The following is a 112,008-nucleotide window of genomic DNA, read 5'->3' as shown; positions in this document are numbered from 1 at the left end:
CAGCGGTGCTCGACACCTTCACCGGCAAGGTCCCGGGTGACGCCGTGGCCGACCTGTTCGTCATCGGTGACCGCAGCGGCACGTTCGACATCACCTACGGCGTCACCGACGAGGGCAACGAGCTGCGCTCGGTCGTCCTCAAGGGACCCTTCTACGCCGGATCGACGTCGACCTACACCGTCCGCCTGAGCAGCCTGCCGCAGGCCGTTGCGATCACCCGCCCCTAGGGCACTGCTCGCCACCGCGTCGGTTGCGGTGGCGCTGGCGGCGGCGGACACCTACGTCGTCGTCCTCGCGCTCACCGACATGATGACCGGTGTCGGCCTCGGCATCGACGCGCTGCAACAGGCAACGCCGATCATCTCCGGCTTCCTTTTGGGCTACATCGCGGTGTTGCCCCTCATCGGCCGGCTTGCGGATCTCGTGTCGCGGCAACGCATCCTGCTCGCCTGCCTCCTGCTCTTCGTCCTCGGCTCGGCCATCACGGCGGTTGCCGTGGAGCTGCCGGTGCTGGTGAGCGGCAGGGTGCTCCAGGGTGTCGGTGGGGGCGGTCTCGTGCCCGCCACCCTGGCGCTGGTCGCCGACCTGTGGCCGGCCGGGCGTCGTGGCACGCCCCTCGGGGTCGTCGGCGCGGTGCAGGAGCTGGGCAGCGTCCTCGGCCCGGTGCTCGGCGCGCTCGTCCTCGCCGTTGCGGACTGGCGGGCGATCTTCTGGCTCAACGCCGCCCTCGGTCTGGTGCTCGCCGCCCTGGTGGTGGTCGTGGGCGGTCAGCGGCCGGCCCGGCCGCGAGTCCTGGTGTCGGTCGTCGGCCTGGCGGCCGTCGCCGTGGGCGGTCTCGCGCTCGCCGCACCCGAGCGGCTCGTCACCGACGTGACCCTGGGTATGCCGTTCGTGCCCTTTGCGGGCCACACGGCGCGGCTGCTCACACCGATCGGAGTCGTCGCGCTGGCCCTCGCCGTGGTGTGGGCGGTGCTCGTGCTGGTGCGGGCCTGGCCGCTGCTGCGCCGGGCCGACCTGCCGGGTGCCCTCCTGCTCGGCACCGCCCTGGGTTGCATCGTGCTGACCTTCGCCGCGAGCGACCCGGAGCGAGAGGTGGTGGGGCCGTGGGGCTACGCCCTCCTGCCGGTCGCGGTGGTGACGGCCGCGGCATACCTCTGGCGACACCGGGTCGCGGCCGAACCGCTCGTGGCGCGTGGTGTCGTGCGTGGCCGCGCGAGGGCCGGTCTGGTCGTGAGCCTGCTCGTCGGGGTGGCGCTGGTGGCCGTGGTGGTCGACGTGCCGGTGCTCGCCCGGCTCACCCTCACCGACTCGCAGACCGAGGCCGCCCTGGTGCTGGTGCGGTTCCTCGTCGCAGTCCCGGTCGGCGCGCTGGCGGGTGGCTGGCTGTTGCGGCGCGTCCCCGAGGGTGCGGTCTGCCTGACCGGCCTGGTGGCGGCCGGCATCGGCCTGGTTCTCATGAGCCGGTGGGGCGACGGCGCGCTCGAATCCGCCTCTGCCACAGCGGTTCTCGTGCTCGTCGGGCTCGGGCTCGGTGCGACGCTGGCGCCGGTCAACAACGTCGCCCTCGCCTGCGCGCCCGACGACGCGCACGGCGTGGCGTCGTCGCTCGTGGTGGTCGCGCGGATGGTCGGCATGGTCGTCGGGCTGGCCCTGCTCACCGCGGTCGGGCTGCACCGCTACTACGAGGCTGTCGCCGCCCTGCCCGACCAGACCGATGCCGACGCCCTGCTGGCAGCCGGCCTGGTGCAGGTGCAGACCGTGTTCGCCGGTGCCGCCGTGGCCGCCCTGCTCGCCGCCGTGCTGTCAGTGGCGCTCGGGCTGCGCCGCCAGCACTGAGTCGAAGGCGGCGACCACCTCGTCGGTCGCCTCGTACATGAGCATGTGGCCCTTGCCGGCCAGCACCTCGACCCGGGCGTTCGGCACGAGCTCGCCGATGCGTTGCGCGTGGCTGGGTGGGGTGAGCCGGTCGCGTTCGCCGGCGAGCACCACCGTGGGGGTCTCGGCGAGGTGGGCCAGCGCCTCGGCCTCGTCGTGACGACCCAGGGCGCTGAAGAAGCGGCCGAGGGTCGGCAGGCTCGTGGCCGCGACCTGGTTGCGGGTGAGGCGGACGTGCTCCGGGTCGGCGTCCGTGCCGAAGAGCAGCCGCCGCTGGCCCGACGTCGTGATGGCCGGGCCGGCCTTGAGGCGGGGGAGGCGCGCGGCCACGCGCATGAAGGCCGCCTCCATCGGGGGCAGGGCGGTCCGCAGCTGTCCGGCCGACGTCGCCACGAGGACGACCCCGGCGACCCGGTCGGCGAAGTCGACAGGGTGCCGACCGGCATACGCCATGATCGTCATGCCACCCATCGAGTGGCCACCGAGCACGACTTTCCCTTGCGGTGCAACGACATTGAGCACGGCGTAGAGGTCGTCCCCCAGCTGGCGCACGGTCGGCTGGTCGCGCAGGGCGGAGGACTGGCCGTGGCCGCGCTGGTCGTAGGCGATGACCCGGACGTCCTGCTCCACCAGGCGCTCGATGACAGGGAGCCAGGACCGTCGGGTGAGGGTCCAGCCGTGGGCCAGCACCACGGTGGGCGCGTCCTCGGCGGGCGGCTGCGCGGCATACTCCTCGACGCGCAGGAGGGCGCCGTCGGGGGCGGCCACGGTGAAGGTCCTCGTCCGGCTCATACGACCTATCTTACCAAGAGTAAGTTAGCGACCGCCAGAGGTCAGCCGGCGAGCTGGACGACGACGGGGGCGTGGTCGGACGCGCCCTTGCCCTTGCGTTCCTCACGGTCGATCGCCGCACCCTCGACGCGGGCGGCGAACGCCGGGGTGCCGATGATGAAGTCAATCCGCATGCCGCGGCGCTTCTGGAAGGCGAGCTGCGTGTAGTCCCAGTAGGTGTAGACGCCCGGGCCGGGGGTGTGCGGCCGGACCACGTCGACGTACCCGTCGTCGAGGAAGCCCTGGAACGCGGCACGTTCCCGCGGCGAGACGTGGCTCTTGTCGAGGTAGTACTCCATCGACCAGACGTCGTCGTCCTGCGGCGCGATGTTCCAGTCGCCGAGGAGCGCGGCTGTCTCGCCGGCCGCGACCCGCTGGGCGGCTCGGGCCCGCAGCCGCTCGAGCCAGGCGACCTTGTAGTCCATGTGCGGGTCGGCGATGTTGCGCCCGTTCGGCACGTAGACGGAGGTGAGATGAATGCCGCCGCAGCTCACCGTGAGTGCACGCGCCTCGACGACGGGCGGCTCGCCCCAGCCCGGGGCGTCGGGGAACGACGGCTCGATGTCGTCGATGCCGATGCGCGACACGACGGCCACGCCGTTCCAGTGGTTGAGGCCGTGGTGGGCGACGTCGTAGCCCAGCGCGCGGAACCGGTCGAAGGGGAACTTCTCGTCGGTGGCCTTGGTCTCCTGGATCGCCAGGACGTCGACGTCGGTGCGTTGCAGCCACGCCTCCACGCGGTCGATGCGGGAGCGGATCGAGTTGACGTTCCAGGTGGCGATGCGCACGACCGCCACCCTAACGAGAGGTCAGTCGCAGCTTGCCAGCAGCGCCGGGGCGAGCGCGTCGTCGGGGTTGTAGGGAGTGGAACCGTCAGTGTTGATGTACCGGCCGTTCCACCCCGCGCTGACCTGACGGGTGCCGTCGGCCGAGCTGACCGCAAGGCTCAGCGTGCCGAAGGTCGCGCCGTCGTGTCCCCACAGGAACGCGCCCGGCTGGCACGGGTCGGGGAGCCGATAGATGCCCAGGCCATAGTCGATGCTGTATGCCGTGCCGTCGGGTCCGACGGCCGTGGTCACCTTGCGGGTCTGCTGCATGGTGGTGAGCGTCTGCTTCGACACGAGCCGGCCGGTCATGAGGGCGCGGGTGAAGTCGCTGAGGTCCTCGGTGGTGGAGACGACGGCACCCGCTGCGGCGAACAGCTCGGGGTCGAACCGGTTGAGGGAGATCGCCGCCCCGTCGCTCTTGAGGACGTCCATGAGGGAGTTGCCGGTGAGCTTGGGGGTCGTCGCGTAACGCGTGTGCTGCATCCCGGCCGGCGTGAAGATGCGCTGCTCGAGGAGCTGGGCGAGCGGCTTGCCGGTCTGCTTCTCCAACAGCATGCCGAGCACGATGTAGCCGGTGTTGGAGTAGACGGCCTGGGTGCCGGGCTCGAACAGCCACGGCTTGGCGAGGGCGGCCTGCAGCACCTGCTCGGGCTCGTAGTCGGCGGCGAGCGCCTTCGCGGCGCCGTTGATCGTCACGTCACCGCCCGCGTTGGCGACGATCAGCGGCGAGACGCCGTCGGGCAGACCGGAGGAGTGCTGCAGCAGGTTGCGCACGGTGACCTGGGACCCGCGTGCGCCGATCAGGCCCGGCCACACGTCGTCGACGGTGGTGTCGAGCGACCAGGTGCCGTCCTCGACGAGCTGCATCGCGGTGGTGGCCACCATCATCTTGGTGTTGCTGGCGACGCGGAACGGGCTGTTCGTCTTCGCCGGTGCCTTGCGGGTGATGTCGCGGCGTCCGGCCGCGGCTGCCGTGGTCGCGGACGCGGTGTCGACGCGGACCGTCATGCCGACCGCTCCGTCGTCGACGACGCCCTGTACTGCCTGCTGGAGGGTGGCCGACGCTGGTCCGCCCGGGGCGGCCGAGCGTGGGCTCAGCCGCTCGGACCGTTGGGGGTCCGCAGTGGCGAGCGGTCCGGGCTGCTGGAGGCTGCGCGCGACCCGCTCGAGGGCCGTCGGGTCGGTCGGGCGGTCGGCCGCCTGGGCGGCGGCCGGCGCGGCGAGCGTGGCGCCGAGCGCAAGCACGGTGGTGGCGGCGAGGGTGGTCCGGCGGCGGACAGACGATGGCCCGGGCATGACGAGGTCTCCTTGCGTCAGGTGTGTGGTGGTTGGTTCGGTGTTCGGTGTTCGTCGTGCCCCTCCACCCTTGCCGCTGATGCTCTGCCGGCGAATCCGCCGGCAGATGGACATTGCCCGCGCGCGGTTCCGACTTTGGTCGGATGCGCCCGGTGTCCAGCCGGTGGTGCGCGCCACGACAGGAGCCAGCCGCGCGGCATACGGTGGGCCCATGAGCACTGCCCTCGTGACCGGAGCAACCGCCGGCATCGGCCTGTCGTTCGTGCACCAGCTCGCCGAGCGCGGGCACGACATCGTGCTCGTCGCGCGCGACCGGGCACGGCTGGAGAACGTGTCCGACGAGCTGCAGGCGACCTATGGCGTCGGCACCGAGATCCTCGTGGCCGACCTGTCCGACCGCGCCGAGACCGGTAAGGTCGCCGAGCGCCTCGCCGACCAGGCCCGGCCGGTCGACCTGCTCGTCAACAACGCGGGGTACTCGCTCAAGGGACGCTTCCTCGACAACGCCATCGAGTCCGAGGAAGCCGTCTTCGACGTGCTCGCCCGGACCGTCATGGTGCTCTCGCACGCTGCTGCCAATGCCATGCGCGAGCGCGGCCACGGCGCCATCGTCAACGTGAGCTCGGTGGCGTCGTTCATCGCGTCCGGCACCTACTCGGCGGCCAAGTCGTTCGTCACCGTCTTCACCGAGGGACTCGCGAGCGAGCTCAAGGGCAGCGGGGTCACCGCGACCGCGCTGTGTCCCGGGTTCACGCACACCGAGTTCCACGACCGCGCCAAGCTCGACATGTCGAGCATCCCCGACTTCATGTGGCTCGACTCCGACCGCCTCGTGCGCGACGCCCTCGACGACGTCGCCAAGGGCAAGGTCGTGTCCGTGCCTGGACCGCAGTACAAGGCGATCGTCACCGCCCTGCGCGTGATCCCGCGTCCCATCGTGCGCGCCAACGCCGCCTCGGCGCACCGCCCAGGTCGGCGCCGCAAGAGCTAGGCGAGGTATGCCGCGTGGCTGGCGCCCGCGGCATACCTCTCGTCAGTGCGCCGAGGCGTTGTAGTGGGCGGCGAGGAGATCGCCGCCGAAGTCCTCGCGCAGGTCGCGCCAGACGCTGTGGATGTGGTTGGCGTCGTCCTGGGTGTTGTCGTACTCGAGCAGGAACGTGGGGCCGAGCACGGAGTAGTAGTGGCGCTGGCCGCGCTCGAGCCCACCAGCCCAGGCAAAGCGGATCTCGTCGAGGCCGGCCCGGGTCGCGCGGTCCCAGGCGTCGCGGGCGGCGGCATCGGGGGTGCGCCCGAAGTAGTGCTGCACGAGGGCGGCGAGCCGCTCCTGCTGGTCCGGGCGCAGGTCGGCGCGGGCGATGCCCCGGGCGATCACGGAGTCGTCGGCGACGGGGTCGTTGCGGGTGAGGATGTCGTCGGGCGCCTCGTCGCTGGTGACCGCGATGGCCTGCTGGTCGGCGTCGAGGGTCGCGAGGAGGTCGCGGGCGAGGTCCTCCTCGGCGGTGAGGACGCGCAGGCCCTGGCGGGGACCGGAGAGGACGGTGGCGGGTTCGGAGCCGAAGAAGCTGGGCGTCACGGTGATGTCGTCGCCGACGACGGTCACGTGGATCGCGAGGTGGTGACCGTTGACGCGCCACGCCCAGGCATCGTCGCGGGCCGGGTCGCCGATGACGCGCCACCAGAACCGGTCGTCGCCGGGCTGCGGGTTTCCCCCGCCGAGCTGGCGCCGCACGATGTCGAGGTCGATGACGGCGCGGGCGCTGTGGCGGCTGGTCGCGCTGCACCCGGTGTCGAGGAGGGCGAGGGCGAGGTCGCGCTGGGGCTCGGTCATGTCGGCGAGGATCGCCCCGTCGCGCGGTCCCGGCAGATAAGTCCATTCGCGGTATGCCGGGTCGTCGAGCGTCGTGGCGAGCCTCGCCCGGGAGTCCGGGTCAAGGGCGTCGGCGAGCGCTGCTGCGGCGGCGCGCATCTCGGCGACGAGGGCTGGGTCGGTGCCGGCCATGCTCGCCACCCTAGGTGCGCCGCACCACGGCAGGCGAGCGGGCGGCATACCTGGCATGGCAGCGGCGATCACCGTCCGCCGCGCGCTCGGTAGGCTCACGGACCGTGACCGACAGCATCGACACCACGCCCGACATCGCTGCCGCCCGCGCCCGGCTGCTCGAGATCATCAAGGACAAGGCCATCGTCCACGGCAAGGTGACCTTGTCGTCGGGCAAGGAGGCCGACTACTACGTCGACCTGCGCCGCATCACCCTCGACGCCGAGGCGGCGCCGTTGGTCGGCATCGTCATGCGCGACCTGATCTCGGACCTCGACTACGACGCCGTCGGCGGCCTCACCCTCGGTGCCGACCCCGTCGCGACGTCGGTGCTGCATGCGAGTGCGGCGGCGGGTGAGCGCAAGGACGCGTTCGTCGTGCGCAAGGCCGGCAAGGCGCACGGGCTGCAACAGCGCATCGAGGGTCCCTCGATCAAGGGCCGTCGGGTGGTCGTCGTCGAGGACACGTCGACGACCGGTGACTCGGCGCTCGAGGCCGTGGCCGCGGCGCGCGAGGACGGCGCGGAAGTCGTTGCGGTGGCAGCGATTGCGGACCGGTCCACCGGCGCGCCGGAGAACGTCAAGGCCAAGTCCGGGCTGGAGTACCGCTTCGTCTACGGGCTCGAGGACCTCGGCCTCGCGTAGTTCTGCCCCTAGGCTGGGCACAACCTGATCGGGAGGGACCCCATGGTCATCGCACTCATCGTCATCGGCGTCATCGTCGTGCTGCTGCTGTTGTGGGCGGTCGGCGTCTACAACGGGCTCATCAAGCTGCGCAACCTCGTGCAGGAGGCGTGGCGCCAGATCGACGTCGAGCTCAAGCGTCGGCACGACCTGATCGGCAACCTCGTCGAGACGGTCAAGGGTTACGCGGCGCACGAGCGCGGCACCCTCGAGGACGTCATGAAGGCGCGCTCGGCCGCGATGGCCGGCGGCCAGTCGCCCGCGCAGCAGGCGCAGTCCGAGGGCCTGCTGTCCCAGGCGCTCGGTCGGCTGATCGCGGTCGCCGAGGCCTACCCCGACCTCAAGGCCAACCAGAACTTCATGGCGCTCCAGCAGGAGCTGACCTCCACCGAGGACCGCATCGCCAGCGCCCGCCGCTACTACAACGCCAACGTGCGCGAGCTCAACACCAAGGTCGAGACCGTCCCCTCGAACATCATCGCCGGCATGTTCAACATCGGCCGCGAGGAGTACTTCGAGGTCGAGGGCGAAGAGCGCGACCCCGTGAAGGTCGACTTCGGGCAGCGCGACGCCACGATCCCCCCGCCCAGCGGGTATGCCGGGGGCACGCCAGCGGGCGACCCCGCCCCGCCTGCGCCGTCGGCGCCCAGCGCCGGTGAGGCGAGTGCGGCCGGTCCGGCACCCGAGGGTGCAGCCCCGACGCCGCCACCGGCCGCTCCCGAGCCGCAGCCCGGCCAGAGCCAGGGCCAGCAGCCGCCCCAGCAACCCTGACCCAACCCCACCAGTCACATGGGGTCCACCGAGTGGTGGACCCCGCGTCCACCGGTCGGGGCTGATCGTTGGCGGTGGTGACCCGGCAGGCTGGGGGCATGCCCGCAGCAGACGCTCCCATCCGTGTGACCGGACTGCGCAAGACCTATGGCGCCCGCGCCGCCGTCGACGGCCTCGACCTGGTGATCGAGCCCGGCGAGGTCTTCGCCCTGCTCGGACCGAACGGGGCCGGTAAGACCACCACCGTCGAGGTCCTCGAGGGTTTTCGGGAGCGTGACGCCGGTGAGGTGTCCGTGCTGGGCGAGGACCCGCAGACGGCGGGCCTGGCCTGGCGCAACCGGATCGGCATCGTGCTGCAGAGCTCGACCGGCCTCGACCTCATCACGCCACGCGAGGCGCTGCGCAGCACCGCCAAGGTCTACCGCGACCCGCGCGACGTCGAGGAGGTCATCGCCGCCGTCGGGCTGACCGAGAAGGCCGACGACCGCGTCGGCAAGCTGTCCGGTGGCCAGCGGCGCCGCCTCGACGTCGGGCTCGGCATCATCGGCCGGCCCGAGCTGCTCTTCCTCGACGAGCCGACGACCGGGTTCGACCCGCAGGCGCGCCGAGACTTCTGGGAGCTCATCCGCGGCCTCAAGCAGGGCGGGACGACGATCCTGCTGACGACGCACTACCTCGACGAGGCTGAGCACCTCGCCGACCGGGTCGGCGTCATCGCGGCCGGGCGCATGCTCGCCCTCGACTCCCCGGCCAACCTCGGCGGCCGGGCGTCCTCGCAGGCGACGGTGACCTGGGAGGACGAGTCAGGCACGCGGCATACCGAAAGAACTAGCAGCCCAACGCAACTCGTCACCCGGCTCGCCCGGGATCGGGGCGGCGAGGTGCCCGGCCTCACGGTGACGAGACCGTCGCTGGAGGACACCTACCTCTCGCTCATCGCGCCGCACCTCGCCGGCGGCGAGCCCGACCACGCCACCGCACGAGAGCTGGAGGACGCCAAGTGAACGCCGTCGCGATCGGCTGGGACCGCACCCTGCTCGAGCTCAAGATGTACTTTCGCGAGAAGGAGGCGGTGTTCTTCTCGTTCGCCTTCCCGATCCTCATGCTCGGTCTGTTCTCCGTCGTCTTCGGCGGAAACTTCGACCGAGGCGCGGAGACCGAGGTCAATGCGGCGCGGTTCTTTCTGCCGGGGATGGCGGCGGCGGGAGTGATGCTGACCAGCTTCCAGACGATGGCGTTGTCCGTGGCGGTCGAGCGGGACGACGGGACGCTCAAGCGGCTGCGGGCGACGCCGATGCCGCCGATTTCCTACTTCCTGGGCAAGATCGGGCTCGTCGCGCTCACATCCTTGGCGCAGTTCGCATTGCTGATCGCCTTTGCCCGCTTGGCTTTCGGTGTCGAGCTGCCGACCGATGCCGGTCGCTGGGCCACCTTTGCCTGGGTGTTCCTGCTCGGGGTCGCGTGCGGCACGGTGCTCGGCATCGCCTACTCCTCCCTGGCTACGTCGTCCCGGTCGGTGGGTGCGCTCGTGATCGCGCCGACGCTGGTGCTGCAGTTCATCTCCGGCGTCTACTTCGCCTGGGGCGACCTGCCCGACTGGCTCAAGCAGGTGGCGTCGGTCTTTCCGCTCAAGTGGATCGCGCAGGGCATGCGGTCGGTGTTCTACCCCGACGACTGGAAGTCGATGGAGATGGCGGGCAGCTGGGAGCACGGCCGCACCGCGCTCGTGATCGGCGCCTGGCTCGTGGTCGGCCTGGTCCTGTGCGCGCGGACCTTCCGCTGGTCCAAGCGCGGCACGACATGATGGTGCCGTGAGCCTCGTCCACCCTGCCGAGCCGCCCCAGGCGACTGCGGCCGTCGACGGCCCGTCGTCGGAGGAGCTCGACGAGATGTGGCGCCGCCAGGTGCGCTGGTGGCACGCCCTGTTCGCCATCCTCCTGGTGGCCACCACTGGGGTGCTCGTCTTCGAGGGCAAGCCCCAGCTGCCATGGCAGCTGGCCGACGTGGCCGGCGTCGCCGTCGTGTATGCCGTGTGGGGCTGGCGCGGGCTGGGCCAACAGGACCTCCGCGCGGCAACGGCATACGTGGTCGTCGCCTGGGCGCTGATGGTCGTCCTCATGTCGCTGGACGGGACGGGGTCGGCGTGGATCCTCACGTTCGGCCTGTTCCCGCAGACCTGGGCGAGCCTGCCGCGCAACCGCGCCGCCGTGGCGGTCGTCGTGGCCGTCATCGCCATCGCCATCGTCCGGGTGTGGCAGGCGCCGCGCACCCACGACCAGCTCGCGGCGATCGTGATCAGCACCGTGATCATGCTCGTGCTGTCCCTGACGCTCGGGCTCTTCATCGACCGCATCATCCGCGAGGCCGACTCCAGGGCACGCACCATCGACGAGCTGCACCTCGCCCAGGCCCAGCTGGCCGCTGCCGAACGCGCGCAAGGTGTTGCGGCAGAACGCGAACGGATGTCCCGCGAGATCCACGACACGCTGGCCCAGGGCTTCACGTCGGTGGTGACGCTGGCACGCGCAACCCAGTCGGCAGTCGACCGCGGCGACCTGGAGGCCGTGCGGGAGCGGCTGCGCATCATCGAGCAGACGGCCTCGGAGAACCTCGCCGAGGCGCGCCTCATCGTCGCCGAGATGACGCCGGGGCACCTGCAGTCCCGCACGCTGGCCGAGGCGCTGCAGCGGCTCGTCGACGCGGTGGGTCAGGGCAGCGGGATGTCCGGGCGGCTGGTCGTCGAGGGCGAACCCGTTGTCCTGCAGGCGAACTCGGAGGTGGTCCTGGTGCGCACCGCACAGGAAGGGTTGGCCAACGTGCGGCGCCACTCGGGCGCGTCGTCGTTCGAGGTGAGGCTGCGGTATGCCGCGGACGAGCCGGTGAGCCTCGAGGTTGCCGACGACGGGGTCGGCTTCGAGTGGTCGGGTGAGCGCGCAGGCTACGGGTTGGACGGTGCGACAGCTCGCGCTGCCGAGGTGGGTGGCAGGTTTGAGGTCAAGACAGCGCCCGGTGAGGGCACCCGGTTGAGAGTGGAGGTGCCGTTGTGAGCGCGGAAGCGTTGCGGTTGCTGGTCGTCGACGACCACCCCGTCGTGCGGATGGGTCTGGTGGCGATGCTGTCCGAGCACGAGGACTTCGAGGTGGTGGGGGAGGCCGCAGATGGTGCGGAGGCAGTCGCCCAGGCCGCGCGGCTCACGCCCGACGTCGTGCTCATGGACCTGCGGATGCCCGGCGTCGACGGCGCCGAGGCCACCGCTCGGCTGCGGTCATCGGGCGCCGATGCCCCGGCGGTGCTGGTGCTCACCACCTACGACACGGATGCCGACATCGTCCGCGCCGTCGAGGCGGGTGCCACCGGCTACCTGCTCAAGGACGCACCCCGCGAGACCCTTGCCGATGCGATCCGCCGGGCCGCCCGTGGCGAGACCGTGCTCGCCCCACCCGTCGTCGCACGCCTCGCGTCACGCATGCGCGAACCCGCTGCGCCGGCACTGACCGAGCGAGAGACGCAGGTGCTCCAGTGTGTGGCCCGTGGCCTGTCCAACAACGAGGTCGGCCGCGAGCTGCACATCGGCGAGGCGACGGTGAAGACGCACCTGCTCCGCGCCTTCGAGAAGCTCGGGGTGACCGACCGCACCGCCGCCGTCACCGCGGCATACAAGGCCGGTCTCATCACCCTCTGACGTCACCGACGTGGCCGGTCAGGAGTCGGCGCCCGGGGGAGGCAGGAGCAGCCAGTAACCGTCGCGGGGCACGGACCCGTCGGGGTGGTTGGCGCGGGTGCGCTTCTTGTAGGGCTTCAGCACCGCCTCGAGCTCGCGGTGCAGGTCCTTGGCCTCGTCGGCGGTGAGCCACAGGCGGCCGCGGCTCATCGTGGTCCGCTCGTCCGCCCCGTCGGCGGCGATGACCTCGGCGGCGCGTTCGATGCCTCCGGTCACCTCTTGGGCCCAGGGGTGCAGGAACGCCGCGCTCGCGGAGGCACCCGCAGCCTGGTGCGCCACGGGTGACACGGTGATGTGCTCGGCGACCGACCGCCAAGGGCGTTCGCGGCCGTCGCCACTCGCGTCACCGCGCTCGACGATGCCCCACTTCTCCAGCGCCCGCAGGTGGTAGCTCGTCGCCGACGGGGTCAGCCCGCACAGCTCGGCAGCCTCGGTCGCCGTGAGGACCTCGCCGTTGTAGAGCTCGTTGATGATCCGTTGGCGAGCCGGATGGGCAAGCGCGCGCAGGGCCTTGGGGTCGTCGATGGTGAGGGTCGAACGTCGGCGGCTGCGCGGCATACCAAGAGCGTAGTTGACGGGACATGAAATGAAGCGTTACCTTCAAAACTATGAAGGAGACGCTTCATATATGGCGAGCGCGGAACGTGCGGCTGGCCGTGCCGGCCGCCGCCGTTTCCATCACCGGCGACGCGATGGCGATGGTCGCGCTCCTCCTGCGGGTGCACGACTCCGGGGCTGGTCCGTATGCCGTGACGGCGCTCCTCGTCTGCTTCTCGCTGCCCGTCGTGGTCACCATGGGCCTGGCCGGGGAGGTCGCCGACCGGGTCGATCCGCGCGTCGTGTTCGGACTGGGCCACGGGGCGCAGGTGGCTGCGCTCGTCGGCCTCGCGCTCACCGATGGGCTGGTGGCGACCTACGGGCTGGTGCTCGTGCTGCAGACCGGGTTCGCGTTCAGCAACCCGCTGTGGAGCTCGGTGCTGAGCCGTGCCGTCGGTGACGACCACGTGGGGCGGCTGGTGTCGGTGCAGCAGGCGCTGGCTGCCGTCGCCTCGCCGCTTGGTGCGGGCCTCGGCGGCCTGCTCGTCGAGCTGCACGGCGACCGCGTGGTGTTCCTCGTGGATGCCGCGACGACGCTGACGCTCCTCGTGGCGGGTGTCCTCGTCCGCAGCCGGTCCGAGCCGCACCTGTCCTCCGACGTGTCGGTTGACTCCTCGCCCGGCTCGTCGGTTGCGCCCGCGGGGGCGCGATGGGTGCGGCACGCGGGTGCGCTGGTGCCCCGCGCCGGGCTCGCGGTCGTGCGGCGCAACCGCGTCGTCTGGGTGCTGGTACTGGCGCTGCTGCCGTTCGTCGTGACGCTGGAGAGCATGAACGCCGTCGAGGTGTTCCTTGCCCGGGACGCGCTCGGGGCGTCGCAGGCGGAGTTCGGGTTCTGGCAGACGATGACCGGCGTCGGGGCTTTCGCGGGCGCGGTCGCCGCCGGGTGGTTCGGTCGCGATGTGGTGCGGTTGCGCGCCATCGTCGTGTGCCTCGCAATGATGTCGCTGGCGCAGGTCGGGCAGGGGCTGGCGCCCGGCATCACCTGGCTCTACGGGTGGGGCGCGGTCCTCGGCCTGGCCAACGCGGTCAGCAACGCCTGCCTCTTCGCGGTGATCGTGCGCGGCATACCCGGGCGCGAGCGCGGTAAGGCGATGGCGTTCATCAACGGCTCCGCCCGCACCTGCACCATGCTCGCGCTGGTGCTCGGCGGCCTCGCGGCATCGACGCTCGGGCCGCGACTGTCGTACGTGGTGGCCGGTGCGCTCGGCGTCCTCGTCGCGGTCTGGGCCGGCCTCGCCCTGCACCGCGCTGGCGCCCTCACCACCTCAACACCCGCGCCGACCTCGACGGACCGCGCTGCCACGACAGCGCGGGTCGACGAAACCAGCGCGGGTGTCAGGAGCTAGCTCGGTTGTCAGGCCTTGAAGGTTCCCGGCCGTGGCTGGGCGCCTCCGGAGTACCCCGCCTCCCACGGGAACCGTCCCAACGCGTCTGACCAGGTCAGCTGGAAGGCGGGGACGGAGTGGCTGGCCGGTCGGTCGTAGTAGTCGTTGGCAGCGAGCACGATCTGGCCGGGGTTGGGCAGTTCCTCCACGAGGATGCGCCGGCTGGGCTCGTCCGTGGGCACCTCGTCCCCGGGGGTGAGGTCGTGGCCGTGCAGCACCCGGTGCGCCAGGCTGTTGAGCAGGGCGCTCGAAGCGTCAGGTCCCAGGCTGAACACCACCAGCTCGGGGTGCCCTACGCCGAACAGGCCCGTGGTGTAACAGAACGGTGGCTTCGGCGCCTTGCGCCTGCCCCGGGCTCCCGCTGCGCGTCGCTGCGCGCGGTTCCCTTCGAGCGCGCAGCACGGACAGTCGGCGTCGTCCGACACATAGGTGTTGGAACAGCCGAAGGTCCGGATCGCCTCGGTCGTCCTGCGACGGTTCTGGTCGTGCCATGCGGTCAGTGCCGGTGTGGACATGGTCCCCCCTGCCGGTCGTCGAAATGGAATGCGCCGACCGTAGGCGGGGGGTCCGACACCGCTGCTCGACATCCGGGGGCCGTCCACCCCGTGACGGACGCCGAAGGTGCGTGTCGACGCCGAGCCGACCGGACGGCATACCGACTCATTGCCGTTGGCTCGGCACCAAGGCGTGATCTGGCGCGTTCGTGCCGAGCGGTCGGCAACGAGTGCCAGCGCTCAGGCGGCCCCTACGGGTACCGTCAGCTGTCGCGCAGGTCCTTGGCGGCCTCGACGGTCTCCTCGACGACCTGCTCGGGACCGGTCGTCTTGCCGGGACGCTTCGCGCGGATGAACTCGATGATCATCGGCACCACCGAGATGCCCACGATCACGAGCATCGCCAGCTCGAGGTTGTCCTTGAGCACCGGGAACTGCTGCCCCAGGAAGTAGCCGAGGAGCGTGATGCCGGTCGCCCACAGCACCGCTCCGACCCCGCTCCACACGAAGAAGTGGCGGCGGTCCATCCGACTCACGCCGGCGACCACGGTGATGAAGGTCCGCACGATCGGCACGAACCGCCCGAGCACCAGGGCCTTGGCGCCGTGCTTGTCGAAGAACGCGTGGGTGTCGTCGAAGTACTTCTTCTTGAGGATCCGCCCGTCGCGCTCGTAGAGCGGCGCCCCGACCGCGCGCCCGATCTCGTACCCCACGACGTTGCCCGCGAAGGCCGCGACCGTGAGCAGCAGGCAGGCCAGCGCGATGTTGATGTGGATCGACCCCTGCGCGATGAACAGCCCCACCGCGAACAGCAGCGAGTCACCGGGGAGGATCGGGAACAGCAGACCGCACTCGATGAAGACGATCGCGGCGCTGACCCAGAAGAACTGCGCGCCGAACTTGGTCAGCAGCCACTGGGGGTCCATCCAGTCAGGGCCGAGGGTGGGAGCCATCACGAGCCAAGGGTATGCCGCGTGGTCGCCTTCTCCCGAATCCTCGCCGCCGTTCCGGCCCCGTTTCTCAGCGCCCTCTCAGATCGCCGCACCTACCCGGGTGCGCTTGCTGGCGTCTGCGAACTTGCCCCACGGCGAGGCAAAAGCGCGGACGCAAGCGTCAGCCGGCGGGCCAGGTGCGCTGGATGCGGGTCCAGTCCCCGATCTGGGCGAACGGGTCGGGCAGGGCGCGGGTCCGGCTCGGCGGCGAACCCGTCACCGGCGCGTAGTGGTCGAGGTGCGTCGTCAGCAGACCCTCGCCGCGGGTGAGGTGCGGCAGGCGCTGCGCGAGTCCGTGCACCTCGTCCGCCGGCAGCTCGCCGATGAGCCGGGCGGGCGCATGGTGACCCGACCCGAGCACAGTCGTCGTGAGCGGCACCGCCCGGTGCCGGGGCAGCTCGGCGAGGACGGCGCCGAGCAGGTCCTGCGGCACCTCGAGCTCGAAGGCGTGGATGGGGGCGCAGACCGTCGTCCCGGCGCGGGTGAGCGCCTCGGCCAGGAGCAGCTTGGCCAGGCTGCGGAAGTCCTGGGCGGTGCTCGACATCGACTTGTCGAAGGTCGCATGCATCGCGCTCTGGCGCGGGTAGTAGCCCGAGTGCGTCACGACCACGCGGGCGTCGGGCACGGCCCATCCGTGCACTCCCTCCGAGAGGGTGGCGCGCACGCCCTCCTCGACGGCGGCAAAGAAGGCTGGTGGCATCGAGCCGAGCTCGACCTCCAGCGCCAGCTCGAGCCCGCTGTCCACCGGAGCGGGTTCGACCCGCAGCCCGAGCTGGGCGAGGAACGGGTTGGGGGCGACCCCGATGAGCTGGTGGGCCGCACCGACTCCGCGCACCCGCTCGACGCAGATGGCGGTGGTGGGCCGGAACGTCGCGCGCACGCCGTGGTCCTGCTCGAGCAGCGCCGCGAGCACCTCCTTCTGCACCTCGCCGTAGAGCGAGACCGCGACCTCGCCGCGCCCGTCGTCCTGCCGCAGCGCGATGAGCGGGTCCTGCTCGGCGAGATCGGTGAGCCCGGTGAAGAGGCGCCCGCGCTGGGTCGGGTCGACGGGTTCGACGACCGTCTCCAGGCTCGGCCGGGTGAGCTCCACGGCATACCTGCGTCTCGTCTGCGGGCCGAACCGGTCGCCGACGCGGGCACCGGACCAGCCACGCACGACCGCGATGCGGCCGTCGGTGGCCGCGCCCTCGACCCGGAGGCCACCGGGCTCGAACACCTCGATGCCGGTGACCCGGTCGGGCGCGCCCCCAGCGACCGCCACGCGGTCACGCACCCGCAGAGTGCCGCCGGTCATCCGCACGAACGCCCGTCGTTGGCCACCCTCGGTGCGCTCGATCTTGAACACGACCCCCGACGGATCGCCTTGTGTCGCATCGCTTTCGGTGTCGGCGAGGTCGACGAGCACATCGAGCAGCTCGGGCACGCCGGCGCCGGTCACGGCGGAGCCGAAGACGACCGGGTATGCCGTGTCGGCCAGTGTGCGTGCGCGCAGGGACTCGCGCTCGGATGGGCCGAGCTCGAAGGGCTCGTAGGCCGCTGCGCTGGTTCCCGGTGCCTCCACGAGTCCCAGCGGAACGGCGTCGCTGGTGAGGCGTTCGGCCACCTGGGTCAGGACGCGTTCCGGGTCGGCGCCGGCGCGGTCGACCTTGTTGACGAAGAGCACGGCAGGCAGGCGGAGCCGTTGCAGTGCCCGCATGAGGACGAGGGTCTGGGCCTGCACGCCTTCGACAGCAGACACGACGAGCACCGCCGCGTCGAGGACGGCGAGGGCCCGCTCGACCTCGGCCACGAAGTCGGAGTGGCCTGGGGTGTCGAGCAGGTTGACGACGGTGCCCCGCCACTCGAAGGTGGCGACGGCCGACCTGATGGTGATGCCGCGCTGGCGCTCCAGCGCCATGGTGTCGGTCTGGGTGTCGCCGTCGTCGACGCGGCCGAGCCGGTCGAGGACGCCGGTCTCGAAGAGGAGCCGTTCGGTCAGGCTGGTCTTGCCGGCGTCAACATGCGCGACCACACCCACAGTGAGCGTTCGCAACTGCCTTCACATCCATTCGGTAGGTGGGTACCTGGCGGGACGTGAAAGCTGCTCGCATCGGTCTTCCTGTCGTTCGGGTGGATGGATCGGACCCGTTCATGGCAGCAGAGCGGAAGCCTTGGCAGCAACGGGTTTTCTCCCCGCGCGCTTGCTTGCGTCTGCGTGAACGGTGGCTGTGGCAGCCACCGACGCAGACGCAGCGAGGGGCGCGGCGGTCAGGCGAGGAGGGGCCGCACCTCGCGGCCGGCGAACTCGACGAGCGCCGCGACTCCCTCGGCGTCGAGGTAGGTGGTCGGTTGCAGCGCGACCGTCGTCGCGCCGCGTGCCGACAACGCGCGCACGGCCGCAGCGACGGCCTCCGCGTCCCCGGCGACCCCTCGGCCCGGTGCCGCCTCGACGTCCCACATCGCGTACTCGGCGGCCAGCCGCCGCTCGGCACCGTCACCGGTCGCGACGATGAGCGCGTGCACGACCTCGGGCGCGGGAAGGTCGGCGGGTCGCTCCGCGAGTGCCGATCGCAGCGAACGCTCGAGGTCGTCCTCACTCACCCCGGCCGCGAGGAGTATGCCGTCGGCGACTTTCCCTGCCAGCGCAAGGGTTTTCGGTCCCTGGCCACCGCTCATCAGCAGCGGCGCGGGGTCGGGCGGCCAGTCCAGCTTCACCCCGTCCAGCTGGACGTACCGGCCCTGCACCGACACCTCCTCGCCGGCGAGGAGCTGACGCAACGCCACGGCATACTCGCGCAGCAGCGTGAGGGGTGACTCGACCCGGACACCGGCCTGCCCCATCCACGACTGCACGCCGTGACCCACACCGGGGACGAAACGCCCCGGAAAGAGGCGGGCGAGGGTGGCGACCTCCATGGCGGTGAGGGCGACTGCGCGCAGGGGCGCCGGCATGAGCCCGATGCCGACGCGCAGCCGATCGGTGCGGGCGAGTGCGACGGCGGCGCTCGCGAGACCGCTCTGCTTGAAGCAGTCCTCCCAGACCCACAGGTCGTCGAGATGCTCGTCGGCCGCGCGCGCCACTGTGGGCAGTGACTCCGGCGGCAAGGAGGGCGTGAACATGATCCCGAGCCTGGTCATGCGGCCCATGCTCGCACCGCTTCCCGACACCCCACCCCGCTTGCGTCCGCGGATCTGGCTGTCCGGACAACCGAAACCGCGGACGCAAGCAAGCGCGCGGGGTCACTGGCCGGTGCGACCGTCGATGCACTCGCGCAGCAGGTCGGCGTGGCCGCAGTGCCGGGCGTACTCCTCGACCATGTGCACCAACACGTCCCGGACGGCGATCGGGCCGCGCTCGGGGTCGTCGATGACGGCGTCCATGTCGGGGTGCGCCTCAAGCCACTCCTCGGCATAGGCGACCTCGCCGCGCCACGCTGCGAACGCCTCGTCGACCGCCGCCTGCTCGCCGACGGCGCCGTTCCAGTCGTCGTCGCCGCGCCGAGGCCCCCAGAACCGGTCGGCGTCCTGCTGCGACAACACGCGTCGGAACCACACCCGTTCGACCTCGGCCATGTGCCGCACCATCCCCAGGAGGGACATGGTCGACGGCGGCACCGACCGCGTCGCCAGCTGCTCGGGCGTGAGTCCGTCGCACTTCATCTGCAGCGTCAGCCGGTAGTGGCCGAGGTAGTCCTGATAGGTCCCCCGCTCGTCCTGCTCGTGCTGCTGGTCCTGGCGCGGGTCGTCGTTCGAGTCGACCCACATGGTCGGGTCCTGCTGGGACTGGGATGGCATGCCTGCCATTGTGGTCTTCATGCCCCCGGTGACACCACGCGTTTCCCAGGTGCGGCTCGTCGTCCACGTCGAGGACTACGACGAAGCAGTGCGGTTCTACCGGGACGTCCTCGGTATGCCGCCCGAGGAGGCTTACGAGGGCGAGGGCGGCGCCAAGGTCATGATCCTGGGTGCTGGCCGGGCCACGCTCGAGCTGTCGAACACAGCCCAGGTCGAGCTGATCGACGAGGTCGAGGTTGGCCGCCGCGTGGCGCCCCACTTCCGGGTCGCGTTGGAGGTCGCCGACGCAGCCGGGGTGACGCGAGCCGCGCTCGCGGGCGGCGCGACCCTCGTCGCCGAGCCCACACGCACTCCGTGGAACTCGCTCAACGCCCGCCTCGACGCGCCTGGCGCCGTGCAGCTCACCCTCTTCGAGGAACTCGGCGCGTGACGGAACCGGGGCCCGGGCTGGTGCCGACGGTGGGGGTGGGGCCGTGGGAGGGGCCGTGGCCCGACGACAACCGCTACGACCCAGAGCTGCTGCGCGAGGGCGACCGGCGCAACGTCGTCGACGAGTACCGCTACTGGCGGCACGAGGCGATCGTCGCCGACCTCGATACCCGCCGCCACGACTTCCACGTCGCCATCGAGAACTGGGGCCACGACTTCAACATCGGCTCGGTCGTGCGCACCGCAAATGCCATGGGCGCCAAGGCTTTCCACATCATCGGCAAGCGCCGCTGGAACCGTCGCGGCGCCATGGTGACCGACCGCTACCAGCACGAGTACCACCACCCCACGGTCACCGACTTCGTGGCCTGGGGCGCGACGGCCGGTGAGCCCGACCGCGACGGCCAGCCCAGCGGCATACCCCTCATCGGCATCGACAACTTGCCCGGCTCCACGTCGCTCGAAACCGCCACTCTCCCAAGGGAATGCGTGCTCGTCTTCGGACAGGAAGGCCCCGGCCTCACGCCCGAGGTTCGCGACGCGTGCGCGGCGATCCTGCACATCGAGCAGTACGGCTCCACCCGCTCGATCAACGCCGGGGCCGCGGCCGCCATCGCCATGCATTCCTGGGTGCGCCAACACGTTTTCGGGCAGGCTGTCGATTCGGGGCCACCTCGTACGTCAGGGGAGTGAGGCCGCAACCGCGGCCACGCACCGAGGACTACAGGGCAAGGAGAGCACCATGACCGAGTACGTCGTGTTGATCGTGGGGGACGCCAACCGCTGGTGGACCACCATGGACGAGGACCAGCGCAAGGCCGGGTATGCCGAGTACAACCGGTTCGCGGCCGAGCTCACCGAGCGTGGGCACAAGATCGTCGGCGGCGCCGAGCTGCACGCCACCACCGAGGCCAAGCGGATCCCGGGCGCCGCGGGCGAGCCGTCATGAGGTACGTCGTCATGGTTGCCTACACGCCGGGGCAGTGGGACATGGCCGACGACGCCACGCGGCAGCAGTTCTTCGACGACCACCACGCCTTCGAGCGGTTCGTCGACGAACACGGCAGGCGGATCGACAGCGCGGCCCTCTCCGACGCTGAGTTGGCGACGACCATCCGGCGCGACGAGGCGGGCGAACCGGTCGTCACGGACGGCCCCTTCGCCGAGCTCGCCGAACAAGTGGGCGGCTACTACGACGTCGACCTCCCCGACCTCGACACCGCCATCGCCGCGGCCAAGCTGCTGCCGCACCAGTACACCGTCGAGATCCGCCCGACGGTCAAGGTCGACGGCTACGAGAGCGTCTGAGACGTATGCCGCAGGGTCACGAGGAGGCGCTCGCGACGGTCGTGCGCGAGGAGTGGGGACGCCTGACGTCTCTGCTCCTCGTGCACTTCCGCCGCCTCGACCTGGTCGAGGACGCCCTCGGTGACGCGGTGGAGGCGGCGGCCCGACGCTGGCCGACCGACGGTGTCCCCGACAACCCGGCTGGCTGGCTGCACACGACCGCCCGGCGCCGCATCCTCGACCGGCTGCGCGCCGAGGCGATGGCGCAACGCAAGGCACCGCTCCTGCTCGTCGACCACGAGCACACGCAGAGCACGGCCACCGACGGCATCCGGGCCGACCCCGGCGACCTCGTCGAGGACGACCTGCTCCGGCTGGTGCTCATGTGCGCCCACCCCGCGCTCGACCTCGCCGCCGCCAGCGCCCTGTCGCTGCGCCTCGTCCTCGGTGTCACCACACCTGACATCGCCCGACTGTTCCTTGTCAGCGAGCCCACCATGGCCGCCCGGATCACCCGGGCCAAGAAGAAGATCGTGGCGGCCGGCATCCCGTTCGCGGTGCCCTCGGCCGACGTGTTGCCGCAGCGGCTCGACACGGTCGCGCACACGGCATACCTCGCCTTCACCGCCGGTTATGCGCCGGGCAGTGGACCCGACGCCGTGCGAATCGCATTGGCAGGAGAGGCGATTCGCCTCGTCCGGGTAGTTCTGGGCGCCCGACCCGACGAGCCCGTCCTCGTCGCGCTTCTCGCCCTCATGCTGCTCCAGCACTCCCGCCGCGACGCCCGCGTCGACGACGAGGGCGCCATCGTCCTGCTCCCCGACCAGGACCGGTCGCGCTGGCACCACGACGAGGTCGACGAGGCGGTGCGGCTCCTGCGCTCACCGAGCCTCAGCGGGCCGGTCACCATCCAGACCGCCGCGTATGCCGTCCAGGCCAGGATCGCGGCCGAGCACGCCACCGCGCCCACCGCCGACGCCACCGACTGGGCTCGCGTCGTCGGCCACTACGACGACCTCCTGGCGCTGTCGCCGACGCCGAGTGCCCGGCTGGCTCGGGCCGTCGCTGTGGCCGAGGCGCAGGGACCGGAGGCCGGGCTCGCAGCCCTCGACGGACTCGACGACGAGCTGCCGCTCAGCCACCGGCTGCCGGCGGTCCGGGCCGAGCTGCTCACCCGCGCCGGCGACACCCAAGGCGCGCACGCGGCATACGACCTCGCCATCCAACGCTGCGACAACGACGCCGAGCGCGCCCTCCTCACCCAGCGTCGCGACGCCCTCACCTGACGGCGCTCCGGAGGGAGGCCGGGGTGGGAGACCGGCGACCCACCGTGGAAGGATTGCCCCGACGAGGAAGTCCGACTGGTGCAAGGAGACGCACATGCCCATCGCCACCCCTGAGGTGTACGCCGACATGCTGGACCGCGCGAAGGCCGGCTCCTTCGCGTACCCCGCCATCAACGTCTCGTCCTCGCAGACGCTCAATGCCGCGATCCGCGGCTTCGCCGAGGCGAACTCCGACGGCATCATCCAGGTCTCCACCGGTGGCGCGGAGTACCTCTCCGGCCCGACCGTCAAGGACATGGTCACCGGCGCCCTCGCGCTCGCGGCCTACGCCGAGGTCGTCGCCGCGAAGTACGACGTCAACATCGCCCTGCACACCGACCACTGCCCCAAGGACAAGCTCGACGGCTTCGTCCGCCCGCTGCTCGAGGCCTCCACCAAGCGGGTCGAGGCCGGCGGCAACCCGTGGTTCCAGTCGCACATGTGGGACGGCTCGGCCGTGCCGCTCGACGAGAACCTCGAGATCGCCCGCGAGCTGCTCGACAAGGCCAAGGCCGCCAAGGTCATCCTCGAGATCGAGGTCGGTGTCGTCGGCGGCGAGGAGGACGGTGTCGCCAACGAGATCAACGACAAGCTCTACTCGACGCCCGAGGACGCCATCGCCACCGCCCGCGCGCTCGGCACCGGCGAGAACGGCTACTACATGACCGCGCTCACCTTCGGCAACGTCCACGGCGTCTACAAGCCGGGCAACGTCAAGCTGCGTCCCGAGGTCCTCAAGGCCGCGCAGGACGCCGTGCACCAGGAGTTCAAGACCGCCGACGACAAGCCGTTCCACCTCGTCTTCCACGGCGGCTCCGGTTCGTCGCCTGAGGAGATCTCGGCCGCGGTCGACTACGGCGTCGTCAAGATGAACGTCGACACCGACACCCAGTACGCCTTCACCCGCCCTGTCGCCGGATTCATGTTCAGCAAGTACGACGGTGTCCTCAAGATCGACGGCGAGGTCGGCAACAAGAAGGACTACGACCCCCGCGCCTGGGGCAAGGAGGCCGAGGCCGGCATGGCCGCGCGCGTCGTCGAGGCGTGCGAGAACCTCCGCTCCGCGGGCAAGCACCAGTGATGCCCGGAGACAACCTGCTCGGCGTCCCCGCGACCGAGCTCCCGCCCGACCCGGCCGCCGCCAAGCTCGAGGAGGGCGTCGCGGCCGACCAGGTCGCCGCGGCATACCCCGCCTCGTCCCTGGCCTGGGCGACCCTCGCCGAGGACGCGCTCGCCGACAACCGCACGGTCGAGGCGTACGCCTACGCCCGCACCGGCTACCACCGCGGGCTCGACGCGCTCCGGCGCGCGGGCTGGCGCGGCCAGGGCCCGGTGCCCTGGGAGCACGAGCCCAACCGCGGCTTCCTGCGCGCGCTCGCCGCGCTGTCGCGCGCGGCTGGGGCGATCGGCGAGACCGAGGAGGAGCAGCGCACCGCCCAGTTCGTGCGCGACTCCTCGGCCACCGCCGCGCGCGAGCTCGGCTTCGCGGCCGGCTGAGCCGGCGTCACCGCGGCGTCGGTATGCCGCGTGGTCACCTCAGTGGAAGATCACCTCGGTGACTGCCTGCGGACGCTTGTCCTGCACGAGGTCGTCGACCACGCGGACGGTGACGGTGTACTCGTCGCCCTCGAAGGTGCAGTAGGTCGATCGGGCATTCGGTCGGCAGGCACGCAACTGCGGCATACCGGCTGGTTTGGCGGTGCGGGCCTGGGCCACGGCTGCCCTGGTGCCGAGCTCGGCCAGAGCGGGAGTAGTGCCGGAGACCCAGGCTGCGACGAAGGCCTCGGCGTAGGCCTTGGGCGTGTCCGGCATGACGCCGACGGGGTCGCGGGCCGGCGGCGGGATCTGCGGGGTCGAGGACGGGCCCGGACGTTGGGGCCGCGTCGGCGTGGGTGGGGTGAACGGGGGAGCCGATGAGGCCGTCGGGTTCGGCACCGAGGACGTGGGCGCGCTACTGGGGCTCGGGCGGCCGGGTTCGGTGCGCGGGCGTTCCGTGCCGCACGCGGTGAGGGTGGCCACGGCCAGCCCCAGGACGGCTAGCTGGGCAAGCGTGCCGGGCGGGGTGAGGACGCGGGTGGGGGACACGGTTCTCCACATGGTTCGTTCCGTCGGGTCGCAGCCCACGGCGTGGGCTTGGGGATGTCGGGTGTGACGCAGCGGCGCGGGGGTCGGTTTCGTCCGTGCCCAGCCCACGTTCCCACCGCAGGTGCCCACCACACAGTGCCGCCACACGGTGCCACCACACAGTGAAGCCGGGGGGCCGGACCTTTGCTGGTCAAGCCCCCCGGCGTCGCCCCCTGCGCAGACCCGGACTGGGCCCGCGGGTCACCGCCCGCTCGGTGCGTCCCCTGCCATTCCGGTGGCGCGTGACGACGACCATGATGCACGGTCGACACCTGCCACGCGTGTCACTAAGGTGCCAATGTCCACAAATGACCACCGCAGCGGCCGATTGGACCGTTCACAGCACGAAATCGGGGTGATCCGGCGCCATGGCAGGCGACACGTTCCAGGGCCGCGACCCGATGGAGACCCTGCGGGAGGTCTTCGGTCGCGAGCAGCAGCGTTACGACGAGCGCCGCGCCGACATGGCCCAGATGCGCAACGCCATCCTGCAGCTGTCGTCGCGCCCGGTGCCCAGCGAGGCCGCGGGACCGGTGTGGGAACGCGTGTCCGTCGACCTCGCGCCCGAGCTGATCCGCCAGCTCGTCGAGGCGACCACCACGGTCGTGCGGTCCTCGGTGGTGTCGGTCGAGGTCGGGCCGGGCACCGAGCCGGAGACGGCCGCCGACACCCGGGGCCGGCTCGCGCGCGGTGAGTACGAGCTGCGCACGCTCTACCCGCAAAGCGCCCGCGAGGACCCGGGGGCGCGGGCCTGGATGGACACATGGGCCGAGGCGGGGGAGCGGCAGCGCCTCTCCCTGCAGCCGCCGAGCGACTTCGCCGTGTTCGGTGACAGTGCGGTGATGGCTGTGGCGACGTGGGGCGACTCGGCGGCCGACTACGTCCTGGTGCGCGAGCCCATGGTGGTGCAGGCGTTCACCGAGCTCTTCGACTTCGCCTGGGAGAAGGCGCTCCCGGTGCCACGCACCGGCCAGCTGGGCGACGCGGCATACCTGCGTCTGATGATGCGCGGAGTCAAGGACGAGTCGATCGCCCGCTATCTCGGCGTGAGCCTGCGCACCGTCCGGCGTCGCGTCGCGGCGCTGATGGAGGCGCACGGCGCCGAGACGCGCTTCCAGCTGGGCGTCTCGGTCGGCCGGAACGGTCTCGGCGACCGCGGTGGGTCCGGCGGCGGGTAGCCTTCCCGCGGAAGCCGCGGCGAATGACGAAGGGTTGTGGGTATGCCGGCGATCGTGCTGGTGGGCGCTCAGTGGGGCGATGAGGGCAAGGGCAAGGCGACGGACCTCATGGGCTCCGACGTCGACTACGTCGTGAAGTTCAACGGCGGCAACAACGCCGGCCACACCATCGTCATCGAGCAGGACGGCAAGCGCGAGAAGTACGCCCTGCACCTGCTGCCCTCGGGCATCCTCACCCCGACCTGCATCCCGGTCATCGGCAACGGCGTCGTCATCGACCTCGCCGTCCTCTTCGAGGAGATCGACGGGCTCGAGGCGCGCGGTGTCGACACGTCCAAGCTCGTCGTCAGCGCCAACGCGCACATCATCGCCCCCTACAACCGGGTCCTCGACAAGGTGACCGAGCGGTTCCTCGGGTCACGCAAGATCGGCACCACCGGCCGTGGCATCGGCCCGACCTACGCCGACAAGATGGCGCGCAACGGCATCCGCGTGCAGGACCTCTTCGACGAGAAGATCCTGCGGCAGAAGGTCGAGGCCGCCCTGTCGTTCAAGAACCAGGTGCTCGCCAAGATCTACAACCGTCGGGCCGTCGAGGTCGACGAGGTGATGGAGGAGCTCCTCGGGTATGCCGAGCGCTTGCGTCCCATGGTCGCTGACACCTCGCTGGTGCTGGAGAAGGCGTTGGACGAGGGCAAGAACGTCCTGCTCGAGGCCGGGCAGGCGACCCTGCTCGACGTCGACCACGGCACCTACCCGTTCGTCACGTCGTCGAACGCGACGGCCGGTGGCGCGTGCACCGGGTCCGGCATCCCGCCGACCCGGGTGTCGCGGGTGATCGCGATCCTCAAGGCGTACTCGACGCGCGTCGGTGAGGGGCCGTTCCCGACCGAGCTGTTCGATGACAAGGGCGAGTTCCTGCGCAAGACCGGCGCGGAGTACGGCACCACCACGGGCCGCCCGCGGCGCTGCGGCTGGGTCGACACCGTCGTCGGCCGCTACGCCACCCGCATCAACGGCGTCACCGACTTCGTCGTCACCAAGCTGGACGTCCTCACCGGGCTCGACAAGGTCCCGATCTGCGTGGCCTACGACGTCGACGGGGTGCGGCACGACGAGATGCCGGTCAACCAGACCGACTTCCACCACGCGACCCCGATCTACGAGGAGCTCGACGGCTGGTGGGAGGACATCTCGGGCGCCCGCACCTTCGAGGAGCTGCCCGCCAACGCCCAGGCCTACGTGCTTCGGCTCGAGGAGCTCATCGGGGCGCGGGTCTCGGCCATCGGTGTCGGGCCGGGTCGTGACGAGATCATCAGCCGGTACCCGCTGCTCGACGCCTGAGCGACGGGGGCACGGCCCGGTGATGACGGACATCCGTTCTGGCGCAACACTTTTCAGCATGTCCAGTGCGAACCAGTGGCAGCGCCGGACGGACCGGCTCACCGGGTCCTGACGCCCGATCGTGCGGAGTGGGCCCCGCCGACCCACCCCGCACGACCTGCCCCTTAGCCCTCGCGCTGTCCCTCACGCCGCGTGAGCCGACGGCCCGCGGCACTCAGCACGAGTCCTCCGCCGACGAGGAACACCCCGAGTACGAGGGGTGTGGTCGACGAGGTTCCGGTGTACGCCAAGGTTGGTGCTGCCGAGGCCGGGTCGGCACCCGCGCTCGGCGCGGTGTGCGTGCCGGCCCGGGGTGCGACCCCCGCGGCAGGTGTCAGTGTCGTGGAGGGCACGGTGGTCGCGTCGGTCGTCGTGCCGGCCGACTCCGCCGGGCCGCTGATCTCGCCGCCGCCGCTCTCGATCTGCGCCGGGTCATCGGCACCCGCTCCTGTTTCCCCAGCAGGAGGTGCGGGCTCCTCGCCCGGGTCGGATCCGTCGGGGTCCTGCGTGCCGTCCGGGGTGCCGGCCTGGGTGCCGGTGGCCGGGTCGGTCGGGTCGGCCGAGGTGGTCTCGGAGCCCTCCGGGGCGGCTGGGGTGGTGGTGTCGGCAGGGGAGTCATTGGTGCAGGACGGCTGCGCGAGCTGCGGCTGTGACCCGGAGTCGCCGCCGTCGGTGGAAGTCGCGCCCGACGCTCCAGCCGCGGACGCCTGGGAGCCGCCGGCCGGGTCGCTGCAGTCGGCAGCGTGCGCCACCCCTGTTGGCACCGTCGCTGCGACGGTCATCAGGAGGGCGACCACGGCGCCCCTTGGCGTTCCCTGCACGGTGTGCTGCTTTCCTCAATCCGGGCCGAGCGGTCCGCGCCGCACCGGCTTCATCCAGAACAAGTAAGCCACAGGTAAAGAGATAGTAAAGAGGCGTTCGCCGACGCGGTCGCAGGACCGACCGAACGGGTGAGGGGCGATTCCCGCGAAACCGGGCATACCGGGCACGAGTTTCGACGGCCGAACCACCGTGCACCGTGCCACGCGCCCTAAGCATGCGTCGCCTCCGCGGACCGCGCCGAGCGCCTCAGTCGCGCGGCGGGTCGCCCGCCTGGTCGCCGTTCTGGTCGAGGTGGACCAGGGTCATGCGGTGGGCGGCGCGGGTGAGCGCGACGTAGAGGACCCGGATGCCGCCCGGCGACTCGCGGACGATCTCGTCCGGGTCGACGATGACCGTCGCGTCGTACTCGAGCCCCTTGGTGGACATGGGATCGACGACGACCACACGCCCCGTCTCCTCGCCCACGGCGGCCAGCTCCGCGGCATACCGGCTGGGCGTCACGACCGCGATCGAGCCCTCGACCTCGTCGAGGAGGCCCTCGACCGCCGACGCCACGGCGGTGCGGACGTCCGCCGCGCGGGCGGTCACCTCGACCGGGTCGACGCCCGTCTCGCGCACCGCGTGGGGGATGTCGGCGTCCGGCACCTGCTCGCGGACGACGCGGGCCGCGTAGTCGAAGATCTCGCGGGCGTTGCGGTAGTTGGTGTCCATGTGGAAGTCGCGTCGCGGCTGGGTGCCGAAGGCCTCGTCCCGGGCGCGCGCCGCCTCGGCCGCATCGCCCCAGGACGCCTGCGCGGCATCACCCACGACGGTCCACGACGAGTAGCGACCCCGGCGACCGAGCATCCGCCACTGCATGGGTGAGAGGTCCTGCGCCTCGTCGACGAGGACGTGGGCGTACTCGCCGGGGGTGCCGATCCGGCCCTGCAGGAGACGTTCGCGCGGGTCGGCGGACTGGCGCTCGACCCCACCGCCGGCACGACGGGCGGCGCGCCCGCCGCCCACCTCGGCCACCCCGAACTGCGAGACGTCCTCGAGCTCCTCGATCTCGTAGAAGCCACGCTCCTCGGCCGGCGCGTCCTGCACCGGCCCCAGCCGCGCGGCCAGGTCGTCGATGAGGGCGACGTCGGCCACCGACCAGGTGCCTTCGGCCAGCGCCTCGCGCATCGACGCGGAGAAGGCTTCGGCCTCTTCGGGGCTGATCGCGCCCTGCCCGTGCCGCAGGGCGAGCTCGGGCGCGGCGAGCCAGAGCAGCACCTCGCGCGGGTCGACCTGCGGCCACCACCGGTCGAGGAACGCCTCGACCTCGAGGTGGCCGTCGAAGCGGTCCATGAACTCGGCCTTGTCGCCCTCGCGCACGCTCGCCCAGGCGGCCTCGCCCAGCGCGGCCTCGACGGCGCCCCGGGCCAGGTTGCGCTGGTGGTTGCGCAGCACCTGGCTGCGGATCCGGTCCAGCGTCCTGGTGTCGACCCGCACCGCCTTGCCCGCCACGAAGGCGCGGAACTCCGTCGGCCCGTCCGGCACGCGTCCACCGGCGGCTCGGGACAGCAACCGGCGGATCCGCAGTGACCCCTTGGTTGCCGCGAGCTCGGGGCTGTCGAGCCGCGTCGCGGTGACGCCGTCGACGACGTCACCGAGCGAGCGCAACGTCACCGACTCCTCGCCGAGCGAGGGCAGGACGCGCTCGATGTATGCCGTGTAGGCAGCTGAGGGGCCGACGACGAGGATGCCGCCGGACTCGAACCGGCGCCGGTCGGAGTAGAGCAGGTAGGCCGCGCGGTGCAGCGCCACGACCGTCTTGCCCGTGCCAGGGCCGCCGGTGATCTCGGTGATGCCGCGGGCGGGGGCCCGGATCGCCTCGTCCTGGTGGCGCTGGATGGTGGCGACGATGTCGCGCATCTGCGCGCCGCGGCTGCGGGTGAGGGCGGCGAGCAGTGCACCGTCACCGACCACGACCAGGTCGTCTGGCGGGTCGGTGACCATGAGGTCGTCCTCGACGCCGACGACGTCGGGGCCTTTGCAGCGCAGGACGCGCCGACGCACCACGTCCATCGGCTCCACCGGCGTCGCGCGGTAGAACGCGGAGGCCGCCGGGGCGCGCCAGTCGACGACCAGCGGCTCGTAGTCGTCGTCGCGGACGCCGAGCCGGCCGATGTAGCGGACCTCGCGGTCGGGCTGCGCGTCGTCCTTGCCCAGCGCGTGGTCGAGGTCCAGGCGCCCGAAGACGAGCCCTTCGTACTGCGTGTCAAGGGTTGAGCGACGACGGGCAGCGTTGAACACCAACGCATCTCGTTCGAAGAGGCCGGTGAGCTCCTCGTCGCGGACGTCGCCGGTGCGGTCCGTGCGGCCGCGGGCGAGACCGTCTGCCTCGACGAGCCCGGCACGAGCCTGGGCCTTGGCGAGCTCGGCGTAGACGAGGTCGACGTGGGCTTGCTCGGTGGCGATCTCGCGGGCCACCTCGGCAGAGGTGGCCCGACGACCCGAGCTGTCGGCTGCGGTCACAGGTGGTCTTTCTGCTCGTCCCTTGCGCGAACGCACGAGTCTAACCGCGCACCATGGCGCACCGGCGCACATCCCGGCACCCGGACGGCATACCTCTCACAACAGGCCGCGGCGCGCGGCCAGCACCCCGGCCTGGAACCTGGTGTTGGCGCCGAGCTCGTCCATGAGGGCGCGCACCCGTCGCTCGACGGTGCGCTGGGAGATGCCGACCTGTCGGGCGATGGTCGCGTCGGTCACGCCCGTCGCCAGCATCGACAGGATGGTCTGGTCGTGGCGGCTCGCGCGGGCGGCGGACTGGTCGAGGGGATGCCCCAGCTCCCACAGGCGGTCGAAGAGGGAGATCAGCCCCAGCACCGCGGGCCGGCTGCGGACGAACAGGGAGCCGTAGCCCGTGCCGTCGAACTCGCTCAGGTCGACCACCGCGGCCGTGTCGTCGACGATGATCGCCGAGAACGGCACAGCGTTGCTGAACCGCGCCAGCTCGCCGCCCTCCTCGCGGGCGCGCAGCACCGCGAGGATGTTGTCGGCCTCGAGGATCGCCGGGTCGAAGACCGCGTAGCAGGGCAGTGGCGTGCCGTCCGGTCCCAGGGTCGGCGCCGAGTGGGAGTGCAGCGGCGAGTCGATCACGGCGCGGGTGCGGGGGGACATCGTGCGGAACGAGCGGATCTGCTCGGTGGCCGTGGCGACCGCCTCGGAGGTGGCGGACGAGACCTCGTCGAGCGACGTGAGGACCTGGATGGCGCTGGTGTCCTGGGTCCGGCGCGACGCTCGGGCGTGGAAGAAGACTTGCGCGAGTTCGTGTGCGGCGGAACGGGTTTCGCGTGCCCGCCGCTCGTAGCTCATCGCCAGGGCGGGCAGCGAGACATCCGGGGGGACGACCTCGATGTGCCCGCCACCGTGGAGGCGGACCAGCCCGCGAGCCGAGAGCACCTCCAGCGACCGGTCGACCAGCTCGGTCTCGAGCCCTTGGGCGACGAGCAGGGCCCGGGTCGGGTCGGGGTGCTGGACGACGGCCAGGAACACCCGGGTCACGGCCTGCTCGAGGGCCGAGTCCGTGAGGTCGAGGGCCGACGTGCGGGGAAGAGGTGGGTCCGCGTCTGCGCCGGACCCGCCTGCGGACGAGGCGCGGTGGCCGCCCTGCTGGCCGGTCGCCGACCGGTCGCCCTTCGCTCTCGCCACCCGTCCATGGTCCGGCGCTGGCGTATATCCGTCAATGACGTGAGCCCGCCACTTTTGCTCTTTACTCGCGGGCAGTTGGTAGTACAACCTTGGACCAGTCGACCACGTCGACCCGCGTGCTTGGTTGCAGGTTTCCCCCGCCGGGCGACCGCACGTTGGCTGCGCGGCGTCCCCGGGAGAATGTCCCCCCTGCCTCCCAGGGACGCCGCGCTTCTTCGTCTGGCGGCCCTGTCCGTCCGGTATGCCGCCCGCGTGCGCCGACCGGGGCCGGTCGCCAATACGCTGGCGCCCGTGAAGGTTCTCGTCATCGGATCTGGTGCCCGTGAGCACGCCATCGTCAAGGCCCTGGGCGCCGACCAGGCGGTCGACGCCGTGATCGTGGCGCCGGGCAACCCGGGCATGGACGCGGTCGCCCTGTGCGAACCGCTGCCCGGTGGGGTGGAGGACGCCGAGGGTGTCGTCGAGCTCGCCCGGCGGCACTCCGTGGACCTCGTCGTCATCGGTCCGGAGGCGCCGCTCGTGGCCGGTGTGGCCGATGTCGTCTCGGCGGCGGGGTTCACCGTCTTCGGGCCGTCGGCGGCGGCCGCGCAGCTCGAGGGCAGCAAGGCCTTCGCGAAGGAGGTCATGGCGGCGGCGGACGTGCCGACCGCGATGGCCCGGGTGTGCGGGACGGTCGAGGAGGTTGGCGATGCCCTCGACACGATGGGCGCGCCGTACGTCGTCAAGGACGACGGGCTGGCGGCCGGCAAGGGCGTCGTCGTGACGGATGACCGCGCGGAGGCGCTCGCGCACGCGCAGGCCTGTCTCGCCAAGGAGGGCGGCCGGGTCGTGGTCGAGGAGTTCCTCGACGGGCCCGAGGTGTCGCTCTTCTGCCTGTGCGACGGCACCGACGTCATCCCGTTGGCACCGGCGCAGGACTTCAAGCGCGTGGGTGACGGGGACGAAGGGCCGAACACCGGCGGCATGGGGGCCTACTCACCCCTCGACTGGGCTCCGCCCACGCTGGTGGACGAGGTCGTGACCCGGGTGGCCCAGCCGGTGGTCGACGAGATGGCCCGCCGCGGTGCGCCGTTCTCGGGAGTCCTCTATGTCGGTCTGGCGCTGACGTCGCGCGGCCCGAAGGTGGTGGAGTTCAACGCCCGGTTCGGTGACCCCGAGACCCAGGTGGTGCTGGCCCGGCTGGAGACGCCGCTGGGTGGCCTGTTGCACGCAGCCGCCACGGGCGGGCTGGCCGGTGTCGGTGCGCTCCACTGGTCGCCGCAGCACGCCGTGACCGTGGTCGTCGCGGCCGACGGCTACCCGGCGAAACCCCGCAAGGGCGACCCCATCAACGGGCTCGGTGAGGTCGACGGTGTCGACACGGCATACGTGCTCCACGCGGGGACGGCCCGCGAAGGCGACGGCACCCTGGTGTCCGCGGGCGGCCGCGTCCTGTCGGTCGTGGCGCTCGGGGACAGCCTGAGCCAGGCGCGCGAGCGGGTCTACGAGGCGGTGGGGAAGGTCGAGCTCGAGGGGTCGCACCACCGCTCGGACATCGCGCTGGCGGCCGAGCGCGACGAGCTCCACGTCGGCTGACCCGCTTGCGAGTCTTCGGAAGAATTCCGACGCTCCAGCGTGGAAGTTGTTCCGAAGACTGTGGGGTCAGCGGGCGCGCGGGCTGAGGGCGAGCGCCGCGGCGGCCATCACCACGCAGGCCGCCATGACGACGGCGAACAGGCCGCCGGTGAGGTGCGGCGCCTGCCAGGCGATGGCGGCACCGGAGGCGGCGAAGGCGAGTGCCTGAGTGACCGAGGGCGCGAGGAACGAGGCGGCGGAGTTGCGCCCCTGGTCGGCTTCGGTCGAGAGCGTGAGCACGTGCGTGCTGATCGTCGGTGAGGTGATGCCGATGCCGGTCGCGGCGACGGCCCAGCCGGCCAGGCCGAGCCAGACGGGGACGGCGTCGAGGGCGAGCAGCACGGGGCCGACGAGTCCGGCGGTGATGAGGGCGAACCCGCTGCGCAGCAGCCCGACCACGCTCGCGCGGGCCTGGACGGCGCGCAGCCCCTGGAGCTGGGAACCGGCCGCCCAGAAGACCCCGGTGATGGTGAGGCTGACGCCGGCGGCGGTGGGGCCGTAGCCGCGCAGCTCGGTGAGCAGGAGCGGGAGCAGTCCGCCGGCGGTGCCGAACGCGGCACCCAGGAGCCCGCGCAGGGCCGTGAGGGCGGGTATGCCGGGTGCTCCCGTGAGCGTGCCGGCGGGCAGCACGACGCGCAGCGCCGGCACGAGCAGGGTGGCCCCGGCGACGAGGAGCGCGCCGCCGGTGACCTGCAACCAGCCCTCCCGGGTGAGCAGCGAACCTCCGGCCGTGACGGCGGCCAGCCCGGTGGCGGCGACCAGCGCCCAGCCGGTCGTGCGGCGCGCCCGGAGCCGCTGCGCCTCGTCGGGGGTCGGGACTGCGTGGGTGGCGGCCGAGCGGGTCATGGCGGGGCGGAGGAAGAGGGCGACCGGCAACAACAGTGCGACGCCGAGGAGGAAGACGAGCCGCCAGTGCCACTGCTCGGCCACGAAACCTGCGACCGAAGGGCCCAGCAGCGAGGGCAGCACCCACGCCGCAGCGAACGTGGCGAACATCTTCGGTCGCAGCACGGCGGGCAGGGCGCGGGCCACCAGCACGGTGAGGCCCACGTCGAAGAGCCCCTCCGCGAAGCCGCCCAGCAGACGCCCGCCCACGAACGGCACCATCGACGGAGCCAGCCCCATGAGCAGCTCGGCCGCGACGAAGACGGCCATGCCGGCATACAGGACCCGCGTCGGCCCGCTCCGGTCCGCCCACAGGCCGGCGACGGTCGTGGCGACCACGAACGTCACCAGGGGCGCCGCGCTCGCCGCGCCGAACAGCCAGAGCCCGTCGAGCTCGCGGGCCACGGTGGGCAGGACGGTGGTGACGGCGCGGTTCTCGAACGCACCCAACGTCACCAGCGCCACTGCCCCGATCGCGAACGGCAGGTGGTGGCGGTCGTGCAGCGACGGGCGGGGTGATGTGGGAGCGGACACGAGTGCCACTCTCGAACTTGAAGCCGACTTCAAGTCAAGCCGGGCCGATCGTGGGACGCTGACCCAACCGGCCCGGCCGCTCATCGCATCCTTACTGCCGGAAGGGGAGGTGAGGTGTGAGGGCAGACCTCGAGGAAGAGTTCCGTGGGTTCGTGCAGGCGGCGATCCCGCGGCTGCGCCGAGTGGCGCTCGCGACGAGTCGCGACCCGCACCGGGCCGAGGACCTCGTGCAGACCACGCTGGAGAAGCTGTATGCCGCGTGGCCACGGATCCATGGCGTCGACGACCCGCACGCATACGCCCGCACGGTGCTGGTGCGTTCGCTGATCAGCGAGCAGCGCCGGCACTGGTGGCAGCGCGAGCGGTCCGCGGCCGACGCGGGGCACGACGTGGTCGTCTCGTCGGGGTCGGACGGGGTGGATGCCCGGCTCGACCTGCGGGCGGCGCTCGCCGTGCTGCCGACACGGCAGCGGATGGCCGTCGTGCTGAGACACCTCGAGGACCTTCCCGTCGCGGAGGTGGCCCGCCTCATGGGTTGCTCCGAGGGCACCGTGAAGAGCACGACCAGCGATGGGCTGCGCGCGCTGCGCGCAGCGCTGGAAGTCGTTGCCGGACAAGGGAAGTGATGGCAATGGAGACGATGGAACGAGTGCCCGACGGGCTGCGCGAGGCGTATGCCGCGGACCTGGGTGATGCCCCCTACACGACTGACGACGTCGTGGCCGGTGGTCGTGCGCGGGTGCGGCGGCGCCGGGTCGGTGCGGCCGGGGTCGCCGCGGCGGTGGCGGCCCTCGCGGTGGGGGCTGTGAACCTCGCGCCGCTGGGTGGCGACCGGGCAGACGTGACGCCCCCGGCGGCGACCTCCGGCACGACGGCGAGCGCAGCGGCATACCCGGGGTGTGTGGACCGACCCACCAGCTGTCTGGACGTGGTGGCTGCCTGGTCCCGGGCGGTGGCCGGGTCGACGGCGAGGGTGCAGCGGCAGGATGCCGCCGGTTACGAGGCGGGGACGGTGGTGCTCGCGCAGACGGTGAGCAGCATCCGGCAGCGGCAGGACGTGTACCTGTCGGTCGTCATCGCGCCCACGGACCTCACCGCCGAAGGGCAGGTACGCGGTCCGGAGGGGCCTACGAAGCTGATGATCGACGGGTTCGGCGAGCCCGTGGACCGGCTGGTCCGCGTGGGTGGCGGCAACCGCGTCGAGACCTGGTCGGTGGCGCCGGTCAAGGGCGGGCATCCAGCTGTCGAGGTGGCGTTGAACGTGGCGAACCAGGGGCCGGCCGGCAGCGTGTACGACGAGGCGTCGAGCGACGTGTCGGCCCCCGGGTGGTGGACCGAGGATGCCGTCGCGAACCTGCTCAACCGGCTGCTCGGGCCGGCCGTGGTCCACACCGACGTGGCGGTGGGCACTCCGACGCGAACGGCTTCCACGACGCCGACTGGGGACTGCTCGCGCGATCCGGAGTCGTGCAGGGCGGCCTTCCGGGTGTGGACTGACACCTACCACCTCAACATCGGCAACTACGGCACGACCACCGACGCGTCGTCCGGTCCTGGGGCTCGGCTGTTCACCGGGACGCCGGTCGACAACCAGGTCGACCCCCCGCCGGGGATCGAGATGCTCGTCGGCGGGACGGACCCGGGGCCCCAGCCCGGCGAGACCCGCACGACCGTGGCCGGGCTTCCGGCGTGGACCTCCACCCGTGACACCGACGTCGGCGTGCGCACGTCGCTGCGGTTCGACGCCGTCGACGGCAAGCGCGGCTCGGTGGAGCTGTCCGTGCTCCGGCCGAAGTCCGGTCCCACTCCTGAGGCCCTGTCCGACGCGGCCGTCACCGACCTCCTGCGACTGGTCTACGGACGCAGCTGAGCCGCCCCTCGCGTTCGTGGGCTCGGCTGGGAGGATGGCGCCATGACGTCCTCCCAGCTCGACGCCCCGCCGGCGCTGCCCGGCTACGCGCACGTCTACTCCGGCAAGGTCCGCGACCTCTACGCGCCGCTCGACCCGGCGACCGGGGAAGCGCGCGACGACCAGCTGCTGCTCGTGGCGAGTGACCGGATCTCGGCCTTCGACCACATCCTCGCGACGCCGGTCCCCGACAAGGGCGCCGTCCTGACCCAGCTGTCGCTGTGGTGGTTCGAGCAACTGGCCGACGTCGTGCCCAACCACGTCGTGTCGACCGACGTGCCGGACGAGGTCGCAGGGCGCGCGGTCCTCGTGCGCAAGCTGTCGATGCTCCCCGTCGAGTGCGTTGCCCGCGCCTACCTCACTGGCGGCGGGCTGCGGGAGTACAAGGCGGACGGCCACGTCAGCGGCGTCGAGCTGCCCGAGGGCCTCGTCGACGGGTCGCGGCTGCCGTCGCCCGTGTTCACCCCGTCGACCAAGGCGCCCCAGGGCGAACATGACCAGCCGATGTCGTATGCCGACGTGGTGGCTGCCGTGGGTGAGGAGACCGCCGCGCGGGCGAACGACCTGACGACGCGAATCCTGGCTCGTGGCAACGAGATCGCGAGCGAGCGCGGCATACTCATCGCCGACACCAAGGTGGAGTTCGGGCTGGACGCGTCGGCTCCCGACGGATTGGTGCTCGCCGACGAGGTGCTGACGCCGGACTCGTCGCGGTTCTGGCCCGCCGACCAGTGGGAGCCGGGCCACACGCAGCCGTCGTTCGACAAGGAGTTCGTCCGCGAGTGGCTGCTGTCGCCGGCGAGCGGTTGGGACAAGGACTCCGGCGACGCGCCGCCGCCCATGCCGCAGGACGTGCTCGAGAAGACGCGGGCCAAGTACGTCGAGGCCTACGAACGCCTGACCGGCCGCACCTTCACGGCCTGATCGCCGTGCCACGTGGGATGCAACAGGCATCCCATCTGGCACGTCATGGCGGTGTGAAGCAGCAGATCGCGGTGCGGCTCGACGCCGACCTTGTCGCCACCCTGGACCGTCTGGTCGCCTCGGGCGGCGCGCGGAGCCGTGCGGACCTCATCGAGTCGGCGCTCGAGCGTGAGCTGCGCAGGCAGCTCTACGAGCGCCCGGTCAGCGTCGATTGATGCGGCCCATCCACGTCGTGCAGCTCGCGCTGGCCCTCGCCGTCGAGCGGGCTTTCGACCTCCACGGCGATCGCTGACATCACCCGCGGGAACACGGGGAACCGACCACTGCGCGGTGCGGCCGGGCCGGAGGTGTAGCGCCTCGTGGTCGGGGACACCCTGCGCGGTGGTTAGACTTGTCCCCGCATCCTCGCCGCTCGTCCCAGGAGACACCCGAATGGGCCACGTCGTCATCGACGTCATGCTGAAACCAGAGATCCTCGACCCCCAGGGGCAGGCCGTCGGCGGGGCACTTCCCCGGCTCGGCTTCGAGCAGTTCACCGACGTCCGTCAGGGCAAGCGGTTCGTGCTGACGGTCGACGGCGACGTCACCGACGCGCACCTGGCCGCCGCCCGTGACGCGGCCGAGAAGCTGCTGTCCAACCCGGTGATCGAGGACGTCGTGTCCGTCCGGGCAGCCGGCGCAGACGAGGACCCCGACCAGTGAAGGTCGGGGTCGTCACGTTTCCGGGGTCCCTCGACGACCGTGACGCCCTGCGGGCGGTCCGAGCCGTCGGCGCCGAGCCGGTCAGCCTCTGGCACGGCGACGCCGACCTCAAGGGCGTCGACGCGGTCATCCTGCCGGGCGGGTTCTCCTACGGCGACTACCTGCGCTGCGGCGCCATCGCCCGGTTCGCGCCGGTGATGGACGCGCTGGTCCCGGCGGCGCAGGGCGGGCTGCCCGTGCTGGGCATCTGCAACGGCTTCCAAGTGCTGTGCGAGAGCCACCTGCTGCCGGGCGCGCTGATCCGCAACGACCACCGCAAGTTCAACTGCGTCGACCAGCGGCTCGTCGTCGAGAACGCCTCCACCGCCTGGACGTCCGACTTCGAGGCCGGCCAGGAGATCACCATCGTCCTCAAGAACGGCGAGGGCGGCTACGTCGCCGACGAGGCGACGCTCGACCGGCTCGAGGGGGAGGGCCAGGTCGTCTTCCGGTATGCCGCGTCGAACCCCAATGGCTCATACCGCGACATCGCGGGGGTCACCAACGAGCGGGGCAACGTCGTCGGCCTCATGCCGCACCCGGAGCACTGCATCGAGGACGGTTACGGGCCGAGCCTCGACGGGCTCCCGTTCTTCACTTCCGTTCTGCGACAGGCGGTTTCGGCGTGACACAGCAGCTCAACCGCCCCGCCGTCGACACCGTCGAGCACGCGGCCACCACGCCCGACGTCGACCAGCCGTGGGCCGAGCTCGGGCTCAAGGCCGACGAGTACGCCAACATCCGCGAGATCGTCGGCCGCCGGCCCACGAGCGCCGAGCTGGCGATGTACTCGGTCATGTGGTCCGAGCACTGCTCCTACAAGTCGTCCAAGGTGCACTTCAAGCTCTGGGGCGAGAACACCACCGACGAGATGCGCGAGAAGCTGCTCGTCGGCATCGGTGAGAACGCCGGCGTCGTCGACATAGGCGAGGGCTGGGCGGTGACCTTCAAGGCCGAGTCGCACAACCACCCGTCGTACGTCGAGCCCTACCAGGGTGCAGCCACCGGTGTCGGCGGCATCGTCCGCGACATCATGTCGATGGGTGCCCGCCCGATCGCCGTGATGGACCCGCTGCGGTTCGGCAACCTGCACCACCCCGACACCCAGCGGGTGCTGCCGGGAGTCGTTGCGGGAGTAGGCGGTTACGGCAACTGCCTCGGCCTGCCGAACATCGGCGGCGAGGTCGTCTTCGACGACTGCTACCAGGGCAACCCGCTCGTCAACGCCCTGTGCGTCGGCGCGATGCGGACCTCGGACATCCACCTCGCCAAGGCGTCGGGCGTCGGCAACAAGGTCGTGCTGTTCGGCGCCAAGACCGGCGGTGACGGGATCGGCGGTGTCTCGGTGCTGGCTTCCGAGACGTTCGACGAGGGCGGGCCGACCAAGCGCCCGGCCGTGCAGGTCGGCGACCCGTTCGCCGAGAAGGTGCTCATCGAGTGCTGCCTTGACCTCTACAAGGCCGGCGTCGTCGACGGCATCCAAGACCTCGGTGGTGCCGGATTGTCTTGTGCCACCAGCGAACTCGCGTCCAACGGCGACGGCGGCATGCAGATCGAGCTCGACCGGGTGCCGCTGCGTGACGCAAGCCTCCGGCCCGAGGAGATCCTCATGTCGGAGAGCCAGGAGCGCATGATGGCCGTCGTCCACCCGGAGCGGCTCGAGGAGTTCCTCGCTATCACCGACCGCTGGGACGTCGAGGCCACCGTGCTCGGCGAGGTCACCGACGGTGACCGCCTCGTCATCACGTGGCACGGCGACGTCATCGTCGACGTGCCCCCGCGGTCGGTCGCCCACGAGGGGCCGACCTACCAGCGGCCGCTGGAGCGGCCGGCATACCTCGATGCCTTGCAGGAGAACGGAACCCGCACGCTCGCCAAGCCCTCCACGGGCGACGCGCTCAGGGCCGACCTGCTCACCCTGCTCGCCTCGCCGAACCTCTGCGACAAGTCGTGGGTCACCGACCAGTACGACCGCTACGTCATGGGCAACACCGCGCTCGCGATGCCAGACGACGCCGGTGTGGTGCGCGTCGACGAGGAGACCGGCCGCGGGGTCGCCGTGTCGACCGACTGCAACGGCCGGTTTGCCAAGCTCGACCCGTATGCCGGCGCGCAGCTGGCGCTGGCCGAGTCCTACCGCAACGTCGCGACGTCCGGTGCGACGCCGCTGGCCGTCACCGACTGCCTCAACTTCGGCTCGCCCGAGGACCCGGGCGTCATGTGGCAGTTCCGCGAGGCCATCCGCGGCATCGCCGAGGGCTGCAAGACGCTCGGCATCCCGGTGACCGGCGGCAACGTCAGCTTCTACAACCAGACCGGTGACGTCGCGATCCACCCGACCCCGGTCATCGGTGTGCTGGGCGTCATGGACGACGTGGCCCGCCGCACCCCGAGTGGGTGGCGCACGCCGGGGCAGGTGATCTACCTGCTCGGCACCACCCGCGACGAGCTCGACGGTGGCGAGTGGGCCAATGTCGTGCACGGGCACCTCGGTGGGCACCCGCCGGTCGTCGACCTCGCGGCGGAGCAGCTGCTGGGCGAGATCCTCGTCAACGCCAGCCGTGACGGCCTCGTCGACGCGGCCCATGACCTGTCCGACGGCGGCCTCGCCATTGCCCTCGCCGAGGCCACGCTGCGCCACGGTGTTGGTGCGCGCGTCTGGCTCGACGACGTCGCCGCCCGTGACGGGATCGACGTGTTCACCACGCTCTTCAGCGAGTCGACCGCTCGCGCCATCGTCGCGGTGCCGCGCTCGGAGGAGGTGCGGTTCACCGACATGTGCACCGCCCGCGGCCAGGTGCACGCCCGGATCGGTGTGGTCGACGACCAGACCGACGGGCTCGACGTGCAGGGCCAGTTCACGGTGTCGCTCGAGGAGCTGCGCCGCGCCCACCAGGACACCTTGCCGGCCGTCTTCGGCCGCTGACCCCGTCCGGACATCGAGCGGCCCGGTCGCGGTTCCCCCTTCGCGACCGGGCCGTTCGTCCCCTCTTCGTGTCCCCACCAAGAACATTAGGCCGGGCCGCTGCTGCCGTCGATGGGTAGAACTACCCATTCGCGTGGCGGCGAGGGCTCAGGCGCGGACCCTGTCGGGGCCGCGCCTACGATGCGGGTATGCCGCCGCGTCGCCGAGTTCCCGTGTCATCGGGGCAGTCCGCGGTGTCGGTCTGGAAGGACTCAGGGGCTGACACGGCGCGGGCCGAGCTGGCCACGGCCGTGCGGTACGCGTTGGAGGAGCTCGCGATCCGGGCGCCGGGCCGCAGCGTCGAGGTGCGGGTCCCGCCGTTCGGTGCGGTGCAGTGCATCGAGGGGCCCACGCACACGCGCGGCACGCCGCCTGCGGTCGTGGAGACGGACGCGCAGACCTGGCTCGAGGTGGCGACCGGCGCGCTCGGGTGGGACGAGGCGTGGGAGTCCGGGCGCCTGCGGGTGAGTGGGCAGCGCGCCGACCTCACGGCATACCTGCCACTCGTCTGACCTCCAGGCCGAGGCAGTTTGCGACCGGCAACCGATCGTGCGTCAGCCGGAACGGCACGGTGGGCAGGGACGGCGTCACTCGCCGGGGTAACGCACCCCGATCTGCTGGCGCGCCGAGTCGAGGACCTCCATGATCGCGATCGTCTCGTCGAGCGGCATGAGCGGCGACTCGAGCTCGCCGGCGCTGATCCGTCGGGCGACCTCGACCGCCTCCTGGTGGAGGCCGTGCTCCTTCTCGGCGTCGTCGTACTCGTCGAGGACGGTGCCGTCGGGCGCCACCAGCTTGACGACCGCGCCGGGGCGGTAGAAATCCCCGGTGATGTCGATGCGGGCCTGGGTGCCGCAGATCGACGCGGTGGTCGGCGTCTTGGTCAGCATGGTCGCGGCGACATTGGCCAGTGCGCCCGAATCCGACTGCAGCACAAGGCCTTCCTGGCCGTCGACACCGGTTTCGGTGACCGTCCCGGCCGCCGTCACGGACGAGAAGGGGCCGATGGCAAAGGACGCGAACGAGACCGGGTAGATCCCGAGGTCGAGCAGGGCACCGCCGGCCAGGGCCGGGTCGGCGAGGCGCTGGGGCCCGTCGGGGAAGAGCCGCTGCCCGTGGTCGGCGAAGACCGTGTGCACCTCACCGAGCAGGCCGTCCTCCAGCGACTGCCGGACGACGTCGACATGCGGCAGGAACCGCGTCCACATGGCCTCCATCGCGAAAAGCCTTGAGGCGCGGGCAGTTTCGACCACGTCGCGCGCCTCGGCCGCGTTGCGGGTGAAGGCCTTCTCCACGAGAACGGGTTTGCCGGCACGCAGCGCCAGCAGCGCGTGCTCGTGGTGGGCGGAGTGCGGCGACGCGACGTAGACCACGTCGACGCTGGCGTCGTGGACCAGCTCCTCGTATGACCCGTGCACCGTCGGCACCGAGAAGTCGCCGGCGAACTCCCGCGCCCGCTCGAACGACCGCGACCCGACGGCCACCACCTGCTGGCCGGACCGCGCCTGCACGGGGCTGGCGAAGGACCGGGCGATGCCGCCCGGGGCGAGGACACCCCAGCGCAGCGGCGGCGCCTCGTGCGGGTCAGGGGTGCGGGGGCTGGGGAGCGTCAGGTCTGCCACGGCCTCATTCTGCTCGACGGGGCGCGGTCAGCGCAGCCGCCATCCATCGGGTGGCGTGGGCGGCGGTGGGCTCGCAGTCGCGTCGGCGTCGGTGAAGGGCTTTGCGCCGCCGAGCGCCCGGGCCGCCCCCTCCCCGCCGACCACGGTGCTGGGGAAGACGGTCGCAGCCACGGCGCGCGACAGGGCCTGCAGAGGAAGGGGTGCCGTGCTCCCCACCAGGACCAGGTTGCCGAACCGCCGACGCTTCCAGATGTCGGTCTGTGCGATGACCGCCGTGTGGGGCAGGTGCTCGCGCATGGCGGCGTGCAGCCGTGCCGCGTGCCGGTGGCCGACGTCGTCGGCGGTGTTCATGGCGTGCACTCCGCCCGGACGCAGCACGCGGGCCACCTCGGCGAACCACTCGACGCTGGTGAGGTCCGCGGGCACCTGGTTGCCCGCGAACGCGTCGACGACCATGGCGTCGGCGCTGTCCGCGCGCAGTGCGCCGACTCCCTCGCGGCCCGCCTGCGGTCGCACCCGGATGCGGTGGCCGCGGGGAAGGGGCAGCGCACGCCGCACCTGGTCGGTCAGGGCCGCATCGGGCTCGAACACGATCTGGGGCGAGCCCGGCCGGACGTGCTGTACGTAGCGGGGCAACGTCATGGCCGCTCCGCCCACGTGCGTGACCGCGAGGCGGCCGGCGGGAAGGCAGTCGAGGACGGCGGCCAGCAGCTGCACGTAGCCGAACACCAACAGCTCGGGGTCGTCGAGGCTGACGTAGCTCTGGGGGTAGCCGCCGATCTTCACGACGCTCCCACCGTGCTCGTCCTGCTCGAGCTCGAAGCCCTCCATACCCACCTTTCCCACCCCGCGGCATACCCTCACGACATGCGCGTCGGCATCGTCATCCTGCCCGAGGACTCGTGGACCCAGACCCGGGGGAGGTGGGTTGCCGCCGAGGAGATGGGGTTCGACCACGCCTGGACGTACGACCACCTCGTCTGGGGCGGGTTGCCGGACTCGCCGTGGTACGGCGCGCTGCCGGTGCTCGCCGCGGCGGCCGCAGTGACCGAGCGCATCGGCATCGGCACGTTCGTGAGCTCGCCCAACTACCGGCACCCCTATGTCTACTTCCGCGATCTCCTTGCGCTGCAAGACATTTCACAGGGGCGCATGCTGTGCGGGATCGGCACCGGCGGTGATCTTGACGCGCAGCTCCTCGGTGACGACCTGACCCTCAAGGAGCGCGTCGACCGGTTCCACGAGTTCGTCGAAGCCCTCGACCGGCTGGCCCACGAGGACCACGTCGACCTCGACGGCCCGAGATACCGCACCCGCGACGCCCGCACCCTCCCGGGCGACACCCGCCAGCCCGCGGTTCCGCTCGTGATCGCCGCCAACGGACCGCGCGTCCTGCGCCTGGCCGCTCGGCTCGGGCAGGGCTGGGTCACCTACGGCAAGGGCGGCGACACCCTGGAGGAGTGGTGGGGCGGGGTCGCCGACCTCAGCCGCCGGCTCGACGACGCCGAGGCGGCCGCCGGCCGCGACACACCCTTGGACCGCTACCTGTCGCTCGACGGATCCCCGCGGTACTCCCTGGAGTCCGCCGGCCTGTTCGAGGACATGGTGGGGCGCGCGGCCGAGCTCGGCTTCACCGACGTCGTCACGCACTGGCCGCGTGCCGAGGGCGTGTATGCCGGCCAGCAGGCCGTGCTCGACGACGTCGCCTCACGCCTCCCGCGACTCAGGTGAAGGCGAACAGGGCCACCGGGTTGCTGGTCGGCTGAGTCGAACCACCTGCCGGCTCGAGGGTAATGCCCGCGCCGGTCGCCGTCGTGGCATCGCCCTGGAGCATCACCGTGACGGTGTCGGAGTGGCCGTGCGGCATGAGGCCGGCGCTCACCATCGACCCGTCCGGTCGCTGCAGCCACAACTGGAAGTCCTTGCCGTCGGGCGCCGACGGCATGTTGTCGGCGATGAGCACGGCCTTGCCCAGTGAGGGGCTGCGCACGATCGTGGCGCGGGCGCCGTCGACGGTCTTCTCGAACCGCTGGGCGTCCTTGGCTGCCACGACCTGCTGGGTCGGGCTCAGCTGCTGGTCCTGGCCGGACCATGGGCTCCAGACCAGGCCACCGACGGCGATGGCCACCGCGGCGGCGGCCGCGGCCAGCCAGGTCGTGGGCTTGCGGCGCCAGCTGCTCAGCCGGACCACCGTGGCCTCGGAACCCTGTCGTCCCGTCGGCTCCGTCGTCGCGCCCGGGGCCGCCCCCGTTGTCGACCTCGGGGTCGGCTCCGGCGTGGGCTCGCTCCTCAGCTCGGACTCCGCCGCCGTCGGTCGGACCACCGGCGGCTCGGGACGAATCGTCGCGATGCCGGCCATGACCGAAGCCTTGAGGCTGGCCGGCGGTGCCTTCTCGGCCAGCAAGGAGAGGTCCCCGGTCACGGCCCGCAGGCTCGCGACCTCGGCGCGGCACTCCGCGCACTCGGCCAGGTGAAGCTCGAACGCCGCACGTTCGGGGTCGTCGACCGCGTCGACTGCGTAGGCGCCGACCAGACTGTGGATGTCGGCACTCATGACTGCACCCCCAAGGTGTCCCTCAACCGGATCAGCCCGTCACGGATCCGGGTCTTCGCTGTACCCAGCGGGATGTCGAGCAGCGAGGCCACCTCGGTGTGGGTGTACCCCCCGAAGTAGGCGAGCTCGACTGCCCCGCGTTGGGTGTCGGTGAGTGTGTTCATGGCGTTCCTGACGCGCCGTGCCTCGAGCCTGCGCTCGACGGCCTCAGAGGTCTCGTCGAACGCCCGCTCCTGGTTGCGCGAGCCGTAGACGTCCTCGCGGTCGGTGGCCGCCTGCGCCGAGCGGACCCGGTCGACGGCCTTGCGGTGGGCGATGGTGAGCATCCAGCTGACCGCGCTTCCCTGGGCGGGGTCGAACCGGGCGCTCGTGCGCCAGATGTCGAGCAGGGCCTCCTGGGCGACTTCCTCCGACTGCGCCGGGTCGCGGACCACCCTGAGGATGAGTCCGTAGATGCGCCCGGAGACGGCGTCGTAGAGCCGGCTGAACGCGCTCTCGTCACCGCGTGCACAGAGGCGGAGCAGCTCACCGAGGTCGGGGCTGCTCCCCGCCGGGGCAGCGCTCCCCCGGGCACCAGAACCCGGGGAAGCGCTCGCCATGGAGACCATCATCGTCTATTCGACTTACTTGGGGAGCAGGACGCCGTCGATGATGTAGACGGTGGCGTTGGCGGTCTGCACGTTGCCGCAGACCACGTTGGCCTCGCCGACCTTGAACGACTCGCCGGAACCGGTCACCGAGATGGTGGTGCCGGCCAGGGTCTTGTGGTCACCCGCGAGCTGCTCGGGGGTGAGCTTGCCCTCGACGACGTGGTTGGTCAGGACCTTGGTGAGCAGGCCCTTCGGGTCCTTCATCGCCGCGTCCATGGTGGCCTTCGGCACGGCCTTGAAGGCGTCGTTGGTCGGGGCGAAGACGGTGATGTCCTTGGCGCTGTTGAGCGTGTCGACCAGGCCGGCCTCCTTGACCGCGCCGACGAGCTGGGACAGCACGGGGTTGGCGCTGGCAGCGGTGGCGACCGGTGCGGTGGCCATGCCCTCGAAGGAACCGGCGCCCGTCTTCGGCACGGCCTCACAGGCGGCACCGAACGGCTTGCCCGCCATGTCGTCCGACGAGCTGCTGGACGACGACGAGGACGAGCTCGAGCTGCTCGACGACGAGCTGCTCGGCGACGAGGCGGCGTCGGTGCCGCTGTCCGAGCTGCCACACGCGGCGAGGCTGAGCGGGAGGGCGAGGGCGAGTGCAGCGATCGCGCTGCGTCGGGTGGTGCGCATGATGGTCACTCCTTGGTCGGGTTCGACTTACACCCGGCATTCGTGCCTGCGCGGCATACGGATTGGGTTGTCTTGCAAAGATTTTCGCGAGGTATGCCGCGGGGTCACCGAAGCGCGTCAGGAGACGATGACGACGATCGAGTGGTAACCGGACGCGCCCCCGGGGAAGGGGTCGGCGCGCTGTTCGGTCTGTACCTCGCCCTTGCCGTTGGTGGCTCGGACGGTGAGGTCGTGGCGGCCGGACCTGGCCTCCCACACCCAGCTCCACTGGCGCCAGTAGACGGTGCCGGCGTCGGGGCCGAGGGTGGCCTCCTGCCAGGGGCCGTCATCGACACGGACCTCGACCTTGCTGATGCCGTCGCCGCCCTGCGCCCACGCCACACCTCCGATGGGGATGCGGCCCGGCTTGTACGTCGCGAGGCCCATGGGGGTGTCGATCCGCGCCTGGGTCTTCACCCGGCCGTCGGTCACCCAGCCGCGCTTGGTCCAGTAGGCCTGCTCCGCGGCATACGTCGTGGCGGTCAGCTTGGTGAGCCACTTGGTGGCGCCGACGAACCCGTAGAGGCCGGGCGTCACCATCCGCACGGGGAAGCCGTGGCGCGCCGGCAGGGGCTGCCCGTCCATGGCGAAGGCCAGCAGCGCCTCCTTCTCGACGGAGGATGAGTCGGTGAGTGCCTGGATCGGGGTCGAGATCGTCATGCCGTCAACGGATTCCGACAGGATCTGGTCGGCGCCGGACTTCACCCCGGCCCGCTCGAGGACGTCGCGCATGCGCACGCCGAGCCACCGGGTGGAGGAGATGTAGGGGCCGCCGACCTCGTTGCTCACGCAGTTGAGGGTGATGTCGCGCTCGACGACCTCCATGGCCGTGAGCTCCTCGAAGGTCAGCGAGAACGGCTTGTCGACCATGCCGTCGACCTGAAGGCGCCACTTGCCGAGGTCCACGCGCGGGATCACCAGCGCCGTGTCGACCCGGTAGAAGTCCTTGGTGGGCGTGCGAAATGCACTGACCCCCTTGACCTTTCCCTCGATGCCGGTCGGCAGAGGGGGGATGGTCGAGGCCGGCTTCGGCAGCGCCACGTCGCTGGGCGAGGTTGCCGTGCCGCCGATGCGCTGCCCGAGTGCACCCACCGCGACCGCACCGACCGCGGTGCCGGCGGCACCGAGCACGAACGCGCGCCGTCCGGTCGCGCCGGCCTGACCGGGGGCGTATGCCGTGTGGTCGAGCGGGGACTCCGCCTTCGCCTCAGCGCCGGCTGCGGGAGCGGACTCGCTGTCCATCGCGAAGCGGCGCAGGAGGTGCAGCACCACCAAGCCGACGATGGCCGCGACGATGGCGGGCACCACGTCCTGCGGAAGCGCGGACGGCCGGAACGCCGCGGCGAGCCCGGCGAGCGCCGCCAGTGCGACGAGCAGCCCGTTGGCCAGCCCGGGGCGGCTGCGGGAGACGAGTCCGATCGCGGCGGCCGCCAGGGCCGTCACGAGCGCTACCGACCCCAGCAGCACCGGCTTGTCCGCCGTGCCGAGGGTCTGCACCGCCCACTCCTTGACCGGCGTGGGCGTGGCGTCGATGACGGTCGACCCGACGGCCAGTACGGGGGAGGCGGCGGGGTTGACGAACGCCGCGACCAGGTGACCGGCCGCCATCGCAGCAGCCGCGGCGAGAAGGCCGCTCACGGCATACCGCAGACGCACGGCAACGGTCGGCTGGGAGGCGCTCATACTTCCCATTCGTACTCGCCTGTGGTCACGGATGGGTGCCGATCGGTGGTCGGCCGCGGGGGCGGGTAGCGTGGCAGTCGTGAACCCCACCCGTCGTCGCCACCCCAACTTCATGGCCTTCATCGGCACGGGGGTGGTCATCGGGTTCATCGTCGGGTCGGCCGTCGCGTACTTCGTGCCGGGCAACACCACCCAGTTCGGCCGCGTCTACAGCGACACGACGTCGGTGATGTTCATGGGGATCGTCGGTGCGTTCCTCTTCGGGCTGCTCGCGGCCGTCCTCGCGGTGCTGCTCGACCGGCGCCGCTGAACCGACCGGCATGGCGCCTGTGGGACAATGAGTCACGTGGCACGCGGCGACGGACGGCTCACCCACGACCTCCTCCCCGGCGAGAAGGGCCCGCAGGACGCCTGCGGGGTCTTCGGCGTCTGGGCCCCAGGCGAGGAGGTCGCCAAGCTCACGTACTACGGCCTCTACGCCCTGCAGCACCGCGGGCAGGAGTCGGCCGGCATCGCCACGTCCGACGGCCGCTCGATCCTCGTCTACAAGGACATGGGGCTTGTGTCGCAGGTCTTCGACGAGCGCTCCCTGGCGTCGCTGCGCGGGCACGTCGCCGTCGGGCACTGCCGCTACTCGACGACCGGCGGGTCCACGTGGGAGAACGCCCAGCCCACGCTCGGTGGCCACGACCGCTCCACGGTTGCGTTGGCGCACAACGGAAACCTGACCAACTCCGCCGAGCTGCGCGACCTCGTCGACGCGGCCACGGCGACCGACGGCACCTGGCGCGGCAGCCAGCGCGGTGAGCTGGGCCGCGGCAACACCACCGACACCGCACTCGTCACGGCGCTGCTCGCGGCCGACCCCGACCGGTCGCTCGAGGCCGCCGCCCTCGACGTCCTGCCCCGCCTGCAGGGCGCGTTCTGCTTCGTCTTCATGGACGAGACGACGCTGTATGCCGCCCGCGACCCACACGGCATACGTCCCCTTGTCCTGGGCCGGCTCGAGCGCGGCTGGGTGGTCGCGTCCGAGACTGCCGCGCTCGACATCGTCGGCGCCTCGATGATCCGTGAGGTCGAACCCGGTGAGCTGATCGCCATCGACGAGGACGGCCTGCGCTCGCAGCGGTTCGCGGAGGCGACGCCCAAGGGCTGCGTGTTCGAGTACGTCTACCTCGCCCGCCCCGACACCACCATCAACGGCCGGGTCGTCCACGAGGCGCGCGTCGAGATGGGTCGCGCGCTCGCGCGAGAGCACCCGGTCGAAGCCGACCTCGTCATGCCGACGCCTGAGTCGGGCACGCCGGCCGCGATCGGCTACGCGCAGGAGTCCGGCATCCCCTACGGCCAGGGCCTGGTCAAGAACTCCTACGTCGGGCGCACCTTCATCGCGCCGTCGCAGACCATCCGCCAGCTCGGCATCCGGCTCAAGCTCAACCCGCTGCGCGAGGTCATCAAGGGCAAGCGCCTGGTCGTGGTCGACGACTCGATCGTGCGTGGCAACACCCAGCGGGCGCTCGTGCGGATGCTGCGCGAGGCCGGCGCCGCCGAGGTGCACGTGCGGATCTCCTCGCCGCCGGTGCGGTGGCCCTGCTTCTACGGCATCGACTTCGCGACCCGGGCCGAGCTCATTGCCACCGGCATCGGGGTCGACGAGGTCTGCACCTCGATCGGTGCCGACTCCCTCGGCTACATCAGCGAGGAGGGCATGGTCGCCGCCACCGAGCAGCCGCGCGACCGGCTGTGCACGGCGTGCTTCAGCGGGGTCTATCCCGTCGAGCTGCCCGACGAGTCGCGGCTGGGCAAGAACATCCTGGAGACCCTGCCGATCGACGTCGATGTCGACGGGGTGAGCCTGGGGGTCAGCGGCGGCGCGGCCGACGCCCTCACCCGTCCCTGACTCCTGCCCCCGGCCTGCCCCGCGATTCGAGGTAAAAACGCCGGGAATCACCGGCGTTTTTACCTCGAACCGCGGGGGCTGTGGATGACGCCGACGGTGTGTGCCACGTTTCCGGCAGGCTCGCCGGATGTCCCGACTCGCGCTGGCCGAGCTGCGCGACCACGCCCATGACGGTGTGCTCTCGCGGGCCGAGCTGCGCAGCCACGGATGGGATCGGGATGCCGTCGCTCGACAGGTGGCCGGCAACCAGTGGGCGGTGCACGGCGCCCAGACCGTGGCGTTGCACACGTGGCACCTGGGGGTCGAGGCCGCCCGATGGCGGGCGCTGTGGGAGGTGGGGACGAAGGTCGCGGCCCTCGACGGGGTGACCGCGCTGCAGGCCGCCGGGATGAGCGGCTTCGTGGACGACCAGGTCCACCTGTCAGTACCGCACACGGCGAAGGTCATCGCGCCGAGTGGCGTCGTGATCCACAAGGTGATCCGGCGCATCGAGGGGGAGGTGCTGGCGGCCGGGCTGCGGCGCACCCGCCCCGCTGTGGCGGCGGTCCGGGCCGCGCACTGGGCGGTGAGTGAGCGCCAGGCCGCCCTGCTGATGGTCATGCCCGTGCAACAACGGCTCACCACCGGTGCCGAACTGGTCAGGACGGTGCGGGCGATCCGAGGGCGCAACCGTCGCGCATTCCTGCGCCTGATCGCTCGCGACATCCACGACGGAGCGCAGAGCCTGGGTGAACTCGACTTCGCCGCCCTGTGCCGGGCCCGCAGCCTGCCCGAACCTTCGCGCCAGCACGTCCGTCGACTGCCGGGCGGCAAGGTCTACCTCGACGTGTACTGGGACGAGATCGGGCTGGTCATCGAGATCGACGGGTCCCAGCATCAGTGGGGCATGGCCGCGACCGACGACCAGTTTCGACAGAACGACCTCGTCATCAGCGGAGACCGGGTCCTGCGCATGACCCTCATGGGTCTGCGGCTCCACCCACTGCGGTTCATGGACCAGGTCTGCCGGGCTCACGCCCGTTTCAGCCGCTGATTCGAGGTAAACGCGCCGGTGATCCACGGCGTTTTTACCTCGAATCCGGTACCCGGATGGGCAGCACTAGGCTGGGCGCGTGACCGAGGGCCCCATCACGTATGCCGCCGCCGGAGTCGACGTCGAAGCCGGTGACAAGGCGGTCGAGCTGATGAAGGCCAGCGTCCGGCGGGCGACGCGTCCCGAGGTCCTCGGCGGGCTCGGCGGCTTCGCCGGCATGTTCGACGCCAGCGCGATCGCGCGGATGACCCGTCCGGTCCTCGCGACCTCCACCGACGGCGTCGGCACCAAGGTCGCCATCGCCCAGGCCCTCGACAAGCACGACACGATCGGGTTCGACCTCGTCGGCATGGTCGTCGACGACATCGTCGTGTGCGGGGCTGAGCCGCTGTTCATGACCGACTACATCGCCACGGGCAAGGTCGTGCCCGAGCGCATCGCCGCCATCGTCGGCGGCATCGCACGCGCCTGCGAGCAAGCCCGAGTGGCCCTCGTCGGCGGCGAGACGGCCGAGCACCCCGGCCTCCTCGAGCCGGACGAGTACGACGTCGCCGGCGCCGCCACCGGTGTCGTCGAGTATGCCGACGTGCTCGGCCCCGACCGCGTCCGTCCCGGTGACGTCGTGCTGGCACTGGCGTCGAGCGGCATACACAGCAACGGATATTCGTTGGTGCGCAAGGTGATCCAGTCCGCCGGCTGGGAGCTCGACCGGCACGTCGAGGAGTTCGGCCAGACCCTCGGCGAGGAGCTGCTCACCCCGACGCGTGTCTACTCCGCCGACCTGCTCGACCTCATCCGCACCGACGGCATCGACGTCCACGCCCTCTCGCACGTCACCGGCGGCGGCCTCGTCGCCAACCTCGCGCGTGTCCTCCCACCCACCGTCTTCGCCCGGCTCGACCGCTCCACGTGGACCCCGCCCGCGGTGTTCTCGACCATCGGCAGCCTCGGCCAGGTGCCCCGCGGCGACCTCGAGCGCACCCTCAACATGGGCGTCGGGTTCGTCGCCATGCTGCCGGCCGACCAGGCCGACGCCGCCACCCGCGAGCTGGAGGCACGCGGCATACCTGCCTGGGTGATGGGCGAGGTCCACGCGGCCGAGGATGCACCCGTCGACGACGCCCACGAGGTTGTCCGCGGCGCCAAGGGTGTCGAGGGCGGTGCGGTCCAGCTCGTGGGGGACTACCCCGGCTGAGCACCCGGCGCTAGCGTCGTCGGGTGGCCGAGCAGGTCGGCGACGTCGTCGAGGACCAGTCGGTGCGCCAGTACCGTTTTCTGTTGCGCACCATGCCTCTCGACGCCCTCGAGGAGGCGCACGTCGAGGCGTTGTCGGGGATGGCGCGCTCGCGTCGCTCGATCATCCTGCGCGCGATCCAGCATGGCCTTGTCGCCGGGCTGCGGCTCGACCCGGACGCCGTGCGCGCGATGGCCCACCTCCTTGCGCTCGGCGAGCGGCGCCGGCCGGGCGACTTCCTCGCCGCCTGCCCGCTCCCGGTGCTCGTGCAGCTCGCCGAGTCGGTCATCGTCGCCGAGGCGTCGTTCGGACGGTTCGGCGGGTATGCCGCGTGGGACGGCTCGGAGCCCGAGGTCGACGTGGGCGTGGACGAGTCGCCGTATGCCGAGCCGTGGCACGTGGCGGTGGACGTGCACGTGAGCTACCTGGACATGAACGGGGGCCCCAGCAGCCCCGACTCCTTCGGCGGGCGTCGCTGACCGACGCGGTGGCGGGCCGGTGACCAGCCCAGTGACTGGCTGGGTGACTGGCCCAGTGACTGGCCCGGTGTGACCATGGCCGGCTCATGCCGATGACGCACCGCGACAACGACGTTCGGGCGATCCTGCGGCGCGCGGCCGGTCCCACCCTTGGTCCATGGCACTTGGCTTCAGGCGGCACCGCCCCAGCGAGCAGGACGCGGCACCCACCGCCGAATCGCCCCAGGTCCGCGACTACCGCGTGCTGCTCCTGCAGGCACCGGCGACGCAGCTCGAGCTCGCCCACGAGCGCGCGCTCGCCCTGCTCGACCCGCTCACCCGGGCCTCGATCCTGCGCACTGCGCAGTCGAGGCTGCTCACCGGGTCCGGCCTCACCGTGGACGAGGTGGCGCCGCTGGCCCGGATGCTCGTGGCGGGGGAGAAGCAGGACCCGGGTGTGGTCCTCGCGGGGCTGACGGAGGGCGCGCTGGACCGGTTGGCCGGGGCCGTGCTGTCGCTCCAGCCGCAGGCGACCGCCGAGGCGCACCCGGACGCTCAGCCGGACGCGCAGACGCCCGCCCCGCACCGGGATGCCGAGCCGACGCCGCTCGCGAGCACCTCCGCTTCCCGCCAATGACGCGTGCCCATCGTGCCGATGACCTAGGTGCAAGTACTGATGTGCCCGGCCCGCCAGTCGGCGCAGGGTGGATTTGTGGGGATTCGCGACTGGCTGCCAGGCCACCCAACCGACGAGCACCCGGAGCCGGCCGTGCCGGCCCCGGCCTCGCAGGTGCGCGAGTACCGCGAGCTGCTCCGCACCCTGCCGCCCCAGCTGCTCGTCGAGCTGCACCGGCGGGCGCTGCTGGCTGTTGACCCGCTGACGCGGCTGTCGATCCTTCGCTCGGCGCAGCACCTGCTGCCCGTCGGCTCACGCCTGACCCTCGATGAGGTGCCGGAGCTCGCGCGGCTGCTGGTGGTCGGCGAGGCCGCCAACCCCGGGGTCTTCCTCGTCGGGCTCGACGACGTCGCGCTCGAACGCCTCTCGCGGCTGGTGCTGATGCTGCACCAGGCCGATGGTGCGGAGGCATCCCCGCTGCCGAACCAGCCACCACCAGGCTCCCCGAACCAGTGACCAGCGGGGGGCCAACGGCGCTAGCCTGCCCCATGAGCACTCAGCAGCCGGGGTCGTCGGGCGTCGAGGCGACCGAGGACCAAGGGGTCCGCCAGTACCGCTACCTCCTCGCCACCGCACCTCTGGACGCCCTTGTGGCAGCCCACGAGGAAGCCCTCGCCGCTCTCACCCCTGACCGGCGCGCGGCGGTCCTCGATGCCGTGCAGCGTGGTCTCGTCGCCGGCCAGCGTCTGGCTCCGGACGACCTCCCCGCGGTCAGCCGCCTGCTCGTCCGCGGCGAGAAGCGCTCACCCGGCGACTTCCGACGCGCCTGCGACCCGACCACGCTGGTCGCCCTCGCCGGTGCCGTGGTCGCCTCCGAGGCTGCGTTCGGCCTGTTCGGCGGGTATGCCGCGTGGGACGGCGAGGACGCCACCCCCACCGACGCGGGCGTGGACCACGGCGGCGAGCCCGGCAACGCCAGCGACCCCGCGGGAGCGGCTTGGGCGCTCGCACACAGCCACACCATGTCCCAGCAGCCGTGGGGCGGCGGCGGCTTCTGACCCTCCCGTCACCTCCGGCCACCCCGGCAAAACGGGGGTTGCGTGCGCAAAACGGGGCTCAGGAACACCCGTTTCAGGTCAGCAACCCCCGGTTTGCGGGAGGCGCGGTGGTGGGTCAGGGGCCGGCGAGGACCTCCTCGGTCGTGGTCAGGGTGACCAGCGGGCCGTAGAGGGACATGACGTCGAGCGCCTTGCGGTGGTTGTCGTCGCTGGAGCCGGCGCAGGCGTCGGTCACGACCCGGATCGACGCGCCCGCGTCCGCGGCGGCCAGCACGGTCGAGATGACGCAGCAGTCGGTGGCGACCCCGGCGACGACCAGCGACGGCTGCTCCCCGACCACGGCCCGCAGCTGAGGCACCCACTTGCCGAAGGTCGGCGCCTCCACGGTTGCTGCCTCCGTCGCCACCGCGGCCACCTCGTCGGTCAGCTCGTAGAGCGGCGCGTCCGACGGCTGCAGCGCCCACGGGTAGCCCTCGTAATAGGCGACCCACGCCCCGGTCGGCTCCGCTGGCGCCACGAACCGCGTGAACACACTGCGGTCACCGAAGCGCTCGGCGAGGCGCACGGCGTTGGCCGCCGCCGCGGCATACCGAGGGGCGGTCCACTCACTCGTGGGGTCGCCGAACACGCGCTGGAGGTCGATCGCGAGCAGCCAGGGGCCGCCGCCGGCGCCGTCGCTCACGCGGCCTCCTCCTGGCGCCGCACCGTGCCCCGGCGCAGCACGAGGGTGCCGACGAGCCCGATCACCAGGGCCAGCAGGACGCCGAGGTTGGCGTAGGCCCAGCTGCCGTCCTTGCCGCCCAGGCCGAGCGGCCCGAGCAGGTAGCCCTGCCAGTTGTTCCACGACGCCGCGTCGGCGAACAGGTTGATGACCAGGCCCCAGCCGACGACCGAGGCGAGCACCATCAGGCCGATCGACACCCAGTCCCACGACCCGTAGCGCCCGCGGACGTCGAACAGCGCCTCCTCGTCGTAGTCCCGCCGGCGCAGCCAGATGTCGCCGATCATGATGCCGGCCCACGCGGCGAGGGGGACGCCGAGGGTGATGAGGAAGGACTGGAACGGCCCGAGGAAGTCCTGTGCGAAGAACACCACCCAGATCGTCCCGATGGTGAGGATCACGCCGTCGATGAAGGCCGCGCTGGGCCGCGGGATCCGCACGCCCAGCGACAGCAGCGTGAGGCCGGAGGAGTAGATGCCGAGGACCGCGCCGCTGACCAGCGCGAGGATCGCGGCGATGAGGAACGGCACCAGCACCCAGGTCGGCAGGATGGTGGCGAGGGTGCCGACCGGGTCGGCGGAGATGCCGTCCATGAGCTTCTTGTCCGACCCGGCGAGCAGCAGCCCGTAGAGCACGAGGATGACCGGCGCGATGGCGCCGCCGATGGTGTTCCACCAGACGATCGAGGCGCCCGATGCGTCCCGGCGCTGGTAGCGCGACCAGTCGGCGGCGATGTTGATCCAGCCGAGCCCGAACCCGGTCATCACCAGCACCAGCGCGCCGATGACCTGCTGCGTCGACCCCGACGGCAGCGCCGTCACGGCGGACCACTTGACGTGCGAGAAGGTCATCGCGATGTAGAGCACGGTGACGACGCCGGTGATCCAGGTCAGCCACGACTGCAGCCGCATGATGACGTGGTAGCCAGCCACCGACGCCACGACGATCAGTGCCGCCGTCACCAGGGCCGCGACGATCTTGGTGCCGGTGCCGCCGCCCCACCCGAGCTCGCGGAAGATCGTCGCCGTCGCGAGGGTCGCGGTGATCGCGAGGAACGTCTCCCAGCCGATCGAGGTCAGCCACGAGATCACGCCGGGCACCTTCTGCCCGCTCACCCCGAACGCCGCGCGCGAGAGCACCATCGTCGGCGCCGAGCCGCGCTTGCCGGCGATCGCGATGATCCCGCACAGCAGGAACGACACGGTGATGCCGACGACCGACACCAGCACGCCCTGCCAGAAGGAGATGCCGAACTGCAGCGCGAACGCCGCATAGCTGATGCCAAAGACCGAGATGTTGGCCGCGAACCACGGCCAGAACAGGTCCGAGGGCTTGGCCGTGCGGGCCGACTCCTCGATGATCTCGATGCCGGTGGTCTCCACCCCGAGCCGCTGGGTCTCGGCACGCGTCTGTGTGGTCATGGCGCGAGCGTAGACCCGCGCGAGCACGGCGCCGCGGAGGTGGGCGCGTCGGCGGACGAGGCGACGTCAGCGCACACGGCGCGCACGCGGCATACCACCATCGCGGTATGCCGCGTGCGTGCGTCGTGCGACACGGGCACCTGGCCCGTGCATGAGGGTGACTGCGGTCAGTGCCTGGCGGTCATCGCTGACCCGAGGCCCACTTCCCGTAGTCGTCGTACTCATCCTCGCCGTCACCGTCGTCGGAGGCTCGCTCCGGCTCGGTGTACGAGGATCCGTGCAGTTCTCGCTCAAGCGCGCTCAAGTCGGTGTTCGGGGAGAAGTACTTCAGCTCCCGAGCGACCTTGGTCTGCTTGGCCTTGGCCCGGCCGCGCCCCATGGCGTGACCCCCTCATGCGTCTGCCGGGACGGCATCGCCTGGTCGAGTCACCGTGCTGGCAACTCGGCTCCACGGAGCGGTCCCGGGAAATGTGTATGTGTCGTGGGTCCAACGCTACATGAGTCCCGCAAATTCTGTGAGCGAGACTCGCGTCTCACTGGGCGGGCAGCCAGATGCCGTCGCGCCCGGCGGCGTCCATCCGCTCCTCGGCGATGTGGTCGGCCGCGGCGGCCGGGGTGATGCCCCGTGCCTGCGCCGTCTCGAGCACCTCGAGGGTGTGGTCGAAGATCGCCGTGGCGCCCTTGGTGGCCCGCTCCATGTCGAAGCCGTGGAGCTCGTCGCTCACCTGGATCACGCCACCGGCGTTGACGAGGAAGTCGGGGGCGTAGGTGATGCCGCGCGCCGCGAGCTGGTCGGCGGTCCCGCCCTCGCCCTCGGTGACCAGCTGGTTGTTGGCACCACCGCAGACGATGGTGGCCTTGAGGGCCGCGACGGTGGCGTCGTCGAGCGCACCGCCGAGCGCGCACGGTGCGTAGACGTCGATGTCGGAGGCGACGAGCGTGGCCGTGTCGTCGACGACCTCGATCTCCGGGTGGGCCGCCTTGAGCGCCGCGACCGCCTGCTGGTTGACGTCGGTGACGACGACACGGGCGCCGTCCTCGAGCAGGTGACCGGTGAGGATGCGGCCGACCTTGCCGACGCCGGAGATGCCGACCGTGCGCCCCTTGAGCGTGGGCTCGCCCCAGACGTGCTGGGCGCAGGCCCGCTGCCCCTGGAAGACGCCGTATGCCGTGAGGACGGACGAGTCGCCGGCGCCGCCCTTCTCGGGGGAGCGGCCGGTGGCGAACCGGGTGGTCTCGGCGACCACGTCCATGTCGGGGACGTAGGTGCCCACGTCGCAGGCGGTGACGTAGCGGCCGTTCAGGCTCTCGACGAACCGGCCGTAGGCGCGCAGCAGCTCGGGCGTCTTGTCCGTGTTCGGGTCGCCGATGATGACCGCCTTGCCACCGCCGAGGGCGAGACCGGCGACGGCGTTCTTGTACGCCATGCCGCGCGAGAGCCGCAGCACGTCCGCCAGGGCTGCCTCGTCGCTCTCGTAGGGGTAGAACCGGGTGCCGCCGAGCGCCGGACCGAGCTTGGTGTTGTAGATGCCGATGATGGCGCGCAGACCGGTGGCCGGGTCGTTGCAGAAGACCACCTGCTCGTGGGTGGCCGTCGAGGTGGCGGGGCTGGGGCCGGCATGACCGGCGGGCGCGGGAGCGGTCACGGTGGTGACTCCTTGGCTCGGTGGGGCGGACGGTGGGCGCGGATCGCGCGCCCGAGCCAAGAGTAGGACGGCCACGACCGGGCCGGGTGACTAGTCACTTCGGGCCATACGGGATGACCCGTTCGCATTGTTCCCCTTGGGGCGCCGTTGTCCGATTATGGAAACACGTCCCCATCAGTAGGAGATTTGCACATGGTTACTCGTCCCACCGAGGTCGAGAAGCTGCTGACGCCGGCCGAGGTCGCGTCGCTCTTCCGAGTCGACCCGAAGACCGTCACGCGCTGGGCAAAGGCGGGCAAGCTCAACTCCATCCGCACGCTCGGCGGTCACCGCCGCTACCGCGAGGCCGAGGTCCGGGCGCTTCTCTCGAACGTCCTGTAGGTCATCGCCGTCGCGTCTCCAGGGGACATGGGGCGCGGCGCACGGTGACCCGCCGCGGGCGCCGGCCACGCGGCATACCGAGCAGGTCTCGATGCCTCGCGCTGCTTCCGCGACGCGCTCTGGCGCGCACCGCCTCGGGCTGCCCCCGGGTCCGGGCCCGGCGGTAAGGGTGAGGCGGGCGTGGGCCGAACGGTCGAGGCAACGTTCAAGCCTTGGCAAAGTGGAGTGCACGGGCTGGTAGGAACGCGGTTCCATCGCTACGTACGTTACGCACGTGACACCAGGAGCCCTCGTGACCAACAGCCTCGGCATCTTCGTCGGCGAGCAGCTGCGGCTGCTCGGCTGGACCCGTGCCACCCTGCGCGAGCGCACGGGGATCGACGAGTGGACGCTCGAGGCGATCCTCGAGGCGCCCGTGCTGCCGGAGTGGCCGGAGCCGCACGTCATGCTCGCGATCGCCGGGGCGCTCGGCCTGCCGGTGCGTGAGATCGTCCTGCAGGCCGCGCAGGGCTCGGGCCTCAGCGTGCTCACCCCGCTCAACCCCACCGAGACGCTGATGCTGGCCTCGAGCGAGGAGCTCATGGCCGAGGTGCGTCGCCGGCTCGCGCTGGGTGCGCGGACGGGGCAGTACCTGTCGAGCGTCGCGGGCTCCTACGACGAGCTGGACACCCCCTCCGCCTGAGACCCGGTCTCACCCGGCGCGCTTTTGGTGCGCGCGGCGCCTTCGTCGCGCTAGGCGCCCTTAGCGCCCTTGGCGCGCTCCCGCGCGTCACGATGCGGGAACTTCTTTACGAGGCATAGCCTTCGGGCGAAACAAAGTGACAGAGTGACGGTCGGCGCCCCGCGCCGTGGTCTCTCGTCACCCGCTTCGCCCCCGGAGGAGTCCTCATGGTCCGTCGTATGCCGGCCGGTCCCACCCGCGCCGTCCTCGCCACTGCCGTCGTGGGGGCGTTGGCCCTCGCCGGGTGCTCGGGAGGGTCCGGCGGCTCGGGGTCCGGTGGTGGTGAGGGCAAGGACCGGCTGGTCTTCGGCATCACGGCCGACCCGACCCAGACGATCCCGTGGCTGTCGACGTCGACCCAGTCGATCCAGGTGCTGAGCCAGGTCTACTCGACGCTGCTCAACTCGGGGGACAACCTCGAGACCGTCGCCGGGCTCGCCGACCTGCCGGAGGTCTCCGAGGACGGGCTGACGTACACCTTCAAGCTCAAGGACGGCGTGAAGTTCGCCAACGGCTCGGCGCTGGACTCCACCGACGTGAAGTACACCTTCGACACGATCATGAACCCCGAGACCAAGGCGACGTCGGCCTCGTACTTCGCCTCGGTGGCCTCGGTCGATGCACCCGACCCGAAGACGGTCGTCGTCAAGCTCAAGTCGCCGGACGCGTCGTTCACCACGGCGCTGGCCAACGTCAACACCTCGATCGTGCCGTCCGACGTGCCGGTCGAGAGCCTCACGACGACGCCGGTCGGGTCCGGCCCCTACGTGTGGGACACCCGCACGCCGAACCAGTCGATCACCCTGAAGGTGAACCCCGACTACTACCAGGGGCGGCCGGGGTACCAGTCGCTGCAGTTCCGGATCCTGGGTGACGAGAAGGCCATGGTGTCGGCGCTGCAGTCAGGTGCGGTCGACATGGCGATCTTCGACAACCCGGTCACGGCGAAGACCGCGACCAGCGGCAAGGTGAAAGTCACTCCGGTCGACCAGCTGAGCTACCACGTGCTCCAGCTCCGGGCGGACGCACCGGCGCTCAAGGACGTCAACGTGCGGTTGGCCATCCAGTGCGCCATCGACCGCAAGCAGGTGCTCGACACCGCCGCCCTCGGCGCAGGTGAGGTCACCGGCCCGATCACGTCCCCGGCATACAAGTCGAACCCTGACGCACGGCCGTGCCCCACGCGCGATGTCGCGAAGGCCAAGGACTACCTCGCGAAGGCAGGCAAGTCCGGCGGCGTCTCGATCAACCTCATCACCTCCCAGGGCCTCTACTCGACTGCGGTCAACGAGGCGCAGAACATCCAGGCCCAGCTGAAGGAGGCCGGGATCGACGTCAAGCTCGAGACGCTCGACAGCGACGGCTACGTGCAGCGGTGGCTGAAGGGCGACTTCGACTCGGCGATCGCGCTCAACGGGGGCAGCACCGACCCGAACACGATGTACGCCAGGTACTTCACGTCGAAGGGGTCGTTCAACAAGGTCGCGGGGTACCGGTCGGACGCGCTGGACAAGCTGTTCGCCGACGGCATCGCGACGCGTGACGAGAACGCGCGCAAGGTCATCTACACGCAGGTGAGCAAGGAGCTCGAGGACAACGCGGTGTGGATCTGGACCTACACCGGCAAGCTCTTCGTGGCGACGAGCACCGGCACCAGCGGTTTCAAGGCTCGCACCGGCGCCGACCTGGGCACGCTCTGGAAGGCCGCGCCGGCCAAGTGACGGCTCTCCTTTCCTTGTGGCGCAACACTTTTGTGCGCCGCGTGCTCGAGGCCGCGCTGACGCTGGTCGGCGTCTCGGTGCTGACGTTTGCGGTGTTGCGAGTACTGCCGGGCGACCAGATCACGGCGAGCTACGGCATCGAGGCGGGTGCGCTGTCGCCTGACCAGCTGGCGTCGCTGCGGGCGTACTACGGCATCGACCGGCCGTTGGTGGCGCAGTACTTCTCATGGCTGGGTGGTGTGCTGACCGGGAACCTCGGGGTCGCGACGCAGAGCCAGCAGGACGTGCTGGACATGACTCTGCGGGCGCTGCCGATCACGATGGAGCTCGCGGTCCTGTCGATCGTGGTCGCTCTGCTGCTCGGGGTGCCGGGTGGTCTGTTGGCCGCGTCGCGTGCAGGAGCGTTGCGCGACAACGGATCCCAGCTGCTCAGCCTGCTTGCGCTGTCGGTGCCGACCTTCCTCGTGGCGACCGCGCTGTCGAGCTGGCTGGCCAACCGGTTCGGCTACAACCCCAACGGCGAGGAGTTCGCGACGCTGCTCCGGGACCCGGCGCTCAACCTGCAACAGATGGCACTGCCGGCCCTGACGCTGGGGGTGAGCATCGCCGCACCGGTCTTCCAGACGACACGGGCGTCCGTGCTGGCGATCCGCGACGAGGACTACATCCGCACCGCCCGGGCCAAGGGCGTGCCACCTCGGCGGCTCCAGGCCAGGCACGTGCTGCGCAACGCGCTCATCCCGGTCGTGACGATCAGCGGGCTGCAGTTCGGCTTTCTCCTGGGTGGGGCGGTGGTGATCGAGCAGATCTTCTCGATCCCGGGGATCGGCCGGCAGGTGCTGCTGGGCATGACGCAGAAGGAGTATGCCGTCGTGCAGAGCACCGTCCTGGTCATCGCCGTGCTCTTCGTCCTCGTCAACCTGCTCACTGATGTGGTGTACCGGCTCGTCGACCCGCAGGCGAGGGCGCAGTGAGCGCCACGACGACCGCGGTCGGGGTGCCGGCGCGGGCTCCGCGGGGCGGTGCGCTGCGCGCTGCGCTGCTGCGGCCGGCCGGTGTGGTGGGCCTGCTGCTCGGTGCGGTCGTGCTGGTGCTCGCGGTCATGGGCATCTTCGGGCTCACGCCGTACGACCCGGCCAAGCAGGACGTCACTCAGTCGCTGGTGGGGCCGTCGGGCCAGCACTGGTTCGGCACCGACCAGTTCGGCCGCGACGTGTTCTCGCGGGTGTGCTCGGGGCTGGCGAACTCGCTGCGGATCGCCGTGGTGTCGGTGGGGATCTCTGGAGTGCTCGGCATCCTCATCGGCGTCCTGGCCGGCTACTACGGCGGCTGGGTCGACCGGGTCGTGGGAGTGCTGACCAACGTGCTGTTCGCCTTCCCGTCGCTGCTCCTGGCGCTGGCGCTCGCGGCCACCCTCGACCGCAGCTGGGTCACGGTGAGCATCGCGATTGCGACCGTTTACCTGCCGATCTTCGCGCGCGTCGCCCGCGCGCCGGTCCTGCGGCTGCGCCACGTCGACTATGTGACGGCGTCGACGGCGATCGGGCGGCCGCGGCTTTCCACGCTCTTCGCCCACGTGGTGCCGAACATGTGGGGCATCCTGCTGGTCCAGGTCACGCTCTCGCTGTCGTGGTCGATCCTCACCGAGGCGGCGCTGAGCTTCCTGGGGTTCGGCACCCCACCGCCGGCGGCCTCGCTGGGCGGCATGGTGTACGACGCGCAGACGATCTCGGCTGTCGCCCCGTGGATGCTGGCCTTCCCTGGCCTGGCCATCGTCGTCTTCGTGGTCGGCCTCAACCTGCTGGGTGACGCCCTGCGTTCGACGCTCGACCCGCGTTCTGGGGGCCGGCGATGAGGGTCCTCGGCATGATCTCCGGCACCTCCCACGACGGTATCGACGTCGCCATCTGCGACTTCACGTCGCGCGGCGGCGAGCTCGCCGTGACCGTCGAGCACGTGGGTTCGACCGGGTATGCCGCGTCGTTGCGTTCCGAGCTCGTGGCGGCGCTGCCGCCCGCCGCCGTCTCTTTGGGGGACGTGACCCGATTGGACACGCTGATCGGTCAGGCGTTCGCCGATGCGGCGGCGGCTGCTCTCGCGGCGCACCGGGCACGCGGGGGCGGACCCGTCGACGCGATCTGCTCACACGGCCAGACCGTCTACCACTGGGTGGACGAGGGGCGCGCGCTCGGGACGCTCCAGCTGGGGCAGCCCGCGTGGATCGTCGAGCGCACCGGGCTGCCGGTGGTGTCGGACGTGCGCGCCGCCGACCTCGCCGCGGGTGGGCAGGGGGCGCCCCTCGTGTGCCTGCTCGACCAGCTGGTGCTCGCGCCGCTCGTATCCGCCTCACCCGGCCCGGTGGCGGCGCTCAACCTCGGCGGCATCGCCAACCTCACGGTCTGCCGACCGGGTGCGGATCCCTACGCCTTCGACATCGGCCCGGCCAACGCGCTCGTCGACGCCGTCGTGGCGGCCGACCCCTCGACCCAGGCGACGTTCGACGAGGGTGGGGCGCTCGGTGCCGCCGGTTCCGTCGTGCCGGGCCTGCTCGACGTCCTGCTGGCCGAGCCCTACTACCGGCAGGACCCGCCGAAGAGCACGGGCAAGGAGCTGTTTCACCTCGAGTACGTGCGTGACGCCATCATCCGCTGGGGCGGGCGTGCGTCCCTGCCGGACCTCGTCGCCACCCTGGCCGAGCTGACGGCGCAAACGGTGGCCGACGCGGTCCTGTCGTCGGGAGTCTCGCGGGTGCTGGCCTCGGGCGGGGGCGTGCGCAATCCCGTTCTCCTGCAATCAATCCAGGACGCCTTGGACGACGCGACCGACGGGGCCGTGGAGGTGGGGACGACCGCTGACGTCGGCCTTGACCCGGACTGCAAGGAGGCCATCGCCTTCGCCCTCATCGGGTGGTGCACCCTGCACGGCCTGCCGGGCAACGTGCCGAGCTGCACGGGTGCTTCCGGTCCGCGCGTGCTGGGTCGACTCTCGCCGTCACCGTCCGGTCTTCTGCCTCTCGGCCAAGCCGACCCACCCACCAGCATCGTCATGGTTGACGGGGCCCCGCGGTGAACCTCCACCTCGCGCCCGTCGCCGAAACCCTTGTCGGGCTGGGTGATCCGGGCAGCCATCCCGCCGGTGCCGTGGTCGGCGTACGGGTGGGCGGCGAGTCGTCGGTGGCCGCCGCCGGGTGGGCCCTGCTGCCGGGTGAGCAGTCACCGGGTCGGCCGATGACCGATAGCGCCCTGCTGGACGTCGCGTCGGTCACCAAGATCGCGTCGACGACGGCGGTGGCCATGCGGCTGGTGGCCGCTGGTGACCTCGACCTCGACGCACCGGTGCGCGGCGACGAAGTGACGTCGCGCCACCTGCTCGCGCACACCTCGGGTATGCCGCCCTGGTCGCCCTTGTATTGCGCCACCACCGAGCGCGCCGATGCGCTCAAGCGTGCCGCAACTGTTGACCTCGTCGCCGAGCCGGGGACGGTGTGGTCGTACTCCGACCTCGGCATGATCACACTAGGTGGAGTGCTGGAATCCGTTGTGGGACAACGGCAGGACGAACTCTTCACCCGCCTGGTGGCACGTCCGCTGGGACTGGACTCCGCGGCATACGGGCCGGTGGACGAGAGCCGCGCCGCGGCGAGCTCCGACGGTGACGCCATCGAGCGCGAGATGGTGCGCACGGGGGAGCCCTATGAGACGCCGTTCACCGTCGACGACTTCGGCGGCTGGCGCACCGAGCCGACCGTTGGTGTCGCCAACGACGGCAACGCCACGCACGCGCTCGGGGGAGTCGCCGGTCACGCGGGGCTCTTCGCGTCGGTGCCCGACCTGTTGCGGCTCGGGGCCTGGCTGACCGACCGCCGTGTCCACGGTGACGTGCTCGACCACTTCACGAGGCCGCTCGACGTCGCGCCCGATCGCGCGCTGGGGTTCCGGCTCGCGACGTGGCGGGTCGGTGGTGAGGACGTGCCGATGGCGATGCACCCGGGGTTCACGGGGACGGTGCTGGCCAGCGCGCTCGACCGCGACCTCGTCGTGGCCGTCGCGGCGACCAGGCTGCACGGCACGACCACTCCTGTGCCGGTCGACGAGATCATCCGCGTGGCACTGGCCGGTGTCGCGCGAGCCATCGAGGAGGGGTAGGAGTGAGCGAGGGCGAGAAGAGCCTCCTCGAGGTGCGCGACCTGGCGGTGACGTTCGAGACGTCCCGCGGCCCGGTCGAGGCGTTGCACGGTGTCTCCATCGACGTGAGGCGTGGCGAAACCGTTGCGGTCGTGGGGGAGTCGGGCTCCGGCAAGTCGACGCTGGCGGCGTCGGTCAACCGGCTGCTCGCGTCGAACGGCACCATCACCGCCGGCTCGGTGCGGCTCGACGGCACAGAGCTGACCGACCTGCCCGAGCGCGCCATGATCGCGGTGCGCGGCAGCCGGATCGGCATGGTGCCGCAGGATCCGATGACGGGCCTAAACCCCACGATGACGGTCGGCGCGCAGATCGCCGAGGCGCTCGAGGTGCACGGACTGGCATCGGGTCAGGCGGCCCGCACGCGCGCCGTCGAGCTGCTCGCCGCCGCCGGCATCGCCGATGCGGACAGCCGCTTCCGGCAGTACCCGCACGAGTTCTCCGGTGGCATGCGGCAGCGCGTGCTGATCGCCATGGCCCTGGCCTGCCGGCCGGAGCTGCTCATCGCCGACGAGCCGACCTCGGCCCTCGACGTCACCGTGCAGCGGCTGGTGCTCGACCAGATGGCCGCGCTGGCCGACGAGCTGGGGTCGGCGGTGCTGCTCATCACCCATGACCTGGCCCTGGCCGCCGAGCGGGCCGACCGGATCGTCGTCATGCACAGCGGCCGGGTCGTGGAGGAGGGGCCGTCGCGGCGGGTGATCGATGCACCGCAGGAGGACTACACCAAGCGGTTGCTGGCCGCCGCGCCAAGCCTCGCGACGCCGATGGTGAGCGCCGAACCCGTTGCCGCGCAGCGCGATCGGAAGTCGACTGCTGTGCTGTTGTCGCTCGGAGGCGTGACCAAGCGCTACCACGTGCGGGGTCGACGGGAGCCTCTCGTCGCCGTCGACGACGTGTCGATCGAGGTATGCCGCGGGCGCACCGTCGCGATCGTCGGCGAGTCCGGCTCGGGCAAGTCGACGACGGCTCGGATGGCGCTGCGGCTCGAGGACGCGGACTCGGGGTCCGTGTCCTTCGAGGGCACGGACGTCAGTCGTCGTCGGGGTCGCTCGCTCCAAGGGTTCCGGAGGTCGGTGCAGCCGGTGTTCCAGAATCCCTACGCCTCACTGGACCCGCGCTACACCGTGGGCCGCTCCATCGCCGAGCCACTGCGGGTGCACGGCATCGGCGACGAGGCGACCAGGCGGCATACCGTCGAAGGGCTCCTCGCCAAGGTGGCGCTCTCCACAGACCTCGCCGACCGACTGCCGCACGAGCTCTCCGGGGGCCAGCGGCAGCGCGTGGCCATCGCCCGCGCGCTCGCCCTCGAGCCCGACCTCGTCGTCCTCGACGAGGCGGTGAGCGCGCTGGATGTCCTTGTGCAGCAACAGATCCTCGAGCTGATGGTGACGCTGCAGCGCGAGCTCGACCTGGCCTACCTCTTCATCAGCCACGACCTCGCGGTGGTGCGGCTGGTTGCCCACGAGGTGCACGTCATGCAGCACGGGCGCGTGGTCGAGAGCGGTGACCCGCGCGAGGTCTTCGCCGACCCGCAGCACGAGTACACCAAGCGGCTCGTGGCCGCCGTGCCGCGCGCGCGTCGGGCCGGCCCTCAGGCCTGACGAGCCCCAGCAAAGGGGCCACCGGCCCCAGCAACCCGGCCGCTGCTGCCCAGCCGCCTTGCCGGCCACGCGGCATACCCGAGAGTCTCGAGGTATCCCACGTGGAAGGAGTGCCCCATGCAGAGCGTCATGGTCGACTTCATCATCTCCCTCGACGGGTATGCCGCCGCCGATGGTTGGCCGGGGCTGTGGGGCGTGGAATCCGCCGAGTACCTGGAGTGGCTGGCGGAGGACGCCGATCAGCACACAACCCTCATGGGCGCTAAGACCTATCGACTCATGTCCGGCATGGCGGCGCAGATGCCCGGCGACCCGGGTATGGCGCAGCTGACGTCCATGCCCAAGGTTGTCTTCTCGAAGACCCTCGAAGAGCCGCTCTCGTGGGCGAACACCCTTCTGGTGCAATCGGATCCGGTGGACTAGGTGCGACAGCGCAAGGGCGGCAGTGGTGCCCCGATGCGCACGCTCGGCAGTCTGTCAGTGGCTCGGACCCTGCTTGCGGCTGACCTCGTCGACCGCTTCCGGGTGGTCGTATTCCCCTTCATCACCGGCCGCACCGGGCAGGAGCGCATCTTCGACGGATACCCCGACGTTGCGCTGGAGCTGGTCGAGAGCCGGACCTTCGACAAGAGGCTCCAGCTGCTCGAGTACGTTCCGACCCTCCTGGACGAACCCCCACGAGGCGGTCTCGGCACGCGGCCGGAGTCCCAGCCGGGCAGCTAGGCGCCCGGCATCAGGATCGTCGTGGCGCGTGCTGGGGGCCGACCGTGGGGCACGCGCCCTGGGCGAGCTCTCGGGCAAACTCCCGCAGGAGGGCGCGCAGGCGCGAGGCCGACCGGCGCAGGACGTGGCTGCGCTGACTGCCGACCGGGGCCGGGTGTGAGCCGTCTGCGTGGCTGAGGAGGTCGGCCTTGTACGCCAGCTCGGCATCGACCGTGAGTGGGTGTGCTGCGATGCTCATGACAGGTCCTCTCGTGGATTCGATGCCTCGAGATTCCGCGCCTAAGGCCCGTCTGGTCATGAGGAAGATGCCTAGTTCCACCGCCTCGGAGACGACGAAGCCGCAGGTGCCTACGCGGCATACCTGCGGCTTCTCGTGGTGGCCAGGGGCGGGGTCGAACCGCCGACCTTCCGATTTTCAGTTCGCGACCGGGACGGCGCGGTCGTCCCATAGCGTGCGCGCCGTGCTCAATCTGACTTCAGAGCGACCGGCGGCGTCCGCGCGTGTCCGAGCGCTGGTTAGCAAGCCGTTAGCAGATGGAGCGCGGTTCCGGACATGTCCCCACCCCTCAGTCGCCTCGGCTCGCCACGGGTGCCGCTGCTGCAGACGTGGTCGGTGTTGTCCATCCAAGCGCAGGAATCCGCTTAAGGACATGTTCAGCCAACCCCCGTCCAACCGAGACCGGCTCGCACAGAATCGAAGGATCAGCCATGAATGGGAAGTTGCTGTATCGGGTGCCCGACGTCGCCGCGTGCCTAAGCCTGAGCCGCACCAAGGTGTACGAGCTGGTCCGCAGCGGCGAACTGCCTTCTGTTCGAATCGGGGGAGCCCGCCGCGTGCGGGGCGAAGACCTGGCGCATTACGTCGACGCCCTCGAGCGAGTTGCCACGTCCGATGCCGTGGGAGCGCGATGACCAGCGACTCTAGCGGCCCGGCGCCCAGGCTGCGCAACGGTGTCATCAGGCGCGGTGGCACATGGTCCTACGTCATCCGAGTCACTGACAGCAAAGGGCTGAGCAAGCCTCGGTGGGTCGGTGGCTTTCCCACGGAGTCGGCAGCCAAGCGGGCACGGGACGAGGCCAGGATGGCGGCGAGCAACGGCGACTACGTCAACCGCAGCGCGACGACCGTGGCCGAGTACCTGAACGAGTGGCTCGCCGTGCACGCGTTGGAAGTCAAGCCCAGGACTCGAGCGGGGTACGCACATCTCATCGAGAACTACGTCGCCCCACGGATCGGTGGCAAGCGCTTGCAAGCCCTGCGTGCGACAGACTTGAGCATCCTCTACCGGGAGCTGCTCGAATCGGGTGGTAAGAATGGTAGGCCGCTGTCCGCCAGGACGGTCGAGTACGTGCATGCGGTACTTCGCAAGGCACTCGCAGATGCAGTGCGCAACGATCAGCTCCTGACGAGCAATCCAGCTGAGCGAGCCAAGCGGCCTCGCAAGGCCCACGCCGAACCGGTGATCATGTGGACCGCCACAGACCTCGTGTCCTTCCTAGAGACGGCATCTCAACATCGGCTTCATGCGTTCTTCCGGCTGTCGGCCTACACGGGCGCCCGCCGGGGGGAGCTGGCGAATCTCCGGTGGTCAGACGTCAACCTCGGCGACGCTCCGACCATCCGGCTACGCGGCACCGTTTCGGTGATCGCTGGAACGCGGGTTGAGGGAACGACCAAAGGGGGTCGCGAACGCACCATCAGCATCGACCCCGGTACCGCCGCTGTCATGATCGAGCACCACCGCCGCCAGCAGCTGGAACGCGAGCTCGCTGGCGGCTCTTGGACTGACGGCGATCATGTCTTCAGGCAGGAACTTGGGGAGCCGCTCTTTCCAGACACACCTACCGCGCTGATGACCAAGCTACTGCGCCAGCACAACGCGGCCGCTGCTGCCGTGGGAGAGAAGCCCTTGACCGTCATCCGGCTGCACGACCTGCGGCACCTGCACGCCACGCTGCTTCTCAAGGTGGGGGTGCCCGTTCATGTGGTGGCCAACCGGTTGGGGCATGCCGATCCGGCCATCACGCTACGGGTCTATGCCCACGTCCTCGACGACCAAGCCAGCCAAGCAGCTTCCGTCTTCGCGCAGGCCCTCTTAGATGAGGGACGGAACGAAGCAAATCCTGGGTCGTCCGACTCCTCGGCCGACCGGCCTACTCCGTGAGGCAAATGCGGAGAGAGGAGCGGCAGTGCGCGGTCTACACGGCGCGCCCGGCAGAGCGCCGCCGAGCACACATCCTGACCATCACGAGGCGCCTGCTGAGCCACCGAGCTGAACCTGGTGAGGCGTGCGCCGAGCGCGCGTCAGACCTGATCACTCTCGGCCTCGCGCTCGGAATGCAGCTGCTCGCCTCCCAGGCATTGGAGCGCCTCGGCCCGCGTCGACGACACAGCCGAGGTCGACGAGCCGGTCTCACTCGAGACCAACCCGCTCGAGCTATTGCGCAGCCGAGGCGACCACACGCCTGCGCCCGATTGAGGATGTGGCCCCTGGAACTGCGCGCCTGGTCGCAGTGACGTGCGACCTCTTGGGTGAGCACGCACCATGACGCCCCGGGATCCGCGCTGCGCCGGGGAGCTCTTCCTCGACACCGACCACGTCGCCCGGGAGATGCTGATGGACGTCGACGACCTCAATCCGCGCCCACACTGCGGACGTGGGGCGAGGTGGTCCAGGAGTAAGTGCGTTGTGGCTGGCCCTGCGGTCCGTGAGATCGCCTCAACGCGGCACCGAGCGTCGCCCACTCGATGGCGCAGCCCTGCGATTGAACGCCTGCAGGGATGGACGCGTCCATGCATCGCGCCAGCAGAGCCGCCGCGGGGCCAGGCGACGGGCCGAGCCCGAAACGACTCCTGCGGATCGCCGAGAACTTGGCCTACGCGGAGAACTGATCTGCAGGCACCATGTACCTCAACACCCCAATGAGCGACCTGCACATGCGCGACTTCAGAGATGGGCCGCATCCCGGACGTGTAGGGGCGCTGCTGTGGCTGTTCATCATTGGCGTGCGGCGCGTCGGGAATGATCGTGCGCGATGCCGTTGCGGTTACGGGCCTCGATGGCGTGATCGTGCGGCTCCGCTCGGCTCAGGGGTTCCTGTTTGTCAAGCGTCGAGGAGAGCAGCGACAGGGCATACCCCATCATTGCGGCGAGTGCGATCACCCCGGTCCACAAGGAAACTGGCCACGCCAAGTCGCCGGTTGACGCCAAGCCCACTAGCTGTGCACCCAGGATGGCTGGCGGAACGGATATGGCGATCGTTCGAGACGGCCAGCGCCAGGCGCGGAAGCCGAGGTCGAGCAGCAGTGCAGCGACAACGGAAGCCACCGCGGGCCAGATGTACCTGAAGTCCGTAAGGGCTGCTCCGGGCAACGCGACAGCCGCGGTCAGCACGGTGGTCGTCCCCGGTCGAGTCCCGCCGAGCCGGCAAATCAGCAGCAGCGGAACAACGAGGACCATGGTGGTGATCAGGTACCCGCCGAGGCCGGCCGTGGACGGAAGTTCCGCGGCCTGATGTCCCGGCGCACCTTCCGGGATCGCTGTGAGCGCTGTCACGGCACCGGGCTCGACGAAGACCGACACGTAACTCAGGAAGAAGCTCCCGAGACTGGCGACTGAAGCGATGGAGATAACAGCTGTCCACCCCGCAGGGCCCCCGCTGTTTCGGAAGCGGTCGGAACGCGCGGCGCTGGAGAGCAGTAGAGCGCCACCACCGAGCAGCACTAGGTGCGTCGGACTCACGAGAGCGTCGAGTCCGGCCTCGATCCCGAACGCTAGGTGCCAGAGCATGTCCAGTAGCCCGCCGACCGCGAACGCTGCAATACCTATGAGGCCCAGCCCATAACCGGGTGGCGCCAGCGATGTTGGTGATGTGCCGCGCGACCGCCGGTGCCAGACCAGCGCCGCAACCCACAGACTCAGGACGGTGAAGCTTGAATAGAGCACCAAGTGCCACGGCGTGAAGAACGTCTCCAAGCCACCGACGTTCACGTGAGCCCAGCCGTCGGCGTAAACACCCCCGACGACGGCTACCCCCAAAGTTGCGGTGACCGCGTCGGCGCCAACCGACGTCGGTGCACTCCTCGGAGATCGGGCTGCCTCAATGGCCATGTCTGTCATGCTTCCGTTATACCCCTCCGGGGTATGCCAGTCTACTGACACAAGGAGCAGGCATGGGCATGGAGCGCAATCCGGAAGCGGTGCGACTTTGACGCACAGAAAATGGGAGATAACGAAAGGGTTACGGTAGGGTGCCGGCGACCGCCAAACCCCACTTTGAGGCTGTTCCTTGAACGATCGACGGTATTCCGGCCGCCATCGTGCCTACGTGGCGCGTCACCGTGCCGCACCGCGGATTCCACGGGCCCTGACGGGCGGATCCGGTGTGCCATCCGCGCTGGCTGCTGTTCTGGTGGCGACAACTGCGGGAGTCACGACGGTTACCTGGAGTGCTGGCGAGCAAGCGGCGACCACGCTGAAGCTCGCTCCCGCCTCCGCGGCGATGCGGGCTGTCCACGATGCGGGGCACACCGAGGAGCGTAGGGAGATGCAGCTCAAGGCCGATGCCGTCCTGGCGCACATCGAAGCCCAGCAGCGCGCCGATCGCGCCCGCGAGCGGGCGGAGCTCAAGCGCAAGAACGCCATCCAAGCCAAGGAGGCGCAACGGCAAGCACTGGCCGACGCCGCACGACGACAACGCAACCGCTGGGTGCTTCCCATTGCGGGCGCCCAGTTCACCTCAGGATTCGGTTACCGCTGGGGGAGGATGCATCAAGGCGACGACTACGCCGCACCGGTAGGCACCCGTTTGTCAGCCATGTCCGGCGGGGTTGTCATGTCTGCCGGGCCCGCGGGTGCCTACGGCAACAAGGTCGAGATCCGGTATGGGGATGGAACGGTCTCGGTGTACGCCCACATGGACTCCGTCGCCGTGGGCGTCGGAGATCACGTCTCCGCGGGTCAGCTCGTTGGGCGCACCGGCAACACCGGGCGGTCGACCGGTCCGCACCTGCACTTGGAGATCCACCCCGGCGGCGGACCCGCCGTAGACCCTTCAGCCTGGCTCTCGGCCAAGGGCATCCAGGCCTGAGCCGCCTGCCTGCGGACGGCTTGTGCCCCGTCCAAGGGCGACTCCATGTGCCGCACCGGGCCACCATGTTGGCCCAATCTCCTATGTGACTTAGTAGATGCGTGGTATCAATGTGACCCATGTGGTCCGTGGGAGCATCGTCGTACTGGCAACGCCTCGTGCGCATGGGTCTCGTGGCCGTCCTCGCCGCCGCTGTCTCGGCCCTCGCCGAGCCAGCAGCCAAGGCCGACCCGAAAGACGACAAGACCCAGATCGACAAGCAGATTGACGCCCTTCGCAACGAGCTCGATGACACATCGGCGCAGTTGGCGAATGCCTATCTGTTGTTGCGACGCACGCAGGCCGAGTTGCCTGGGGCCCAGGCGACCCTTGACCGCGCTGTCACAGCCCAAGCTAGAGCCGAGCAGCGAAATGACGAGATGGCGGCCGCTCTGGAAGTCGCGGGGGCTCGAGAGCAGGTGGCGATCAGTCAATCGGCGCGCTCCCAGAGCGACATTGCGGATGCCCGTCGACGAGTCGCACAGTTCGCTTCACAGCTATACCAAGACCAAGGAATGGGACAACTCGCCGTAGCCCTCAACGCTACGAGCCCCGATGACTTCGCCAGTCGCGTCGCGATGACTGAGACTGTCGGCGATGTGCAGCGGCGGTCCCTTGCAAGACTGAGCACGCTGCGAGCAGGGGCCGCAGCGAACGAGGCGCATCTGGTCGCGCTGCGCCAAGAGGTGACGCTCGCCAAGAAGGAAGCCGAACGAGCAGTCGTGGCTGCGTCCGCAGCACGGAAGTCCGCCCAGGTTGCCAAGACGCGGCTCGACGACTTGGCTCGCGCGCAGGTTCGGCAGGCGGCAGCGGTCGAGGCTCAGAAAGGAGCCGAAGAGCGACGTCTGAAGGGTCTGCAGGAGGAGTCGCAACGTTTGCAGCGGGTGCTCGCTGCCCGCGCTCGTGCAGCGAAGATCGCCGCTGCACGAGCGAAGGCGCAGCGCGAGGCGGCAGCCCGCGCAGCGGCGGCGAGAGCCAAGAAGCACTATGTGCCACCCGCTCCTGAGACGTCAGGGGGCTTCCTGAGCGCACCATCGGGCGGCCGGATCAGTTCCGAGTTCGGGATGAGATTCCATCCGATCCTCAGGTACTGGCGCCTTCATGCGGGGCGCGACTACGCGGCCGCCTGTGGTGAGCCCGTTACCGCAGCGGCCCCCGGTACGGTCATTTCCGCTGGTTGGGCGGGGGATTACGGCAACCGCGTAGTCATCGACCATGGCGTTCGTGGCGGCGTGTCGCTTGTGACCACGTACAACCACATGAATCGTATCGCCCGCACATCCGGGACGGTCTCTCGTGGCGAGGTCATCGGGTACATCGGCACAACGGGCGCTTCGACGGGCTGCCACCTGCACTTCGAAGTTCGCGAGGACGGCACCCCAGTAGACCCGCGGAAGTGGCTATGACGTCCTCTGATCACACGCCGTCACGGGCCGCAGGATGGTTCGCCTTACTACGGCTCGCTCCCAGGTTGCGGCATCAGCTGTCCGCTGTGCGCATCCCGTGGCCGGGACCATGATGTTTGGCTTCGGTCATCACCAACCTGAGCAGGGAGCAGTCGTGAGTGCAGTGCGAACGCACGTGGCGGTCAAGCTGAGCTCCCGCGACGAGCACGTCTGGATAACCTGGACGGCATTGGCAGGCATGGCAGCAGCGGCGGTGATGGCGCTGTGGGGGCTACCACCGGTGGACCTGCATGGTCTTCTCCATCGCCTAGGGGTGATGGATCCGCTTTGTGGGGGAACCAGGTCCGCCATGTACACAGCCCGCGGGGATCTGGCGCTGGCTTGGACGTACAACCCTCTCGGAATCGCCGCCGTTGCCGCTGGAATTCTCTTCAGCGTACGGGCCGCGATTGGCCAACTCTCGGGCCGGTGGCTCGCACTGGACCTAGCGCTCAGCCGGCGGGCGCAGCGCTTCGTCGTACTCGTGGGCGTGGTCCTTCTGAGCGCACTCGAGTGGCGCCAGCAGACGCGCGCCGACTTGCTCATCGCACCTTACTGACTTCGTCACCGCGAGCCATTGGCCGCCGAGGTGCTCGGTGTTGGTTATCACGCCAGATCAGGCGTCCAGCGATCACGCCGACACGCCTCCGATCTCCTCCCGCGGCGTGCCGTCGGGCACTGTGGCGCTGTGACCACGCACGGTGAACATCTCGAGTACGCGCAGGCAGCCCTGCCTACGGTTCGGTCATCCACCGGATGCTGAAGTTGGCTTAGCAGTTCGTACGGTACGAGCCTGACGCTGTCCACATCGCCCCGTCGTATCGGCCGCGAGACAGGTTTCCCCCGCCTCGGTCGGTGACATATAGACGCGGGCCGTCGCCGGGGCTGCCCCCTATCGTCCGAGATGTCCTCGCCTCACGTCTGGCTCGCCCAGATCCGCCAAGGCGGCACGGTACTGCTCAGCGCTGATCTCGCCGCGGGCAAGTTGACGTCGCGGACCTTGGCGCGCTCGGCGCGCGCCTCGGATCGAGTTCTGAGCAGGATGCGAATCGCCCAAGTCCCAAGAACCAGAAGCGCGATGGCTACACCAGCCGTAGCCATCACGACCTCGAGCCTCCCATCACTACCGACGCCCCAGAAGAACTCCTTACCGTGTGTGCGCTGGTCGCAAACGCTGGTCTGGCCGTGTCGAGATCTGCCACTAGTTCGATGAAGATCCGACGAAGATTGGTCGCAACGCTTCATGTGGACCAGCCTGGCGAGGCGCCACGCCCCGGTGATGAACGCATAGCATGGAGCCGGACACGAGCGGAGAGGATGTATGCGCGAACTCGGCGGCTTGGAAAGGGCGATCATGGATCGGCTCTGGGGGTGGAACCGGCCCGCGACCGTGCGGGAGGTTCTTGAGGACCTCAACCGAGAGCGCAAGGTCGCGTACACGACCGTCATGACGGTCATGACCAACCTGGAACGCAAAGGCCTCCTCAGTCGCGCTCTCGTCGGACGGGCATATGCATACGCCCCGGTGGCCGCTGAGGCGGACCACACGGCTGCCTTGATCGCCGAGGCTGTGGGCGACGGCCCGGATCGCACCACCCCCTTGTTGCGCTTCGTGTCTCAGTTGTCGGCTGGGGAGATCGAGCAGCTGCGAACGGCTCTGGAGTCGGAGTCCTTCAAGGATTCCAGACGCTTCCGCAGGCGGGGCCGCACATGAAGGTCTCTGTGGCACTGCTGCTCTATGCGGTTTTGGCTGGCACGGTGTTTGGGGCGTGGTTGCGTCGGTCCGGCATTGCTGGGCGGTCGCCGCGCTCAGCTTTGGCCCTGTGGTTGTCCCTTGACGCTTCTATTGTCTTGAGCCTGGCACTTGCGGCCTTGGCGCCTGTGGTCGGAACTAAGCCGATAGCCGACGGCCTGGTCAATCTGCTATCGGCGTGCGTGCTGACCCTCAGCGGGGCGTACGCGGGCACCGGCGACACTGCCACTCATCTTGCGGTCGCCGCGATCGGCTGGGCTGCGCTCACAACCCTGGGAGTCCTCGTTGCGCTCGGCATGATTCGAGCGGCCCGGTACCGGCGACGTCATCTAAGCGGCCTAACGCGTGCGGGAACGTTCCAGCCGTCTCTGGATGCGTGGGTTCTGCAGCATGGCCAGCCGTTGGTCTACTGTGTTCCAGGCCGCCCCGGTGGCGTCGTGCTGACGACCGGAACGTTGGATCTACTCGGTTCTAGAGAACTCAGTGCGGTGCTGGCCCATGAGCGAGCACATCTGCGCGGGCGCCACGCTCAGATCACGATGATCGCTGACGGTCTGCGTCGAAGCGTGGGCTGGATCCCTGGTGTGCGCATGGCCGCCGAGGAAATCGCCCAACTCGTGGAGGTGTTGGCAGACGATGCGGCCCGCCGTGAAACGGACGGGCCTGCAGTGATCCGAGCGCTGCTCGCCCTCGGCGCCGGTCCAGTGCCAGACGGGGCCCTCGGAGCGACGACGAACTTGACATCTATGCGCGTCTCCCGCCTTTCGGGCGATCCCTCACCCCGCCCATGGCGTGCACAGCTTGCCGCCGTGGTTCTCGTCGCGAGCGCGCTGACCGCGCCAGCAGTCATTGCGGTGTTGCCGGCTGCTCTGGGCATCAACGCGGATTACTGTCCAGCCCAGGTCACCATGGCCGCCGAAGCGGTCACATTCCCGAGTACGAATGCATCCCTACGAAGTACACATTGACGACCATGTAGTTAACGAGGATCGAGACGTACCCGGCGAGAGCGAGGAGGGCGGACGCCTCGCGCGACCATCCCGAGGTGGCGCGCGCGTGCAGGTATGCCGCGTAGACGACCCAGATGACGAAAGTCCAGACCTCCTTGGGGTCCCACTGCCAATAGGCTCCCCATGCCTGCTCCGCCCAGATTGCGCCGGCGACCAGTGTGAACGTCCACAACGGGAATGCCACGATGTGCAGCGCGTACGCGGTCCCTTCGAGCGTCGTCGTGTCGGGAAGGGCGGCAAGAATCCGTGACCCTGTCGAGCGTCGTGTGGACCGCGACTTCAGGACAAAGAGAAGGGACATCACCGCCCCAAGGCTGAACAGGGCAACGGACAAGATTGCGACGGAGACATGGATGACGAGCCAGTAGCTGCGCAGCGACGGAAGCAGTTGGCTGGCCGCTGTGTAGTAGACCGTGACGGCCATGCCCAGGGCCAGCAGCACGGGACCAACGACGAATACCCCGGACCAACGCAGATCCCATCTCAGGTTCGCGACAAGGAAGGTCAACACCACAGCAAGCGACCCCGTGGTTGTGAACTCGAACATGTTCCCCCACGGCACCCTCATGACGGCAAGAGCCCGGAGCAGGACGGCCGCGGCCAGAATGGCCGCGGCGAGCCAGGTCAAGGAGTATGCGATCCCGTCGGCTGCCGATCGCGCTGGCCGGTCCTGCCGAGGGGCAACGGCGGCATCGGTTGCCGTAGCCGAAGCGGACGCCGTGCGCACCCTCCAGGCGAGCCCGGTCGCGAAAGCGACCATGGCGACGGTGAAGACGGCGATTGCGCTGTAGAGGCTCAGAGTGGAGTAGGACTCCAGAACGCGCGGGGTCATGATCGCTCTCTTTCGGTGCCGAACAAGTCTGAGATGAGGCGGTCGACTGCAGCGCGCAGTCGTGGGTCGCCGCCCTTGGCGAGCGCGCCAAAGTCGACGATCGTCATGGGGGTTGTCTCGGCACCGCCGACGACTGGCATGACTCGCACGAAGACGCGGCGACGCCGCGTGGTGAACGAGAACGTGAGCCCGAGCATGGCCCCAATCGCCCCAATGAGTGCAAACGGTTTCGCTGGGTCGTGACGCACGGACAGTCCTGCAAATCGGCTTACCGACTCCAGGGTGATCGAGCCGCGTCCTCCGGGAAGTTGGACGGTGGAACCTGGGGTCAGCCAAATGCGGACTGGGTCGCCGCTTGGCTGGCGCAGCTGGGTCATTGCGTCCGTGGCGAGCGTGTATACGTTCTGAGGTCTCCCGCCCGGGTAGAGCTCTCCTTCGTAGGCGGTCAAGACCAGTGCGGGGTTCTTGAGCGCGGGAAAGAGTGACGTCGGCCCGATCCGCGCCTCGATGGTTGCGGTCGGCAGGAACAGGCCGGTGAAGCCGAGCTGGCGATCTTTGGGCAGGCCGGACACCTTGATGGCGCCGGTGGACCGGTAGTTGTTGTCCTGCGGCAGGAACGGGGTGGCGTCGCGGTAGACGACCTTTCCCGCGCCGTCACGAACAGTGACGACCGGGGCGTACCCATTCCCGAGCAGGAAGGCCTTGGCGCCTGGCAGCGACAGCGGTTTGTTGACTTCCAGTTTCGTCCGGCGGGTCGGGTCACCGGGGCCATCGCTGGCGGTGACCGTGGCGGTGAAGACGCGCGGAGCGCCGAACTGGGCGCCGCTGGCCTGTTCCTCGAAGGTGGCGCGCATCGAGTCGACGCGCACGGTGAATGGGGCGAGGCGCTCGGTGTCGACCCATGGTCCGGGGCTGAACGTGCCGTACGAGGACAGGGTGTTCGTCAGTGCCTGGCCCTCGGGCACGATTGCGTCGCCGCGCCATCCGAAGAGGTGGCCTGCCGCGACGGCTATGACGATCAGAGCCAGGGATGCATGGAAGAGAAGGTTTCCCGCTTCACCGAGGTGCCCGCTTTCGGCGCTGATGCTGTGTTCGTCATAGGCGTGGGTGCGGTAGTGCCGACGCCCCAGGATCGTACGGGTTCTGTGCACGACCTCCTGTGGGGTGCCGGGCACCTGCACCCGTCTGTGCGCTTCAAGTCGATCGAGGTGGCGTGGTGGGCGGGGTGGCGCGGCCCGGTAGGCGCGGGCGTAGTGCATTGTGCGTGGGCCGATGCATCCGATGAGCGAGACAAGGAGCAGAATGTAGATGGCGGCGAACCAAGGTGAGGCGTACACGTCGAAGAGCCCGATGCGATCCATCCACGGCCCGGCCAAAGGGTGGCGCTGCAGGTAGTCGGCGACCCGGGCGGCGTCGATGTTGCGCTGTGGCCAGATGGAACCGGGCACTGCCGCGACTGCGAGGCACAGCAGGAGCAGGAGGGCCGCGCGCATGCTGGTGAGTTGGCGCCACGCCCAGCGCGCCCACCCCGTCGGCCCGAGCCGAGGCTGGGTGATCGTCCCGACTTGCCGTTGCTTGAGTTCGGTCATTCAGAGCACCGTCGTGAAGCCGTTGACGAGGCGGGTCTGCAGATAGGACGTGAGGTCCACCCAGACGCCGGAGACCATGAGAGCGCCGACGACGATCAGCATGCCGCCTCCGAAAGCCTGCACTCCGCGATGGTGAGCGGAGATCCACCTTGTGATGCGCCGGTAGCGCGTCGACCCAAGGGCGAAGAGGACGAATGGCAGACCGAGACCCAGGCTGTACGCGAGCGCGAGCCCGGTTCCGCGCACGGCCGCGTTCTGGTCGCCCGTGGTGGTCGCCAGGGTGAGCACGGCGGCGAGTGTCGGTCCCGTGCACGGGGCCCACCCGGTGGCGAACACCATGCCGAGCACCGGGGCGCCGAGCAGGCCGGAGCGCGGTCGCCACCGTAGTTGCCAGCTCCGTTGACCGCCGAAACCGAGGAACACCAGCCCCATGGCGATGACCACGATGCCGCCCGCGCGAAGCATGATGTTTTGTTGTCCCCGCAGGAGGTCCCCCGCGAAGGCGAAGGCGCTGACGCCGAGGACGAATACGCTCGCAAATCCAAGAACGAATAAGAGGGCGCCCGTGATCACGACGACCGTCCGGGCATGGTCACGGTCAGGGGACAGGCCGGTGATGTACCCAAGGAAGCCCGGAAGCAGGGGGAGGACACACGGTGAGGCGCAGGAAATGAGCCCGGCGAGGGCCGCAATGCCCATCGCCGCGATCAGCGGACCGGAGAGGACCGCGCCGGCGGGGTCGATGACTGTGTTCACCTGGTGCTCTCGGCTAGCACGTCCTCCACCAGACCGGTGAGGGTCGCTGCCGTCGTCGCGCCGAGGATCCTCCCGGCGATGCGGCCCTGCCTGTCCAGCACCAGCGTTGTGGGTACGGCCGGGGCCTGGCCGCCCAGACCCAACCCGGGCTGGCCGTCGTCGTACGCCAGCGATGGGTAGGTGATGCCGTATGCCTTCTCGAACGCCCGGCCTGCCTCCGGTCCTTCCTTGAAGTCCATGCCCATGAAGACAACTGCCGCCTTCCGGGACTGGAATGTCCTCCACGCCTTCTGCAGCTCGGGTGCTTCCTTGACACAGGGACCGCACCAGGAGCCCCATACGTTCAGCACGGCAACCTTGCCTCGATCCTGTTGCAGGCTCCAGCTCTGGCCGTCCAGGGTCGTTCCGCTCACCTCCAACGGCGGGCGACGATCCTTGGGTGCGGTCTGGGAGACCGTGCCGTCGCCGGAGACGTATCCCTTGCGGTCGCCGGATCGAGCTTGTTCGGCGATCGACTGCTGCTGCGCTGACCCACAGGCGGCCAAGAGCAGCGCGGCCACAACCGCTGCTGCTGTCCTCTTCACGCGAGCCTCTCGATCGACGCCGGGATATCTACTAGGGAGGATAGTAGACTGGCTGTCGGGGAACATCGGCCCCAGGATCAGGAAGGGACTCCCTCTATGCGTCTGCCCAAACGCTCGGAACCTCGGAATGCGCCGGATCGGTTCGCGGAGTACCGCAGCCATCGTCGCAAGGTGCGGGCCGGGCAGGCGCTCATGGCAGTCGGGATTGTGATTGCGGCTGTCCACGCGTTCCAGCACCTGGCAAGCTCGCCGTCGGGCTTCGTCGACCTCGTCGCGGGTTATCCCGCTGCGGGCCTGATCTTCCTGGTGGGCGCGGTTTTGGCCGGGCGGGCCGAACCAAAGCGGCGATGACAGCATGCTCAACCATTCGGGCCTGCCGCTCGTCGCCGCAGCCACCGGTCTTCTCTTCTTGGGCGCCAGCCTCCGGTTCCGCCTGCCGGAGCCATGGTGGGTGCTCTCCTCGACCCTTGGCCTGACAGCGGTCCTCATCCCCTCGGTGTCGCCTCACTATGCGAAGGACCACTGGGACCTGCTCGGGCTTGTGCTCCTGACCGCGTGCACCTTTGCCGCGAACATGCACGCCAGCCGCACGCGGGTAGCGCAGCTTCCGCTGACCTGGCGCGCTCGGGTAGACGCCGAAATGCGCCGCCTGACCAGATCAGGTCGCACCGTGGATGGGTACTGACCGGCCGGCGTCGGCGCAGAACACAAGAGGGTGGCGGCGTTCCTGGCGTCACCGCTTCTTGTCGGGCTCGAAACCCAGATGGAGATGATCCTGGTGCGTCGGGTTGGTGAAGAACACCGCGGGAAGACCCGTCGATCGCTCCGGAAGTCGGGGGCCGCCCACTTCGGTGGAGCCGAGCCGGGCGGCCTCCTTAAGGACGGGCTCCCAGAGGGAGCGCGGCGCCCCGATGACCGGGGTGCCGTTGATCGCCCAGATGTCGACGGCGCGACCGCGGGTGTGGTTGGACATTCGATCCGTGCCGAAGACGTTCCTGGGGTGGCCGGTGCGCAGCACCTGGACGTCCAGGCGCCATGACTGCGAAAGAGCATTCAGGAGCGCGACAACCTCGTCGCTGATATCGGCGGCCTGAAGGTCCGCGCGGGCGGGCTCGGGCAGGCTCACTCGGGTGTTGGCCAGCAGTCGACGCGTTTCGGCGTCGGTCTCGCCCGCTGGCGGTGTCCTTCCGATGGTGGCGCCGGTTACCCGCCAAGCGTTGTCTCGGCCTGAAAGGCGCACGTCCACGATGAACTCTCGCGACCGCGGCCGGTCCTCGTCACGCCCAAGGAGCGTTTGACGTCCCACAAGCATCACGCTGGCACTGGTCAGCGTCGCGTTGAGGCCTCCGTATTGAGGGTAGACAACGGATGTCACGGAAGCCGTGTCGTCCGTCACGAGCGGCCGAAGGGATACAGCCAGGCGGGGACCGTCCGGCAGGCCGGCGAGACGGCGTGTGATCCCCTGGCCATCCGAGCTGTCCCACGTGAGAGCTCGGGAGACAGCGTCCGCTGCAGCCTTCTTGCACTGCGGAAGGACCTCTTCGGATAGCGGTGTGTAGGCCTTGGGCGGGGGGAGGGCGGCTGGTCGGACTGGACCTTTCGTGGTGCTCGATGGGCTGGCCGCGTCAGCACCCCGCGGGCGCTGGGCAGGTGTCGAGCACGCGGAGAGGCCGACCGCGGCGATCGCGCCAAGAACGCCACGTCGGGTCACGCTCTGACTCGTAGCCGTCATGCCTTCTCTCCAAGATGGCGGTCGAACTGGACGACGGCTTCGCCGTCCCGGTTGATTCGGCGATCGGTCTCTACGTAACCCAGCCTGCGGTAGAACCCCGTTGCGCCTCCGGTCTCCAGTGTGACCAACTGAAGGGTGGGCACACCCTTGCTTCGCAGTTCCTGCTCAAACTGACCTAGGAGCGCGGCGGCGACGCCTCGTCCCCTTGCGGAAGGCTCGGTGATGAGAGCGTGCAGGACAGCAACCCGTGGTTCGGATTCCCGATGAGCTGCGTTGGGCGGTGCTTTACGCTTGCGCGCCGTCGCGATCCGGATGAGGTATCGCGCCGCCCGCGTGCGCATGAATCGAACGGCGAGGCGGGGGCGCGTGGCCATTGAGACGGCCCCGAGCGCTGCCAACCGGTATCCGTTCCGTCGCAGGACGCCTAGGGTGTAGAGCCGCTGGTCGGTGGTGCCAATGAGGAACCCGCAGCAGTTGCCTTGCTGGTCAAATGCCGTCAGGCCGAAGCCGTATGGGGAGGTAATGAAGGTCTGGTGCCAGTGGCGCAGGAATCGCCGGCCGAGCGCGGGAAAGAGGCCGTTGGGCAAGAGTTCCTCGTGCAGCGCTGCAGTCTGCGCCAGCGCCGCTGTGGACATGGCGATCACTTGAAAGGATGAGGTCTGTTGTGCGGTGGGGTGGCGAGTGTCCATGGTGCTGCTCCTGTCGATGGGAGGTGGCTGGGCGAGGGCGTGGGCCGTCGCCCGGCTCAGCAGCGCGAGACAGGAACTGGGGTCAAGAGGGAAGCATGCCGCGTCTTTGGCGGTCCGCGAGGGCTGCGCCCGTGGGCAAGTCGGGCGGAACTGCTGCGCCGGGCCGGCGCGGGGCGGCGAAGCAGGAAGCCTGCCGCGATCAGGAGCAATAGCCCGCACGCAGCGATGTCTGCAGCGCCACCGTGACCCGGGCTTTGGTCATGGCCGGACTTGGATGCAACGTGAGGTGGCGCCGGCGTGGCGGATCCATCGCCGCTGGAGAAGATGGATCGGGTGGAGGACGCCCAGTGCGGCTTGCTGCTGTCCGATCCGTGAGCTGCCTGGGTCACGGCGTGACCGATCAGGGCGACGAGTGCCGCGGCGATGAGTAGCGAAATCCTGAGGCCGTGGCGCCGTCGACGCCCTCGTGAAGCTGCGCAGATGTTTGAGCGGCTCATCGTCCGCCGTGGTCACCGGCCACAGACTCCGCCTCGAGCCGTCTGCGGGGAGTAGAGTCGCTCTCCGCTGGCGCCTTATCGGACCTGGTCTTCGTCCGTGCCGTGCGTGCGATGAGACCGAAGGCGATGATCGCGGCAAGGACGATGCCGATCGAGAGCAGCTGGGTGCCGCTCAGGCCGAACAGGATTCGCTCGTCGATCCCTCGGACGGTGTCGAGCGCGAGCCGTTGTCCGGCGTACAGGTACGCGAAGGCGGTGATCTGGAGCCCCGGTGCGTGCAGGGCCCTGCGGGTCAGCAGCACGAGGGCGCCCGCGATGAGTGCAGCGGCGATCAGGTCGTAGGCGGCGGACATGTGGTACGTGCATCCCGCATAGAACCGTCCGACATCTGCACACGACTCGCCTGCCGTGGGCGCCTCGGCCGGGCTCGGGATGAATCCTGGAGCCAGCACGCTGCCCGGCTCGATCCGGAAGCCGAGGCCCCAAGGGCCGGACACGGGACGACCCAAGTGATCTCCAAGCAGGATGTCGCCGATGCGTCCGATCGCAATCGCTGTGGCCATCGGCACCGCCGCCGCGTCAAATATGCGCAGAGCGCTGACGCCCTTGTGAATGAGGACAAGTACCGCTGCCGCGGAGCCAGCGAGCAGTCCGCCGAAGAGGGCCAGTCCACCGTTCCACAGTTCGAGAGCGGCTACTGGTGACGAGAAGCTCGATGGGTGGGAGATGACGTAGTCGAGTCGGGCACCGACGATTCCAACCAGCACCGCCCAGATTGCGGCAAGTTCGGCTGCTTCGCGGGGTAGCCGGCGCCGAGCCATGACGCGGCCTAGGAGCCAGAGGCCGATCAAGATCCCCACGGCCGACACGATGCCGTGGGGCGATACGCCCAGAATCTTTGGCACGGTTGGAAAACTAACCACGACCGGGCGAAGCACGTGTTCTAGGGAGAACGCGCTGTAGAGCTCGGAGACGGTAGCCGGCTCGCGTGTCATCAAGGAGTGCCTTTGGTTCGGGTTCCATGCATCTACTAGCTAGATTAGTAGACGCGCGGCGCGCGACGCGCAGGACACTCTGGGTCTCCCAGCTCAAGCGCACGAAGATGCGACCGCGGTGCCCGCTTGCCAGTACTTCGACGGGCGGCTGCCTGCTGTTCACTATTGCGACTTAGTAGCAATAGGGTTCGACGGACGCTAGCGTGCATCCATGGTCTCGCCCTCCACGTTCGCCGCCGCAACGGCCGGGGACGTCGAACGGCGGGCTGGTCGGGTGCTCTTGAGGGCGAACAGACGCTCCTTGCTCTCCATGGCGGCAGCTGTGGCCGTCCTGCACGCGTGGGGCTGGGGTGTGCTGCTCGCGCTCGTTGTCCCCGGCCACTACTCGGTCGGTGGTCAGGTGGTCGGAGTCGGATTGGGGGTGACGGCCTACACGCTGGGCATGCGCCACGCCTTCGATGCCGATCACATCGCAGCGATCGACAACACGACGCGCAAACTGCTCGGGCAAGGCAGGCCGGCCATAACCGTCGGCTTCTGGTTCAGCCTCGGCCACTCATCGGTCGTGTTCGTCATGGTGGCCCTCTTGGCCGCGGGTGTTCGAGCCGTGGCCGCGCAGGTGACCGCCGGCAGCTCAGAGATGCAGCGCGCTGCCGCCACCTGGGGACTGTCAGTCTCGGGCGCCTTTCTGCTCGTCATCGGTCTAACGAACATGGTTGCGCTCATCGGGCTGATCCGCGTCCTCGGTCAGCTGCGGTCCGGCCGGTACAACGCCGACGCCCTGGAGAATGCCCTCAACCGTCGTGGCCTGCTTGCCCGGGTCCTGCGCCGGGTGAGCGACTCCGTCGGGCGCCCCTGGCACATGTACCCAGTCGGCTTTCTGTTTGGGCTCGGGTTCGACACCGTCACTGAAGTCGGCCTGCTGGTGCTCGCCGGGGGCGCTGCCGCATCGGATCTGCCCTGGTGGGCCATCGTCACCCTTCCGGTGCTGTTCGCAGCCGGCATGTCCCTCTTGGACGCAGCCGACGGTTCCTTCATGACGTACGCCTACGGCTGGGCACTGAACAAGCCCGCCCGAAAGATCTTCTACAACCTCACCCTGACGGCGATGTCGGTGTGGATCGCTCTGCTCATCGGCGGGATCGAGGTCACCACCGTCCTGACGCAGCGACTGCACATCGCCACCGGTCCGTTGGCGGCCGTCGCGGACCTGAGCCTCGACAACGTGGGCTTCTGGATCGTGGGCGCGTTCATCATGGTGTGGGGGATCTCCGTCCTGGTTTGGCGGCTCGGCCGGCTGGAGGTCCGGCTCAGCCCTAGGGACCCTGTCCAGCCCTCCGCCAGCCGACGGTGAATCACAAAACCCACTCAACCGAGAGCGCGGCAAGTCTCGGCTCAGCCCACCGATCCGGGTCAGCCTTGCGCGCCGTTGAGCAGCCGTGTCATTTCGGTGATCTCTGCGTTCTGGGCCCGGATGATCTCCTGCGCGAGCCTCTTGGCATCCGCGTTCTGGCCATTGGCCACTTCCGTCTCCGCCATCTTCACGGCTCCCTGGTGATGCTTCACCATCATGGTCAGCCACATCCTGTCAAAGGCGACGTCGGTGGCCTTGGCCAGTTCGTTCATCTCCTGTTCGGTCATCATCCCGTCCATCGACATGCCCTCCATGCCTCCGGACATGCCGGTCGGGACGGGTTTGCCCCAAGCCTTGAGCCACGATGACATGGTCTGGATCTCGTGGTCCTGAGCCTGCTTGATCTTGGTCGCCAGGGACTTGACCTCCTGGGTGCTGGACTGCTTCAGCGCCAAATCGGCCATCTGAACGGCTTGCTGGTGGTGCGGAATCATGCCGGTGGCGAATGAGACGTCCGCCTCGTTCTGCTGTGCTGCGGTCGTGACAGACGATGTCGAGCCCATGGAACCCTGACCGCTCATGCTGCCCATGCTGTCCGGAGAGTCGCCATTGCCGCAGGCGGACAGGGCCAGCACGGCGACTGCAGCCGCGGGAACGGTCAGGGTTCGAAGTGCGCGGTTCACGGTTGGAATCCTTCGTAGGCGAGTCGGGGAGAACGAGTGATTGCCCTCCGAATCTGACAAACCTATGCTCCGACGACTACAGCGCGCGGCGCGTCGAGATTCGCTGAAGATTCGATGAAGTTCGAGGCCGCCTGAACGATGCAGTCTGGGATGCTCTCTCTCACGGTCCGCGGATCAGCCAGTTCATGAGAGCAGCCAGCACAGCTGCGCAGGTCGCCAGGAAGAGCACAGCTGCGGGGCTCACGGCACCGCTTCGCATCGCAGCCGCGGTCACGGCCACGCCCAGGATGACGACGGCCGCCAGCAATAGGGCTCGTCGACGACGAGCGACGCGGGGTCCGTCAGGACGGCGTCCAGACCCAAGAACGCCATGGCCTTTCGGCGAGCGTTCGCGGGGCTCCCGGTGGGGACCGGGACTTCCACTCACGGGCGGCCGGAGGGCATGGTAATCACGTCAGCGACGGCAAGGCAGATCATGTGGTAGCCGCGACCCATTAAGCAGGGCCGTCGCTTGCCGCCACACCCACGTCCGTTTGCGCTGCGCTGCATACCCCGGGTGCCAATTCGCAATGCATCAACCATGTCAGTGGTCTCACCGCCGCCCGTTCTTGTTTCCGCGAAGCGTACTTGCTTGTCCCTCGAGACTGTGACGTTGCGACGGCGTGGAATCCAGTGGTCTTTCAATGAAGATTCACTGAAGAAGCCGGCTCTTCATGCCTGAGCATGACCAAGGGGTGCGCGGCCGCAACGGCGAGGGGCTCGCGCGCGACGAAAGGTCAACAAGGGCTGAGCCGCATGGCCCTGGCCTCACGTCTTCTGGCCCGACATGAAGATTCGCTGAAGATTTGGAGCAACATGCCTGATCTCAGTTGCGAAGGGGGCAGCGCGGGTATGCCGTGGGTGTCGGGTGGCGTGTTCAGCGCCGGACGCGAGGTCTGGCCCCGTCGCCCGAGCGGGAGGATGACATGCACACCATTGCAGCGATGTTGGAGACCTACCCGAAGGACCTCGGTGACATAGACCGGGACAAGTTGGTCGCCTGTACACAAGCCTGTTACCAGTGTTCCCAGGCCTGCACGGCATGTGCCGACGCGTGTCTGAGCGAGGACATGGTGGCGGAGCTGGTCAAGTGCGTGAGGACCAATCTCGACTGCGCTGACATCTGCGCCACGACGGGAGCCGTCCTGTCGCGGCATACGGGATATGACGCAAACCGGACCCGCACGATCCTGGAGGCTTGCGCTGAGGCGTGCAAGACCTGCGGCGACGAGTGCGAGCGGCACGCGTCGATGCACGAGCACTGCAGGCTCTGCGCGGAGTCCTGTAGAAGTTGCGAGCAGGCGTGCCGCGAACTCCTCACCGCCCTCGTCTGACGGAGTGCCGCCACGGCCAAGGTCCACGCGAGCAATAGTGCGGCCGCGCAGGCGGCCGGCGTCTGGGCGACGATCGTCCCCCGTCCGGCCCAGGGACCGGGACCGTGTGGTGGAGGCATCGCCACGTGGGTGGTGGCAACCCTTGGGGATGGGGCCGAAGGTCCCGCCGATCCACTACCCCGTGAGCGTTGTGGAGCGGCTCGTTCTCACCTTCTGGGCGATGGGTGGGCCGCCGGAGCCGACCTAGCCGCGGGGAGCCGGATCGTGAATGAGGCTCCGTGTCCCCGGCCCGGGCTGGCTGCGGACAGGCCGCCGCCCTGGGCCTCGACGAGGGCCCGGCTGATGGTCAGGCCGATCCCGCTGCCGCCGTGGGCGCGGCTGCGGGCGGGATCGGCGCGGTAGAACCGTTCGAAGATGTGGGCGAGGTGCTCGGGGTCTATGCCCTCACCGTCGTCGACCACGGTGATCTCGACCCAGCGCGGCTCGGGCTCCCTCACTATGACGGTGACCAGTCCACCGGGTGGGGTGTGCTGCAGAGCGTTGTCCAAGAGGTTCCCGAGCACTTGACCCATCCGGTCGGGGTCGACGCTCACGGTGCAGCCCAGTGCCACATCCACACTCAGGCGCACCCGCTTGGCGGCGTACGCGTCGTAGGCTGCGGCTGCCGCCGTCTCGACGAGGACACTCGCCTCGGTGTCCACGGGCCGGGTGTCGAGTCCGCCCTCCTCGGCATGCGAGACGGCCGTGATGTCCTCGGCGAGGCGGTGCAAACGTCCGGTGCTGTTGTGCAGCACTTCCAGGGTCTCGGCGTCTAGGGTGCGGATCCCATCCTCGAGCGCCTCGAGGTGGGCCTCGATGCTGCCCAGGGGGGTGCGCATCTCATGGGCCAGGTCGGCCAGCAGCCTGCGGCGGGTGGACTCGACGTCGCCGAGACGCCGGGCGAGGTCGTTGATGGTGGTGGCGAGCTGGTCGAACTCGGCGCCCAGCCCGGGGCTTGGCACGCGGGACTCGTAGTGGCCACCGGCGATTTTCGAGGCGGAGTCGGCGACCGCGGTGGTGGAGCGCTGGACGCGGCGGGTGAAGAAGGCGGTCGCCCCGAGTGCCAGGAGAACGGAGGCGGTGAGTGCGACACCGAGCGCGATGAGCAGCGCGGACCCGAACGCCTCCTCCACGTGGGCCGCCTCCGTGGAGGTCTGTCCGACGCCAGCCCTTCGCAGGTGCTCGTGGAAGATGCCGGGTCCCACGACGGAGACGACAAGCCACGTGGTCGCAGCGCCGGCGAGCAGTACCAGCGCCTGAGCGATCAACAGGCGCGGTGCCAGACCGGCTGTGCGCGGGGGTCGGGCGCCCGCGTCCGGCCGGCTCACTCGCCCGTGCCCATCCGGTACCCGATGCCGCGGACGGTCCGGATGAACCTGGCGTCCGCCGCGTCGTCGCGGAGCTTGCGCCTCAGGTGGCCGATGTGGACGTCGACCAAGTGTTCGTCCCCCACCCAGGTCTGCCCCCACACCGCGTCGATGAGCTGGCGCCGGCCAAAGGCCATCCGCGGCCGTTCGGACAAGACGGCGAGCACGTCGAACTCAGTGCGGGTCAGAGACACCGGCTCGCCGTCCAGCCACACGTCCCTACCAACCGGATCGATGGCCAGCGGCCCGAAGCTACGCAGTTGGGGTTTGTCGGTGGCGCTGCCGAGCGGTCGTGGACGGCGCAGCATGGCGCCCAGGCGGGCGACGAGCTCGCGGGGGCTGAACGGCTTGGTCATGTAGTCGTCGGCGCCCACTGAGAGCCCGACGAGCGTGTCGACCTCGTCTGTTCGCGCGGTCAGCATCACCACGTAGGCGTCGGAGAAGGTGCGCAGCTGGCGGCATACTTCGACGCCGTCGAGACCGGGCAGACCGAGATCGAGGACCATGATGTCGGGGTCCAGGTCGCGCGCCTCTGCGATGGCCGTCAGGCCGTCGTGGCTGAGGCGAACCTCATAGCCGTCGCGTTCGAGGTAGCTGCTGATGACGGCAGCCATCGGCACGTCGTCCTCGACCACGAGTGCGCGGATGCCGCGAGCGGGTGCCGGCGGGTCGGCCTTCCCCGGCGCTGGCGGGGCGGCCAACGCATCTTCACCTACCTGATCCTCGGCCATGTTCCCATCCTGACAGCGGCGTGCCGCGCCGCAGATGCGTTCGGCGCCCACGGCCGGCATCTTCAGCGAACCTTCACGAAATCACGACCGCGCCGATCGGGTTGACCGAGCACAGTTGCCTCATCAGTCAGAAGGAGCTGAGAACAATGATGTGGAGCAACGGTATGGGCTGGACCGGCTGGCTGTTCATGGCGGTGACCGCCTTCGCCTTCTGGGCGCTGGCCGTCGCGGCAGTGGTCGCTCTCTTTCGGGGCGCTCGCCCAGGCAACACGTCCCGCGGCCCTGAGGAGGACCACGGTGCGCTTCAGATCTTGGACCAGCGGTTCGCCCGCGGCGAGATCGACGTCGAGGAGTACCACGCACGCCAGAACGTGCTGCGCTCGGCGCACTGATCCGCGGTCCGGCCAGACCACCAACCTAAGGAGGAAGCATGTCCACCATCAGCCGGCGCACCCTGCTGGTCGGCACGGCCGGCATCGTGACGGTCGGCGGCCTGGCGGCGTGCAGCACCCCCCGGGCAGCGATCGGCGCGACGTCCGAGGCGGTGCACCGGGCCGAGCGGGCGCGGCAGGCGGCCGGGCAGCGCACGGTCACCGCGAGGCTTGCGGCACGACCGGCGACCCTTGACTTGGGCGGCCCCACGGTGCAGACCTGGGCCTATGGCGGGGCCGTCCCAGGGCCACTGTTGCGAGCTACCGCCGGGGACCGGTTGAAGGTCATCGTCGACAATGCCCTCCCGGTCACGACCAGCGTGCACTGGCACGGTGTCGCCCTGCGCAACGACATGGACGGCGTCCCAGGCGTCACCCAGGCGCCCATCGCTGCCGGCAGCCGGTTCACCTACGACTTCACGGTCCCCGACCCGGGCACGTACTTCTACCACCCGCACACCGGCGTGCAGCTCGATCGGGGCCTTTACGGCGTGTTCGTCGTGGATGACCCGGCCGAGCCCGGGGACTACGACGCCGAGTGGGTCGTCGTCCTCGACGACTGGGTGGACGGCACCGGGCGGACCCCTGACGACGTCCTCGCGGCACTGCGCCAAGGCGGAGGTGCCGGCATGGACATGGGGGGCATGGGAATGGACGGCATGGACCACGGTTCGATGGGCTCCATGGGAGAGGGCATGCAGTCGGCGCTGCTGGGTGGCGCCGGCGACGTCGTCTACCCCCACTACCTGGTCAACGGCCGGGTACCGACCGCTCCCACCATTCTGACCGGAAAGCCCGGACAGCGGGTGCGAATCCGCCTTGTCAACGCCGCCTCAGACACCGCCTTCCGCGTCGCCCTCGGTGAACACCGGCTCACCCTCACCCACAGTGACGGGTTCCCCGTGCTGCCCAGCACCACCGACGCCCTCATCATCGGGATGGGGGAGCGGTACGACGTGCTGGTCACCCTGGGCGACGGCGCCTTCCCCCTCGTCGCATCGGCCGAGGGCAAGACCGGGCAGGGACTGGCCGTGGTACGCACAGGGGCCGGAGCCGTTCCTGCCGCAAATGCCGCGCCCGCGGAACTCGGAAAGACCGTCTTGCTGGGAACCGATCTGCGCCCTGCCGCAAGCGCCGAACTGACGCGCAAGGGAAATGACACCACTCATGACCTTGTCCTGGGCGGGTCGATGGCCGACTACCGCTGGACCATCAACGGCAAGACCTTCGAGGACGCCGCCCCGCTCGCGGTCCGCCAAGGTGAGCGGGTCCGGCTGCGGCTCCGGAACATGACGATGATGTTCCACCCCATGCACGTGCACGGCCACACCTTCGCCGTAGCGGGTATCGGGGTGCGCAAGGACACCGTCATCATCCGGCCCATGCAGTCCCTCGACCTGGATCTCGACGCGGACAACCCGGGTCAGTGGGTCACACACTGCCACAACATCTATCATGCCGAGGCGGGCATGATGACCACGCTGTCCTACCGTGCCTGACCGGCGCCGGGGCCCCACCGCCCAAATCGCGGCTTGTGTCCGGCGCGAGCGGCAACCTGCTCTTCGACGGTATTGGCCTGCTCTTGTCGGTGCTGATGCCGCGGCGCATCCATCACAGGTTTTCCACCTGGCTCGCGCCGGTCGTCCGCGCCGCCCCTCGCGGCGCTGGTCCTGCTCTCCGTCGTGGGTCGTCGACCGCGGCATCAGCGCCGGACAAGGGCGAGGGCAGCCGGCCGCGGCGGGCGTGTTCGAGCCCTCGCTGGGTTTACGCTGCGGCCAGAGATCGTGGCCCTGTCGATGTGCGGGTCGAGTGTGATCGTCAACGTCAACGCGTTGATGCTCAAGCGGCTCCGGCTGCCTGCACCTCCGCCTGCACCGCAGCGCACGAGCGCCCCGCGGCAGGAACCGGCCCCGGCTGGGCATCACGGCTGAACCGGTTCTCGGGGACGGGTATGTGCAGCACCGCCGGCGCCTGACTTCTTCATCAAACCTTCAGGGAAGGTTGACAGGCCGGCACCACCGATGCCTCAGGCTAGGAGGTGGTGCGCGCCCCCCAAGGTCATCTGGCCTCAGGAGGCGCGCACCACCATGAACCTCGATATCAAGGAGTAGACAGTCGTGCAGCGGAGCAAGAAGTACACGACCCTCGCGGTTGCCGGCCTGGCGGCCGCCCTGACGGTCAGCGCCTGCGGAACCGGCGACGACGGATCCAGTGGGTCGATGGGCGGGATGAACCACGGCACCGCCAGCACGTCATCGACTACCGGGTCGGCCACCGCGCGCCAGGGCGATGTTATGTTCGCGCAGATGATGATCCCGCACCACCAGCAGGCCATCGATATGGCCAACCTCGCCCTGAACAGTGCTTCCGCCTCTAGCGAGGTGGCGGACCTGGCGCGGCAGATCAAGGCGGCCCAGGACCCCGAGATCCAGACCATGAACCGTTGGCTGCGTGAGTGGAAGGCCCCTGCCTCGTCGTCGATGAGTCACGGCAGCGGCGGAATGATGAGCGAGGCCGACATGAAGACCCTTGCGGCAGCGCAGGGTTCGGAGTTCGACCGGCTTTGGCTGACGATGATGATCGAACATCACGAGGGCGCCGTGGACATGGCGCAGCAGGTGCTTAGAACCACGGCGGAACCGGACGTGAAGGAGATGGCGCAGGCCATCGCGGACGGACAGAACAAGGAGATCGCCACGATGAGGAGCCTGCTGTAGGCATCGTCGACGCCAATCTTCTTGCAGCCACCCTGAGCATGAAAGATGAGAAGCTGTGAACCGACGTCGGACCGGACCCTGGCTCGCGATCGCAACACTGGTGGGGTCGGCCCTGCTCGCGGCCGCGTGTTCGGCTGCACCCCGGGATGCCCGCACCGAACCCGGCTCAGCATCGGGCGGTGACGCAAGGGTCGGCCTGCCCTCGTCACACGTCCACGGGGTTGCCCGGGATCCGGGGGACGGCGCGCTGCTGCTCGCCACGCATGAGGGCCTGTTCCGCTACGGCACAGACGGACCCAAGCGGGTCAGCCCGATCATCGACCTGATGGGGTTCACCATCGCCGGGGCTGATCACTACTACGCCTCGGGCCATCCCAATGTCGTGATGGAGCTGCCGCAGCCCATGGGGCTGATCGAGAGTACCGACGGAGGCAGCAGCTGGAAGGTGCTTTCCCGCGGTGGCGAGTCGGACTTCCACGCGCTGGCCAGGGCCGGTGACACCGTGGTGGCGTTCGACGGACAGCTGCGCCGATCGCCGGACGGTCGGTCCTGGCAGACGTCGTCCATCCCCGCCGAACCCCGCAGCCTCGCATCCGACCCCACCGGGACACGCATCCTGGCGACGACGCCAGCGGGGCTGCTGATCTCCACCGACAAGGGCGCGACGTGGACGCCCTCGGACGGCGGACCGCTCCTGCTCCTCGTCTCATGGGCCGACAAGCAGACCGCGGTCGGCATCGGTCCGGGCGGTGCTGTAGCCATCAGCAGAGATGCCGCAAAGACGTGGCGTACGACCGGAACGACCGAACAGGCACCCCAGGCGATGAGTGCCCGCTTGACGAGAGCAGGTCTAGAGATCCTCGTCGTCACAGAGAACAGGGTGTTGACCTCGAAGGACGGTGCCAGATTCACCGAGGCCACAACCTGACCGTGGTCAGGCAGCTCAAGTAGATCCGCCCAGCGCCGAGAGCGTTACGTCGACCAGGCGCCGGACCGCGGCCTCGGAGCGAAGGCTGCCGGCCGCCCCGAGTGCGTGAATGCAGAACTGGGCCAGCTCCTTAGGCGGGACGTCGCCCCGGAGGCGGCCCGCTTGGGCGACCTCTGTCAGCAGTCCGCTGAACAGGTCGACCAGTTGTTGCTCGGCGCGCAGCACGTTCTCGCCGCGGTGGACGAGCGCCGAGAGATCGCCGCCATGACCGCCTCGGTGTCGAGCCACCTGGGCGTAGCCAAGGAGGACCGCCTGAAGGCGCTCCCAGGCGTCGCTTCCGCCGACCCGGAGCTCGGTCAGGCGTGCAATGTGCGCGGCCACATGATCTTGGTGCCAGGCCACCAAGATGGCCTCGACATCGGGGAAGTACTTGTAGAGGGTGGCTCGACCGATACCAGCCCGCTCAGCGATCTGCGACATCGTTGCGGCAGGGAATCCACCCTGGGCCACGAGCGTTGCCGTGCTGTCCAGGATCGCCTGGCGCACGGCTTGGCGGTGCGACTCGATGCTCTTGTTCCAGATCTTGGGCACGGGGGCAACAATACAGATAGTCCACTCCTCGTGCAGGACGCCCGAGGGCATGACAGAGTGTCTTGTAAACTCTGGGACCTTTATTAAGACGCGCCAGCGACCAACGGGAGAGCACATGACCGAGTCACACCCTGACCCGAACGACGTCCGCGAGACCCCGCCTGGCATCCCTCGATGGGTCAAAATCTCCGGCCTGGTCGTCGCTGCGCTGATCGCCATCTTCATCGCCGCCATGCTGCTCGCCGGCGGACAGCATGGCCCTGGCCGTCACATGTCGCTCGGGCCGGTGACGGGACGTTCGGCGGCGGAACTGCCGACGGCCGCTTCGCCATCAACGGTCAGCCTCGGACGTCTCGGATGAGGATGCCTCCACCGTGGCGCAAGTTCGTGCTCGCGGTGCATCTCGCCGTGTCCATCGGCTGGATTGGCGGCGTGCTGGTGTATCTGGCGCTCGGCCTGCTGGCCGTCAGGAGCCACGACGACCAAACGGTCCGAGCGGCCTGGATCGCGATGGAGGCTTCTGGCTGGTACGTCCTCGTGCCTCTTGCGGTCGCGACCGTGGTGACTGGCCTCTTGATGTCGCTGGGGACCAAGTGGGGCCTGTTCCGGCACTATTGGGTACTGATCTCCTTCCTCCTCACCTGCTTCGCGGCGACAATCCTGATCCTGCACATGCCCACCGTGAGCTCCGCTGCCGACGTCGCGCGACGGGCGGACGGGAGCCGGCTGCACGACTTGGGCGGCGACCTGTTCCACCCCACAATTGGCCTCATGGTGCTCCTGGCCGCGCTGGTCCTGAATGTCTACAAGCCATCGGGCATGACCAGGTACGGATGGCGTAGGCAGCAGGCGATCAGAGCCATTCCCTCAGGCCTGCCGACGGGCACCGAGGACAGGCAACGTATGCCGTAGGCGGCGCGTCTCACTGTGATGCTGGAAATCTTCGCCAAGGTATGGGGCAGGCGGCTGTGGCAACACCCGCCCGCCAGGCGGCATACCACCCTCATGCGTCCTATCGACGGGAAGCGGAATGCCAAGCAGGCCCCAACAAGGCCAGAGCGGTAGGGCCCTGCTCGCGTTAGACCGATTGGTCGGTTAGGGGCGGCCGTAGGTGACGCTGGAGGACCAGATGTCACGAAGGGCAACGGCCTTGCCGGTCCGGGGGCTGTCCCACATCTTGCCGTTCCCGGCGTAGATGCCCATGTGGTAGGCGGGGGCGCCGAAGAAGACCAGGTCACCGGGCTGCGGGTCGGACACGGGGGTGACGAACTGGCGCTGCTGCTCCGCGGTGCGGGGCAGGCTGATGCCGACCTTGGCGAAGACGTACTGGGTGAAGCCGGAGCAGTCAAAGCCGGTCTGGGGGCTGGTGCCGCCGTAGTAGTACATGATCCCTTCGAGCGACGCCGCGATACCCAGGACGCCGCCGGCAGCCGGCTTTCTTGGCGCCGGAATCGACGTCCGCTCGACCGAGCGGCTGGCGACCTGGGTGGTTCGCTCGCTGGTCTGCACCGCGGGGGCGGGGGCAGCAACCGACTTGGCCTTCGGCTTGGGCTTGGGGGTCGCCGTGAACTCGATCAGGCCGAAGGTGTCGGCCGCCTGGGGCGCAGCCACCTCGGGCGCCTGCACGGCCACGGGGGCCGCGACGGTGGCGGCCTTATTCGTGCGCGCGGTGCTCGGCACGGCCGACGCCGGGAGGGCGAAGGAGGCGACCAGACCGCCGGAGGCGGCGATGACGGCAGAGGTCTTGACAGCAGGCTGGGCCGCGCTGGCGACGATGCCGCTGAGCTCGGAAACGGGGTTGAAGCGACCAGGCGCGCGGTGGCGGCCTGAACTGTGTGAAGCCACGATGAATGAATCTCCAGCGCCTACGAGGTCAGCTGTCGGGTTCGGGTGGAGGTAGATCACCCGGCCCTCACGCTTGCCACTCGACCTAGCGAGCGCGCGCGTGGGGGCTTCACCCCGAGGACCCTCCGAAGAGGGCCCAAAAGTGGGTCCCCCGCTCCTGCCAAGCGGTCTTGCTGAGGACTCGCGCGTGGTGACAGGACTAGGCGATCCACATCGAGCCAACCTCCCCAAGGGGTGAAGAGGTCACCGCGAGACTACACAGGACCGATCGCAAATGTCACGGGAGGGTCACGGCGCGCCCAAGAAGTGGTCAACCGTCCGCGCGTTCGCCGTGGGTGCGATCGGCTTGGTGGCCGGTGCGCCTCGCCACGATCCAGGCTCTCTGGATGGCGTCAGGTCCTACAGCCAGGACTTCCCTGGGGTAGGAATCGCAGCCAAGCCAGCAGCGCCGGGCAAGCCGACTCGTGCGGGCCGCATGGTTCCGGCCCGTGGCCCACGGGTTGGGGCCAGGGGGCATTGGCGACACGGTTCAGGCGTCTGCTCGGGCGGTGTCGTCGATCCTGCCGTCGGTCGTCGGCATGATCGTCCGCTGGCTTTGGATGTAGGCGAGCAGGTCATTGGCCATCAGGTTCCGAGCGGTCCCCTGTACGTCCTTCAGCTCGACGTACCCGTCACCACCCGCGTTGGTGAAGTCATTGGTGGTTGCGGTGTAGGTGGCCGCGTCCTTGGCGATTGGGGTGCCGTCCTCGAGGGTCACGCTGAGCACTCGGGATCCGCTGGGACGAGTGGAGTCGTATGTAAAGCGGAAGCCCGAGATCTGCAGGGCATGCCCGGCATGATGGGCGAGAGCGAGATGAAGAACCTTGACAGCGCCACCGGGTCAGGCTTCGACCGCATGTTCCTGACCATGATGATCGAGCACCACACCGGCGCGATCGAGGTGGCCAAGACCGAGCAGGCCGACGGGCAGAACCCGGACGTCCTCGAGCTGGCGAAGAAGATCGAGGCGGACCAGACGGCCGACCCGTCGGTCACCCAGGTGGTCACCATCGGCGGGATCGACCAGGATGACCTGCTGAGGCTGGTGGCCGGGGTTGAACGAGCCTCCGAGCACCCTCTCGGTCTGGCGATCGTCAATGCCGCCACAGACGCCGGTCTGCCGATCCCGGACGTGACCGACTTCGACGCATCCGTCGGCAAGGGCCCGCTAGGTACGGTCGAGGAGCGCCGAGTCGGGGTCGGCAGCGCCGGCTACCTGACCAGTGAAGGGCTCTACCCCAACGCGCTCAGGACACACGCTGATCAGCTGCGCGCAGATCGTGCCACCGTGCTCTTCGCCGGTGTCGACGACCAGGTCGCCGGGATCATCGCCATCGCTGACCCGGTCAAGGGCACCCCCCGGCCGCCGTGAAGGCATTCCGGGCCGAAGGCATCTAGGTCGTCCTGCCCACCTCTGACAACCGCGCTACCGCCGAAGCCGTCGCACGTCAACTGCACCTCGACCGGGTCGAGGCGGAGGTGCTGCCCGACCACAAGGCCGACTTCGTCAAACTCCTCCGCGACGAAGGACGAGTGGTTGCCATGGCGGGTGACGGCGTCAATGTCGCACCAGCCTTGGCCGCCGCGGACGTGGGGCCGGCGATGGGGTCCGGGCCCGACGTCGCCATCGAGAGCGCCGGGATCACCCTGGTCAAGGGCGACATGACCGGGATCGTGCGAGCACGGAAACTGTCCCAGGTGACCATGGGAAGCATCCGGCAGAACCTCGTGTTCGCGTTCATGTACAACATCGCGGGCATCCCCATCGCCGCCGGAGTCCTCTACCTCACCTTCGGGCTGCTGCTGTCCCCCCTGATCGCCGCCGCCATGGCCCTGTCCTCTCTCAGCGTCATCCGGCAACGCCCTGTGTCTACGCGCCCAATACCTTGTAGGCAGAGGCTTGCTCTAGTCCGAACCGGGTCGACATCATGTCCGGCGACGTGACCGGGCCGGTATCGAACCGATTCGCCGCGACGAACCCCACCACCAAGGTCGTCGCGCGCTTCGGCGCCCGCGACTTCCGTCGCTACGGTGGCGAGTACGTGGACCGTCACACGCTTCGCGATGTAACCATCCGCAGTCATATCCGGGTCCGGAGCACGAGCACCGACGAGATGGAACCGCCGCGGATGGCATCGAGTCGCCGTGGGAAGACCTGTGGTGGTACTCCAACCCGGAGTTCATCAACGTCGCCTGACGGCTACCACGACCTCAGAGCCGCGAATCTCCACTGCGGCTGGTCGCCTGTTTGGGCGACCAGCCGTCGTCCGTGTCAATGGGCCCCAATTGCCCTCACCAGAAACCGATCTTTTGCCGGTGTCTGGCCAAGTTTTGGTGCCCCAACGTGGGCCCGCCGTCCAGTCCGTCGCGCTCGCCTCAGCCTGGCCCGGGCGAGGCAGGAGGAACGGGTCGCCCAACGCGATCGGCCGCCCGGGTAAGGGCAAAGGAGCCCACCGGCGCAGAGCAGCAATCTGGGCTGGGACTGGGGAGTGGCGCAGTCGCCGAAGCTTGGCGAACGGTCGCCCGGGGACCGAGATCGTCCTTCAAGCTGGTCACCGGTCATTCCCTGCGCGGGACGCCGCGTACGTAGCGGCTGCCGCGGTAGGTGCGGAACCGTTCACCGGAAATCAGGCGCCGTTCGATGGGGCGTCGAGGAAGTCCTCAGCGGTGAACCGGTCGTGTTTGGGGTGGTCGGGTCCGGTACGTGCGTGTGGCCAGCGCCGTTGCGGTGACCTCGTCGAACAGGAAAGACCGCCGTGGCGTAGCACCCTGGCAGTCTCGTCCTGTGCAGATCGCCAGTCCTCGACGTGGTGAATGATGGCGAAGTCGAACACCGCGTCGTACGCGCCCTCGACGCTGCCCACCCCCGACGGGAGCTTGCCGGCGTCGCCGACCTCACGCGGGCGCGGTCTGCGAGTGGCGCCGGCCGAGTTCTTGCTCGGGCGACCATCGCCGGGTCCAGGTCGATCGCGTCGACGCGGCGTGCGCCGAAGTGTTCCAGGATGAGCCGGGTACCGTACCCGGGACCACAGCCGAGCTCGAGTGCGCGGGCGCCCCAGGGTAGACGGCCGCCGGCCAGACGGCGCAGCTGCGGGACTTCGCCGCAGCGTTGCAGCCAGCGCCGGGGTGCGGAGTTGACCAGGGCGGTCTCGACGGGGTTCATGAGCATGATTTCGGGCTCTTCCTGTGCGTCTGTGTGTCGGTTCACTGGCCAAGACCGCTAAACATCTGGATGGGTCTGTTCAGGGGCTGACCCGCTCTGAGGTGGCGCGCAGCCGCTGCTTGGCGGGTAGGGCGGCCGCCACGGCGGCCGCACCGACGAGGCACACGACGCAGCAGACGATGAGCACCAGGCTCATGCCGTGCATGAATGCGGTAACGGCGTCGGCGGTCAACTGCGGGTTGCTGGTGCGCTGGGCGACCGCCAAGGCCCCTCCCAGGGACCCTTCGGCGGTTCCAGTGAGCTGGGCCGGGACCCCGGTCAGGTCGAGCCGGTCGGTGAACCCTTCGGACAGCACGGCCCCGAGGACGGCGACACCCAGGGAGCCGCCGACGTACCGGATCGTCATCGCCAGGGCGGTGCCAGTCCCGGACCGGTGCGGCGGAAGCGCGTCCAGCACGGCGTCGGTCGCAGGGGCCAGGGCCATCCCGATACCCACACCGGCGGCCGTGAGCCAGGCGGCGACGAGCCCGTACCCGGTGCCGACGCCGGTGCCTGCGCCGACCGCGAGCGCTACCGACACCAGCAGCAGCCCGAGGACGACGGGGGCCCGGTGCCCGCGCCATCGTGCCAGCCCATCGCCAGCCGCGGCGCCGACGACGAGGCCGAGCACGACCGGCAACAGGCGCAGCCCGGTGCCCATCGGGGCGTGCCCACGCACCAGCTGTAGGTACATCGGGATGACGAACAGCAGCGCGAACAGCGCCACCCCGGCGATGGCGGCGGCACCGCTTCCGCCGGCGAACGAACGGTTTCGGAACAGGGCACCCTCGATGAGTGGGTGGTCGGTGCGCCGCTCCCATGCCACGAGGACAGTCAGCAGGCTCAGACCTACCAGCAGAGTGCTCAGCACGGCGGGTGACCCCCAGCCGCGCAGCGGCGCTTGGGTGACCGCGTACGTGAACCCGGCCAGGCCGGCTACCGCCAGGGCGGCCCCGGTGAAGTCGGCTCGTGGCGGGGCTGGGTCGGCCGACTCGGGCACGAGGACGGCGATGGCGGCCAGCGCGGCGATGGCGATGGGCACGTTGATGAGGAACACCGACCCCCACCAGTGCCGTTCGAGCAGCCACCCGCCGACGAGCGGGCCGAGCGGGACGCCCAGCCCGGTCGCCGCAATGACGGCGGCCACCGCGCGGCTGCGTTCCTGCGGTGAGGGAAACAGCACGGCCAGGGTGGCCAGGGTCATCGGCAGCACCATCGCCATGCCTGCGCCCATAACCGCCCGCGCGGCGATGACCAGGGCCGCACCACCGGCCCACGCGGCCAGGACGGAGCCGGCCGTGAACAGGGCGAGCCCGCCCAGCAGCACCCGCCGGCGTCCCCACCGGTCGCCGGCGGCACCCATCGGCAGGATGAGGCAGGCGAACACCAGCACGTACGCGTTGACCATCCACTGCAACGCGGTGGTGCCAGCCCCGAGCTGGGACCCGATGGTCGGTAGCGCCACGTTCAGGACCGTGATGTCGAACCCGCCGGTCAAGGTGGCCAGCACGAGTGCCGCCACCGCCCACCATGCTCCCCGACTGCGAGCTGCCATGACACCTCCCCTTTGACGTCGCGAGTTACGGCGTCTGCGTGACTGCAGGTTTGACGCACCACGTAGTTAGGCCGCTATCATCGGCCTATGGCGATGACAACGGAGTCTGCTGGACCCGACCACCGGGCCGAACTGGGAGCCGCGGCCGCGCTGTTCCACGGCCTGGCCGACCCGACCCGCCTGGCGGTGGTTCGCCGTCTCGCAGGCGGCGAGGCCCGCATCGTGGACCTGACCGCCCAGCTCGGGCTGGCGCAGTCCACCGTGTCAGCGCACGTGGCGTGCCTGCGCGACTGCGGCCTGGTGCAAGGTCGCCCCGAGGCGCGGCAGATGTTCTACTCTCTGACCCGCCCCGAGCTGCTCGACCTGCTGCTCGCGGGCGAGGCGCTGCTCGCCGCGACCGGTTCAAAGGTCAGCCTGTGCCCGAACTACGGCACGGCCACGATGGGCGACGCGCGGACGGAGGCACCCGGTGAGTGACGCCTGCGGCTGCGGCCACGACGAACCCACCACCGAAGGCGCCGAGGAGAGCGAGCACGAGGCCGAAAGGCTCGTCGACGTCAGCGAGCTGCGCGCCGCCGCCGTCGCCGGTGTGCTGCTGCTGGCCGGGTACGCCACCGGCTGGGCCGGCGGCCCCGACCTGCTCGGCCAGGTCCTGCTGTGGGCGGCGCTGCTGGTCGGCGCGTCCACATTCGTGCCGTCGACGCTGCGCCGCCTGGCCAAGCGCAAGATCGGTGTCGGCACCCTGATGACGATCGCCGCAGTCGGCGCGGTCCTGCTCGGCGAGGTCGGCGAGGCCGCGATGCTGGCGTTCCTGTACTCGATCAGCGAGGGCCTGGAGGAGTACTCCCTGGCCCGCACCCGCCGCGGGCTGCGCGCGCTGCTGTCGCTGGTCCCGGACGAGGCGACCGTGCTGCGCGACGGCGCACAGGTGGTCGTGGCCCCGGCGGACCTGCGCGTCGGTGACCTGATGCTGGTCCGGCCCGGTGAGCGGGTCGCCACCGATGGCGTCATCCGGGCCGGGCGGACCGCCTTGGACGTCTCAGCCATCACCGGGGAGTCCGTGCCCGTGGAGGCCGGTCCCGGCCAGGACGTGTTCGCCGGGTCCATCAACGGCACCGGGGCCTTGGAGGTGCAGGTCACCACGGCCGCGGCCGACAACTCCCTGGCCCGGATCGTGCGTATCGTCGAAGCCGAGCAGTCCCGCAAGGGCGCCAGCCAGCGGCTCGCGGACCGTATCGCCAAACCGCTGGTGCCCGGGGTCCTGGTGGTGGCGGCGCTCATCGCGGTGGTCGGCAGCCTGCTGGGCGACCCGGCCACCTGGATCGAGCGGGCCCTGGTCGTCCTGGTCGCCGCATCTCCGTGCGCCCTGGCGATCTCGGTCCCGGTCACGGTCGTCGCCGCGGTCGGCGCTGCCAGCCGTCTGGGCGTCCTGGTCAAGGGCGGCGCCGCGTTGGAGGCGCTCGGCGCGGTCCGCGGCATCGCCTTGGACAAGACCGGCACCCTGACCGCGAACCGGCCCCAGGTCGTGGAGGTCGCCACCACCGGCGGCGCCACCCGGGACGAGGTCTTGGCCGTCGCGGCGGCGCTCGAGGCCCGCAGCGAGCACCCGCTTGCCCGGGCCATCCTGGCTGCCGTCGACACCATCGCCGACGCCCAGGACGTGGAGGCGGTCACCGGTGCCGGGCTGACCGGCACCGTGCACGGGCGCCAGGCCAGGCTGGGCCGACCCGGGTGGCTGCAGCCGGGCCCGCTGGCCGCCACCGTCGCGCGAATGCAGGCCGGGGGGGCGACCGCGGTCCTGGTCGAACACTCCGGCACCGTCATCGGCGCCATCGCGGTGCGCGACGAGTTGCGCCCCGAGGCCGCGGAGGTGGTCGCAGGTTTGCGCCGCTCCGGGTATGAGGTCGCGATGCTGACCGGTGACAACCACGCCACCGCCGCCGCCCTCGCCGCCCAGGCCGGCATCGAGCAGGTGCACGCCGAACGGCGCCCCGAGGACAAGGCGGCCATCGTGGCCCAGCTGCGGCAGCAGCGGCCGACCGCGATGGTCGGCGACGGCGTTAACGACGCGCCCGCCCTGGCGACCGCGGACTTGGGCATCGCGATGGGGGCGATGGGCACCGACGTGGCCATCGAGACCGCGGATGTCGCCCTGATGGGTGAGGACCTGCGCCACCTGCCGCAGGCCCTGGATCACGCCCGCCGGGCGCGGCGCATCATGCTGCAGAACGTCGGCCTGTCCCTGGTCATCATCACGGCGCTGATGCCGTTGGCCCTGTTCGGCGTGCTCGGTCTGGGCGCGGTCGTCCTCGTCCACGAGGTCGCGGAGGTCGTCATCATCGCCAATGGGGTGCGCGCCGGCCGCGCGAAGGCGCTATCCCTGACCGCTGCGCCCATCCCTGTGCCCGGGCCGGCCGTCGTGGGCGCCCGGTGAGCGCCACCCGGACCGCCACCGTCCGGCGGCAGGGGCGGCGCCCCGCCGCCCGCCGGGCTTTGGTGCTGGCCGTCGCGGCCTCGGTTGCGGCGGTGGACCTGAGCCTGAAGGCGTGGGCGCAGACCGGCCTGCCCGCGGGCGGGTTCGAGGCGGGACCGGTGGACCTGCGGCTGGCGTACAACCCGGGGGTGGCGTTCTCCCTGGCTGCCGGGGCGCCCGCCGCTGCCGTCATCGCCGGCACCGCTGTGGTCACTGCGGCGCTGACCGCGCTGGTGTGGGTGAGCGCCCCGACCGCGACCCGGCTGCGGCTGGCCGCGTTCGCGGCGGTGCTCGGCGGCGCGGTCGCGAACCTGACCGACCGGGTCGGCGACGGAGTGGTGACCGACTACCTGCACTCTGGGTGGTGGCCCACGTTCAACCTGGCCGACACGGCCATCGTGATCGGCGCCATCCTGCTCGTCCTGTCGTCCATGGGTGCCTCCCGCGCGGCGGGCAAGCACGAGGCGCGGCGATGAGCTCGGCCACCTCCCCCGGCCCCACGCCCGGCACCGTGACGCGTCGGAGCGGCTTGCGCATCGCGGCCGGGCTGGGCCTGCCGCTGTTGGCCGCTCTTCCGGGACTGTGGCTGCGCCTGAGCGGCGCGAGCGTCCCGCCAGCGGTCGCCGCCGCCCTGTTCGCGGCCGCGGTCGTCGGAGCCGCATTCCTGCTGACCTGGGGCACCGAGCTTGCCGAGATCGACATCGGCCAAGGGTTGGCTCTGGCCCTTCTCGCGCTCATCGCGGTCCTGCCCGAGTACGCGGTCGACGTCGTGTTCGCCTGGCTGGCCGGGCAGGACCCGGACCGGTACGCTCCGCTGGCCCTGGCGAACATGACCGGCGCGAACCGGCTGCTCATCGGGGTTGGCTGGTCCGTGGTGGCGCTGGCCGCCCTTGCCGCTGCCCGCCGGGCACGACGCACTGCAACCGGCGCAGGCGGTTCCGCTGACACGCAAGACGAGCCCAACGACGGTCACGCCGTGCAGCTACACAGGGTTCAGGTGGTTGAGCTGGCCTACCTGGCGGTGGCTAGCGCCTACGCGCTGACGTTGCCGCTGCGCTCCACCCTGACCATCGTCGACGCGGTCATCCTGTTCGCCATCTTCGGTGCGTACCTGTGGCGGGTGCGGGCGGTGGAGCAGGAGCCGGATCCCGCCATCGGCGATGGTGACAGCGACCCGCAGGAGGTCGACGACGACACGGGGCGCGAAGGTGGGGACGAAGAGGGCCAGGAGGAGTCGGAGCTGTTTGGTCCGGCGGCCGCGGTCGCACAGATGCCGGCCCGGGCCCGGCGCGTCATCACCGTCGGCATGCTGGCGGCCGCCGCCGCGGTCATCCTGGCGGTCGCCGAGCCGTTCGCGCAGAGTCTGGTCGCGACCGGTGAGCAGCTGCACGTCAGCCAGTTCCTGCTGGTGCAGTGGGTGGCGCCGCTGGCCTCGGAGACGCCGGAGTTCATTGCGGTGCTGCTGCTGGCGCTCAAGCTGCAGTCCGCGGCAGCGCTCGGCGCGCTGATCTCCTCCAAGATCAACCAGTGGACGCTGCTGGTGGGCATCCTGCCCCTGGTGTTCGCCGTGTCCGCCGGGTCCCTGGCCGGGCTGCCCATCGACCCGGTACAGCGCGAGGAGCTGCTGCTGACGGCGGCCCAGTCCGTGTTCGCGGTCGCCCTGGTCGTCACCGGCCGCCTGACCCGGTCCGGGGCGTGGGCGTTGCTGGGCCTGTTCACCGCACAGTTCGTGGCCGCGTGGACAGCGCCGGCCGACCTCGCCGGGACGGTCCGGCTGAGCATCGCCGCAGTGTACCTGGTCCTGGGTGTGGGCCTGCTGGTGGTGCGGCGCCGTCACCTGGTCCGGGTCCTCCGGACCGGGCTGCGCCCACCGCGCAGTGCAGCGAAGACCGACCGGGTGGAGAACCGCGCCGGCGGTGGACGATGACCTGGCTGGCCGCCGTCGTCCTGGGGGTGGTGCAGGGGCTGACCGAGTTCCTGCCCATCTCCTCCACGGCGCACCTGCGGGTCGTGGCAGCCCTGGCCGGGTGGCCCGACCCGGGCGCCGCGTTCACCGCGGTCACCCAGCTCGGCACCGAGTCCGCGGTGCTGCTGTACTTCCGCCGCGACATCGCCGGCATCCTGCGCACCTGGACGCGGTCGCTGCGGACCCCGGCGCTGCGGACCCACCCGCAGGCCCGGCTCGGTTGGTACGTCATCGTCGGCACGGTGCCGATCGCGGTGCTCGGGTTCGTGTTCCAGGACCAGATCGAGACGGCGCTGCGGGACCTGCGCCTGGTCGCGGCCACCCTGATCGTGTTCGGTGTCGTCCTCGGCGTCGCGGACAAGATGGCGGCCAACCGGCGCCCGCTGGACAAGCTCACCGGGCGGCACGCGGTGCTGTTCGGGTTCGCCCAAGCGATGGCCCTGGTACCCGGGGTGTCCCGCTCCGGCGGCACCATCAGCGCCGGCCTGGCGCTCGGCTACACCCGGCAAGCCGCGGCCAGGTACGCGTTCCTGCTCGCCATCCCCGCCGTGCTCGCCTCCGGGGGGCTGGAGCTGACCAAGATCGGGCAGGGTCCCACCCCGGCGTGGGGGCCGACCCTGCTGGCCACCGCGGTCGCGTTCGGCGTCGGGTACGCGGTCATCGCCTGGTTCCTGCGCTACATCGCCACCCACCGGTTCACCCCGTTCGTGGCGTACCGCATCCTCGCCGGTGTCGGCCTGCTCGCACTCATCGGCGCCGGCGTCCTCGCGCCCTCCAGCTGTTGGCCATGCTGAACCCGCCACCGTCACCGGACACCGCCGTCGGCCCGACCACGCCGCTCGGCCCGACCACCGCGCCATCGGGGGGACGGCCCGACACCCCCGACCGGTGGGCCGCAGGTGCGCGTGAGCCGTTGCTGGCGGCGGCACTTCTCCTGCTGACTGGTGCGGTCGCCGCCGAGACGACGCTGCGAGCGGACGCAACCGGACTGTCCTGGTTCACCGGCCTGAATGATGGTGGCGTCGGGCATGGCGTGGCTCGCATCCTGGTGATGGGTGGCCAGTTCTGGCTCGCGGGTACGGTGCTGGCTCTGCTGGCGGCGTTCCGCGGCTGGGTGCAACGGTCCCTGCGCCCCCTGCTGGTGGCCGGGGTTGCGATGGCCGGACTGGAGGCGGCGGTGTGGGCGCTCAAGGCGCTCACCGGCCGCACCGCGCCCTCGTCCGGGCTGAACGCGGTGTCCGCCGGTGGGACCTCCTACCCGTCCGGGCACGCGGCCGCCGCCACGTTCGCCATGCTCCTCGGCGTGGCCCTGCTGGGCCACAGTTGTTCTGGGCGACCGAGACGCCGATGGCCCCGGATGCCCCGGATGCCTTCGGTGGTCGGCGGGACCGGTGCCGTGACGGTGGGCGTGTGCACCCTGGTGCTCGGTTACCACTGGCCCTCGGACGCGGTCGGCGGCTGGCTGATCGGGGCCCTGGCAGCTGGTGTCGCGGCCCGCTGGCTCCGCCCGTCGGTCAGGCACCGTCCCCGGCCAGCGGAGGGCCACGGCGCTCATCGCAAAGCGTGACGGGTGCTCCACCTCGCCCCGCTGGGGCGGCGCTCTGCGGGCCAAGGCGAGCGCGGCCCGCGAGGCGGCTGCTCGCCGGTCAGCCCGGCGGGTACGGGGCGACACGAGCGCGCCACCCCGCTGGCAGGTCCCCCCGCGGAACGGTCGTCCAGCCGCGTGCGTAGTCGGGAACCTTCTCGGAGCGGCGAAGCACGACCGCGACCCGCTCGGTCCGTAGCCGCACGGTCAAGTCTGTGCGAGTGAACCGCTCATCCCCGGGGCGGCCCAGCCGCACGTTGTCGCAACGGGCCAGGTAGGCCACCGGCGCGGACTCGGCGCCCAGCAGCGTGCACGGCGGGGAGACGCCATGCGCGTGCAGCGCGGCGGCAACCAGGGTCCAACGCTGCCGGCCCTGTTCCTGGGCGACCGTCACCTGCGGCAACCAATGGCCCTGTATGACGAGGTGACCCACCAGCAGCAGCACCCCCGCCGCGGTAGCAGGAACTGCGCCCACCCCACGCGGTGCCAGCAGCCACAGTGCACCGGAGGCAGCTGGCAACGCCAGCAGCGCGTACGCGGGCAGCAGGAACCGCGGCGCCGCGTACCCGACCAGGAAAAGGTATGGCACGGCCTGCGCGGCGCCCGCGAACGCCGCCAGCAGCACCGCTTCCGCCGGACGAACCCGTCCCCGGACGGCAAGGACCACAGCCAGTACCACCAGCGCCGCGCCGACCCCCCACATGAGCACCCCGAGCGGCGGTACCGGCTGGGTGAGTCGAGAACACGGTCGGCACAGCAGCGGGCCGTCGACGGCCCGCAGCTGGTAGTCGGGAACGAACCGCTCCCCGGTCGACTGGGTCGCCAACGCCCGCCGGACTCGAAGGAGGACGCCGTCGTAGCGCAGCTGCGCCTCCACCAGCCACGGCAACGCACCGACCGTCGCACCGGCGAGGACGGGGGTCAGCAGGCGCACCGCCCGGGCCCGCCACGGCCGGTGCACCAGGACCGCGGCGCCCAAAGCCGCGACCAGCGGGACCACGTCCCCGGGACGGATCACGGTCGCGGCGGCCACCGCCGCACCACCCGCCCACGCCACCCAAGCCCGGCCGCCTCCCGCCGCGGCCACCATCGCGCCGGTCGCGTACACCCCGGCCAGCGCCACGAGAACGTTGGGCATCAGGGAAGGCCCGTAGAACACCGCCGTCCACAGCCCGGCGAACCCGGCCGCCGCCACCGGCGTTGTAAAGCCCGGCAGGGTGCGCCGCCACATGGCAAACGCGGCATACAGGCTCAGCGAGGAAAGCAGCGCGAACCAGCCACGCAGCACCGACGTGGACCCGGTCAGCGCCTGCACCGGGGCGGCAAGCCACGGCATGCCGCGCGCCCGCGGTGCCGTAAACGCCAACGCCCGACGTGAGGGGTCCGTTTGGCTGGTGTAGATGGACTCGTCCCAACCCAGCGGCACGTCGGCCACCACAAGCAGCTGCGCGAGCAGGTACAACACCGCGACGGCGGCCAGCAGCGTCCGGGGTGACACCGATGGGCGGCCCCCAGCGTTGCGGTTCATCGGCCCATGCTGGCACCAGAGACTGCCCCGATTGCTGCGCGACCGTGCAGGACGATGAAGGTCCTGCGAAGATTTGCCGCGGTAGGCCCGTCTCGGATGCGGACCACCGCCGCACCTCCAAGACTGGGCGATGCAACAGCCCGGCCGCCGGGCACGTCGTCGGCCCCGCCAGGGCACCCGCCCGTTGCCGACCGGAGTTCAGGAGGCCAAACCATGCACCTACCCGACCAGGCGCCGGCGCTGCTGCGTGACGGGTACCTGTTCGCCGACCGCCTGCGCGACCGGCTTCCTGACGACGCGGACCCCGACGCCATCCGCATGCGGCTCCTGGGGCGGCCCGCGCTGCTGGTGCGCGGCCCCGACGCGGTCCGGGTCTTCACCGACACGGCCGTGATGCGCCGACACGGCGCCCTACCGGGCGTGGTCGCGAACGTCCTCTTCGGCCAAGGTGCCGTCCACGGCCTCGACGACGAGCATCTGCAACGCAAGGCGATGTTCGTGACCATCATCGACGCCGCCGCCGTGCAACGGCTCGTCGCGTCCGTCGCCAACGCCTGGCGCGACCAGTTGGCCCAGTGGGGGCGCGAGGGTGGCGGCAGCGGGTACGACGGCGCGGTGCACGTGTTCGGTCGTAGCGTCCTGGGATGGGCTGGCGTGCCCGCCACACCCACGCAGGCTCAGGCGGTCGCCCGGGACCTAGCCACCATCGTCGATGGCTTCGGGGTGCTCGGCCCGGCGCACCTGAAGGCCCGCCGGGCTCGCCACCGCAGCGACACATGGGCCAGCCGGCTCATCAGCCAGGCCCGCACCGGAGTTCCCGTGGCTGACCGCGACAGCGCTCTGGCCACCGTCGCTGGGTGGCGAGACGTGCACGGTGAGCTGCTGCCGGTGCACACGGCGGCCGTGGAGCTGCAGAACCTGCTGCGCCCCACCGTGGCGGTCGCCCGGTTCGCCGCGTTCACCGCCCTGGCCCTGCACCAGCACCCCCGGTGGCGCGAACGCCTGGCGGTCGAGGACACCGCAGGGACCGTCGCCGGCAGGCCCGGGGCCCTGGCGATGGCATTCGCCCAGGAGGTGCGCCGGGTCACCCCGTTCGTGCCCATGCTCGGCGCCCTGACGCGCGAGGATCTCACCTGGCGCGGACATCAACTCAACGCCGGGACTCGGCTGCTGCTGGACGTGTACGGCACGAACCTGGACCCGCGGGCCTGGCCGGACGCGCAGAGGTTCCTCCCCGAAAGGTTCTTGCCCGGACAGACCCACGACCCCGACGCGTTGGTGCCACAAGGCGGAGGTGAGGTCGCCGCGGGGCACCGGTGCCCCGGTGAGGACATCGCCCTCGGGCTCATCGCGGTCACCGCAACCGCCCTGTCCCGCGCCGACTGGGAGCTGCCGGCTCAGGACCTGACCGTCAACCTGCGGCGGATGCCCACCATGCCCGCCAGCGCGGTGGTGCTCGCGAACGTCGCAGCTGACCCGATCCGGCCTCGTCTGGCCGCGGTAACCCGGCGCTCACCGACGCCGATTCAGCAGCCGCAGCTGCACTCGTCGGGCGAGCACTGCGGGTCGTCGCGGCAGCACGCCAGGACCACCTCAGGGAGTATCAGGGTCACCTCCTTTCGCCGGTGGGCACCAGGTCCCCGAAGTGGGCGGAGGACAGTCCGAGGTGGGCAACGCCGCAAGCATGTTCGCCATATCGGTGCGTCGGTTCGCCAGCCGAGTCATCTGCGCGTCCAGCTCGGCCAGACGGCCCCGGAGCAGCTGTTCGGCTGGCTCACACGGGCACTGACCGGTGTCGCGGATGGTCAACAGGTCCCGGATGTCGCTCAGCCGCAGCCCGAGCCGTTGGGCACCCTGAATGAACCGGATCCGGTCCAGCGCAGTCTCGTCGAACGACCGGTAACCAGAGGGCAAACCAGAGGGCGTGCGCGCCTGCGCCGGAAGGAGGCCGGCTCGCTCGTAGTAGCGGACTGTGTCCGGGGCCACGCCTACGGCGGCGGCCAGCTCGGACACCCGCCAGCCACGTCCCGGAGCAGTCGTTCTCCGCAGCCCGCAACGCTAAACCCTGGAGTCGGGTCCAAGGTCAACCCCGCACCTGACGCCTGCCAGAGGCCCCGCCCGCGGCACGGCCTCGGTCACCAAGAGCCCATGGACCGGTGGTGTTCGGCGTCAGGCGGGAGTTCCGAACCCCCCGCCGGTGGAAGCCAGGATCGCGCGGTCAGTGACCACAAGCACCTCGAGCTTCTTACCGGTCGCGGTCGCGCTCAGCGCCTGCGGTTGTCCGACCGCCTTGCCGACGTTGGTCCAGCTGCGGCCCCGGTCGCGGCTGAGCGTGACCTGCCCGGTGGGCGTGGCCCCGACCAGGGTGGTGGCGTCGGCCCAGGCGGCGAGCAGCAGCAGCGGCGCCCCGGCCATCGGCTGCCAGGAAAGGGCCAGGTCGGTGCTGACCAGCGGGCCCTTCTCGGTGGTGGCGACCAGAGTGGCGGCGTCGGGGGACAGCGCGAGGTCCCGCGGGGCGGGGTCGATGCTGGCGGTCCGCCAGGTGGTGCCGTCCTGGCTGATCCGCAGCGTGCCGTCATAGGCGGCAATCACACGGTTGCGGGCGGTCATCGTGTGGAAGTCGGACAGTCCGGCACGCGAGAGCGCACCGTGGCCGAGCACCGCAGCCGCCTGGTCGACGAGCAGCTGCCGGTCCCGGACCGCGGCCACCAAGCCGGCCGAGACCACGACGGTCCTGCGGCCCGCTCCGCCTGCCGCGATCGGCACCGCGCCGTCCTGCACTTGCAGTCGAAGCGCACCCATGGGGACTCCGTGCTGGCACAGCAACGCCACGGCGGGTGCCAGCACCGCAGCCTCGGCCGCGTTGAGCTCACGGGCACGGAACAGCAACCGGACCGCCAGCGCCTCGTCCGCC

Annotated in this window: 115 protein-coding genes, 4 pseudogenes and 1 riboswitch (2 of these 120 running past the window's edge); of the genes and pseudogenes, 72 read left to right on the top strand and 47 right to left on the bottom strand. The window is 70.2% G+C overall.

Translation table 11 applies throughout. The features are described 5' to 3' along the window. Positions 1–227, top strand: partial view of an LppX_LprAFG lipoprotein gene (locus HJG52_RS18240; RefSeq protein ID WP_171245052.1) — the final stretch only. The gene continues 475 nt to the left of window position 1, outside the view; 227 of the gene's 702 nt are visible here — the last part of the coding sequence; its start codon lies beyond the left edge, outside the window; it ends in the stop codon at positions 225–227. After that, a complete protein-coding gene (locus HJG52_RS18235) occupies positions 208–1,836 on the top strand; it encodes an MFS transporter (protein WP_171245051.1) in 1,629 nt (542 codons plus the stop codon). The genes HJG52_RS18240 and HJG52_RS18235 overlap by 20 nt, the downstream gene beginning before the upstream one ends. On the opposite strand, the gene HJG52_RS18230 is transcribed toward HJG52_RS18235, so the two are convergent. Genes HJG52_RS18230 through HJG52_RS18220 form a run of 3 tightly spaced genes read right to left on the bottom strand, consistent with a single transcriptional unit; the run spans position 1,804 to position 4,829 of the window. Further along, positions 1,804–2,667 (bottom strand): alpha/beta fold hydrolase, encoded by an 864-nt coding sequence (locus HJG52_RS18230; protein ID WP_171245050.1) that lies wholly within the window; start codon positions 2,665–2,667, stop codon positions 1,804–1,806. The genes HJG52_RS18235 and HJG52_RS18230 overlap by 33 nt on opposite strands. Positions 2,668–2,708: 41 nt before the next feature. Then, positions 2,709–3,494 carry an exodeoxyribonuclease III gene (locus HJG52_RS18225; RefSeq protein WP_171245049.1) on the bottom strand — a complete coding sequence of 262 codons (786 nt, stop codon included), beginning with the start codon at positions 3,492–3,494 and terminating at the stop codon, positions 2,709–2,711. Positions 3,495–3,515: 21 nt separating this feature from the next. Continuing rightward, entirely contained in the window at positions 3,516–4,829 is a 1,314-nt protein-coding gene (locus HJG52_RS18220; RefSeq protein WP_171245048.1) for a serine hydrolase domain-containing protein, read from the bottom strand. Between the two features lie 211 nt (positions 4,830–5,040). Here HJG52_RS18220 and HJG52_RS18215 point away from each other — a divergent pair, with 211 nt between their 5' ends. Next, positions 5,041–5,820: an SDR family NAD(P)-dependent oxidoreductase gene (locus tag HJG52_RS18215; RefSeq protein WP_171245047.1), complete on the top strand. Its 780-nt coding sequence runs from the start codon at positions 5,041–5,043 to the stop codon at positions 5,818–5,820. A 42-nt stretch (positions 5,821–5,862) separates the two neighbouring features. Here HJG52_RS18215 and HJG52_RS18210 read toward each other — a convergent pair whose 3' ends face one another. Continuing rightward, the gene (locus HJG52_RS18210) at positions 5,863–6,828 is read right to left on the bottom strand and encodes a DUF3500 domain-containing protein (protein WP_206071095.1); all 966 of its coding nucleotides are present in this window, start codon (positions 6,826–6,828) and stop codon (positions 5,863–5,865) included. 104 nt (positions 6,829–6,932) lie between these two features. On the opposite strand from HJG52_RS18210, the gene pyrE reads away from it, so the two are divergent. The 6 genes from pyrE (at position 6,933) to HJG52_RS18180 (ending at position 12,003) form a co-directional block, all read left to right on the top strand. Beyond that, the gene (gene pyrE, locus HJG52_RS18205) at positions 6,933–7,511 is read left to right on the top strand and encodes an orotate phosphoribosyltransferase (protein ID WP_346767835.1); all 579 of its coding nucleotides are present in this window, start codon (positions 6,933–6,935) and stop codon (positions 7,509–7,511) included. 42 nt (positions 7,512–7,553) lie between these two features. Beyond that, entirely contained in the window at positions 7,554–8,321 is a 768-nt protein-coding gene (locus HJG52_RS18200) for a LemA family protein (protein ID WP_171245046.1), read from the top strand. Between the two features lie 98 nt (positions 8,322–8,419). Continuing rightward, positions 8,420–9,325: an ABC transporter ATP-binding protein gene (locus tag HJG52_RS18195; protein ID WP_171245045.1), complete on the top strand. Its 906-nt coding sequence runs from the start codon at positions 8,420–8,422 to the stop codon at positions 9,323–9,325. Next, positions 9,322–10,125: an ABC transporter permease gene (locus HJG52_RS18190; RefSeq protein WP_171245044.1), complete on the top strand. Its 804-nt coding sequence runs from the start codon at positions 9,322–9,324 to the stop codon at positions 10,123–10,125. The genes HJG52_RS18195 and HJG52_RS18190 overlap by 4 nt, the downstream gene beginning before the upstream one ends. Positions 10,126–10,132: 7 nt before the next feature. Further along, positions 10,133–11,368, top strand: a complete 1,236-nt coding sequence (locus tag HJG52_RS21780) for a histidine kinase (protein ID WP_171245043.1) — start codon at positions 10,133–10,135, stop codon at positions 11,366–11,368. Continuing rightward, the gene (locus HJG52_RS18180; protein WP_171245042.1) at positions 11,365–12,003 is read left to right on the top strand and encodes a response regulator; all 639 of its coding nucleotides are present in this window, start codon (positions 11,365–11,367) and stop codon (positions 12,001–12,003) included. Before HJG52_RS21780 ends, HJG52_RS18180 begins: the two co-directional genes overlap by 4 nt. An 18-nt stretch (positions 12,004–12,021) precedes the next feature. Here HJG52_RS18180 and HJG52_RS20475 read toward each other — a convergent pair whose 3' ends face one another. Beyond that, on the bottom strand, positions 12,022–12,600 hold the full coding sequence (locus HJG52_RS20475; RefSeq protein WP_206071093.1) for a winged helix-turn-helix domain-containing protein: 579 nt from the start codon (positions 12,598–12,600) through the stop codon (positions 12,022–12,024). A gap of 50 nt (positions 12,601–12,650) precedes the next feature. Here HJG52_RS20475 and HJG52_RS18170 point away from each other — a divergent pair, with 50 nt between their 5' ends. Continuing rightward, positions 12,651–13,985 (top strand): MFS transporter, encoded by a 1,335-nt coding sequence (locus tag HJG52_RS18170; RefSeq protein WP_171245041.1) that lies wholly within the window; start codon positions 12,651–12,653, stop codon positions 13,983–13,985. A gap of 8 nt (positions 13,986–13,993) precedes the next feature. Here the strand turns inward: HJG52_RS18170 and HJG52_RS18165 are convergent, their stop codons facing one another. The 5 genes from HJG52_RS18165 to HJG52_RS18145 form a co-directional block, all read right to left on the bottom strand. Further along, entirely contained in the window at positions 13,994–14,539 is a 546-nt protein-coding gene (locus HJG52_RS18165) for a DUF4262 domain-containing protein (protein WP_171245040.1), read from the bottom strand. A 242-nt stretch (positions 14,540–14,781) separates the two neighbouring features. Further along, positions 14,782–15,471 carry a DedA family protein gene (locus HJG52_RS18160; RefSeq protein ID WP_171245151.1) on the bottom strand — a complete coding sequence of 230 codons (690 nt, stop codon included), beginning with the start codon at positions 15,469–15,471 and terminating at the stop codon, positions 14,782–14,784. 160 nt (positions 15,472–15,631) lie between these two features. Then, entirely contained in the window at positions 15,632–17,527 is a 1,896-nt protein-coding gene (locus tag HJG52_RS18155) for a GTP-binding protein (RefSeq protein WP_346767844.1), read from the bottom strand. Between the two features lie 230 nt (positions 17,528–17,757). Continuing rightward, positions 17,758–18,627, bottom strand: a complete 870-nt coding sequence (locus HJG52_RS18150) for an LLM class flavin-dependent oxidoreductase (protein ID WP_171245038.1) — start codon at positions 18,625–18,627, stop codon at positions 17,758–17,760. A gap of 102 nt (positions 18,628–18,729) precedes the next feature. Further along, entirely contained in the window at positions 18,730–19,284 is a 555-nt protein-coding gene (locus HJG52_RS18145; protein WP_346767834.1) for a DinB family protein, read from the bottom strand. A 28-nt stretch (positions 19,285–19,312) separates the two neighbouring features. Here HJG52_RS18145 and HJG52_RS18140 point away from each other — a divergent pair, with 28 nt between their 5' ends. The 7 genes from HJG52_RS18140 (at position 19,313) to HJG52_RS18110 (ending at position 23,822) form a co-directional block, all read left to right on the top strand. Continuing rightward, complete coding sequence (locus HJG52_RS18140; RefSeq protein WP_346767833.1) at positions 19,313–19,714, top strand: VOC family protein; 402 nt, start codon at positions 19,313–19,315, stop codon at positions 19,712–19,714. Continuing rightward, positions 19,711–20,406, top strand: coding sequence for a TrmH family RNA methyltransferase (locus HJG52_RS18135; protein ID WP_346767832.1), 696 nt, complete (start codon positions 19,711–19,713; stop codon positions 20,404–20,406). The genes HJG52_RS18140 and HJG52_RS18135 overlap by 4 nt, the downstream gene beginning before the upstream one ends. 49 nt (positions 20,407–20,455) lie before the next feature. Further along, positions 20,456–20,662 (top strand): hypothetical protein, encoded by a 207-nt coding sequence (locus tag HJG52_RS18130; protein WP_171245035.1) that lies wholly within the window; start codon positions 20,456–20,458, stop codon positions 20,660–20,662. Positions 20,663–20,673: 11 nt separating this feature from the next. Next, the gene (locus tag HJG52_RS18125) at positions 20,674–21,021 is read left to right on the top strand and encodes a YciI family protein (protein WP_240978195.1); all 348 of its coding nucleotides are present in this window, start codon (positions 20,674–20,676) and stop codon (positions 21,019–21,021) included. Between the two features lie 5 nt (positions 21,022–21,026). Then, positions 21,027–22,286 carry an RNA polymerase sigma factor gene (locus HJG52_RS18120; RefSeq protein WP_171245033.1) on the top strand — a complete coding sequence of 420 codons (1,260 nt, stop codon included), beginning with the start codon at positions 21,027–21,029 and terminating at the stop codon, positions 22,284–22,286. 94 nt (positions 22,287–22,380) lie between these two features. Next, positions 22,381–23,406, top strand: a complete 1,026-nt coding sequence (fbaA, locus tag HJG52_RS18115) for a class II fructose-bisphosphate aldolase (protein ID WP_171245032.1) — start codon at positions 22,381–22,383, stop codon at positions 23,404–23,406. After that, positions 23,406–23,822 (top strand): DUF3151 domain-containing protein, encoded by a 417-nt coding sequence (locus tag HJG52_RS18110; RefSeq protein WP_171245031.1) that lies wholly within the window; start codon positions 23,406–23,408, stop codon positions 23,820–23,822. The genes fbaA and HJG52_RS18110 overlap by 1 nt, the downstream gene beginning before the upstream one ends. Before the next feature lie 39 nt (positions 23,823–23,861). On the opposite strand, the gene HJG52_RS18105 is transcribed toward HJG52_RS18110, so the two are convergent. Then, entirely contained in the window at positions 23,862–24,422 is a 561-nt protein-coding gene (locus tag HJG52_RS18105) for a hypothetical protein (RefSeq protein ID WP_171245030.1), read from the bottom strand. Between the two features lie 395 nt (positions 24,423–24,817). Here HJG52_RS18105 and HJG52_RS18100 point away from each other — a divergent pair, with 395 nt between their 5' ends. Together HJG52_RS18100 and HJG52_RS18095 are read left to right on the top strand one after the other, a co-directional pair. Next, positions 24,818–25,627, top strand: a complete 810-nt coding sequence (locus HJG52_RS18100; protein ID WP_171245029.1) for a helix-turn-helix domain-containing protein — start codon at positions 24,818–24,820, stop codon at positions 25,625–25,627. A gap of 42 nt (positions 25,628–25,669) precedes the next feature. Then, a complete protein-coding gene (locus tag HJG52_RS18095) occupies positions 25,670–26,971 on the top strand; it encodes an adenylosuccinate synthase (RefSeq protein ID WP_171245028.1) in 1,302 nt (433 codons plus the stop codon). A gap of 164 nt (positions 26,972–27,135) precedes the next feature. On the opposite strand, the gene HJG52_RS18090 is transcribed toward HJG52_RS18095, so the two are convergent. The 3 genes from HJG52_RS18090 to HJG52_RS21775 all read right to left on the bottom strand — a co-directional run bounded on the left by HJG52_RS18090 (position 27,136) and on the right by HJG52_RS21775 (position 31,513). Continuing rightward, positions 27,136–27,807, bottom strand: coding sequence for a hypothetical protein (locus tag HJG52_RS18090; protein WP_171245027.1), 672 nt, complete (start codon positions 27,805–27,807; stop codon positions 27,136–27,138). A 271-nt stretch (positions 27,808–28,078) separates the two neighbouring features. Continuing rightward, complete coding sequence (locus HJG52_RS18085; protein WP_171245026.1) at positions 28,079–30,406, bottom strand: HelD family protein; 2,328 nt, start codon at positions 30,404–30,406, stop codon at positions 28,079–28,081. Between the two features lie 24 nt (positions 30,407–30,430). Then, complete coding sequence (locus tag HJG52_RS21775; protein WP_171245025.1) at positions 30,431–31,513, bottom strand: LuxR C-terminal-related transcriptional regulator; 1,083 nt, start codon at positions 31,511–31,513, stop codon at positions 30,431–30,433. 291 nt (positions 31,514–31,804) lie between these two features. Between HJG52_RS21775 and purD the strand changes: the two genes are divergently transcribed. Then, a complete protein-coding gene (gene purD / locus HJG52_RS18075) occupies positions 31,805–33,088 on the top strand; it encodes a phosphoribosylamine--glycine ligase (protein ID WP_171245024.1) in 1,284 nt (427 codons plus the stop codon). A gap of 66 nt (positions 33,089–33,154) precedes the next feature. Here purD and HJG52_RS18070 read toward each other — a convergent pair whose 3' ends face one another. Further along, entirely contained in the window at positions 33,155–34,546 is a 1,392-nt protein-coding gene (locus HJG52_RS18070) for an MFS transporter (RefSeq protein WP_171245023.1), read from the bottom strand. Positions 34,547–34,662: 116 nt separating this feature from the next. Here HJG52_RS18070 and HJG52_RS18065 point away from each other — a divergent pair, with 116 nt between their 5' ends. From HJG52_RS18065 to HJG52_RS18030, 8 genes are all read left to right on the top strand, one after another. After that, positions 34,663–35,172: a SigE family RNA polymerase sigma factor gene (locus HJG52_RS18065; protein WP_171245022.1), complete on the top strand. Its 510-nt coding sequence runs from the start codon at positions 34,663–34,665 to the stop codon at positions 35,170–35,172. After that, positions 35,172–36,416: a hypothetical protein gene (locus tag HJG52_RS18060; RefSeq protein ID WP_171245021.1), complete on the top strand. Its 1,245-nt coding sequence runs from the start codon at positions 35,172–35,174 to the stop codon at positions 36,414–36,416. The genes HJG52_RS18065 and HJG52_RS18060 overlap by 1 nt, the downstream gene beginning before the upstream one ends. Before the next feature lie 42 nt (positions 36,417–36,458). Next, positions 36,459–37,379, top strand: a complete 921-nt coding sequence (locus HJG52_RS18055) for a phosphoribosylaminoimidazolesuccinocarboxamide synthase (RefSeq protein WP_171245020.1) — start codon at positions 36,459–36,461, stop codon at positions 37,377–37,379. A 53-nt stretch (positions 37,380–37,432) separates the two neighbouring features. Continuing rightward, entirely contained in the window at positions 37,433–37,594 is a 162-nt protein-coding gene (locus HJG52_RS18050; protein ID WP_171245019.1) for a ribbon-helix-helix domain-containing protein, read from the top strand. Between the two features lie 217 nt (positions 37,595–37,811). Next, positions 37,812–38,081 carry a phosphoribosylformylglycinamidine synthase subunit PurS gene (gene purS, locus HJG52_RS18045; protein WP_171245018.1) on the top strand — a complete coding sequence of 90 codons (270 nt, stop codon included), beginning with the start codon at positions 37,812–37,814 and terminating at the stop codon, positions 38,079–38,081. After that, positions 38,078–38,749, top strand: coding sequence for a phosphoribosylformylglycinamidine synthase subunit PurQ (purQ, locus tag HJG52_RS18040; RefSeq protein WP_171245017.1), 672 nt, complete (start codon positions 38,078–38,080; stop codon positions 38,747–38,749). Before purS ends, purQ begins: the two co-directional genes overlap by 4 nt. Next, complete coding sequence (gene purL, locus HJG52_RS18035; RefSeq protein WP_171245016.1) at positions 38,746–41,046, top strand: phosphoribosylformylglycinamidine synthase subunit PurL; 2,301 nt, start codon at positions 38,746–38,748, stop codon at positions 41,044–41,046. The genes purQ and purL overlap by 4 nt, the downstream gene beginning before the upstream one ends. 188 nt (positions 41,047–41,234) lie before the next feature. After that, positions 41,235–41,597: a sterol carrier family protein gene (locus tag HJG52_RS18030; protein WP_171245015.1), complete on the top strand. Its 363-nt coding sequence runs from the start codon at positions 41,235–41,237 to the stop codon at positions 41,595–41,597. Positions 41,598–41,672: 75 nt separating this feature from the next. On the opposite strand, the gene HJG52_RS18025 is transcribed toward HJG52_RS18030, so the two are convergent. Then, entirely contained in the window at positions 41,673–42,707 is a 1,035-nt protein-coding gene (locus HJG52_RS18025) for a Gfo/Idh/MocA family protein (RefSeq protein WP_346767830.1), read from the bottom strand. Positions 42,708–42,734: 27 nt separating this feature from the next. Next, positions 42,735–43,553, bottom strand: a complete 819-nt coding sequence (locus tag HJG52_RS18020) for a spermidine synthase (protein WP_346767829.1) — start codon at positions 43,551–43,553, stop codon at positions 42,735–42,737. Positions 43,554–43,574: 21 nt separating this feature from the next. On the opposite strand from HJG52_RS18020, the gene HJG52_RS18015 reads away from it, so the two are divergent. Next, the gene (locus HJG52_RS18015) at positions 43,575–44,438 is read left to right on the top strand and encodes an LLM class flavin-dependent oxidoreductase (RefSeq protein WP_171245014.1); all 864 of its coding nucleotides are present in this window, start codon (positions 43,575–43,577) and stop codon (positions 44,436–44,438) included. Here the strand turns inward: HJG52_RS18015 and HJG52_RS18010 are convergent. The 4 genes from HJG52_RS18010 to HJG52_RS17995 all read right to left on the bottom strand — a co-directional run bounded on the left by HJG52_RS18010 (position 44,431) and on the right by HJG52_RS17995 (position 48,254). Beyond that, positions 44,431–45,261 (bottom strand): anti-sigma factor, encoded by an 831-nt coding sequence (locus HJG52_RS18010; RefSeq protein ID WP_171245013.1) that lies wholly within the window; start codon positions 45,259–45,261, stop codon positions 44,431–44,433. The genes HJG52_RS18015 and HJG52_RS18010 overlap by 8 nt on opposite strands. Next, positions 45,258–45,860, bottom strand: a complete 603-nt coding sequence (locus HJG52_RS18005) for a sigma-70 family RNA polymerase sigma factor (protein ID WP_171245012.1) — start codon at positions 45,858–45,860, stop codon at positions 45,258–45,260. Before HJG52_RS18005 ends, HJG52_RS18010 begins: the two co-directional genes overlap by 4 nt. A 24-nt stretch (positions 45,861–45,884) precedes the next feature. Continuing rightward, the gene (locus HJG52_RS18000) at positions 45,885–46,532 is read right to left on the bottom strand and encodes a fasciclin domain-containing protein (RefSeq protein ID WP_171245011.1); all 648 of its coding nucleotides are present in this window, start codon (positions 46,530–46,532) and stop codon (positions 45,885–45,887) included. A gap of 117 nt (positions 46,533–46,649) precedes the next feature. Then, positions 46,650–48,254, bottom strand: a complete 1,605-nt coding sequence (locus tag HJG52_RS17995) for a molybdopterin-dependent oxidoreductase (RefSeq protein WP_171245010.1) — start codon at positions 48,252–48,254, stop codon at positions 46,650–46,652. Positions 48,255–48,333: 79 nt separating this feature from the next. On the opposite strand from HJG52_RS17995, the gene HJG52_RS17990 reads away from it, so the two are divergent. The 8 genes from HJG52_RS17990 to HJG52_RS17955 all read left to right on the top strand — a co-directional run bounded on the left by HJG52_RS17990 (position 48,334) and on the right by HJG52_RS17955 (position 54,553). Beyond that, positions 48,334–48,564: a hypothetical protein gene (locus HJG52_RS17990; RefSeq protein WP_171245009.1), complete on the top strand. Its 231-nt coding sequence runs from the start codon at positions 48,334–48,336 to the stop codon at positions 48,562–48,564. Positions 48,565–48,600: 36 nt separating this feature from the next. Next, on the top strand, positions 48,601–50,154 hold the full coding sequence (purF, locus tag HJG52_RS17985; protein WP_171245008.1) for an amidophosphoribosyltransferase: 1,554 nt from the start codon (positions 48,601–48,603) through the stop codon (positions 50,152–50,154). Between the two features lie 127 nt (positions 50,155–50,281). Next, positions 50,282–51,187 carry a PDDEXK family nuclease gene (locus HJG52_RS17980; protein WP_171245007.1) on the top strand — a complete coding sequence of 302 codons (906 nt, stop codon included), beginning with the start codon at positions 50,282–50,284 and terminating at the stop codon, positions 51,185–51,187. 79 nt (positions 51,188–51,266) lie between these two features. Continuing rightward, positions 51,267–52,382: a phosphoribosylformylglycinamidine cyclo-ligase gene (gene purM / locus HJG52_RS17975; RefSeq protein WP_171245006.1), complete on the top strand. Its 1,116-nt coding sequence runs from the start codon at positions 51,267–51,269 to the stop codon at positions 52,380–52,382. A 23-nt stretch (positions 52,383–52,405) separates the two neighbouring features. Next, positions 52,406–52,900, top strand: a complete 495-nt coding sequence (locus HJG52_RS17970) for a hypothetical protein (protein WP_171245005.1) — start codon at positions 52,406–52,408, stop codon at positions 52,898–52,900. Positions 52,901–53,057: 157 nt separating this feature from the next. Further along, entirely contained in the window at positions 53,058–53,516 is a 459-nt protein-coding gene (locus HJG52_RS17965) for a hypothetical protein (RefSeq protein WP_171245004.1), read from the top strand. A gap of 75 nt (positions 53,517–53,591) precedes the next feature. Next, positions 53,592–54,011, top strand: a complete 420-nt coding sequence (locus HJG52_RS17960) for a hypothetical protein (protein ID WP_171245003.1) — start codon at positions 53,592–53,594, stop codon at positions 54,009–54,011. Positions 54,012–54,043: 32 nt separating this feature from the next. Beyond that, on the top strand, positions 54,044–54,553 hold the full coding sequence (locus tag HJG52_RS17955) for a hypothetical protein (protein WP_171245002.1): 510 nt from the start codon (positions 54,044–54,046) through the stop codon (positions 54,551–54,553). Between the two features lie 115 nt (positions 54,554–54,668). Here HJG52_RS17955 and HJG52_RS17950 read toward each other — a convergent pair whose 3' ends face one another. From HJG52_RS17950 to HJG52_RS17935, 4 genes are all read right to left on the bottom strand, one after another. Continuing rightward, positions 54,669–55,235, bottom strand: coding sequence for an isochorismatase family protein (locus tag HJG52_RS17950; RefSeq protein WP_171245001.1), 567 nt, complete (start codon positions 55,233–55,235; stop codon positions 54,669–54,671). Then, on the bottom strand, positions 55,232–56,695 hold the full coding sequence (locus HJG52_RS17945) for a purine-cytosine permease family protein (protein ID WP_171245000.1): 1,464 nt from the start codon (positions 56,693–56,695) through the stop codon (positions 55,232–55,234). The genes HJG52_RS17950 and HJG52_RS17945 overlap by 4 nt, the downstream gene beginning before the upstream one ends. Positions 56,696–56,876: 181 nt before the next feature. Continuing rightward, a complete protein-coding gene (locus HJG52_RS17940) occupies positions 56,877–57,074 on the bottom strand; it encodes a DUF3073 domain-containing protein (RefSeq protein WP_171244999.1) in 198 nt (65 codons plus the stop codon). 154 nt (positions 57,075–57,228) lie between these two features. Beyond that, a complete protein-coding gene (locus HJG52_RS17935; protein WP_171244998.1) occupies positions 57,229–58,341 on the bottom strand; it encodes a Glu/Leu/Phe/Val dehydrogenase in 1,113 nt (370 codons plus the stop codon). A 192-nt stretch (positions 58,342–58,533) separates the two neighbouring features. Here HJG52_RS17935 and HJG52_RS17930 point away from each other — a divergent pair, with 192 nt between their 5' ends. The 9 genes and pseudogenes from HJG52_RS17930 (at position 58,534) to HJG52_RS17890 (ending at position 67,675) form a co-directional block, all read left to right on the top strand. Beyond that, complete coding sequence (locus tag HJG52_RS17930; RefSeq protein WP_171244997.1) at positions 58,534–58,722, top strand: BldC family transcriptional regulator; 189 nt, start codon at positions 58,534–58,536, stop codon at positions 58,720–58,722. Positions 58,723–59,014: 292 nt separating this feature from the next. Further along, positions 59,015–59,404 carry a hypothetical protein gene (locus HJG52_RS17925; RefSeq protein ID WP_171244996.1) on the top strand — a complete coding sequence of 130 codons (390 nt, stop codon included), beginning with the start codon at positions 59,015–59,017 and terminating at the stop codon, positions 59,402–59,404. A gap of 218 nt (positions 59,405–59,622) precedes the next feature. Then, positions 59,623–61,164, top strand: a complete 1,542-nt coding sequence (locus HJG52_RS17920; protein WP_171244995.1) for an ABC transporter substrate-binding protein — start codon at positions 59,623–59,625, stop codon at positions 61,162–61,164. Positions 61,165–61,205: 41 nt separating this feature from the next. Further along, positions 61,206–62,138: an ABC transporter permease gene (locus HJG52_RS17915; RefSeq protein ID WP_346767828.1), complete on the top strand. Its 933-nt coding sequence runs from the start codon at positions 61,206–61,208 to the stop codon at positions 62,136–62,138. After that, entirely contained in the window at positions 62,135–63,019 is an 885-nt protein-coding gene (locus HJG52_RS17910; RefSeq protein ID WP_206071086.1) for an ABC transporter permease subunit, read from the top strand. Before HJG52_RS17915 ends, HJG52_RS17910 begins: the two co-directional genes overlap by 4 nt. A gap of 11 nt (positions 63,020–63,030) precedes the next feature. Next, positions 63,031–64,233: an anhydro-N-acetylmuramic acid kinase gene (locus tag HJG52_RS17905; RefSeq protein WP_240978192.1), complete on the top strand. Its 1,203-nt coding sequence runs from the start codon at positions 63,031–63,033 to the stop codon at positions 64,231–64,233. Beyond that, complete coding sequence (locus HJG52_RS17900) at positions 64,230–65,309, top strand: serine hydrolase (RefSeq protein ID WP_171244992.1); 1,080 nt, start codon at positions 64,230–64,232, stop codon at positions 65,307–65,309. The genes HJG52_RS17905 and HJG52_RS17900 overlap by 4 nt, the downstream gene beginning before the upstream one ends. A gap of 2 nt (positions 65,310–65,311) precedes the next feature. Then, positions 65,312–66,952, top strand: coding sequence for a dipeptide ABC transporter ATP-binding protein (locus HJG52_RS17895; protein WP_171244991.1), 1,641 nt, complete (start codon positions 65,312–65,314; stop codon positions 66,950–66,952). 117 nt (positions 66,953–67,069) lie between these two features. Continuing rightward, a pseudogene (locus HJG52_RS17890) lies at positions 67,070–67,675 on the top strand (dihydrofolate reductase family protein). A gap of 10 nt (positions 67,676–67,685) precedes the next feature. Here HJG52_RS17890 and HJG52_RS17885 read toward each other — a convergent pair. Beyond that, the gene (locus HJG52_RS17885; RefSeq protein ID WP_171244990.1) at positions 67,686–67,913 is read right to left on the bottom strand and encodes a hypothetical protein; all 228 of its coding nucleotides are present in this window, start codon (positions 67,911–67,913) and stop codon (positions 67,686–67,688) included. 470 nt (positions 67,914–68,383) lie between these two features. Between HJG52_RS17885 and HJG52_RS17880 the strand changes: the two genes are divergently transcribed. Continuing rightward, positions 68,384–68,587: a helix-turn-helix domain-containing protein gene (locus HJG52_RS17880; RefSeq protein WP_171244989.1), complete on the top strand. Its 204-nt coding sequence runs from the start codon at positions 68,384–68,386 to the stop codon at positions 68,585–68,587. 170 nt (positions 68,588–68,757) lie between these two features. Further along, positions 68,758–69,840 (top strand): tyrosine-type recombinase/integrase, encoded by a 1,083-nt coding sequence (locus HJG52_RS17875; RefSeq protein ID WP_206071084.1) that lies wholly within the window; start codon positions 68,758–68,760, stop codon positions 69,838–69,840. A gap of 834 nt (positions 69,841–70,674) precedes the next feature. Here the strand turns inward: HJG52_RS17875 and HJG52_RS17870 are convergent. Next, complete coding sequence (locus tag HJG52_RS17870) at positions 70,675–71,796, bottom strand: hypothetical protein (RefSeq protein WP_171244988.1); 1,122 nt, start codon at positions 71,794–71,796, stop codon at positions 70,675–70,677. A gap of 265 nt (positions 71,797–72,061) precedes the next feature. Between HJG52_RS17870 and HJG52_RS21770 the strand changes: the two genes are divergently transcribed. From HJG52_RS21770 to HJG52_RS17845, 5 genes are all read left to right on the top strand, one after another. After that, positions 72,062–72,766: a peptidoglycan DD-metalloendopeptidase family protein gene (locus tag HJG52_RS21770; RefSeq protein ID WP_171244987.1), complete on the top strand. Its 705-nt coding sequence runs from the start codon at positions 72,062–72,064 to the stop codon at positions 72,764–72,766. A gap of 164 nt (positions 72,767–72,930) precedes the next feature. Beyond that, a complete protein-coding gene (locus tag HJG52_RS17860; protein WP_171244986.1) occupies positions 72,931–74,211 on the top strand; it encodes a M23 family metallopeptidase in 1,281 nt (426 codons plus the stop codon). A gap of 34 nt (positions 74,212–74,245) precedes the next feature. Further along, the gene (locus HJG52_RS21940) at positions 74,246–74,809 is read left to right on the top strand and encodes a DUF2752 domain-containing protein (RefSeq protein WP_430413357.1); all 564 of its coding nucleotides are present in this window, start codon (positions 74,246–74,248) and stop codon (positions 74,807–74,809) included. 762 nt (positions 74,810–75,571) lie between these two features. Then, on the top strand, positions 75,572–75,964 hold the full coding sequence (locus HJG52_RS17850; protein WP_171244984.1) for a BlaI/MecI/CopY family transcriptional regulator: 393 nt from the start codon (positions 75,572–75,574) through the stop codon (positions 75,962–75,964). 8 nt (positions 75,965–75,972) lie between these two features. After that, on the top strand, positions 75,973–76,971 hold the full coding sequence (locus HJG52_RS17845) for a M48 family metalloprotease (RefSeq protein WP_171244983.1): 999 nt from the start codon (positions 75,973–75,975) through the stop codon (positions 76,969–76,971). Here the strand turns inward: HJG52_RS17845 and ccsB are convergent. Genes ccsB through HJG52_RS17825 form a run of 4 tightly spaced genes read right to left on the bottom strand, consistent with a single transcriptional unit; the run spans position 76,928 to position 80,840 of the window. Then, positions 76,928–77,845, bottom strand: a complete 918-nt coding sequence (gene ccsB, locus HJG52_RS17840; RefSeq protein WP_171244982.1) for a c-type cytochrome biogenesis protein CcsB — start codon at positions 77,843–77,845, stop codon at positions 76,928–76,930. The two genes, HJG52_RS17845 and ccsB, sit on opposite strands and share 44 nt — an antisense overlap. Further along, positions 77,842–79,434 carry a cytochrome c biogenesis protein ResB gene (gene resB, locus HJG52_RS17835; RefSeq protein WP_171244981.1) on the bottom strand — a complete coding sequence of 531 codons (1,593 nt, stop codon included), beginning with the start codon at positions 79,432–79,434 and terminating at the stop codon, positions 77,842–77,844. The genes ccsB and resB overlap by 4 nt, the downstream gene beginning before the upstream one ends. Next, positions 79,435–80,190, bottom strand: a complete 756-nt coding sequence (locus HJG52_RS17830; protein ID WP_346767827.1) for a cytochrome c biogenesis CcdA family protein — start codon at positions 80,188–80,190, stop codon at positions 79,435–79,437. Then, the gene (locus HJG52_RS17825; protein ID WP_171244980.1) at positions 80,187–80,840 is read right to left on the bottom strand and encodes a TlpA family protein disulfide reductase; all 654 of its coding nucleotides are present in this window, start codon (positions 80,838–80,840) and stop codon (positions 80,187–80,189) included. Before HJG52_RS17825 ends, HJG52_RS17830 begins: the two co-directional genes overlap by 4 nt. Before the next feature lie 30 nt (positions 80,841–80,870). On the opposite strand from HJG52_RS17825, the gene HJG52_RS17820 reads away from it, so the two are divergent. Together HJG52_RS17820 and HJG52_RS17815 are read left to right on the top strand one after the other, a co-directional pair. Next, the gene (locus tag HJG52_RS17820) at positions 80,871–81,125 is read left to right on the top strand and encodes a hypothetical protein (RefSeq protein WP_171244979.1); all 255 of its coding nucleotides are present in this window, start codon (positions 80,871–80,873) and stop codon (positions 81,123–81,125) included. Positions 81,126–81,129: 4 nt separating this feature from the next. After that, on the top strand, positions 81,130–81,459 hold the full coding sequence (locus tag HJG52_RS17815; RefSeq protein WP_171244978.1) for a hypothetical protein: 330 nt from the start codon (positions 81,130–81,132) through the stop codon (positions 81,457–81,459). Between the two features lie 48 nt (positions 81,460–81,507). Here the strand turns inward: HJG52_RS17815 and HJG52_RS17810 are convergent, their stop codons facing one another. The 3 genes from HJG52_RS17810 to HJG52_RS17800 all read right to left on the bottom strand — a co-directional run bounded on the left by HJG52_RS17810 (position 81,508) and on the right by HJG52_RS17800 (position 84,687). After that, entirely contained in the window at positions 81,508–82,170 is a 663-nt protein-coding gene (locus HJG52_RS17810; RefSeq protein WP_171244977.1) for a hypothetical protein, read from the bottom strand. 332 nt (positions 82,171–82,502) lie between these two features. Beyond that, complete coding sequence (locus HJG52_RS17805; RefSeq protein ID WP_171244976.1) at positions 82,503–83,195, bottom strand: GNAT family N-acetyltransferase; 693 nt, start codon at positions 83,193–83,195, stop codon at positions 82,503–82,505. A 493-nt stretch (positions 83,196–83,688) separates the two neighbouring features. Then, a complete protein-coding gene (locus HJG52_RS17800; RefSeq protein WP_171244975.1) occupies positions 83,689–84,687 on the bottom strand; it encodes a prolipoprotein diacylglyceryl transferase in 999 nt (332 codons plus the stop codon). A gap of 211 nt (positions 84,688–84,898) precedes the next feature. On the opposite strand from HJG52_RS17800, the gene nicT reads away from it, so the two are divergent. After that, positions 84,899–86,041, top strand: coding sequence for a Nickel transporter NicT (gene nicT / locus HJG52_RS17795; RefSeq protein ID WP_240978191.1), 1,143 nt, complete (start codon positions 84,899–84,901; stop codon positions 86,039–86,041). A 59-nt stretch (positions 86,042–86,100) separates the two neighbouring features. Here the strand turns inward: nicT and HJG52_RS17790 are convergent, their stop codons facing one another. Continuing rightward, positions 86,101–86,724, bottom strand: a complete 624-nt coding sequence (locus HJG52_RS17790; protein WP_171244974.1) for a DUF305 domain-containing protein — start codon at positions 86,722–86,724, stop codon at positions 86,101–86,103. A gap of 983 nt (positions 86,725–87,707) precedes the next feature. Here HJG52_RS17790 and HJG52_RS17785 point away from each other — a divergent pair. Beyond that, positions 87,708–88,097 carry a four-helix bundle copper-binding protein gene (locus tag HJG52_RS17785; RefSeq protein ID WP_430413356.1) on the top strand — a complete coding sequence of 130 codons (390 nt, stop codon included), beginning with the start codon at positions 87,708–87,710 and terminating at the stop codon, positions 88,095–88,097. Positions 88,098–88,303: 206 nt separating this feature from the next. Here HJG52_RS17785 and HJG52_RS17780 read toward each other — a convergent pair whose 3' ends face one another. After that, entirely contained in the window at positions 88,304–89,341 is a 1,038-nt protein-coding gene (locus HJG52_RS17780) for a sensor histidine kinase (protein WP_346767826.1), read from the bottom strand. A gap of 119 nt (positions 89,342–89,460) precedes the next feature. After that, positions 89,461–90,234 (bottom strand): response regulator transcription factor, encoded by a 774-nt coding sequence (locus HJG52_RS17775; RefSeq protein ID WP_171244972.1) that lies wholly within the window; start codon positions 90,232–90,234, stop codon positions 89,461–89,463. A 146-nt stretch (positions 90,235–90,380) separates the two neighbouring features. Here HJG52_RS17775 and HJG52_RS17770 point away from each other — a divergent pair, with 146 nt between their 5' ends. The 4 genes from HJG52_RS17770 to HJG52_RS17755 all read left to right on the top strand — a co-directional run bounded on the left by HJG52_RS17770 (position 90,381) and on the right by HJG52_RS17755 (position 94,310). Continuing rightward, a complete protein-coding gene (locus HJG52_RS17770) occupies positions 90,381–90,626 on the top strand; it encodes an SHOCT domain-containing protein (RefSeq protein ID WP_171244971.1) in 246 nt (81 codons plus the stop codon). A gap of 38 nt (positions 90,627–90,664) precedes the next feature. Beyond that, the gene (locus HJG52_RS17765) at positions 90,665–92,164 is read left to right on the top strand and encodes a multicopper oxidase family protein (protein ID WP_171244970.1); all 1,500 of its coding nucleotides are present in this window, start codon (positions 90,665–90,667) and stop codon (positions 92,162–92,164) included. 618 nt (positions 92,165–92,782) lie between these two features. Next, positions 92,783–93,382 carry a DUF305 domain-containing protein gene (locus HJG52_RS17760; protein ID WP_171244969.1) on the top strand — a complete coding sequence of 200 codons (600 nt, stop codon included), beginning with the start codon at positions 92,783–92,785 and terminating at the stop codon, positions 93,380–93,382. 100 nt (positions 93,383–93,482) lie between these two features. Further along, positions 93,483–94,310: a F510_1955 family glycosylhydrolase gene (locus HJG52_RS17755; RefSeq protein WP_346767825.1), complete on the top strand. Its 828-nt coding sequence runs from the start codon at positions 93,483–93,485 to the stop codon at positions 94,308–94,310. A 15-nt stretch (positions 94,311–94,325) separates the two neighbouring features. Here HJG52_RS17755 and HJG52_RS17750 read toward each other — a convergent pair whose 3' ends face one another. After that, a complete protein-coding gene (locus tag HJG52_RS17750; protein WP_171244967.1) occupies positions 94,326–94,901 on the bottom strand; it encodes a TetR family transcriptional regulator in 576 nt (191 codons plus the stop codon). A 115-nt stretch (positions 94,902–95,016) separates the two neighbouring features. Between HJG52_RS17750 and HJG52_RS17745 the strand changes: the two genes are divergently transcribed. Continuing rightward, complete coding sequence (locus tag HJG52_RS17745) at positions 95,017–95,262, top strand: hypothetical protein (RefSeq protein ID WP_171244914.1); 246 nt, start codon at positions 95,017–95,019, stop codon at positions 95,260–95,262. Positions 95,263–95,264: 2 nt separating this feature from the next. Continuing rightward, positions 95,265–95,813: a DUF2269 domain-containing protein gene (locus tag HJG52_RS17740; protein ID WP_206071082.1), complete on the top strand. Its 549-nt coding sequence runs from the start codon at positions 95,265–95,267 to the stop codon at positions 95,811–95,813. A gap of 183 nt (positions 95,814–95,996) precedes the next feature. On the opposite strand, the gene HJG52_RS21765 is transcribed toward HJG52_RS17740, so the two are convergent. Both HJG52_RS21765 and HJG52_RS21040 read right to left on the bottom strand, forming a co-directional pair. Beyond that, a complete protein-coding gene (locus HJG52_RS21765) occupies positions 95,997–96,746 on the bottom strand; it encodes an NlpC/P60 family protein (RefSeq protein WP_171244965.1) in 750 nt (249 codons plus the stop codon). A 2-nt stretch (positions 96,747–96,748) separates the two neighbouring features. Then, positions 96,749–96,944, bottom strand: a riboswitch (cyclic di-AMP (ydaO/yuaA leader). 331 nt (positions 96,945–97,275) lie between these two features. Then, a pseudogene (locus HJG52_RS21040) lies at positions 97,276–97,533 on the bottom strand (5'-nucleotidase C-terminal domain-containing protein); the annotation flags it as partial. Between HJG52_RS21040 and HJG52_RS21760 the strand changes: the two are divergent. After that, complete coding sequence (locus HJG52_RS21760; protein WP_346767843.1) at positions 97,441–98,157, top strand: DUF305 domain-containing protein; 717 nt, start codon at positions 97,441–97,443, stop codon at positions 98,155–98,157. The pseudogene HJG52_RS21040 and the gene HJG52_RS21760 sit on opposite strands and share 93 nt — an antisense overlap. A gap of 32 nt (positions 98,158–98,189) precedes the next feature. Then, positions 98,190–98,729: an HAD-IC family P-type ATPase gene (locus tag HJG52_RS21410; protein WP_346767842.1), complete on the top strand. Its 540-nt coding sequence runs from the start codon at positions 98,190–98,192 to the stop codon at positions 98,727–98,729. A 683-nt stretch (positions 98,730–99,412) separates the two neighbouring features. Here the strand turns inward: HJG52_RS21410 and HJG52_RS21935 are convergent. From HJG52_RS21935 to HJG52_RS17715, 3 genes and pseudogenes are all read right to left on the bottom strand, one after another. Further along, entirely contained in the window at positions 99,413–99,649 is a 237-nt protein-coding gene (locus HJG52_RS21935; RefSeq protein ID WP_206071080.1) for a methyltransferase domain-containing protein, read from the bottom strand. Positions 99,650–99,714: 65 nt separating this feature from the next. After that, a pseudogene (locus HJG52_RS21930) lies at positions 99,715–99,948 on the bottom strand (class I SAM-dependent methyltransferase); the annotation flags it as partial. A gap of 79 nt (positions 99,949–100,027) precedes the next feature. Then, on the bottom strand, positions 100,028–101,542 hold the full coding sequence (locus HJG52_RS17715; protein WP_171244964.1) for an MFS transporter: 1,515 nt from the start codon (positions 101,540–101,542) through the stop codon (positions 100,028–100,030). A 93-nt stretch (positions 101,543–101,635) separates the two neighbouring features. Here HJG52_RS17715 and HJG52_RS17710 point away from each other — a divergent pair, with 93 nt between their 5' ends. The 6 genes from HJG52_RS17710 to HJG52_RS17685 are packed head-to-tail and all read left to right on the top strand — an operon-like array spanning position 101,636 to position 107,548. After that, positions 101,636–102,019, top strand: coding sequence for an ArsR/SmtB family transcription factor (locus HJG52_RS17710; RefSeq protein ID WP_206071125.1), 384 nt, complete (start codon positions 101,636–101,638; stop codon positions 102,017–102,019). Next, the gene (locus tag HJG52_RS17705; RefSeq protein ID WP_171244962.1) at positions 102,012–103,976 is read left to right on the top strand and encodes a heavy metal translocating P-type ATPase; all 1,965 of its coding nucleotides are present in this window, start codon (positions 102,012–102,014) and stop codon (positions 103,974–103,976) included. Before HJG52_RS17710 ends, HJG52_RS17705 begins: the two co-directional genes overlap by 8 nt. Then, complete coding sequence (lspA, locus tag HJG52_RS17700) at positions 103,973–104,491, top strand: signal peptidase II (RefSeq protein ID WP_346767824.1); 519 nt, start codon at positions 103,973–103,975, stop codon at positions 104,489–104,491. Before HJG52_RS17705 ends, lspA begins: the two co-directional genes overlap by 4 nt. After that, positions 104,488–105,942 (top strand): sodium/calcium exchanger protein, encoded by a 1,455-nt coding sequence (locus HJG52_RS17695; protein ID WP_171244961.1) that lies wholly within the window; start codon positions 104,488–104,490, stop codon positions 105,940–105,942. Before lspA ends, HJG52_RS17695 begins: the two co-directional genes overlap by 4 nt. Beyond that, a complete protein-coding gene (locus HJG52_RS17690; protein WP_171244960.1) occupies positions 105,939–106,775 on the top strand; it encodes an undecaprenyl-diphosphate phosphatase in 837 nt (278 codons plus the stop codon). Before HJG52_RS17695 ends, HJG52_RS17690 begins: the two co-directional genes overlap by 4 nt. Further along, positions 106,769–107,548 carry a phosphatase PAP2 family protein gene (locus HJG52_RS17685; RefSeq protein WP_171244959.1) on the top strand — a complete coding sequence of 260 codons (780 nt, stop codon included), beginning with the start codon at positions 106,769–106,771 and terminating at the stop codon, positions 107,546–107,548. Before HJG52_RS17690 ends, HJG52_RS17685 begins: the two co-directional genes overlap by 7 nt. Positions 107,549–107,627: 79 nt before the next feature. Here HJG52_RS17685 and HJG52_RS17680 read toward each other — a convergent pair whose 3' ends face one another. Further along, positions 107,628–109,094 (bottom strand): hypothetical protein, encoded by a 1,467-nt coding sequence (locus tag HJG52_RS17680; RefSeq protein ID WP_171244958.1) that lies wholly within the window; start codon positions 109,092–109,094, stop codon positions 107,628–107,630. Positions 109,095–109,505: 411 nt separating this feature from the next. Beyond that, on the bottom strand, positions 109,506–109,715 hold the full coding sequence (locus HJG52_RS20450; protein WP_206071155.1) for a hypothetical protein: 210 nt from the start codon (positions 109,713–109,715) through the stop codon (positions 109,506–109,508). 435 nt (positions 109,716–110,150) lie between these two features. On the opposite strand from HJG52_RS20450, the pseudogene HJG52_RS21925 reads away from it, so the two are divergent. After that, positions 110,151–110,477 (top strand): annotated as a pseudogene (locus tag HJG52_RS21925) (cytochrome P450); the annotation flags it as partial. Positions 110,478–110,687: 210 nt separating this feature from the next. Here HJG52_RS21925 and HJG52_RS17670 read toward each other — a convergent pair. Both HJG52_RS17670 and HJG52_RS17665 read right to left on the bottom strand, forming a co-directional pair. After that, positions 110,688–111,107: a MerR family DNA-binding protein gene (locus HJG52_RS17670; protein ID WP_346767823.1), complete on the bottom strand. Its 420-nt coding sequence runs from the start codon at positions 111,105–111,107 to the stop codon at positions 110,688–110,690. A gap of 156 nt (positions 111,108–111,263) precedes the next feature. After that, positions 111,264–112,008: the 3' portion of a beta propeller repeat protein gene (locus HJG52_RS17665; RefSeq protein ID WP_171244912.1), read on the bottom strand. Its footprint extends 155 nt past the window's final position; 745 of the gene's 900 nt are visible here — the last part of the coding sequence; its start codon lies off the right edge, out of view — the gene reads right to left on this strand; the stop codon is at positions 111,264–111,266.

It is taken from the genome of Knoellia koreensis (genome assembly GCF_013041615.1).
GTDB lineage: Bacteria > Actinomycetota > Actinomycetes > Actinomycetales > Dermatophilaceae > Pedococcus > Pedococcus koreensis.
Note: the sequence above shows the minus strand (reverse complement) of the source record. Positions and strands in the feature narration are given on the sequence as shown.

Excerpts from the sequence above, each read along its gene's own strand:
- HJG52_RS18230 (WP_171245050.1), bottom strand. The coding sequence starts at position 2,667 with ATGAGCCGGACGAGGACCTTCACCGTGGCCGCCCCCGACGGCGCCCTC.
- HJG52_RS18220 (WP_171245048.1), bottom strand. The coding sequence starts at position 4,829 with ATGCCCGGGCCATCGTCTGTCCGCCGCCGGACCACCCTCGCCGCCACC.
- HJG52_RS18215 (WP_171245047.1), top strand. The coding sequence starts at position 5,041 with ATGAGCACTGCCCTCGTGACCGGAGCAACCGCCGGCATCGGCCTGTCG.
- HJG52_RS18210 (WP_206071095.1), bottom strand. The coding sequence starts at position 6,828 with ATGGCCGGCACCGACCCAGCCCTCGTCGCCGAGATGCGCGCCGCCGCA.
- HJG52_RS18200 (WP_171245046.1), top strand. The coding sequence starts at position 7,554 with ATGGTCATCGCACTCATCGTCATCGGCGTCATCGTCGTGCTGCTGCTG.
- HJG52_RS18195 (WP_171245045.1), top strand. The coding sequence starts at position 8,420 with ATGCCCGCAGCAGACGCTCCCATCCGTGTGACCGGACTGCGCAAGACC.
- HJG52_RS20475 (WP_206071093.1), bottom strand. The coding sequence starts at position 12,600 with ATGCCGCGCAGCCGCCGACGTTCGACCCTCACCATCGACGACCCCAAG.
- HJG52_RS18170 (WP_171245041.1), top strand. The coding sequence starts at position 12,651 with ATGAAGGAGACGCTTCATATATGGCGAGCGCGGAACGTGCGGCTGGCC.
- HJG52_RS18165 (WP_171245040.1), bottom strand. The coding sequence starts at position 14,539 with ATGTCCACACCGGCACTGACCGCATGGCACGACCAGAACCGTCGCAGG.
- HJG52_RS18160 (WP_171245151.1), bottom strand. The coding sequence starts at position 15,471 with ATGGCTCCCACCCTCGGCCCTGACTGGATGGACCCCCAGTGGCTGCTG.
- HJG52_RS18150 (WP_171245038.1), bottom strand. The coding sequence starts at position 18,627 with ATGACCAGGCTCGGGATCATGTTCACGCCCTCCTTGCCGCCGGAGTCA.
- HJG52_RS18145 (WP_346767834.1), bottom strand. The coding sequence starts at position 19,284 with ATGCCATCCCAGTCCCAGCAGGACCCGACCATGTGGGTCGACTCGAAC.
- HJG52_RS18130 (WP_171245035.1), top strand. The coding sequence starts at position 20,456 with ATGACCGAGTACGTCGTGTTGATCGTGGGGGACGCCAACCGCTGGTGG.
- HJG52_RS18125 (WP_240978195.1), top strand. The coding sequence starts at position 20,674 with ATGGTTGCCTACACGCCGGGGCAGTGGGACATGGCCGACGACGCCACG.
- HJG52_RS18120 (WP_171245033.1), top strand. The coding sequence starts at position 21,027 with ATGCCGCAGGGTCACGAGGAGGCGCTCGCGACGGTCGTGCGCGAGGAG.
- fbaA (WP_171245032.1), top strand. The coding sequence starts at position 22,381 with ATGCCCATCGCCACCCCTGAGGTGTACGCCGACATGCTGGACCGCGCG.
- HJG52_RS18110 (WP_171245031.1), top strand. The coding sequence starts at position 23,406 with ATGCCCGGAGACAACCTGCTCGGCGTCCCCGCGACCGAGCTCCCGCCC.
- HJG52_RS18105 (WP_171245030.1), bottom strand. The coding sequence starts at position 24,422 with ATGTGGAGAACCGTGTCCCCCACCCGCGTCCTCACCCCGCCCGGCACG.
- HJG52_RS18100 (WP_171245029.1), top strand. The coding sequence starts at position 24,818 with ATGGCAGGCGACACGTTCCAGGGCCGCGACCCGATGGAGACCCTGCGG.
- HJG52_RS18095 (WP_171245028.1), top strand. The coding sequence starts at position 25,670 with ATGCCGGCGATCGTGCTGGTGGGCGCTCAGTGGGGCGATGAGGGCAAG.
- HJG52_RS18085 (WP_171245026.1), bottom strand. The coding sequence starts at position 30,406 with ATGTGCGCCGGTGCGCCATGGTGCGCGGTTAGACTCGTGCGTTCGCGC.
- HJG52_RS18060 (WP_171245021.1), top strand. The coding sequence starts at position 35,172 with ATGGCAATGGAGACGATGGAACGAGTGCCCGACGGGCTGCGCGAGGCG.
- HJG52_RS18055 (WP_171245020.1), top strand. The coding sequence starts at position 36,459 with ATGACGTCCTCCCAGCTCGACGCCCCGCCGGCGCTGCCCGGCTACGCG.
- purS (WP_171245018.1), top strand. The coding sequence starts at position 37,812 with ATGGGCCACGTCGTCATCGACGTCATGCTGAAACCAGAGATCCTCGAC.
- HJG52_RS18030 (WP_171245015.1), top strand. The coding sequence starts at position 41,235 with ATGCCGCCGCGTCGCCGAGTTCCCGTGTCATCGGGGCAGTCCGCGGTG.
- HJG52_RS18015 (WP_171245014.1), top strand. The coding sequence starts at position 43,575 with ATGCGCGTCGGCATCGTCATCCTGCCCGAGGACTCGTGGACCCAGACC.
- HJG52_RS18010 (WP_171245013.1), bottom strand. The coding sequence starts at position 45,261 with ATGAGTGCCGACATCCACAGTCTGGTCGGCGCCTACGCAGTCGACGCG.
- HJG52_RS18005 (WP_171245012.1), bottom strand. The coding sequence starts at position 45,860 with ATGGCGAGCGCTTCCCCGGGTTCTGGTGCCCGGGGGAGCGCTGCCCCG.
- HJG52_RS18000 (WP_171245011.1), bottom strand. The coding sequence starts at position 46,532 with ATGCGCACCACCCGACGCAGCGCGATCGCTGCACTCGCCCTCGCCCTC.
- HJG52_RS17995 (WP_171245010.1), bottom strand. The coding sequence starts at position 48,254 with ATGAGCGCCTCCCAGCCGACCGTTGCCGTGCGTCTGCGGTATGCCGTG.
- HJG52_RS17980 (WP_171245007.1), top strand. The coding sequence starts at position 50,282 with ATGTCCCGACTCGCGCTGGCCGAGCTGCGCGACCACGCCCATGACGGT.
- HJG52_RS17965 (WP_171245004.1), top strand. The coding sequence starts at position 53,058 with ATGGCACTTGGCTTCAGGCGGCACCGCCCCAGCGAGCAGGACGCGGCA.
- HJG52_RS17955 (WP_171245002.1), top strand. The coding sequence starts at position 54,044 with ATGAGCACTCAGCAGCCGGGGTCGTCGGGCGTCGAGGCGACCGAGGAC.
- HJG52_RS17945 (WP_171245000.1), bottom strand. The coding sequence starts at position 56,695 with ATGACCACACAGACGCGTGCCGAGACCCAGCGGCTCGGGGTGGAGACC.
- HJG52_RS17940 (WP_171244999.1), bottom strand. The coding sequence starts at position 57,074 with ATGGGGCGCGGCCGGGCCAAGGCCAAGCAGACCAAGGTCGCTCGGGAG.
- HJG52_RS17930 (WP_171244997.1), top strand. The coding sequence starts at position 58,534 with ATGGTTACTCGTCCCACCGAGGTCGAGAAGCTGCTGACGCCGGCCGAG.
- HJG52_RS17920 (WP_171244995.1), top strand. The coding sequence starts at position 59,623 with ATGCCGGCCGGTCCCACCCGCGCCGTCCTCGCCACTGCCGTCGTGGGG.
- HJG52_RS17905 (WP_240978192.1), top strand. The coding sequence starts at position 63,031 with ATGATCTCCGGCACCTCCCACGACGGTATCGACGTCGCCATCTGCGAC.
- HJG52_RS17885 (WP_171244990.1), bottom strand. The coding sequence starts at position 67,913 with ATGAGCATCGCAGCACACCCACTCACGGTCGATGCCGAGCTGGCGTAC.
- HJG52_RS17880 (WP_171244989.1), top strand. The coding sequence starts at position 68,384 with ATGAATGGGAAGTTGCTGTATCGGGTGCCCGACGTCGCCGCGTGCCTA.
- HJG52_RS17875 (WP_206071084.1), top strand. The coding sequence starts at position 68,758 with ATGGCGGCGAGCAACGGCGACTACGTCAACCGCAGCGCGACGACCGTG.
- HJG52_RS17870 (WP_171244988.1), bottom strand. The coding sequence starts at position 71,796 with ATGACAGACATGGCCATTGAGGCAGCCCGATCTCCGAGGAGTGCACCG.
- HJG52_RS17860 (WP_171244986.1), top strand. The coding sequence starts at position 72,931 with ATGGGTCTCGTGGCCGTCCTCGCCGCCGCTGTCTCGGCCCTCGCCGAG.
- HJG52_RS21940 (WP_430413357.1), top strand. The coding sequence starts at position 74,246 with ATGGTTCGCCTTACTACGGCTCGCTCCCAGGTTGCGGCATCAGCTGTC.
- HJG52_RS17850 (WP_171244984.1), top strand. The coding sequence starts at position 75,572 with ATGCGCGAACTCGGCGGCTTGGAAAGGGCGATCATGGATCGGCTCTGG.
- ccsB (WP_171244982.1), bottom strand. The coding sequence starts at position 77,845 with ATGACCCCGCGCGTTCTGGAGTCCTACTCCACTCTGAGCCTCTACAGC.
- resB (WP_171244981.1), bottom strand. The coding sequence starts at position 79,434 with ATGACCGAACTCAAGCAACGGCAAGTCGGGACGATCACCCAGCCTCGG.
- HJG52_RS17825 (WP_171244980.1), bottom strand. The coding sequence starts at position 80,840 with ATGTTCCCCGACAGCCAGTCTACTATCCTCCCTAGTAGATATCCCGGC.
- HJG52_RS17820 (WP_171244979.1), top strand. The coding sequence starts at position 80,871 with ATGCGTCTGCCCAAACGCTCGGAACCTCGGAATGCGCCGGATCGGTTC.
- HJG52_RS17815 (WP_171244978.1), top strand. The coding sequence starts at position 81,130 with ATGCTCAACCATTCGGGCCTGCCGCTCGTCGCCGCAGCCACCGGTCTT.
- HJG52_RS17805 (WP_171244976.1), bottom strand. The coding sequence starts at position 83,195 with ATGGACACTCGCCACCCCACCGCACAACAGACCTCATCCTTTCAAGTG.
- HJG52_RS17800 (WP_171244975.1), bottom strand. The coding sequence starts at position 84,687 with ATGACACGCGAGCCGGCTACCGTCTCCGAGCTCTACAGCGCGTTCTCC.
- nicT (WP_240978191.1), top strand. The coding sequence starts at position 84,899 with ATGGTCTCGCCCTCCACGTTCGCCGCCGCAACGGCCGGGGACGTCGAA.
- HJG52_RS17785 (WP_430413356.1), top strand. The coding sequence starts at position 87,708 with ATGTTGGAGACCTACCCGAAGGACCTCGGTGACATAGACCGGGACAAG.
- HJG52_RS17775 (WP_171244972.1), bottom strand. The coding sequence starts at position 90,234 with ATGGCCGAGGATCAGGTAGGTGAAGATGCGTTGGCCGCCCCGCCAGCG.
- HJG52_RS17770 (WP_171244971.1), top strand. The coding sequence starts at position 90,381 with ATGATGTGGAGCAACGGTATGGGCTGGACCGGCTGGCTGTTCATGGCG.
- HJG52_RS17765 (WP_171244970.1), top strand. The coding sequence starts at position 90,665 with ATGTCCACCATCAGCCGGCGCACCCTGCTGGTCGGCACGGCCGGCATC.
- HJG52_RS17745 (WP_171244914.1), top strand. The coding sequence starts at position 95,017 with ATGACCGAGTCACACCCTGACCCGAACGACGTCCGCGAGACCCCGCCT.
- HJG52_RS17740 (WP_206071082.1), top strand. The coding sequence starts at position 95,265 with ATGCCTCCACCGTGGCGCAAGTTCGTGCTCGCGGTGCATCTCGCCGTG.
- HJG52_RS17715 (WP_171244964.1), bottom strand. The coding sequence starts at position 101,542 with ATGGCAGCTCGCAGTCGGGGAGCATGGTGGGCGGTGGCGGCACTCGTG.
- HJG52_RS17710 (WP_206071125.1), top strand. The coding sequence starts at position 101,636 with ATGACAACGGAGTCTGCTGGACCCGACCACCGGGCCGAACTGGGAGCC.
- HJG52_RS17695 (WP_171244961.1), top strand. The coding sequence starts at position 104,488 with ATGAGCTCGGCCACCTCCCCCGGCCCCACGCCCGGCACCGTGACGCGT.
- HJG52_RS17690 (WP_171244960.1), top strand. The coding sequence starts at position 105,939 with ATGACCTGGCTGGCCGCCGTCGTCCTGGGGGTGGTGCAGGGGCTGACC.
- HJG52_RS17685 (WP_171244959.1), top strand. The coding sequence starts at position 106,769 with ATGCTGAACCCGCCACCGTCACCGGACACCGCCGTCGGCCCGACCACG.
- HJG52_RS17680 (WP_171244958.1), bottom strand. The coding sequence starts at position 109,094 with ATGAACCGCAACGCTGGGGGCCGCCCATCGGTGTCACCCCGGACGCTG.